This window comes from Azospirillum rugosum (genome assembly GCF_017876155.1).
Lineage (GTDB): Bacteria > Pseudomonadota > Alphaproteobacteria > Azospirillales > Azospirillaceae > Azospirillum > Azospirillum rugosum.
Window position 1 is genome coordinate 1 of sequence record NZ_JAGINP010000031.1, and the last position, 98,286, is coordinate 98,286.

At 69.5% G+C, this 98,286-nt stretch carries 77 protein-coding genes; 46 read left to right on the top strand and 31 right to left on the bottom strand.

Annotation, left to right across the window (positions count from 1 at the left end):
- Positions 1–263: 263 nt before the first annotated feature.
- The gene (gene cysE, locus J2851_RS30935) at positions 264–1,115 is read right to left on the bottom strand and encodes a serine O-acetyltransferase (protein ID WP_209771553.1); all 852 of its coding nucleotides are present in this window, start codon (positions 1,113–1,115) and stop codon (positions 264–266) included.
- 233 nt (positions 1,116–1,348) lie between these two features.
- Positions 1,349–3,472: a cellulase family glycosylhydrolase gene (locus tag J2851_RS30940; protein ID WP_209771556.1), complete on the bottom strand. Its 2,124-nt coding sequence runs from the start codon at positions 3,470–3,472 to the stop codon at positions 1,349–1,351.
- 320 nt (positions 3,473–3,792) lie between these two features.
- On the opposite strand from J2851_RS30940, the gene J2851_RS30945 reads away from it, so the two are divergent.
- The 6 genes from J2851_RS30945 to J2851_RS30970 all read left to right on the top strand — a co-directional run bounded on the left by J2851_RS30945 (position 3,793) and on the right by J2851_RS30970 (position 9,822).
- Positions 3,793–4,278, top strand: a complete 486-nt coding sequence (locus tag J2851_RS30945) for a hypothetical protein (protein WP_209771559.1) — start codon at positions 3,793–3,795, stop codon at positions 4,276–4,278.
- Entirely contained in the window at positions 4,275–5,630 is a 1,356-nt protein-coding gene (locus tag J2851_RS30950) for a GAF domain-containing protein (protein ID WP_209771562.1), read from the top strand. Before J2851_RS30945 ends, J2851_RS30950 begins: the two co-directional genes overlap by 4 nt.
- A 129-nt stretch (positions 5,631–5,759) precedes the next feature.
- Complete coding sequence (locus J2851_RS30955; RefSeq protein WP_209771564.1) at positions 5,760–6,449, top strand: hemerythrin domain-containing protein; 690 nt, start codon at positions 5,760–5,762, stop codon at positions 6,447–6,449.
- An 11-nt stretch (positions 6,450–6,460) separates the two neighbouring features.
- Complete coding sequence (locus J2851_RS30960) at positions 6,461–7,426, top strand: thiamine pyrophosphate-dependent dehydrogenase E1 component subunit alpha (RefSeq protein ID WP_209771566.1); 966 nt, start codon at positions 6,461–6,463, stop codon at positions 7,424–7,426.
- Positions 7,427–7,439: 13 nt separating this feature from the next.
- The gene (locus tag J2851_RS30965) at positions 7,440–8,402 is read left to right on the top strand and encodes an alpha-ketoacid dehydrogenase subunit beta (RefSeq protein ID WP_209771568.1); all 963 of its coding nucleotides are present in this window, start codon (positions 7,440–7,442) and stop codon (positions 8,400–8,402) included.
- A 301-nt stretch (positions 8,403–8,703) separates the two neighbouring features.
- Positions 8,704–9,822 (top strand): ISAs1 family transposase, encoded by a 1,119-nt coding sequence (locus tag J2851_RS30970; RefSeq protein WP_209771569.1) that lies wholly within the window; start codon positions 8,704–8,706, stop codon positions 9,820–9,822.
- A gap of 74 nt (positions 9,823–9,896) precedes the next feature.
- Here the strand turns inward: J2851_RS30970 and J2851_RS30975 are convergent, their stop codons facing one another.
- Both J2851_RS30975 and J2851_RS30980 read right to left on the bottom strand, forming a co-directional pair.
- Positions 9,897–10,160 carry a hypothetical protein gene (locus tag J2851_RS30975; RefSeq protein WP_209771571.1) on the bottom strand — a complete coding sequence of 88 codons (264 nt, stop codon included), beginning with the start codon at positions 10,158–10,160 and terminating at the stop codon, positions 9,897–9,899.
- A gap of 428 nt (positions 10,161–10,588) precedes the next feature.
- On the bottom strand, positions 10,589–11,386 hold the full coding sequence (locus tag J2851_RS30980) for an IclR family transcriptional regulator (protein WP_209771573.1): 798 nt from the start codon (positions 11,384–11,386) through the stop codon (positions 10,589–10,591).
- 149 nt (positions 11,387–11,535) lie between these two features.
- Here J2851_RS30980 and J2851_RS30985 point away from each other — a divergent pair, with 149 nt between their 5' ends.
- The 8 genes from J2851_RS30985 (at position 11,536) to J2851_RS31020 (ending at position 20,408) form a co-directional block, all read left to right on the top strand.
- Positions 11,536–13,095: an ABC transporter substrate-binding protein gene (locus J2851_RS30985; protein WP_209771576.1), complete on the top strand. Its 1,560-nt coding sequence runs from the start codon at positions 11,536–11,538 to the stop codon at positions 13,093–13,095.
- A gap of 191 nt (positions 13,096–13,286) precedes the next feature.
- Positions 13,287–14,228 (top strand): ABC transporter permease, encoded by a 942-nt coding sequence (locus J2851_RS30990; protein WP_209771579.1) that lies wholly within the window; start codon positions 13,287–13,289, stop codon positions 14,226–14,228.
- Between the two features lie 16 nt (positions 14,229–14,244).
- Positions 14,245–15,153: an ABC transporter permease gene (locus tag J2851_RS30995; protein WP_209771582.1), complete on the top strand. Its 909-nt coding sequence runs from the start codon at positions 14,245–14,247 to the stop codon at positions 15,151–15,153.
- Positions 15,153–16,751, top strand: coding sequence for an N-acyl-D-amino-acid deacylase family protein (locus J2851_RS31000; RefSeq protein ID WP_209771585.1), 1,599 nt, complete (start codon positions 15,153–15,155; stop codon positions 16,749–16,751). Before J2851_RS30995 ends, J2851_RS31000 begins: the two co-directional genes overlap by 1 nt.
- A 36-nt stretch (positions 16,752–16,787) precedes the next feature.
- Entirely contained in the window at positions 16,788–17,171 is a 384-nt protein-coding gene (locus J2851_RS31005; RefSeq protein WP_209771588.1) for a RidA family protein, read from the top strand.
- A gap of 171 nt (positions 17,172–17,342) precedes the next feature.
- On the top strand, positions 17,343–18,401 hold the full coding sequence (locus J2851_RS31010) for a D-TA family PLP-dependent enzyme (protein WP_209771591.1): 1,059 nt from the start codon (positions 17,343–17,345) through the stop codon (positions 18,399–18,401).
- 19 nt (positions 18,402–18,420) lie between these two features.
- Positions 18,421–19,425 (top strand): ABC transporter ATP-binding protein, encoded by a 1,005-nt coding sequence (locus J2851_RS31015; RefSeq protein WP_209771593.1) that lies wholly within the window; start codon positions 18,421–18,423, stop codon positions 19,423–19,425.
- A complete protein-coding gene (locus J2851_RS31020) occupies positions 19,422–20,408 on the top strand; it encodes an ABC transporter ATP-binding protein (protein WP_209771596.1) in 987 nt (328 codons plus the stop codon). The genes J2851_RS31015 and J2851_RS31020 overlap by 4 nt, the downstream gene beginning before the upstream one ends.
- Before the next feature lie 111 nt (positions 20,409–20,519).
- On the opposite strand, the gene rpiA is transcribed toward J2851_RS31020, so the two are convergent.
- The 7 genes from rpiA to J2851_RS31055 form a co-directional block, all read right to left on the bottom strand.
- Positions 20,520–21,239, bottom strand: a complete 720-nt coding sequence (rpiA, locus tag J2851_RS31025) for a ribose-5-phosphate isomerase RpiA (RefSeq protein WP_209771599.1) — start codon at positions 21,237–21,239, stop codon at positions 20,520–20,522.
- Positions 21,217–22,197 carry a phosphogluconate dehydrogenase (NAD(+)-dependent, decarboxylating) gene (gene gnd / locus J2851_RS31030; protein WP_209771602.1) on the bottom strand — a complete coding sequence of 327 codons (981 nt, stop codon included), beginning with the start codon at positions 22,195–22,197 and terminating at the stop codon, positions 21,217–21,219. Before gnd ends, rpiA begins: the two co-directional genes overlap by 23 nt.
- A 39-nt stretch (positions 22,198–22,236) precedes the next feature.
- Positions 22,237–24,354, bottom strand: a complete 2,118-nt coding sequence (gene tkt / locus J2851_RS31035) for a transketolase (RefSeq protein ID WP_417281606.1) — start codon at positions 24,352–24,354, stop codon at positions 22,237–22,239.
- 60 nt (positions 24,355–24,414) lie between these two features.
- The gene (locus J2851_RS31040) at positions 24,415–25,119 is read right to left on the bottom strand and encodes a helix-turn-helix domain-containing protein (RefSeq protein ID WP_246501057.1); all 705 of its coding nucleotides are present in this window, start codon (positions 25,117–25,119) and stop codon (positions 24,415–24,417) included.
- Between the two features lie 396 nt (positions 25,120–25,515).
- Positions 25,516–26,337: an alpha/beta fold hydrolase gene (locus tag J2851_RS31045; RefSeq protein ID WP_209771605.1), complete on the bottom strand. Its 822-nt coding sequence runs from the start codon at positions 26,335–26,337 to the stop codon at positions 25,516–25,518.
- A gap of 142 nt (positions 26,338–26,479) precedes the next feature.
- Positions 26,480–27,862 carry an FAD-containing oxidoreductase gene (locus J2851_RS31050; protein WP_209771608.1) on the bottom strand — a complete coding sequence of 461 codons (1,383 nt, stop codon included), beginning with the start codon at positions 27,860–27,862 and terminating at the stop codon, positions 26,480–26,482.
- Between the two features lie 106 nt (positions 27,863–27,968).
- The gene (locus tag J2851_RS31055) at positions 27,969–29,453 is read right to left on the bottom strand and encodes a methyl-accepting chemotaxis protein (protein WP_209771611.1); all 1,485 of its coding nucleotides are present in this window, start codon (positions 29,451–29,453) and stop codon (positions 27,969–27,971) included.
- A gap of 390 nt (positions 29,454–29,843) precedes the next feature.
- On the opposite strand from J2851_RS31055, the gene J2851_RS31060 reads away from it, so the two are divergent.
- From J2851_RS31060 to J2851_RS31110, 11 genes are all read left to right on the top strand, one after another.
- Positions 29,844–31,712 carry an ATP-binding protein gene (locus tag J2851_RS31060; protein ID WP_209771614.1) on the top strand — a complete coding sequence of 623 codons (1,869 nt, stop codon included), beginning with the start codon at positions 29,844–29,846 and terminating at the stop codon, positions 31,710–31,712.
- Positions 31,712–32,410: a response regulator transcription factor gene (locus J2851_RS31065; RefSeq protein ID WP_209771617.1), complete on the top strand. Its 699-nt coding sequence runs from the start codon at positions 31,712–31,714 to the stop codon at positions 32,408–32,410. Before J2851_RS31060 ends, J2851_RS31065 begins: the two co-directional genes overlap by 1 nt.
- Positions 32,411–32,499: 89 nt before the next feature.
- Entirely contained in the window at positions 32,500–32,880 is a 381-nt protein-coding gene (locus J2851_RS31070; protein ID WP_209771620.1) for a response regulator transcription factor, read from the top strand.
- A gap of 43 nt (positions 32,881–32,923) precedes the next feature.
- Positions 32,924–34,144 carry an EAL domain-containing protein gene (locus J2851_RS31075; RefSeq protein ID WP_209771622.1) on the top strand — a complete coding sequence of 407 codons (1,221 nt, stop codon included), beginning with the start codon at positions 32,924–32,926 and terminating at the stop codon, positions 34,142–34,144.
- A 318-nt stretch (positions 34,145–34,462) separates the two neighbouring features.
- The gene (locus J2851_RS31080; protein WP_209771624.1) at positions 34,463–34,894 is read left to right on the top strand and encodes an OsmC family protein; all 432 of its coding nucleotides are present in this window, start codon (positions 34,463–34,465) and stop codon (positions 34,892–34,894) included.
- A gap of 35 nt (positions 34,895–34,929) precedes the next feature.
- Positions 34,930–35,277, top strand: a complete 348-nt coding sequence (locus tag J2851_RS31085; protein ID WP_209771626.1) for an SH3-like domain-containing protein — start codon at positions 34,930–34,932, stop codon at positions 35,275–35,277.
- 3 nt (positions 35,278–35,280) lie between these two features.
- Positions 35,281–35,970 carry a nitrile hydratase subunit alpha gene (locus J2851_RS31090; protein ID WP_209771628.1) on the top strand — a complete coding sequence of 230 codons (690 nt, stop codon included), beginning with the start codon at positions 35,281–35,283 and terminating at the stop codon, positions 35,968–35,970.
- Entirely contained in the window at positions 35,967–36,320 is a 354-nt protein-coding gene (locus J2851_RS31095; protein WP_209771630.1) for an SH3-like domain-containing protein, read from the top strand. The genes J2851_RS31090 and J2851_RS31095 overlap by 4 nt, the downstream gene beginning before the upstream one ends.
- A complete protein-coding gene (locus J2851_RS31100; protein ID WP_209771632.1) occupies positions 36,311–36,856 on the top strand; it encodes a DUF302 domain-containing protein in 546 nt (181 codons plus the stop codon). Before J2851_RS31095 ends, J2851_RS31100 begins: the two co-directional genes overlap by 10 nt.
- A gap of 41 nt (positions 36,857–36,897) precedes the next feature.
- Entirely contained in the window at positions 36,898–37,632 is a 735-nt protein-coding gene (locus J2851_RS31105) for a cysteine hydrolase family protein (RefSeq protein ID WP_209771633.1), read from the top strand.
- A gap of 97 nt (positions 37,633–37,729) precedes the next feature.
- Entirely contained in the window at positions 37,730–38,725 is a 996-nt protein-coding gene (locus J2851_RS31110) for an MDR family oxidoreductase (RefSeq protein ID WP_209771636.1), read from the top strand.
- A 154-nt stretch (positions 38,726–38,879) separates the two neighbouring features.
- On the opposite strand, the gene J2851_RS31115 is transcribed toward J2851_RS31110, so the two are convergent.
- Positions 38,880–39,620, bottom strand: coding sequence for a FadR/GntR family transcriptional regulator (locus J2851_RS31115; RefSeq protein ID WP_209771639.1), 741 nt, complete (start codon positions 39,618–39,620; stop codon positions 38,880–38,882).
- Positions 39,621–39,857: 237 nt separating this feature from the next.
- On the bottom strand, positions 39,858–41,333 hold the full coding sequence (locus J2851_RS31120; RefSeq protein WP_209771641.1) for a M10 family metallopeptidase: 1,476 nt from the start codon (positions 41,331–41,333) through the stop codon (positions 39,858–39,860).
- Between the two features lie 308 nt (positions 41,334–41,641).
- On the opposite strand from J2851_RS31120, the gene J2851_RS31125 reads away from it, so the two are divergent.
- Positions 41,642–42,409, top strand: a complete 768-nt coding sequence (locus J2851_RS31125; protein ID WP_209771643.1) for a Crp/Fnr family transcriptional regulator — start codon at positions 41,642–41,644, stop codon at positions 42,407–42,409.
- Between the two features lie 141 nt (positions 42,410–42,550).
- Here the strand turns inward: J2851_RS31125 and J2851_RS31130 are convergent, their stop codons facing one another.
- From J2851_RS31130 to J2851_RS31150, 5 genes are all read right to left on the bottom strand, one after another.
- A complete protein-coding gene (locus J2851_RS31130; protein WP_209771645.1) occupies positions 42,551–43,675 on the bottom strand; it encodes an acetoin dehydrogenase dihydrolipoyllysine-residue acetyltransferase subunit in 1,125 nt (374 codons plus the stop codon).
- 16 nt (positions 43,676–43,691) lie between these two features.
- Positions 43,692–44,729 (bottom strand): alpha-ketoacid dehydrogenase subunit beta, encoded by a 1,038-nt coding sequence (locus tag J2851_RS31135; RefSeq protein ID WP_209771647.1) that lies wholly within the window; start codon positions 44,727–44,729, stop codon positions 43,692–43,694.
- Positions 44,730–44,756: 27 nt separating this feature from the next.
- Positions 44,757–45,740: a thiamine pyrophosphate-dependent dehydrogenase E1 component subunit alpha gene (locus J2851_RS31140; RefSeq protein ID WP_307420681.1), complete on the bottom strand. Its 984-nt coding sequence runs from the start codon at positions 45,738–45,740 to the stop codon at positions 44,757–44,759.
- A gap of 36 nt (positions 45,741–45,776) precedes the next feature.
- Positions 45,777–46,838, bottom strand: a complete 1,062-nt coding sequence (locus J2851_RS36445) for an ATP-NAD kinase family protein (protein ID WP_209771649.1) — start codon at positions 46,836–46,838, stop codon at positions 45,777–45,779.
- Between the two features lie 302 nt (positions 46,839–47,140).
- Entirely contained in the window at positions 47,141–49,057 is a 1,917-nt protein-coding gene (locus J2851_RS31150) for a sigma-54-dependent Fis family transcriptional regulator (RefSeq protein WP_209771651.1), read from the bottom strand.
- A 259-nt stretch (positions 49,058–49,316) separates the two neighbouring features.
- Between J2851_RS31150 and pobA the strand changes: the two genes are divergently transcribed.
- Positions 49,317–50,525, top strand: coding sequence for a 4-hydroxybenzoate 3-monooxygenase (gene pobA / locus J2851_RS31155; protein WP_209771654.1), 1,209 nt, complete (start codon positions 49,317–49,319; stop codon positions 50,523–50,525).
- Between the two features lie 88 nt (positions 50,526–50,613).
- Entirely contained in the window at positions 50,614–50,985 is a 372-nt protein-coding gene (locus tag J2851_RS31160; RefSeq protein WP_209771657.1) for a hypothetical protein, read from the top strand.
- A gap of 143 nt (positions 50,986–51,128) precedes the next feature.
- Here J2851_RS31160 and J2851_RS31165 read toward each other — a convergent pair whose 3' ends face one another.
- The 6 genes from J2851_RS31165 to J2851_RS31190 all read right to left on the bottom strand — a co-directional run bounded on the left by J2851_RS31165 (position 51,129) and on the right by J2851_RS31190 (position 56,869).
- Positions 51,129–51,839 carry an ABC transporter ATP-binding protein gene (locus J2851_RS31165; protein ID WP_209771660.1) on the bottom strand — a complete coding sequence of 237 codons (711 nt, stop codon included), beginning with the start codon at positions 51,837–51,839 and terminating at the stop codon, positions 51,129–51,131.
- Positions 51,826–52,587 (bottom strand): ABC transporter ATP-binding protein, encoded by a 762-nt coding sequence (locus J2851_RS31170; RefSeq protein WP_209771663.1) that lies wholly within the window; start codon positions 52,585–52,587, stop codon positions 51,826–51,828. Before J2851_RS31170 ends, J2851_RS31165 begins: the two co-directional genes overlap by 14 nt.
- Positions 52,584–53,606: a branched-chain amino acid ABC transporter permease gene (locus J2851_RS31175; protein ID WP_209771665.1), complete on the bottom strand. Its 1,023-nt coding sequence runs from the start codon at positions 53,604–53,606 to the stop codon at positions 52,584–52,586. The genes J2851_RS31170 and J2851_RS31175 overlap by 4 nt, the downstream gene beginning before the upstream one ends.
- Complete coding sequence (locus J2851_RS31180; RefSeq protein ID WP_209771666.1) at positions 53,603–54,472, bottom strand: branched-chain amino acid ABC transporter permease; 870 nt, start codon at positions 54,470–54,472, stop codon at positions 53,603–53,605. The genes J2851_RS31175 and J2851_RS31180 overlap by 4 nt, the downstream gene beginning before the upstream one ends.
- A gap of 147 nt (positions 54,473–54,619) precedes the next feature.
- On the bottom strand, positions 54,620–55,816 hold the full coding sequence (locus tag J2851_RS31185; RefSeq protein ID WP_209771667.1) for an ABC transporter substrate-binding protein: 1,197 nt from the start codon (positions 55,814–55,816) through the stop codon (positions 54,620–54,622).
- A gap of 234 nt (positions 55,817–56,050) precedes the next feature.
- Positions 56,051–56,869, bottom strand: a complete 819-nt coding sequence (locus J2851_RS31190) for an IclR family transcriptional regulator domain-containing protein (protein WP_307420686.1) — start codon at positions 56,867–56,869, stop codon at positions 56,051–56,053.
- Positions 56,870–57,097: 228 nt separating this feature from the next.
- On the opposite strand from J2851_RS31190, the gene J2851_RS31195 reads away from it, so the two are divergent.
- The 9 genes from J2851_RS31195 to J2851_RS31235 all read left to right on the top strand — a co-directional run bounded on the left by J2851_RS31195 (position 57,098) and on the right by J2851_RS31235 (position 65,542).
- Entirely contained in the window at positions 57,098–57,964 is an 867-nt protein-coding gene (locus J2851_RS31195; protein WP_209771672.1) for a CoA transferase subunit A, read from the top strand.
- Positions 57,964–58,776: a CoA-transferase subunit beta gene (locus tag J2851_RS31200; protein WP_209771676.1), complete on the top strand. Its 813-nt coding sequence runs from the start codon at positions 57,964–57,966 to the stop codon at positions 58,774–58,776. The genes J2851_RS31195 and J2851_RS31200 overlap by 1 nt, the downstream gene beginning before the upstream one ends.
- 3 nt (positions 58,777–58,779) lie before the next feature.
- Positions 58,780–59,979, top strand: coding sequence for a 3-oxoadipyl-CoA thiolase (gene pcaF, locus J2851_RS31205; RefSeq protein WP_209771679.1), 1,200 nt, complete (start codon positions 58,780–58,782; stop codon positions 59,977–59,979).
- Positions 59,980–60,123: 144 nt separating this feature from the next.
- A complete protein-coding gene (gene pcaD, locus J2851_RS31210; protein WP_209771682.1) occupies positions 60,124–60,921 on the top strand; it encodes a 3-oxoadipate enol-lactonase in 798 nt (265 codons plus the stop codon).
- Entirely contained in the window at positions 60,911–61,318 is a 408-nt protein-coding gene (pcaC, locus tag J2851_RS31215) for a 4-carboxymuconolactone decarboxylase (protein WP_209771685.1), read from the top strand. The genes pcaD and pcaC overlap by 11 nt, the downstream gene beginning before the upstream one ends.
- A gap of 5 nt (positions 61,319–61,323) precedes the next feature.
- On the top strand, positions 61,324–62,673 hold the full coding sequence (locus tag J2851_RS31220; protein WP_209771688.1) for a 3-carboxy-cis,cis-muconate cycloisomerase: 1,350 nt from the start codon (positions 61,324–61,326) through the stop codon (positions 62,671–62,673).
- A gap of 183 nt (positions 62,674–62,856) precedes the next feature.
- Complete coding sequence (gene pcaH, locus J2851_RS31225) at positions 62,857–63,585, top strand: protocatechuate 3,4-dioxygenase subunit beta (protein WP_209771691.1); 729 nt, start codon at positions 62,857–62,859, stop codon at positions 63,583–63,585.
- Positions 63,586–63,588: 3 nt separating this feature from the next.
- The gene (gene pcaG, locus J2851_RS31230; RefSeq protein ID WP_209771694.1) at positions 63,589–64,173 is read left to right on the top strand and encodes a protocatechuate 3,4-dioxygenase subunit alpha; all 585 of its coding nucleotides are present in this window, start codon (positions 63,589–63,591) and stop codon (positions 64,171–64,173) included.
- Positions 64,174–64,267: 94 nt separating this feature from the next.
- Positions 64,268–65,542 (top strand): CynX/NimT family MFS transporter, encoded by a 1,275-nt coding sequence (locus tag J2851_RS31235; RefSeq protein ID WP_246501059.1) that lies wholly within the window; start codon positions 64,268–64,270, stop codon positions 65,540–65,542.
- 4 nt (positions 65,543–65,546) lie between these two features.
- Here the strand turns inward: J2851_RS31235 and J2851_RS31240 are convergent, their stop codons facing one another.
- The 3 genes from J2851_RS31240 to J2851_RS31250 form a co-directional block, all read right to left on the bottom strand.
- Positions 65,547–66,473 (bottom strand): GH12 family glycosyl hydrolase domain-containing protein, encoded by a 927-nt coding sequence (locus J2851_RS31240; RefSeq protein ID WP_209771696.1) that lies wholly within the window; start codon positions 66,471–66,473, stop codon positions 65,547–65,549.
- Positions 66,474–66,572: 99 nt separating this feature from the next.
- Positions 66,573–68,153, bottom strand: coding sequence for an MFS transporter (locus tag J2851_RS31245; RefSeq protein WP_209771699.1), 1,581 nt, complete (start codon positions 68,151–68,153; stop codon positions 66,573–66,575).
- Positions 68,150–69,211 (bottom strand): HlyD family secretion protein, encoded by a 1,062-nt coding sequence (locus J2851_RS31250; RefSeq protein WP_307420691.1) that lies wholly within the window; start codon positions 69,209–69,211, stop codon positions 68,150–68,152. Before J2851_RS31250 ends, J2851_RS31245 begins: the two co-directional genes overlap by 4 nt.
- A gap of 300 nt (positions 69,212–69,511) precedes the next feature.
- Here J2851_RS31250 and J2851_RS31255 point away from each other — a divergent pair, with 300 nt between their 5' ends.
- The 4 genes from J2851_RS31255 to J2851_RS31270 all read left to right on the top strand — a co-directional run bounded on the left by J2851_RS31255 (position 69,512) and on the right by J2851_RS31270 (position 73,775).
- Positions 69,512–70,711, top strand: a complete 1,200-nt coding sequence (locus tag J2851_RS31255) for an ABC transporter substrate-binding protein (RefSeq protein WP_209771705.1) — start codon at positions 69,512–69,514, stop codon at positions 70,709–70,711.
- 207 nt (positions 70,712–70,918) lie between these two features.
- Positions 70,919–72,013: an ABC transporter ATP-binding protein gene (locus J2851_RS31260; RefSeq protein WP_209771707.1), complete on the top strand. Its 1,095-nt coding sequence runs from the start codon at positions 70,919–70,921 to the stop codon at positions 72,011–72,013.
- The gene (locus tag J2851_RS31265) at positions 72,010–72,921 is read left to right on the top strand and encodes an ABC transporter permease (RefSeq protein WP_246501060.1); all 912 of its coding nucleotides are present in this window, start codon (positions 72,010–72,012) and stop codon (positions 72,919–72,921) included. Before J2851_RS31260 ends, J2851_RS31265 begins: the two co-directional genes overlap by 4 nt.
- Positions 72,922–72,926: 5 nt before the next feature.
- Complete coding sequence (locus J2851_RS31270; protein ID WP_246501061.1) at positions 72,927–73,775, top strand: ABC transporter permease; 849 nt, start codon at positions 72,927–72,929, stop codon at positions 73,773–73,775.
- Positions 73,776–73,919: 144 nt separating this feature from the next.
- On the opposite strand, the gene ccoG is transcribed toward J2851_RS31270, so the two are convergent.
- Together ccoG and J2851_RS31280 are read right to left on the bottom strand one after the other, a co-directional pair.
- Positions 73,920–75,383, bottom strand: coding sequence for a cytochrome c oxidase accessory protein CcoG (gene ccoG, locus J2851_RS31275; protein WP_246501062.1), 1,464 nt, complete (start codon positions 75,381–75,383; stop codon positions 73,920–73,922).
- A gap of 119 nt (positions 75,384–75,502) precedes the next feature.
- Entirely contained in the window at positions 75,503–76,210 is a 708-nt protein-coding gene (locus J2851_RS31280) for a Crp/Fnr family transcriptional regulator (protein WP_307420693.1), read from the bottom strand.
- 174 nt (positions 76,211–76,384) lie between these two features.
- Here J2851_RS31280 and J2851_RS31285 point away from each other — a divergent pair, with 174 nt between their 5' ends.
- Positions 76,385–77,485: a branched-chain amino acid ABC transporter substrate-binding protein gene (locus J2851_RS31285; RefSeq protein ID WP_209771709.1), complete on the top strand. Its 1,101-nt coding sequence runs from the start codon at positions 76,385–76,387 to the stop codon at positions 77,483–77,485.
- 15 nt (positions 77,486–77,500) lie between these two features.
- On the opposite strand, the gene J2851_RS31290 is transcribed toward J2851_RS31285, so the two are convergent.
- Together J2851_RS31290 and J2851_RS31295 are read right to left on the bottom strand one after the other, a co-directional pair.
- Complete coding sequence (locus J2851_RS31290; RefSeq protein ID WP_209771711.1) at positions 77,501–78,337, bottom strand: helix-turn-helix domain-containing protein; 837 nt, start codon at positions 78,335–78,337, stop codon at positions 77,501–77,503.
- A 99-nt stretch (positions 78,338–78,436) separates the two neighbouring features.
- Positions 78,437–78,817, bottom strand: coding sequence for a nuclear transport factor 2 family protein (locus tag J2851_RS31295; RefSeq protein ID WP_209771713.1), 381 nt, complete (start codon positions 78,815–78,817; stop codon positions 78,437–78,439).
- Positions 78,818–79,245: 428 nt separating this feature from the next.
- Here J2851_RS31295 and J2851_RS31300 point away from each other — a divergent pair, with 428 nt between their 5' ends.
- The 4 genes from J2851_RS31300 to J2851_RS31315 form a co-directional block, all read left to right on the top strand.
- Positions 79,246–81,567 carry an ATP-binding protein gene (locus J2851_RS31300; protein WP_209771715.1) on the top strand — a complete coding sequence of 774 codons (2,322 nt, stop codon included), beginning with the start codon at positions 79,246–79,248 and terminating at the stop codon, positions 81,565–81,567.
- Positions 81,560–82,039 (top strand): response regulator, encoded by a 480-nt coding sequence (locus J2851_RS31305; RefSeq protein WP_209771718.1) that lies wholly within the window; start codon positions 81,560–81,562, stop codon positions 82,037–82,039. The genes J2851_RS31300 and J2851_RS31305 overlap by 8 nt, the downstream gene beginning before the upstream one ends.
- A 5-nt stretch (positions 82,040–82,044) precedes the next feature.
- Positions 82,045–84,933, top strand: a complete 2,889-nt coding sequence (locus J2851_RS31310) for a PAS domain S-box protein (protein ID WP_209771720.1) — start codon at positions 82,045–82,047, stop codon at positions 84,931–84,933.
- A 649-nt stretch (positions 84,934–85,582) separates the two neighbouring features.
- The coding region (locus tag J2851_RS31315) for a Calx-beta domain-containing protein (protein ID WP_209771722.1) at positions 85,583–98,286 on the top strand (12,704 nt) is incomplete at its 3' end.

Consider the following 98,286-nt stretch of genomic DNA (forward strand, 5'->3'; position numbering starts at 1 on the left):
GGTGGCGCCGGCCACAGGCCGGCCGGAACCATCCACCGCGGCCGGGTTTGAGATTTTCTCCGGGCTGCCGCCCGTAACGACCCCTCACCCCAACCTGTGAAGCCTGCGGTCGCCTTTGGCGCCCTTCCGGCTTCACCCCCCAAGGGGAGAGGGGCTTTTTCTATGCTGCTCAATGCATTACCGCATCCGCGAGATGTGTGCATACCGTAGAGCCTGCGCGGGGATGACGAGTGGAAGGAGGTCGGCGGAAAACCCAAGAAGCCTCAGATGTGATACTCGGGCTCCGGCACCGTCTGGTCCATGGCGAGCGCCGGGATGGTGTCGCGGCACCAGCCGACGATGCGGGCGGGGACGCCCACCACGGTGGCGCAGGGGGGCACGTCCTTCAGGACGACGCTGCCGGCGCCGACCTTGGCGCGGCTGCCGATCTCGATGTTGCCCAGGATCTTGGCGCCGGCGGACAGCAGCACGCCGTCGCGCACCTTCGGGTGGCGGTCGCCGTGCTCCTTGCCGGTGCCGCCCAGCGTGACCTCCTGCAGGATCGACACGTCGTTGCCGACCACGGCCGTCTCGCCGATCACCACGCCGGTGCCGTGGTCGATGAACACGCCGCGCCCCACCGGCACCGCCGGGTGGATGTCCACCGCGAAGACCTCCGACACACGGCTTTGCAGGAAATGGGCGAGGTCGTGGCGGTCGTGCCGCCACAGCCAATGGCCGACGCGGTGCCATTCCAGCGCGTGGAAGCCCTTGTAGTACAGGAAGGGCGTCAGGCAGGTGTCGGCCGCCGGGTCGCGCGTGCAGATGGCCTGGAGGTCGGCGCAGGCCTCGTCCACGATGCAGGGGGCGTCCTCTACCGCGCGGCGCACCATGTCAGCCAGCTGGTCCGCGGAAATGTAGGAATCGCCCAGCTTGCGGGCGAGCAGGCTGCCGAGCGCGGACGGGAAATCCCGGTGCAGCAGCACGGCCGTGTCGATGAAGGGGCGCAGCCACGGCTCCTTCGCCACCACCGCTTCCGCCTCCGCGCGCAGCATCGCCCACATCGCGTTGACGTTTTCGGAGATGGCGGACTCCAGGCATTCCGGAAGGTCCTGCGGAGCGACGATGTGATTCATGACGCGGGTGCCCTGCGTTGAGCGGCCAAGTCGACCGCCCTATCAAACACGATCAGGATGACCCTAGCACGCCGTCTGTGGGAATGGCAGCCTCCCATGCGGGGCCGGTTTGGGCATAGCCGCGCCATATACAGACGAAGAATGTTCAATGGGTGCCAAAAGGGAACCGCCCGGCACCGGAAAATCCGATGCCGGGCGGCCCGCTCACGCGAACGACGGAGAGAGATCCGCGATCAGTGGCTGCCGCCGTCGAAGAGGGCCGGCTCAAGCGCGGCCATCTTGGACTGGTTGACGGTCCAATCGTCGGTCATGATGCCGCCGGTGTCGCCCGAACCCGGGCTCCAGGCCCAGTAGGTCCAGCTGACGCCCTGGTCGCCGGAGGCCAGGTCGGACTTGCCGTCGAGGTTGTAGTCACCGTCCATGTACTTGACCATGGAGTTGAGCCACTGCTGGTCCTGCGAGGACTCCAGCTTCGTGCCGAACTCGCCGACCAGAACCGGCGCGATGTTCTGCTGCACGATGTAGCCCCAGTTCTTGGTCCACACGTCGTCCATGTTGTTCGGGAAGTTGCTGTCGCCGAACCAGCCGAACCCGGCCATGGACGGCGGGTAGTCGTGGACCGAATAGACCAGCTTGTTGTCGACGTTGAAGTCGACGGGGTCGTCCTTCACGCCCTGGAGGTTGCCGCCCCACCAGTAGGTGCTGTTGTTGTACTGCTCCACCCCTTCGACGATCAGCAGCCAGTCCTTGTTCACGGTCTGGATGGCGTTGCCGATGCGCTCGGCCGCGGCCTGCCAGTCGGTGGCCTGGTTGCCGTCGCCCCAGGTGGCCTGGCCGTGCGGCTCGTTGTGCAGGTCGGCGGCGATGACCGACGGGTTGTCGGCGTAGCGCTCGGCCAGCATCTTCCAGTTCGCGATCATCTTCGATTCCGGGTACTGGTCGGTGTACCAGAGCCCGTTCTCGTTCGCCGACGCGCCATCGCCCGAGCGGTGGTGGTCGAGGATGATCTTCATGCCGGTCTTGTCGGCGTACTCGATGATCTTGTCGAAGACTTCCAGGCTGGTCTTGCCCTGGAGATCGGGGTTCTTCGAGTAATCGATGCCCGTGGGCATGCGGCCGTCGTCCAGCATCGCGTCGGACCAGGGCAGGCGGATGGTGTTGAAACCCTCCTTCAGCATCTTGTCCATGATGTTCTGGTAGCTGTCCAGCCACATGCCCTGCGGGGCGAAGGCGTAGCCTTCGGCGCCGAACCAGTTGACGCCGGTCAGCTTCACGGCGTTGCCGGCGCTGTCGATGATCTGGCTGCCCTCGGTGTGGAGGTAGCCGTCGGCGATGCCGGTGGCGGTGTTGCTGGTGCCGCCGCCCGTGTTGCCGGTGCCCGTGGACGGCGTGGTCGGGGCCGCCGGGGTGGTCGGGGCCGCCGGGGTGGTGCCGCCAGAGGAGCCCGACCCGCTGTCGGAGGTGAACAGGGCCTTGTCGGCGTTCACCTGCAGCGTGCCGTTCCACCACAGGTCGGACTGGCCCTTGACCATGTCCTGGCCGTCCAGCGCGCCCTTGTCGTAGCTGACCGAGCCGTCGGTCGTGGCGACGGCGTGGCCGTTGATCGTCACGCTGCCGACGTGCAGGTTGCGGTCGGTGCCGTTCACGACGCCGTCGTTGTCGTACTGGATCTGGATCTTGTGCGCCTGGTCGGCGGCCAGATCGGTCTTGAAGGTGTAATCATGCGCGTCGGTGCCGACCGTGCCGCCGCCGATCTTCTTGCCGTCGGCCAGGACCGTGAAGTGGGCGTTCTGGCCGCCGGCGGCCACGCCCTTGGCGTTGATCACGATGGTCGAGGAGCCGCTGCTCCCGCTGCCGGCGTCCGTGCTGCCGGTGCTGCCCGAAACGGCGCTCCCGGCTTCGGGGACGGCGGCGGGGTTGTTGGCGGCGGGGGTGCTGCCGCCGGCCGAAGCGGCGTAGAGGTCGCCCGGCGTGGAGAAGGTCAGCGCGCCGTTCCACCACAGGCCTTCCTGCCCCGGCATCGTCGTGGTAGTGGCGCCGTCGTCGTACCGCTCGTAGGTGGCGGAGGTGGGGTTCAGGGTCGTCCCGTTAACCACCAGGGACTTGATCCCCAGGTCGCGGTTCTGCCCGGACGCAATGTCGTCATTGTCGTAAACGATCTGAATCTTGTGCGCCTGGCCGGCAGCAACATCAGCATCGAAAGTATAAGACTTTGCGTCGGTCGAACTCACCGAAGCCTGCCCAGCGTCCTTACCGTCGATCAACAGACGGAAGTGCGGCGCAGTTCCATCGGTTGACGTGCCATAGGCATTCACGACGATCTTCGTCTTGGACAGGGTCGTGGAGGTCGTCGCCATTAGTCTTTTCCCTTGCGGTTTCGATGGCCCGACCCTGGCCGTTTAAGGTTAACGAGATATTACCAATTCAGCTAAAAAGCCTTTACCATTTGTGGCAAAATTCGGCTTGCTCCGCGAAGGGTTGCCCGATGCAGCGATGCAACATCGCGCACTCGGGGGTGGTGCGGGTGCCTGTGCGGGCGTGCTGGGGCGGGGCCGAACACCCCATGAGGCCGTCCTGCACACCCCTTACCGGGGTTCGTGTGCGTAACATTGCGCGTGACGGTTTTCGGTTATCTCCGGTATCTTTTTGGTCGGGAAACAGGGCGGGGCAGGGGGACATGCCGCAGGCCGTCGTTCTGGGCGAAGCGCTCGGCGCCTTTCTCATGGAGGGGGTCAGCGTGCTGGTGTCGTCCAGCGACGCCGGCAACCGGCCGGCGCTTGGCCGCGCGCTCGGCTGCCGGCTGTCGGCGGACCGGCGCATGGTCACCGTGTATGTCGCCGCCGTACCCTGCGCCGACCTGTTGGCGGCCATCGGGCAGACCGGCCGGATCGCCGTCGCCGTCTCCAAGCCCAGCACCCACCGTTCCGTGCAGATCAAGGGGCAGGACGCCCGGCTGGTGCCCTGCGAGGCCGACACCGCGGACGTCATCGCCCGCAAGATCGACGCCTTCACCGAGGACGTGGTCGGCATCGGCTTCACGGAGGCGCTGGTCCGCACGCTGATGGACCATGACCCGGCCGACGTCGTGGCCGTCGCCTTCACGCCGTCGGGAGTCTTCGACCAGACGCCCGGCCCCAACGCGGGGAACGCGATCGCGCCATGACCCGCCCCACGAACAGCAACGAATTGACCGTCGATTCCATCCGCGACTGCCTGGAAGGCGTCATTCCCGCCGCCATCGCGACCAGCGACGCCGACGGGACGCCGAACGTCTCCTTCCTGTCCCAGGTGCATTATGTGGACAGCGGCCGGGTGGCGCTGACCTACCAGTTCTTCAACAAGACACGCGCCAACATCCTGGCGAACCCCATCGCCACCGTGCAATTGGTCGATCCGGCCACGGCGGTGCAGTACCGGCTGACCCTGCGCTACCTGCACACCGAGACCAGCGGCCCGCTGTTCGAGAGCATGAAGGCCAAGCTGGCCGGCATCGCGTCCCACGTCGGCATGCAGGGGGTCTATCACCTGCTGGGCGCCGACCTGTACGAGGTGCAGCGGATCGAGGCGGTGCCGGGCGCCGCCCTTCCCCCGCCGGTCCACAAGCGCGGCCTGCTGCCGGCGGTGCGGCGAAGCTGCGAGGGGATGCTGGCCTGCGCCGACCTGTCGGAGCTTCTGGACCGCGCGCTGGCCGACCTGAGGGACGGGTTCGGCATCGAGCACGCGCTGGTGCTGATGCTGGACGAATGCGCGGGGCGGCTCTACACCGTCGCCGCCATGGGCTACAGCGTGTCCGGCGTGGGGTCGGAGGTCGCGCTGGGCGACGGGGTCATCGGGGTGGCGGCGCGGGAGCGCACGCCGATCCGCGTCACCCACATGACCACCGACTACGCCTACAGCCGCGCGGTCCGCGCCGGCGTGGCCGACGCGGGCGTGGACCTCCCCCCGGTCACGGAGATCCCCTTTCCCGGCCTTCCCGAACCGCACAGCCAGCTCGCCGTGCCGATCCTCGCCGGCCCAAAGCTCGTCGGCGTGCTGTTCGTGGAAAGCCCGCAGGAGATGCGCTTCTGCTACGACGACGAGGACGCGCTGGCGACGGTGGCCGCCCAGCTCGGCGCCATGATCCTGGCCTTCCGGCAGCCAGGCGCCCCGCCCGAGGAGCAGGCGGAGGACGGTTCGGTCCCGGCCGACGGGACGGCCGCGGTCATCCGCCATTACGCCGCCGACGACAGCGTCTTCATCGACCACGACTACCTGATCAAGGGCGTCGCCGGGGCGATCTTCTGGAAGCTGGCGCGCGACTACGTGCGGCAGGGGCGCACCGACTTCTCCAACCGGGAGCTTCGGCTGGCGCCCGACATCCGCCTGCCCGATCTGGCCGAGAACCTGGAGGCGCGGCTGATCCTGCTGCAACGGCGGCTGGCCGAACGCTGCCCCTTCCTCGGCATCGAGAAGACGGGGCGCGGGCGGTTCCGCCTCATCGTCCAGCGGCCGCTCGCCCTTGAGGATATGGCATAATCACAAAGGATATTATTATCAAAGCCTTACGATTCTTTTAGGGTTTCGTGAGCTATGACTTAGCAAGCGTCCGCCGTCCGTGCCGCGTATCGTCCGCCCCGTTGGCAAAACAACATCGGGGGATGAGGGATGACCGGGCAGGCGTCGCGGTATGACATGTACCGCCTGATCCACAAGGCCCTGCGGGGCTTCATGGTCGACACGCTGGCCGCCGTGGGGCGGATGGACGCTGACGACGACGGGGAGGTCGCGGCGGTGCTGGGCCGTGTGCGCAGCCTGCTCACGCTGTGCGCCAGCCATGTGGAGCATGAAAACCGCTTCGTCCATACGGCGATGGAGGCTCGCGCGCCGGGCTCCTCCGCGGACATCGCGTCGGACCACGACCACCACGCGCGGGACCTCGCTGCCCTTGCCGCGGCCGTCGGTGCGGTCGAAGCCGCCCACGGGCCGGCCCGCGCCGACGCCGCCCACGCGCTCTACCGCCGGCTGGCGCTGTTCGTCGGCGAGAACCTCGCCCACATGGAGGCGGAGGAGAGCCACAACAACGGCGTTCTCTGGCGCACCCACCGGGACGAGGAACTGCAGGCCATCGAGCAGGCCATCGTCGCCGCGCAGCCGCCGGAGGAGATGATGCTGGTGCTGCGCTGGATGCTCGCCTCCGCGACCCCGGCCGAACGCGCGAACCTGCTGGGCGGGATCCGCGCCATGGCCCCGGCCGAGGCGTTCGCGGGCATGATGGCGCTGGCGCAATCGGTGCTGGCGCCGGCCGACCACGACAAGCTGACCCGCGCGCTGGCCGCGCCGGCGCTGGCGGCCTGAAGGAGGGGGCGATGACGAGCGACACGCTCAATCCCAATCCGCTGGTCCAGGCGCTGGAGCGCATGGTGCTGATCCGCGCCTATGAGGACACGCTGGTCGGGCTGCACGGCCAGGGTCGGGCGGCCGGGACCTGCACGTCGGTCGGGCAGGAGGCGTCGGCCGTCGGCGTGGTCTCCGCGCTGGCGCCCGAGGACCTGATCCTGACCAACCACCGCAGCGCCGGCCACCTGCTGGCGCGCGGCGCCGACCCCGGCCGGCTGATGGCCGAGGTGATGGGCAAGCGCGACGGCTATTGCAAGGGCAAGAGCGGGTCGCTGCACATCGCGTCGAAGGAGATCGGGGTGGTCCTGACCTCCACCATCGTCGGCGGGGAACTGGCGCTGGCGACCGGCGTCGCGCTGTCGCGCGCGACCCTGGGCGGGGAGGGGATCGTCGTCTGCTTCTTCGGCGACGGGGCGGCCTGCGAGGGGCGCTTCCATGAATCGCTGAACCTCGCCGCGCTGTGGAACCTGCCGATCCTCTACGTGTGCGAGAACAACCAGTGGCAGGCCTTCGTCCACCGCAAGGAGACGACGCTGGCCGAGAGCGTCGTTCCGCAGGCCGCCGCCCTGGGCATGGACGGAACCAGCGTGGACGGCAACGACGTGGAGGCCGTGCAGGCCGCCGCGGCGGAGGCCGTCGCCGCCGTCCGCCGGACGCGCAAGCCCTTCCTTCTGGAAACCCGGACCTACCGCCTGCGCGGCCATTTCGAGCCGGACGACCAGTCCTACGTCGATCCGGGCGAGTTGGAGCACTGGCGCGGGCGCGACCCCATTGCGCTCTTGCGCGCCCGGCTGGAGCGGGACGGGCGGCTCTCCGCCGCGGGGGCCGACGCCATCGCGGCGCGGGCGCGCGCGGTCATGGAGCAGGCCGTCGCCTTCGCCGAGGCGAGTCCCTATCCGGGCGCCGAAGACCTGACCAGCGACGTCTATGCCTGAGGAGAGGGCAACCATGCAGACCATGACCGTCACCGACGCCGTCTCCTCCGCACTGGCCGAGGAGATGCGCCGCGATCCCACCGTCCTGCTGATGGGCGAGGGCGTCGCCACCAAGCGCCTTCCCCTGGTCGAGGCGTTCGGCGGTGCCCGCGTCCGCAACACGCCGCTGGCCGAGGGCATCATCGCCGGCACGGCGGCTGGCGCGGCGGCGACCGGCCTGCGCCCGGTGATCGACCTGCTGTTCGCGCCCTTCCTGACCTACGCGATGGACGAGATCGTCAACAGCGCGGGCAAGCTGCGCTACATCTCCGGCGGGCAGTTCGCCTTCCCCATGGTGGTGCTTGCGCAGACCGGCGCCGGCTGGGGCGTGGGGGCGCAGCACAACCACAACGTCGAGGCCTGGTTCGTCCACAGCCCCGGCCTGAAGGTGGTGATGCCCTCCAACCCCGCGGACGCCAAGGGGCTGCTGAAGGCGGCGATCCGCGACGACAACCCCGTGCTGTTCTTCACCGACATCGGGCTCGCCTACGCCGACGGGCCGGTGCCGGACGGGGACGCGGTGATTCCGCTGGGGCAGGCGGCGGTTTTGCGCGAGGGCGGCGACGTCACGCTGGTCTCCTACGCCAAGACGGTGCACGGCTGCGTCCAGGCCGCGGCGCGCCTCGCCGAGGCGGGCATCGAGGCCGAAGTGATCGACCTGCGCACGCTGAAGCCGCTGGACGAGGACGCCATCCTGCGCTCCGTCCGCAAGACCGGGCGCCTCGTCGTGGTGCACGAGGCGAGCCGCATGTGCGGCGTCGGCGCCGAAATCGCGGCGCTGGTCGCGGAGAAGGCCTTCGGCTCCCTGCGCGCCCCGGTGGTCCGCCTGACCGGCCCCGACGCGCCGACCCCCGCCAGCTTCCCGCTGGAGCAGGCCTTCGTCCCGCAGGCCGAAGCGATCGAAAGCGCCGCCCGCGGCCTCGTCCAGGGGCGGTGACGGAGAAGGCCTTAACCCATGTTTCGCTTATACGGTAAGTGGCTGATATGGTGAGGAAAAGCCCCTCTCCCTTGAGGGGGTGAAGCTGAAGGAGGCCGAAGGCGTCCGCAGGCTTCACAGGTTGGGGTGAGGGTGGCGCCGGCTATGCCGGCCGGAACTATCAAATGCGGCTAGGCTTGAGATTTTTTCCGGGCTGCCCCACGCGCAACCCCCTCACCCCGACCCCAGGGTGATCGCTTGAAATAGGATTCCCTGGTTTGAGGTGGTGTGATTCCTAGGAACCTCCCTGAAGGAGGTTTCGATGAGTGAAGACGTTCAGCGGTCGCTGTTGGAGCACCTGTCGGTCCTTGAGGATCCGCGGCAGAGCTGGAAGGTGGTGTATCCGCTGGAGGAAATTCTCCTGGTGGTGCTCTGCGCGACCCTGGCGGGGGCCGACGACTTTGTGGAGGCTGCCGAAAGGGCGGGCGCTCACCTTTGCTTCCTGCGCCGGTTTCGGCCCTTCGCCCGCGGCATCCCGAGCCACGACACGCTGAATGACGTCATCAACGCGCTCGATCCGGGGCTGTTCGAAGAGTGCTTCCTCGCCTGGGTGGCCGGACTGCGCCAGGATGGGGAGGCGCTCATCGCGGTGGACGGCAAGACCGCCCGGCGCACCGGCAACCGTCGGCGCGGGCAGTATCCGCTGCATGTGGTCTCCGCCTGGGCCTCGGCTCAGCGCCTGGTGCTCGCCCAGGAGATCACGACCGGCAAGGCCAAGGAGGATGAGGCGATCCCAGCCTTGCTCGACAAGCTGACGCTGCGCGGTGCGCTGGTCAGCATCGACGCCGCCGGCACGCACCGGCCGGTGGCCGCCCAGATCGTCGAGGCCGGCGGTGACTATCTGCTGGCGTTCAAGGCCAACCAGCCTCGGCTGCTGGCGGCCGTGCGGGCCGCCTTCACCGCGGCCGCCACGGTCGCGCCGCTGGAGACGCATGAGCGCTCGCACGGCCGGGTGGAGATCCGCCGGCATTGGGTCAGCACCGCGGTGGTGGCGCTGGGCGAGCGGCACTCCTGGCCGGGATTGGCGGCCATCGCCATGGTCGAGTGCACCGCCACGCGCGCCGGCAAAACCTCCACCGCCACGCGCTACTATCTGAGTTCCCGGCCCCTCACACCGGCTGACTTCGCCGCCGTCGTGCGCGGCCACTGGAGCATCGAGAACGGGCTGCACTGGGTGCTCGACGTGGTGTTCCGCGACGACCACTGCCGCCTGCGCAGCGGCTTCGGCCCGAGGAACATGGCCCTCGTCAAGCACATTGCCATGAACCTCCTGAAGGCGACCCCAGAGAACAAGGCCTCCCTCAAGGTCCGCCGAAAAAAGGCAGCATGGTCAACCGATTACCTCGCATCCCTCCTAACCGGGCCTGCCGCTCAGGCATAACCTCCTCTCTCAAGCGATTCCCCTGACCCCGAAATCCGGCCCTAACGCAAAACCCTCCCAAGGGGAGAGGGGCTTTAGGAGGCGTGCCCCTCCACCCTCAACACGCTGGGAAGGTCGCGGAGGAAGGCGGCGCCGCGGTCGGTGGCTTCGAACAGCAGCAGGCCGCTGCGGTCATGGCCGCGCAGGCGGGCCTCCGCGTCCATGCCCGCGGCCTGCACCGCCTTGGCGAGGTTGGAGACGGCCTGCCAGGTCCAAGCGCGATGCTCGGCCCGGCTGCGGAAACCCTGCGGGTCCGCGGCGTTGAGGGCGACCGTGAAGGAATGCAGCTCAATGGACATGAGAGCTCCAGGGGATTTTCGATCACGCTTTAAGATGTCGATAAGAGAGTCGGACTCCGGGCGTTGCGCGCTGCACGGCCCGCCGGACTCAAGGCGCCCGCGCAGGGGCGCCGGACGCCGATGCTATGGTGGAGTGGGGTGGTAGGTGTCGAGGGACCGGCGAATGGAGCGAGCGCGTGTCCAACGCTCCGCAGGTCCGAATGAAGTCAACGGTCCCGGACGTGCGGCGAGGTCATTCATGGGAACGCCAGCGGTTTGAGTGCCCAACAGTGGGAATGTACCCCATGCCGGAACCGCGCGGTGTGACAACAGCAGGGGGCCGCGCGGCGCCGTCACTATAACGAACACCGGCGCTTCGTTTCTATTCCAACGAACGGCCGGCCCCGCCTTTCCCGGCGTCTATGCCATGACCGGCCGGGGCACAACCGTTAGCGCGGGACGGATAGCTTCTCCGCGCTGGCGATCAGCAGGTCGATCATGGATTTCTGCTCCGCCTCGCCGGTGTCGGCCGGGATGACGAAGCAGATCGTCGCGATGCACTGGCGCGACGCGTCGCGCACCGGGGCGGCGAGGCAGGTGGTGAAGCGGTCGACCAGCGCTGTGGTGCGCACATAGCCGTTCTCCCGCGCTTGGCCGATGTCGTGCAGGAACTCGTCGCGGGCGATGCGGCGGCCGTCGGGCAGCAGGAAATCCTCGTCGGGGATGAAGGACAGGATCTCGTCGGGTTTCAGGTGGTCGACCAGCAGGCGCCCCGACGCGGTCCAGGGAATCGGCACCTTGATCCCGATCTCGGAGCTGATGCGGAACATGCGCCGGCCCGGCTCATTCAGCACGACCAGATACTTGTCGCCCTCCAGCATGCAGAACTGCGAGGTTTCCCCGGACATCTCCGCAAGGTGCGCCACCTCCACGCGTGCCTTCCGGATCAGGTCGACGCTGTCCAGGTAATCGCTGCCGTAATAGTGCATCGCCGGGCCGAAATAGACGGTGCCGTCGTCGTCGCGCAGTTCCAGCCAGCGCGCCTCCACCAGCGTGTTGACCAGCTCGTACACGGTGGAACGCGGCGTGCCCGTGTCGCGCGCGATGTCCGCGATGCGCGTGGGCGTACGCAGCCGGTGCAGATGCTCCATCAGCGCGATGACGCGGTCGATGCCCCGCGCGCGGCCGTTGGCCCGCTCCTCGCCCCGGGCGGGAGCCTTCTTCTCCGCCATCACGCCGTTCGCCATCGCATCACATCCTTTCAGCCCGTCGTCCGCGAGCATCGCTTAGCACACCAAATTTCGCCTTGCGAACGATTCTTGTCCGGTATACCGTTCGCTTGTCCGGAATACAAGAATGTTGTCCGAAATATCGGACTTGCCGTTTGGGGGGCAGAATGACAAAGGTTTCACGCCGTCTGTTCACCGCCGCTCTGGGCGCGGCCCTGACCACCACTGGAATGCTGGGCGCCTGGAGCAGCCCGGCGCTGGCGCAGCAGCCGGGTTCGGTCATCACCGTCGCGACGATCGGGGAGCCGCCGACCCTCGACCCGGTCGGCACCACGTCCGACCTGGTCAGCATCATCACCCAGCACATCTTCGAGACGCTGTTCACCTTCGACAAGGACTGGCAGCTCCAGCCGCTGGTGGCCTCCGCCCTGCCGCAGATCTCGGCCGACGGCAAGACCTACACCATCCCCCTGCGCAGCGGCGTCACCTTCCACGACGGCAGCAAGATGACCGCCGAGGACGTGGTCGCCTCGCTGGACCACTGGCTGAAGGCCTCCCCGCGCGGCAAGACCGCTGCCCCGATGGTCGACAGCGTCACCGCTAAGGACGCCAACACCGTCGTCATCGCGCTGAAGGAGCCCTTCGCGCCGCTGACCGCCCTGCTGGCGATGAACAACGGTGCGGCGGCCATCGTGCCGAAGTCGGTCATCGACGGCGCCAACCCGCTGAAGTCGCTGATCGGCACCGGCCCCTACAAGCTGCTGGAGCACAAGCCCGACCAGTACATCCGGCTGGTGAAGTTCGACGGCTACGCCTCCCCCACCGGCCCGGCCAGCGGCTACGCCGGCAGCCGCACCGCCAAGATCGGCGAGGTGCGGTTCGTGCCGGTGCCGAACGCGGCCACCCGCGTGTCCGGCGTGCTGGCCGGCCAGTACCAGTTCGCCGACAGCCTGCCGGCGGAGGCGCTGGGCCGCTTCAAGGGTGTGGCCGGCGTGCAGCCGGTGATCGTCAAGCCCTTCGGCTTCCCGCTGATGATCATGAACAGCAAGGCCGGCGTGATGGCCAACCAGAAGCTGCGGCAGGCGGTGCTGACGGCGCTGGAGCCCGGCGACATGCTGCTGGCCGGCTTCGGCGACCCCGCCTTCATCGCGCCGGAAGGCTCCATCTACGCGCCGGGCACGCCCTATTACGACGCGGCCAGCGCCAAGCCCTACGGCGAGCACGGACTGTCCAAGGCGACGGAGCTGCTGAAGGCCGCCGGCTACAAGGGCGAGCCGATCCGCATCATGACCTCCACCCAGTACGAGTTCCTCTACAAGATGAGCCTGGTCGCCCAGGCCCAGCTTGAGGCGGCGGGCTTCAAGGTGGATCTCCAGGTGCTGGACTGGGCGACGCTGCTGCAGAAGCGCGGCGACGAGAAGGCCTGGGACGCCTTCTTCACCTACCACACCTTCGTGCCGGAGCCGTCGCTGATCACGGTCATGAACCCCAGCTATCCGGGCTGGTGGGACACGCCCGCCAAGAAGGAGGCGCTCGCCGCCTTCAACCGCGAGATGGACCCGGCCGCCCGCAAGGCGAAGTGGGTGGAGATCCAGAAGCTGTTCTACAGCGAAGTGCCGAGCATCAAGGTCGGCGAGTTCTACAACCTCGCCGCGGCCAGCGACAAGCTGACCAACTACACGCCGACCCCCTGGCCCTTCTTCTGGAACGCCGACCTGAAGAACTGAGCGCCTGAGCATTCTCCCCTCTCCCTGCTCCGCAGGGAGAGGGAGGGACCCGCCGCCATGTGGCGGGAGGGTGAGGGCTAGGTCCTTTCGAGAATCTTGGCCCGAGAAACCAAGCCCTCACCCTCCCACTTCGTGGGCCCCTCCCTCTCCCGCCGGAGGCGGGAGAGGGGACCTCATCCGGGACAGCACCCATGTTCGTGTACATCGTGCGCCGGCTTGCCGGCATGATGGTCGTCATGCTCATCGTCGCGGCGGTGGTCTTCGTGATCGCCCGCGTCGTTCCGGGCGACCCCGCCGCCGTCATGCTGGGCTCCTCCGCCACGCCGGAGGACATCGCCGCGCTGCGCTCCCGCCTCGGGCTCGACCAGCCGCTGCTGGCCCAGTTCATCCTCTACCTGGGGCAGATCGCGCGCTTCGACCTCGGCGATTCCATCTTCCTGAACCGCCCGGTGGTGCAGGCCCTGGCCGAGCGGTCGGAGCTGACCGGCCTCTTGACGCTGATGTCCGTCGGGATCGCGGTGCTGATCGGCGTGCCGGTGGGCATCCTGTCCGCGGCCAAGCGCGGCCGCTGGATCGACCAGACCGCACTCGGCATCGCCATGCTGGCGGCCAGCGTGCCCAGCTTCTGGATCGGCCTGACGCTCATCAAGTATCTGGCGGTGGACCTCACCTGGTTCCCGGTCGCCGGCTACGGCGCGCCCGACGCCAGCTTCGGGGAGCGGCTGCGCCACCTCGTCCTGCCGGCCATCGCGCTGGGCATCCCCAATTCCGCGCTGATCCTGCGCTTCACCCGGACCAGCATGCTGGACGTGCTCGGCGACGACTATGTGCGCACGGCGCGGGCCAAGGGCCTGCCCCCGATGGTCGTGGTGCTGAAGCACGCGCTGCGCAACGCCATGATCCCGATCCTGACGGTCATCGGCCTGACCGCCGCGGTGATGATCGCCGGCGCCATCGTGACGGAGACGGTGTTCGGCCTGCCCGGCGTCGGCAATCTGATCGTCTCGGCCGTGCTGCGCCGCGATTACCCGGTGATCCAGGGCGCGCTGCTGGTCGTGTCCGCCATCTACGTCCTCATCAACCTGTCGGTCGACCTGCTCTACGCCGTGGTCGATCCGCGGGTCCGCTACTGAGAAGGGGGCCGTCGCCATGGCAAGCCTTCCCGCCGAACAGCCCTCCACGGTCGTCCAAGCCGCCGGGCCGAAGCCGCGCAGCCGGTCGCCCTTCGCGCTGCTGATGCGCCGCCTGTTCCGCCGGCCGCTGGTGGTGGTCGCCTTCGTCCTGCTGATCGCCATCCTGGCGGTGGCGGTGCTGGCGCCCTGGATCGCGCCCTTCAACCCCATGAAGATGGACATCCTGGGCCGGCTGAAGCCGCCGTCCGCCGCCCACTGGTTCGGTACCGACGAGTTCGGGCGCGACGTGCTGTCCCGCATCATGCTGGGAGCGCAGCTGTCGCTTCTGGTCGGCCTGCTGGTCGTGGTGGTCGCCACCGTGCTCGGCACGCTGATGGGCCTCGCCGCCGGCTATGTGCGGCGGCTCGACGGGCCGCTGATGCGGGTGACCGACGCGCTGATGGCCTTCCCGGACATCCTGCTGGCCATCGCCTTCATGGCGGCGCTGGGGCCGTCGCTCTACAACGTCGTGCTGGCGCTGGGCATCGTCTACACGCCGCGCGTCGCCCGCGTGGTGCGCGCCGCGGCGCTGGTGGTGCGCGAGATGCCCTATGTGGAGGCGGCGACCGCGCTGGGCGCCACCAGCCCGCGCATCGTCTTCCTGCACATCCTGCCGAACCTCGTCTCGCCGATCCTGGTGCAGGCCACCTTCATCTTCGCCTACGCGATCCTGACGGAGGCGGCGCTGTCCTTCCTCGGCGTCGGCGTGCCGCCGACCACCCCCACCTGGGGCAACATGATCGCCGGCGCCCAGCAGTATTTCCAGCAGGCCGACTGGCTGATCCTGTTTCCCGGCTTCGCCATCGTGCTGACCGTGCTGTCGCTCCAGATCGTCGGCGACGGCCTGCGCGACGCGCTCGACCCGCGCCTCCAGAAGGTGACGTGATGTCCATCCTGATCCGGAACGCCCGCATCCTCGACGGCACCGGCGCCCCCTGGTTCCCCGGCGACGTGCTGATCGAGGGCGAGCGCATCGCCGCCGTCGCTCCGAAGCTGGACGCCAATGGTGCCGAGGTGGTGGACGCCGCTGGCCGTTACCTCGCCCCCGGCTTCATCGACGCCCACGCCCACGACGACCTGATCTACCTGCGCCAGCCCGGCCGGCCGGAGAAAGTGGCCCAGGGCGTGACCACGGTGGTGGTCGGCAACTGCTCCTTCGGGCTCTACCCGCAGACCCCGGCCAGCGCCGACGGCTTGCGGGAGCATTTCGGCAACCTGCTGGGCACCGTCCGCCCGGAGGAGAGCTTCGCCGACTTCGCCGCCTACCGCGCGTCGCTGGACGGGCGCGGCATCGCCATCAACCTCGTCTCGCTGGTCGGGCACGCGGCGCTGCGGCTGGCCGTCATGGGCTGGCAGAACCGCGCCGCCACGCCCGAGGAGCGCGAGGCCATGGCCGCCCTGCTGGCGGAGCAGTTCCGCCAGGGCGCGCACGGCCTGTCGCTCGGCCTCGTCTACCCGCCCAGCGCCTGGGCCGACACGGCGGAGCTGGTGCGGCTGGCCGAGGTGGTGGCGGAGCATGGCGCGCTGCTGACAGCCCACGTCCGTTCCTACGAGGGTGGGCTGATCGCCTCGGTCGACGAGTTCCTGGACCTGCTGAAGGCCGGCGGGGCGAGCGGCCTGCTCTCCCACCTCCAGGCGGCCGGGCGCCCCTATTGGGGCAGCCTGCCGCGCGCCGTGGAGCGGCTGGAGATCGCGCGCAAGGACGGGGTGGACGTCAGCTTCGACATGTACCCCTACCCCGCCGGGTCCAGCACCATCCTGCAACTGCTGCCCCCGTCGGCGCTCGCCGGCGGCGTGGAGGCGCTGCTCGCCCGCATGGCCGACCCGGACGGCTTGGCCGCGCTGCGCCGCGCCGTGGAGGAGGGCGAGGCCCCCGCCGACGCCGGCTGGGAGTCCAAGATCCGCCTGATCGGCTGGGAGAACGTCCGCATCGGCGGCGTGGGGGAGGAGTCCTTCCGCGCGCTGGAGGGCCTGTCCCTGGCGGAAATCGCGGGGACCCGCCGCGAAACGCCTTTCGAAACCCTATCCTGGCTGATCGCCGCCGACCGCGGCCGGACCAACATCGTGATGTTCCAACTGTCGGAGGACGACCTGGACGTCGCGCTGTCCCACCCGCTGCACATGCTGGGCTCCGACGGGTTGCCGCGCGAGACCGGCAAGCCCCACCCCCGCGCCTTCGGCGCCTTCCCCCGCTATCTCGCCCGCGCGCTGCGCGGCGAGGGCGGGTTGGGGCTGGAGGACACCGTCCGCCACATGACCGCCGTCCCGGCGCAGCGCTTCGGCCTGACCGACCGCGGGCTGGTGCGGCCGGGCATGGTGGCCGACCTGACCCTGTTCACCGCCGACGCGAGCGACCGCGCGACCTTCAGGGATCCGACGCGGTTGCCCCACGGCATCACCGACGTGCTCGTCGCCGGCCGCTTCGTGCTGCGCGACGGCGAACACACCGGCGCGCGTCCCGGCCGGACGCTGGCGCGCGCCTGATCATCACACTTACTATAAAGACGCTTGAGAGGAATCATGACCAACCGGACGCCGATCTTCGCCGAAAAGGGCGCGAAGCCCGCCGGCCAGTACAGCCACGCCATCGTCGCGAACGGCTTCGTCTATGTGTCCGGCCAGGGGCCGCACCATCCGGAAACCGGCGAGAAGCCGGCCGACTTCGCCGGCGAGGTGCGCCAGACGCTGCGCAACCTGGAGATCATCCTGAAGGCCGCCGGCACTGATCTTGCCCACGTGGTGAAGGTGAACAGCTACCTCAGCGACCTCGCGCGCTTCCAGGAATACAACGCCATCTATTCGGAGTTCTTCCCCGCCGAGCCGCCGGCCCGCACCACCATCGGCTGCCAGCTGAACAACATCCAGGTGGAGATCGACTGCATCGCGGTTCTGCCGACGAAGTAAGTCAAAAGCCCCTCTCCCTTGAGGGGAGAGGGGTTGGGGTGAGGGTGAAACATCGGCAATTGCCGAACGCAGGTTCATTTCCGCCCTACCGGGCGTAACGACCCCTCATCCCACCCCTTCTCCCCCAAGGGGAGAAGGGCTCCTACTGCTCTCTTGTCACGGAGCCGATCCATGCGCGTCGACGATCTCGACACCCCCGTTCCCGTCATCGATCTCGACCGGGTCGAGCACAACTTGGCCAAGATGCAGGCCTACTGCGACAAGCACGGCCTTGCGCTTCGCCCGCACATCAAGACCCACAAGCTGCCCCAGTTCACCCAGCGCCAGATGGAGCTGGGCGCCGTCGGCATCACCTGCCAGAAGATCGGCGAGGCGCTGGTCATGGCGGAGGCCGGCTGCCCGGACATCCTGCTCAGCTACCCCATCGTCGGCGCCGCCAAGGTCGCCCCGCTGGCGGAACTGGCCGGCAAGACGAAGCTCACCGTCGCCATCGACAACCCGGTGGCGCTCGACACGGTCGCCGCCGCGGCCCAACAGGCCGGCGTCGAGATCGGCATCCTCGTGGAGTTCGACAGCGGCGACGGCCGCTGCGGCGTGCAGACGCCGGAGGACGCGCTGACGCTGGCCCGCCGCGCCAACGGCAACGGGCTGACCGCCTTCCGCGGCCTGATGACCTACCCGCGCGGCCCCCGCACCGTGCCCTTCGTGGCCGACACCCGCAAGCTTCTGGACGAGGCCGGCATCCCGCTGCAGACCGTCTCGGTCGGCGGCACGCCCGGCTGCTGGGACACGCACGAGTTGCCCGGCGTGACGGAGCTGCGCGTCGGCACCTACATCTACCACGACCGCGCCACGGTCGGCGCCGGGGTGGCGACGCTGGACGAATGCGCGGTGCACGTCATCGCCACCGTGGTCAGCCGCCCGACCGAGGACCGCGCCGTGCTCGACGCCGGATCGAAGACGCTGTCCAGCGACCGCGTCGCGCCGTCCGTCGGCGAGGGCTTCGGCCTGATCCTTGACTACCCCGACGCGGTCATCACCCGCGTGAACGAGGAGCACGCGGTGGTCGACCTCTCATCTTGCGCCAAAAAGCCCGCCATCGGCGAGCGGCTGCGCATCCTGCCCAACCACGTCTGCGTCGTCAGCAACCTGCACGACCGCATGGCGGTCAGCCGGAACGGCGAAGTGATCGGCGAATGGCCGGTCGCCGCCCGCGGCTGCACCCGCTAACCCCCTGGAGGAACCGGCGATGGACGCGGACATCACGCTGGACATCCGCAACCTGGAAACCCACTTCGCCGCCGACCCCGGCGTGTCGAAGGCGGTGGACGGCGTCTCGTTCAAGGTGCGCCGGAACGAGACTCTCGCCGTCGTGGGCGAGTCCGGCAGCGGCAAGTCGGTCACCAGCCTGTCGGTGATGCGGCTGATCCCGACTCCGCCCGGCCGCATCGCCGGCGGCGAGATCCTGTTCCGCGGCCGCGACGGCCGGGTGCGCGACCTCGCCCGCCTGTCGGAGAAGGAGATGCGGAGCGTCCGCGGCAACGAGATCGGCATGATCTTCCAGGAGCCGATGACCTCCCTGAACCCCGTCTACAGCGTGGGCGACCAGATCGGGGAGGCGCTGCGCTACCACCAGGGGATGGACCGCAAGGCGGCGCGGGCGGAAGCGCTCGCCCTGCTGAAGAAGGTCGGCATCCCGGCGGCGGAGCGGCGGCTGGACGAGTTCCCGCACCAGATGTCCGGCGGCATGCGCCAGCGCGTGATGATCGCCATGGCGCTGGCCTGCCGCCCCACGCTGCTGATCGCCGACGAGCCGACGACCGCGCTGGACGTGACCATCCAGGCGCAGATCCTCGACCTGATGCGCCGCCTCCAGGCGGAGACGGGCACCTCCATCCTGTTCATCACGCACAACCTGGGCGTGGTGGCGGAGATCGCGCACCGGGTCGTCGTCATGTATTCCGGCCGCGTGGTGGAGGAAGGGGACGTCCGCTCCCTGTTCAAGAACCCGCGCCATCCCTACACGCGCGGGCTGCTCGCCTGCATGCCGAACCTGGGGCAGAGCCGCGGCGAGGCCGCCCGGCTGGAGGCCATCCCCGGCAACGTGCCAAGCCCGGTGAACCGCCCCAAGGGCTGCACCTTCGCCCCGCGCTGCCCCTGGGCCGAACCCGCCTGCACCACCGCCGAGCCGGTCCTGGAGCCGGTCGGTCCTGACCATTCCGCCCGCTGCCGCCGCTGGAGGGACCTGCCGTGACGACTCAACCCCTTCTTCAAGTCCGCGGTTTGGAAAAGAAATTCCCCATCCGCGGCGGCCTTCTGCAACGCCCCGTCGGCTGGGTGAAGGCGGTGGACGACCTGTCCTTCGACCTGAACCGGGGCGAAGTGCTGGGGCTGGTCGGCGAATCCGGATCCGGCAAGACCACGGCCGGGCGCAGCATCCTGCGGCTGATCGAGCCGACCTCGGGCTCCATCCGCTTCGACGGGGAGGAGGTCACCGGCCTGCCCCCGGCGAAGATGCGGGCGCTGCGCCGGCGCATGCAGATCGTTTTCCAGGATCCCTACGCCAGCCTCGACCCGCGCCAGCGCGTCCGCGACGTGATCGGGGAGGCGCTGACCATCCACAACATCGGCACCAAGGCCGACCGCCGCGACCGCATCGCCGCGCTGCTCCAAAAGGTCGGGCTGACCGCCGACGCCATGGACCGCTTCCCGCACGAGTTCTCCGGCGGCCAGCGCCAGCGCATCGGCATCGCCCGCGCGCTCGCGGTGGAGCCGGACTTCATCGTCGCGGATGAGCCCGTCTCGGCGCTCGACGTGTCGGTGCAGGCGCAGGTGGTCAACCTGCTGGGCGACCTCCAGCGCGAGCTGGGGCTGGCGGTGCTGTTCATCGCCCACGACCTCGCCGTCGTGCGCTACATCAGCGACCGCGTCGCGGTGATGTATCTCGGCCGCCTGATGGAGCTGGCGCCGAGCGACAGCCTCTACGACCGCCCCCGCCACCCCTACACCCGCGCCCTGCTGTCGGCGGCACCGGAGCCCGATCCCGACGCGCCCAAGCAGCGCATGCTGCTGGAAGGCGACGTGCCGAGCCCGATGAACCCGCCCACAGGCTGCGTCTTCCGCACCCGCTGCCCCTTCGCCCTGCCCGCCTGCGCCGAGCCCGCCGCCCGCATCCCGCGCGAGATCGCGCCGGGCCACGTCGTCTCCTGCATCCGCGACGACGTGATCGCGGGGTAAGGACGAGAAAGCCCCTCTCCCTTGAGGGGGTGAAGCCTGCGGACGCCTTCGGCCTCCTTCAGCTTCACCCCCTCAAGGGAGAGGGGCTTTTCCTCGCCATTTCAGCCGCTTTTACTGAGGAGTGAGGCACTGGACGCCCTGCGCCGTCCCGACGAAGGCCTCGGCGGCCATGCCGATGAACAGGCCGCTGTCGACGACGCCGACCATGGCGCGGAGTTGCCGGTCGAGCGCCGCCGGATTGGCGATGGGGCCGGTGCGGCAGTCGGCGATGGCGTGACCGCCGTCGGTGCGGAAGGGTTCGCCCGAACCGGCGATCCGCCGCAACAACGGGGCCAGCCCCGCGTCGGCGAGGCGGTCCAGCGTCGGCTCCAGGCCGAAGGGCACGATCTCGACGGGCAGGGGGGCGCGCTCGCCGAGGCGGTCGACCAGCTTGGTCGCGTCGGCGATGACGACGAAGCGGCGGCTCGCCGCGGCGACGATCTTCTCGTACAGCAGCGCGCCGCCCAGGCCCTTGATGAGGTTCAGCGTTCCGCGCTCCACCTCGTCGGCGCCATCGATCGCGAGGTCGAGGCGCCGGTGGGCGGCAAAGTCGGTCAGCGGGACGCCGAGCCGCCGCGCCAGCGCTGCCGTGGCCTCCGACGTCGGGACACCGGAGACGCGCAAGCCCTTTGCTATCCGCGCGGCGAGTGCCTCCAGCGCGAAGGCCGCCGTGGAGCCGGTGCCGAGGCCGACGACCATGCCGTCCTCGACCAACGTCACGGCCGCTTCCGCGGCGGCCCGCTTCAGCCGGTCCTGCTCGGCTTTCGCGTCAGCGTTGAGAAGGCTCGACATGGCCGCCGAAGCCCTTGCGCATGGCCGACAGCATCTTCTCCGCGAAGGTGTGGTCCTGGCGGGAGCGGAAGCGTGCGTACAGGGCGGCGGACAGGACCTCCGCCGGGACCGCCTCCTCGATGGCGGCCATCAGCGTCCAGCGGCCCTCGCCGGAATCCTCGACCACGCCGGGGAACTCCGACAGGGTCGGGCTGCGGGCCAGCGCCGTGGCGGTGAGGTCGAGCAGCCAGGAACTGACCACGCTGCCGCGCCGCCACACCTCCGCGATGTCGGGAAGCGGCAGGTCGAAGCGATGCTCCTCCGGCAGGGACGCGGAGTTGGCGTTCTTCAGGATGTCGAAGCCCTCGGCGTAGGCCTGCATCAGGCCGTATTCGATGCCGTTGTGGATCATCTTCACGAAATGGCCGGCGCCGCAGGGGCCGGCGTGGAGGTAGCCGTTCTCCACGCGCTGGTCGCGCCCCTCGCGGCCCGGCGTCGCCGGGGCGGCGTCGCGGCCGGGGGCGAGGGCGGCGAAGATGGGGTCGAGGCGCTTCACTTCCTCCGTGTCGCCGCCGATCATCAGGCAGTAGCCGCGCTCCAGCCCCCAGATGCCGCCGGACGTGCCGACGTCAAGGTAATGCAGCCCCTTCTCCTTCAGGGCGGCGCCACGGCGGATGTCGTCCTTCCAGAAGGTGTTGCCGCCGTCGATGATGGTGTCGCCGGGCGACAGCAGCTCGGCCAGCTGCCACACCGTGTCCTCGGTGACCGCGCCGGCGGGCAGCATGACCCAGACCGCGCGCGGCGGCTCCAGCTTCGCCACCAGATCGCGCAGGTCGGCGCTTCCGATGGCGCCGTCCGCCACGGCCGCCTTTACGGAATCCTCGTTCCGGCTCTGGACCACGATGTGATGCCCGGCGCGGATGAGGCGGCGCGCGATGTTCGCCCCCATCCGTCCAAGCCCGACCACGCCAAGCTGCATCGCACGGCTCCCTTCTGTCGATTGCCGGGGGGATTGCGACTACCCGCGGCGTTTCTTGGATGCGGTGATCTGCTCCCGCGCCGCCGCGACGACGGCGTCCTGGGTGAATCCGAACTGGGTCAGCAAATCCTTCAGCGGTGCGGAGGAGCCGAAGGTGTGCATGCCGATCTTGGCGCCGGTCATGCCGACGTAGCGGTCCCAGCCGATGACCGATCCCTGCTCCACCGAGACGCGGGCGGTGACGGCGGGCGGCAGCACGCTTTCGCGATAGTCCTCGTCCTGCCGCTCGAACAGCTCCCAGGAGGGCATGCTGACCACGCGGGCGGGGATCCCGTCCTGCGTCAGCGTCTCGTAGGCGCCGACGCAGAGCGAGACCTCGCTGCCCGTGCCGACCAGGATCACCTCCGGCGTCCGTCCGTCGGGCGGGTCGGCCAGCACATAGGCACCGCGGGCCAGCCCGGCGGCGGGGGCGTAGCGGCTGCGGTCGAGCGTCGGCACCGCCTGGCGCGTCAGGACGAGGCAGGCCGGGTCGTGCTTCAGGCCGATGATCACGCGCCATGCGGCGACCACCTCCTGCGCGTCGGCCGGGCGCAGCACGGTCAGGCCGGGGATGGAGCGCAGGCCGGCCAGCTGCTCAATCGGCTGGTGGGTCGGGCCGTCCTCCCCCACGCCGATGGAATCGTGGGTGAAGATCCAGATCGCCGGCAGCTCCATCAGCGCGGACAGCCGCAGCGACGGCTTCATGTAGTCGCTGAAGATCAGGAAGCCGGACCCGTAGGCGCGCAGGTGCGACAGGGCGAGGCCGTTGACGACGGCGCCCATGGCGTGCTCGCGCACGCCGAAATGCAGGTTGCGGCCGCCGGGTTCATGGGGTCCGAGGTCGCCGGCGCCCTGGAAGGTCAGCCGCGTCTTGGTGGAGGGGGCGAGGTCGGCCGACCCGCCGATCAGCTCCGGATAGCGCGCGGCGATGGCGTTCAGCACCTTGCCGGAGGAGTCGCGCGTCGCCAGCCCCTTCGCGTCCGCCGGGAAGTCCGGCAGGTCGGCGTCCCAGCCCGGCGGCGGCTCGCGCTTCAGCGTGCGCTGCAGCTCGGCGGCGAGGTCCGGGTGGGCCTTGGCGTAGCGCTCCAGCAGAGCGGACCAGTCCTCGCGCAGCGCACGGCCGCGCCGGCCGACGCCGTCGGCGAAATGCTGGTAGACGCCGTCCGGGACGAGGAACTGCGCGTCCTCCGGCCAGCCGTAGCTTTTCTTGGCGAGCCGGATCTCGTCGGCGCCCAGCGGCTCGCCGTGCGCCGCGGCGGTGTCCTGCTTGTTGGGCGCGCCGAAGCCGATGTGGCTGTGCACGACGATCAGGGTGGGGGCGCCGGACCGGCCGACGCGGTCGAGCGCGTCCAGCAGGGCGACCGTGTCGTTGGCGTCGGCCACGTCCATCACCGTCCAGCCGTAGGCGCGGAAGCGCGCCGCCACGTCCTCGGTGAAGGCCAGGTCGGTGCCGCCCTCGATGGAGATGCGGTTGCTGTCGTAGATCCAGCAGAGATTGGACAGCTTCAGGTGCCCGGCCAGCGAGGCGGCTTCGCTCGCCACACCCTCCATCATGTCGCCGTCGCCGCACAGCGTGTAGACGGTGTGATCGAACAGCGGGAAGTCCGGGCGGTTGAAGCGCGTGGCCAGCCAGCGGGATGCCATGGCCATGCCGACGCTGTTGCCGCAGCCCTGGCCGAGCGGCCCTGTGGTCGTCTCCACCCCCGCGGTCAGGCGGTATTCGGGATGGCCCGGGCACTTGCTGCCCATCTGGCGGAAATGCTTGATGTCGTCCAGCGTCACCGCGGCGCTGCCCAGCGCTGTGCCGTCCGGCCCGATCCCCGCCACGCCCATCAGGTGAAGGGCGGAGTAGAGCAGCATCGACGCGTGGCCGACCGACAGGACGAAGCGGTCGCGGTTCGGCCATTCCGGGTCGGCCGGGTCGTAGCGCAGCGCGTGCTGCACCAGCGTGTAGACCACCGGCGCCATCGCCATCGGCGTGCCCGGGTGGCCGGAATTCGCCTTCTGGACCGCGTCCATCGACAGGGTGCGGATGGTGTCGATGCAGAGCTTGTCCAGGCGGTCACCATCAGGAGACCGGGGCTTGCGGGATGACGGGTCGTTGCTCATCCGATCCATGACTTCGGCGGCTCCATCGTTCCAGACGAGTGTCCAGCCCAGGGACGTGGATCCCGCGGGTTAGAGTTCAAGCTGGTGCTTGCGGCGCCACATGCGCGGGTTCTCGCCGGCGATGCGCCGGAAAATGCGCGAGAAATGCGATTGGTCGGAGAAACCGCAGTCGAGCGCGATCTGGCACAGCGGCTTGGTCGTCCCCTCCAGCATCTCCTTCGCCCGCGCGACGCGCCGGCGCATGATGTAGGCGTGCGGCGGGTGGCCGAAGCTGTCCTTGAAGGCCTGGCAGAAATAGCCGCAGCTCAGCTTCGCCGCGGCGGCGAGGTCCTTGTTCTTGACCGGCGAGGCGAGGTGGGCGTCGATGTAGAGCGTGACGCGCCGGATCTGCCAAGCCGCGAGGCCGGTGCCGCCAGCCACCGTATTTCCGGATGCCGTACGGTCCGGCGTCGTGCTTTCTTCCGGAACGGCGGGGGCTTCCAACGCGGCGGCCGGCGGCTCGGCCACAATGGTTTGCAGGCGCGCCAGCGCCAGGGCCAGGCATTCCTCGACCGACTTGCGGTCCCGTTCCAGGGAATGGCTGGCGACCTCCAGCAGCCGCTCCGCGACCGCGGAGACGCGGTCCGCCCCGGGCAGTTCCGCCACGGCCCGCGGCTGCCGCGGCATCAGGCGGATCTCGGTCCCGGCGCCGTGCCGCGCGAGAATGGCGGAGGAAGCCGCCGCGTCGGCGGCCAAATCCCTGCTGTGAAGCGACGATGACTCGCTGCGCATCATGTCCATCTCCAATCTCCCCTCGAAAAAGGCGCCCTCCGTGGTTGTTCGCCGGAGATTTCCGCCTTCTCATGCATTGATAAATCCGCTTATCCCGCGGAAATGAAACGAATGAACAAAAGAGAGCTATTTTGGAGCAATGAACTGAACTTGTATGAAAAGCTTATTCGATTTGAACAAACCCCACATCCATACTTAGGTTTAGACGCTGTGGACGGAGGTGCAGGGGGGTGCGGGGCAATCCCCTTTCCCCTCTGGGGAGAGGGAAGGGGCCCGTGCGAAGCGTGGGAAGGGTGAGGGTGCTGGCAAGGATCAACGCCGGATTCTTGGAAGCACCCTCACCCGGCCGCTTTGCGGCCACCCTCTCCCGGGACGGGAGAGGGACATACGGCCACTCGCTCAGCCCTTGATGAAGGCCAGCAGGTCGGCGTTGAACTGGTCCTGGTGGGTGACCGGCAGGCCGTGCGGCGCACCGGGATAGACCTTCAGCGTGGCGTTCGGCGCGATCTCGACGGCGCGGCGGGCCGCCGCGTCGATGGGCACGATCTGGTCGTCCTCGCCGTGGATGAACAGCGTCGGGATGGTCATCTTCTTCAGGTCCTCGGTGAAGTCCGTCTCCGAGAACTGCTCGATGCAGTCGTAGGCGCCCTTGACCCCGGCCATCATGCCTTGGAGCCAGAAGGACAGGCGCGTTCCTTCGGACACCTTCGCGCCGTCCCGATTGAAGCCGTAGAAGGGCATGGTCAGGTCCATGAAGAACTGGGCCCGGTTGTCGTAGGTGCTTTTGCGCAGGCCGTCGAAGACTTCCTTCGGCAACCCGCCGGGGTTGGCGGCGGTCTTCAGCATGATGGGCGGCACGGCGCCGGCCAGGATCGCCTTGGCCACGCGGCCGGTGCCGTGCCGGCCGATGTAGCGGGCGACCTCGCCGCCGCCGGTCGAATGGCCGACCATCACGGCGTTCTTCAGGTCGAGCTTTTCAAAAAGCTCGGCAAGGTCGTCGGCGTACTGGTCCATGCTGTTGCCGGTCCAGGTCTGGTCCGAACGGCCATGGCCGCGCCGGTCGTGGGCGATTACCCGATAGCCCTGCTGGCCGAGGAACATCATCTGCCCGTCCCACGCGTCGGCACTGAGCGGCCATCCGTGAGAGAAGACGACCGGCTGGCCGCTGCCCCAGTCCTTGTAGAAGATCTGCGTGCCGTCCTTGGTCGTGATCTTGCTCATGTGTCCCTCCTCTTTGGAAGTACGGCCTTCTCAGACCGTTCAAGTCCATGTCGTTCGGCGTGTTCTTCGAGAGCCACAGTGCAGGAGCGGGAGAGTTGGCGGAACTATACTCAGGTATCGGCATCCTGACGGTTCGTCAGGGTCAGCGGAGCGGCTTCAGCTCGCCGAGCAGGGTCGGAATCAGCTCCGACACGGTCGGGTGGATGTGCACGGCGCGCTGGAGCGTGGGGTAGGGCGCCTTGGCGTACATCATGTCGACGACGGAGTGGATCGCCTCGTCGCCGCCGGGACCGAGGATGGCCGCCCCCAGGATTTCCCGGCTGTCGGCGTCCACGACGATCTTCATGAAGCCCTGCGCCTCGCCCTTCTCCACGGCGCGGCCGACGCGGGTCATCGGGCGCATGCCGACCAGCGCGCGGCGTCCGGACTTGCGCACCGCGTCGTCGGTCATGCCGACGCGGCCGAGCGGCGGGTCGATGAACAACCCGTAGGCGGGGATGCGGTCGCTGACCCGACGCGGGTCATCATCGAGGACGTTGGCGGCGACGATCTCGAAATCGTTGTAGGAGGTGTGGGTGAAGGCGCCGCGGCCGTTGCAGTCGCCCATGGCCCAGACTCCGGGCGCGCTGGTGCGCAGCTGGTCGTCCACGGTGATGGTGCCGCGCGCGTCGGTTTCCACCCCCGCCTTGTCGAGGCCGAGGTCGTCCGTGTTCGGCCGCCGCCCGACCGCGAGCAGCACGTGGGAGGCGACCACCTCCGGCTCCTCCCCCGACGCGCAGGTCACGCCGACGGCGACGCCGTCCGGGTGCGGCGCGAAGCGGATGCATTCGGCGTCCAGGCGGACCCGCACACCCTCCTTCTCCAGGATGTCCTTCACCGCGTCGGAGACGTCCTGGTCCTCCCGCCCGATCAGCCGCGGCCCCTTTTCCACGACGGTCACCGCGCTGCCGAAGCGGCGGTACATCTGCGCGTATTCCAGCCCGATGTAGCTGCCGCCGATCACCACGAGGTGCCGGGGAAGCGTGCCGAGGTCGAGGATCGTGCTGTTGGTCAGGAAGGGGACGTCCCGCACGCCCGGCATGTCCGGCACGGCCGCCCGGCCGCCGACGTTGATGAAGATGCGTTCGGCGGTCAGCACCTCGTCGCCGACGCGCAGCGTGTTCGGGGATTCGAAACGCGCGTGTCCTTGCAACACGGTGCAGCCCGTCATCCCGCGCAGCCATTTTTCCACATTCTCGCGCGACCGGCCGGAGACGGCGTCCATGCGCGCCTTCACGCGCGCCATGTCGACCCGGACGGGGCCGTCCAGCATCACGCCGAACTCCTCCGCCCGGCGGGCCAGATGCGCCACGCGGGCGCTGGCGACCAGCGTTTTGGTCGGGATGCAGCCGGTGTTTACGCAGGTGCCGCCGAACAGGTTGCGCTCGACCAGCGCCACGGTCATGCCGGCCTTCGTCAGGCGATCGGCCAGGGACGGGCCGGCCTGGCCGGCCCCGATGATGATCGCGTCGAACCGCGTGCTCATGCCACCCCTCCACCAGGATCAGGAACATTTCAAGTCCTGGCGGAGACGGTAGAGGCGGCCCGCGGCGCCGCTCAATCATACCTAGGTGTCGCGGCGGCCTCCGCCCTCACCCCAGCAGCGCCTGCGACGTCTCCTTCACCTTCCGCGTGGAGTCGCTGACGACCTGGGTGGCGGAGGCGATGCGGTTCATGCTGCGGCTGACCGAGCCGACGCCCTCCGCCGCGGAGGTCATGTTGGCGGCCATCTCGCGGGTCACCGCCCCCTGCTCCTCCACGGCCGAGGCGATGGCGGCGGAGATTTCGTTGATCTGTGCGATCACGCCCGCGATGGAGCCGATAGCGCCGACCGCCTCGCTCGTGGCGGACTGCACGCTGGCGATCTGCGCCGCGATCTCGTCGGTGGCCTTGGCGGTCTGGTTGGCGAGGCTCTTCACCTCCGACGCCACGACGGCGAAGCCCTTTCCGGCCTCCCCGGCGCGGGCGGCCTCGATGGTGGCGTTCAGGGCCAGGAGGTTGGTCTGGTTGGCGATCTGCTGGATCAGGGTCACCACGTCGCCGATGCGGTTCGCCGCGTCCGCCAGCCCGGCCATGATGCTGTTGGTGCGGGCGGCCTGGTCGACCGCTTGTTCGGTGACCTGCGCCGCGTCGGTCATGCGGCGCCCGATCTCGCCGATCGACGCCGCCAGCTCCTCGGCGCCGGACGCGGCGGCCTGGACGTTCGAGGAGATGCGGGTCGAGGCGAGGGCGGCGCTTTCCGCCTGTTCGTTGGCGGTCGCGATCGAGCGCGTGATGGCGCCCAGTTCCCCGTCGATCTCCGTCTGGACCGTGCTGCGGCGCAGCCGTTCCCGCACCTGCGCGGTGATGTCGGTGGCGAACTTGACGACCTTGACCGGCGTCCCGGCCGGATCGAGGATCGGGTTGTAGCTCGCCTGGATCCAGACCTCCCGCCCGTCCTTGCCGATGCGCCGGAATTCGGCGACCTGGTAGCGGCCGTTGCGCAGGGCTTCCCAGAAACGGCGGTAATCTGCGCCGTCCCGTTCGGCGGGATCGACGAAGATGCTGTGATGCCGGCCGCGCACCTCGTCCAGCCTGTAGCCGAGCGCCGTCAGGAAATTGCCGTTGGCGTCGAGGATGGTGCCGTCCATGGCGAAATGGATGACGGCCTGCGAGCGGTTGATGGCGTCGATCTGGCCCTGGAAATCGGAGAACAGCCGCTTGCGTTCGGTCACGTCGGTGGCGAACTTGATCACCCGCACGGGCTTGCCGTTGCCGCCCAGGATCGGGTTGTAGCTCGCCTGGATCCAGATCTCCCGCCCGTCCTTGCCGATGCGCCGGAATTCCGCCGTCTGGTGCCGGCCCTGGCGCAGGGCGTCCCAAAAGCCGCGATAGGCGGCACCGTCCCGTTCGGCGGGATCGACGAAGATGCTGTGGTGCTTGCCCTTGATCTCCGCCAGCGTGTAGCCGACCGCCGTGAGGAAATTCTCGTTCGCTGAAATGATCGTGCCGTCCATATCGAATTCGATGACGGCTTGCGACTTATCCAAAGCGTTGAATTTTGCCTTCAATTCGGAGCCACTGATCAGACCCAACATCCCGTCCTCCGAAATGCATATGCCGCCCTGGGTTGCGCGTGCGATTTGTTTGAACGTTGGCAGAGCACATGTTCGCTGTCCACAGCGAAATTCGAAGCAATTTTTCGAATATTTTGTTCTTCTGACCATTGGACGATGCCGGCCACCCCCGGCGCGTGCAGCCGGAACGGCTCCGCCCAAGCCGTCGCCCCGCCGTCGATGTGCGGATTCGACAAAAACATTCAACCTGTTCAAGACGCCCCCGGACGCGCATGGAAAATTCCAGCCTGCGCAGGAATAGAACCTTCGGGCTTAGCGAAAATGACCGGGTCCCCGCGAAAGGCATATTCGGAGCCGCGGGCGGCCCTGCGGCTCGCGGGGCCGTGGGGCCGGGGCGGCTGGCGGGCGGCCATGGCGCTGCCCTTGGCGGCGCTGGTGTTCCTGGTCGATTCCGGCACCTCCCTGCCCAGCGCGGTCGCCGTCCTGTACGCGGGGATCGTCCTTCTGGTGGCGGAGGACTGCGCGCCGCGCACGGTCCTGCTGACCGGCCTGGGCTGTGCGCTTCTTGCCGTCGGCAGCTTCCTCGCCATGCATTATGGCGAGCCGTGGGGGGCGAGCCACCTGCGGCTTGCGGTCAGCCTCGCCGCCATCGCGATCACGACGCTGCTCGCCCTGCGCAAGGGGTCCGCCGAGCGGATCCTGGGCCAGCAGGCCGAAATCCTCGACCTGACGCACGACACGGTCATCATCTGCGACGCCGACGACATCATCCGCTATTGGAACGGCGGGGCGGAGAAGCTGTACGGCTGGACCCGGCACGAAGCCGTCGGCGCCCGCTGCCAGGATCTGCTGGGCACGCGCTTTCCGGTCCCGGTCAAGGAGATCGAGCGGTTGCTGCGCACCACGGGATCCTGGAGCGGCGACCTGGTCCGCACCCGCCGCGACGGACAGCCGGTGGAATTGCAGACCCGCCTGCTGTGGCGGCCCGCCGCGGGCGGGGAGCGCGGCGACGTCATCGAGACGAGCGCGGACATGACCGAGCGGAAGCGCGCCGACGCCAGCATCCGCAACGCCGAACATCGTTACCGCCTGATCTTCCAGAACGCCGGGGTGGCGATCTGGGAAAACGACTTCTCCCGCCTGTTCGCCGCCCTGGAAGGGCTGGAGGCGAGCGGCGTGACCGACGTCCGCGCCCATCTGCTCCAGGACCGGGCCTTGGTCCGGCGGCTCGTCGGGATGGTCGCGGTGACGGACGTGAACGAGACCGCCGTCGCGCTGTTCCAGGCGGCGGAGCGCGGGCAGCTGCTCGGCTCGGTCGGATCGGCCATCTCCACGCCGGAGGCGGAAGAGACCTTTGCGCGGCTGGTCGCGTCCATGTGGGACGGGGACGGCCGGGGCGAGGCGGAAACGTCGTTCCAGACCCTGGCGGGGGAGCGGATCGACGTCCTGCTGCGCCTGACCATCCCGGCGGAGGCGACGCGCTGGGAACGGGTGCTGGTCACCATGCTGGACGTGACGGAGCGCAACCGCACGCAGCAGGCGCTGACCCGCACGCTGGCCGAGCTGGCCCACGCCTCGCGCGTGTCGACGCTCGGCCAGATGGCGGCCTCGATCGCGCACGAGGTGAACCAGCCGCTGTCCGCCATCGTGACCTATGGGGAGGCGGGGCGGCGCTGGCTCAAGCGCGAGGCGCCGGGGGCGGAGGAAACCGCCGCCTGCCTCACCCACATGCTCGACAACGGCCGCCGGGCCGCCGAGGTGATCGAGCGCGTGCGCGCGCTCAGCCGCAAGAGCGTTCCGCGCAAGGAGCGCTTCGCCCTGTGCGAGGTGGTCGACGCGTCGCTGGTGCTGGTCCAGCGCGAGCTGGCGACCGGCGGCATCACGCTTCGCCAGACCATGGAGGCCGGCTTGCCCGAAGTCCTCGGCGACCGCATCCAGATCCAGCAGGTGATCATGAACCTGCTGCTGAACAGCATCCAGGCGCTGGTCGTTGTGGACGGCCCGTCGCGGGTCCTGTTCATCGACGTCGCGCGGTCCGACCCGGACATGATCCGCGTCGCGGTCCGGGACCGCGGCGTCGGCATCGCCGAGACGGACCTGGGCCAGCTGTTCGAACCGTTCTTCACGACGAAGTCGAACGGCATGGGCATCGGGTTGTCCATCTGCCGGTCGATCGTGGAATCGCACGGCGGCCGCATCTGGGCGTCGAACAACGGTGGGGATGAAGGCGGCGGCGCGACGGTCCAGTTCACGCTTCCGGTTGCCAGGGAGGGCGCCTGATGGCTTCGACGATCCCCTACGGGGCCTCCAACGACGGGTCCGGCGACACACCCGGCGATGACACGCCGACGGTGTTCGTCGTCGACGACGATCCGGAGGTCCGCGGGGCCCTGTCCAGCCTGTTCCGGTCCGTGGGCCTGCGGGCGGTGGTCTTCGCGTCGCCGGGGGAATTCCTGGCCCACGGACGGTCCCCGTCGCCCTGCTGCCTGGTCCTGGACGTGCGGTTGCAGGGAATCGACGGCATCGACTTCCAGACACAGCTCGCCAGCTCCGACCGGCCGATCCCGGTGGTGCTGATGACCGGCCACGGCGACATCCCCATGACCGTGCGCGGCATGAAGGCCGGCGCGGTCGACTTCCTCCCCAAGCCCTTCCGCGAGGAGGACATGCTGGCCGCGGTGGGGGAGGCGATCCGGACGGACCGCGGACGCCGCCAGCAGGAGGACGAAAGCGACCGCCTGCGGGCCACCTACGAGACGCTGACCGCGCGCGAGCGCGAAGTCATGGGCCTCGTCGCCGCCGGGCTGATGAACAAGCAGGTCGCCGGCAAGCTGAACATCAGCGAGATCACGGTGAAGATCCACCGCGGCAACGTTATGAAGAAGATGGGCGCCCAGTCGCTGGCGGATCTTGTCCGGATGGCGGAGACCTTGCAGGTCCGGGTTGCGTCCGTGGGCCGCTACCAGACTTGTGTATAGTGTCTCGGTTGTGTGGGGTGAGATTATAGCCTTGTAGCGACGGCCGGCGGACGTGCCGCGACAACCCGTCGCTTCCGGGGATCCCCCAAGTGCCGCACTCTCACCTCATTTCGATCGTCGACGACGACGAGGGCGTCCGTTCGGCGACCGCCAGCCTGGTGCGCTCGCTCGGGTTGCGGGTGCAGACCTTCGCCTCGGCGGAGGAGTTCCTGGACTCGCCGCAGCGCGACGAGACGGCGTGCCTGGTCACCGACATCCACATGGGCGGCATGGACGGCCTCGACCTCCAGAAGGCCGTGCGGCGCCTGGGGCTCGGCTTTCCCATCCTGTTCGTCACCGGGCTGGCGTCGGACCGGCTGCGCGAGCGCGCCCTGCAAGGCGGCGCCACGGCCTTCTTCACCAAGCCGCTCGACGTCGGGGCGTTCCTGTCCTGCCTGGAGGACTGCCTGCGCGGCCGGTCTTTGCCGTAGGGGTGTTCCGGTGCACAATGGGGAAGGAACTCCGGGGTGTGCGATGATCGATCTTGACCGGACCGGCGCCATGGATGTGCTGCAGCTGGAGGCGGGGGCGCGGATCTTCTCGGAAGGGGAGCCGGGCGACCACGCCTACCTGATCGGTTCGGGTTCGGTGGAGATCGTCACCGGACGGGACGGCCCGCCGGTCGTGCTGGCCCGCCTGGGCGCCGGCGAGCTGATCGGCGAGATGGCGGTGATCGACGACCACCCGCGCTCCGCCACGGCGCGGGCGCTGGAGCCGGTCGAGCTGCTGGTGATCACCCGGGACGTGCTGCGCGGCTACCTGGAGAGGGCCGACCCACTGCTCAGCCGCCTGCTGCACGTCCTGATCGCCCGGATGCGCCACGCGCAACGCGCCCTGGTGCAGCGCACCGATGACGTGCCTTCCGCCTCCCTGGAGGATTCGGCGGAAGGCGGGGAGGGCGACGTCTTCTCCCTGCTGATCGATGACCTGAAGATCCGGCAGGCCCTGGCCGAGGGCGCGCTCGAACCCTTCTTCCAGCCCATCGTGGAGCTGGGGTCGGGGCGGCTCGCCGGTTTCGAGACGCTGGTCCGCTGGCGCCATCCGGAACGCGGGCTGGTCATGCCTGCCGACTTCATCCCAACGGCGGAGCGCAGCGGCCTGATCCGCGCCATCGACCTCCACGTCTTCGAGCGGGCCGCGCGGGCGGTGCTGGCGGCGCAGGGCGCGGGAAACGGCGAGGACACGCCCTTCCTCAGCATCAACCTGTCGGGCAGCCACTTCGCGTCGCTGGACGTCATCGACCAGCTGGCCGCGATCATCGAGGACACGGGCTTCCCGCCGCAGCGCCTGAAGGTGGAGATCACCGAGGGCGTGCTGGTGGCCCATCCGGAACGCGCGCTGGCCGTCATCGAGGCGATCCACGGGCTGGGCGCGCAGGTGTCGCTCGACGACTTCGGCACCGGCTATTCGTCGCTCAGCTACCTGCACCGCTTCCCCATCGACGTGCTGAAGATCGACCGCAGCTTCGTCGTGGGCATGGCGGAGCACCCGCGGACGGCGGCCATCACCAAGGCGATGCTGCAGCTGGCCGGCGCGCTCGGCCTGCAGGTCGTCGCCGAGGGGATCGAGACCGACGGCGTCGTGCCGCGCCTGCGCGACCTGGGCTGCCATTACGGCCAGGGCTGGCTGTTCGGGCGCCCCATGCCGGCCGACGCCATGCAGCGGCTGGTCGCCAGCCGCCGCGCAGTCGGCTGAAGCACTCCTGCGCGCGGTCCCAAAGACGGGCGCATCGTTCTATAAGTCCTGCCAGTGTTCGCCTAAGTTCCGGCATGTGTCGAGCACCGCCGTTGCAGGACACGGCGCAGAGACGGCATCCATCGGTATTGCTACCCAAACCGCAATTCAGCCGGTTTGCCCGGCAGGCTCCTGGGCCGGGCATGGAGGTCGGGCCGGGCGGCGATGACGCCCCCACATCCTGCCTGGACCCGACCTCGTTCTTTCGTCAACGGACATGATCCAAGCCGCCGGACCCCGCACAGCGTCGAGGGCGCGGCATCGAGGAGGAAACCACGCATGAAGATCAAGCGACACGGTTCGGCCGAATGGCGCGGTGGCCTGAAGGACGGGCGCGGCGCCATTTCGACGGAAAGCGGCGCGCTGAACGCCTATCCCTACGGCTTCGCCAGCCGGTTCGAAGGCCAGCGCGGCAGCAATCCTGAAGAACTGATCGGCGCCGCCCACGCCAGCTGCTTCACCATGGCCCTGTCGCTGATCCTCGGCGAGGCCGGGTTGAAGGCGGAGCGCATGGAGACCCGCGCCGACGTGACGCTGGAACAGGTCGAGGGCGGCTTCGCCATCACGGCCATCCACCTGACGCTGAACGCCACGATTCCGGGCACCGACGCCGCGACCTTCGAACGGCTGGCCGGCGCCGCCAAGGCCAACTGCCCCGTCTCGAAGCTCCTGAAGGCGGACATCACGCTCGACGCCACGCTGGCCGGCTGAGCCGGGCCGAAGGGCTCCTGACACGAGGATTCCGCATGCCATCACCGACGCCCGCCCATGGCGGCCGCATTCCCGGGGTCGTGCCCGCGGACGGCGAGGAGCCGGCCTTCGCGCCCGGGGACGCCGTCCGCATCCGGACGCTGTCCCCGGTCGGCCACTACCGCGTCCCGCTGTACCTGCGCGGCAAGGCCGCCTCCGTCGAGGCGGTCATCCGACCGGCCGCCATCGACAACGAGGAGGAAGGCTACGGCCGCAACGCCGGATCGCGGCGCCACTACTACCGCGTGGCCGTCCCGATGACGGCGATCTGGGCCGACTATCGCGGCAACGCCGCCGACAGCCTGCGCATCGAAGTCTTCGAGACGTGGCTTGAGAGGATCTGACGAATGGGCCAGCAGAATCAACATCATGACCACGATCATGACCATGGCCACGATCATGACCACCCGCACGCCGAGATCGCCCAGACCGGGATGCCCGGCTATTACGAGATCATGGAGACGGCGGTCCGCGAACTGCTGGTCGAACGGCGGCTGATCGGCCCCGACGAGATCCGGCGCCAGATCGAGGTGCTGGACTCCCGCACCCCGGCGCTGGGCGCCAAGGTGGTGGCGCGCGCCTGGGTCGACGCGGACTTCCGCCGGCGCCTGCTCGCCAACGGGCGGACCGCCTGCGAGGAGCTGGGGATCAGCTTCTACGACGACACCCAGCTGATCGTCCTGGAGAACACGGACAAGGTCCACAACCTGATCGTCTGCACGCTGTGCTCCTGCTACCCGCGGCCGGTGCTGGGGCTGCCGCCGGACTGGTACAAGCTGAAGGCCTACCGGGCGCGCGCGGTGGTGGAGCCGCGCGCCGTGCTGGCCGAATTCGGCACCATCATCCCCGACGACGTGGAAATCCGCGTCAGCGATTCCACGGCGATGGTCCGCTACCTCGTGCTGCCCCGGCGGCCCGATGGCACGGAGGGCTTCAGCGAGGAGCAGCTGGCGGCGCTGGTGACGCGCGACGCGATGATCGGCGTGGTGCCGGTAACCCTGACGGCGCCCCCTGCGCCCGGAGGAACGCTGCAATGACCGCGACCGAACATCTGGTGAAGCGCCTGCCGAACGACATCGGCGGCCTGCCCGCCGAGCCGATCCAGCGCGTGGAGCACGAGCTGGAGCCGTGGGAGAAGCGCTGCCACGCGCTGGCCGACGTGCTCGACTTCCACAAGATCATCAACACCGAGGAAAAGCGCCGCGGTGTCGAGGCGCTGGGCAGCGAGATGGTCGGCAAGCTCAGCTATTACGAACGCTGGATCGCCGCCTTCGCCAACATCCTCTTCCAGAAGGGCGTCCTGACGCCGGGCGAGCTGGCCCGGAAGATGGCGGAGGTGGAAGCGCGCTTCGCGGAAGAGGCCGCCGACCGCAAGCCGTGCCCATAACGCGCTTGGCCGCCGGGGCGCTGCTGGCCGCCCTGGCGGCGGCGTCCTTACCCCCGCCGGCCGCCGCGGCCGGCAACAGCGAGCGGACCATGACGCAAACGCCATCCGCGCAAGGACTCATCGTTTCCCCCAGCCGTTTCGGGCCGAAGGAGACCATGGACCGGCTCGTCACCGCCGTCAGCGAGGCCGGAATCGGCATCGCCGCGCGCATCGACCACGCGGCGGCCGCGGCCAAGGCCGGGCTGGCCCTGCGCCCGACGGAGGTTCTGGTCTTCGGCAACCCGAAGGCCGGCACGCCGGTCATGCAGGCGGTCCCGACCATCGCCATCGACCTGCCGCTGAAGGCGCTGGTCTGGCAGGACGAGGACGGACGGACTTGGCTGGCCGTCAACGATCCCGTTTGGCTGGCCGAGCGCCACGGTGGGGCTGCGGGCACGGAGGCCAACCTGCGCGCGATGGCCGCCGGCCTCGTCGCCCTGGCCGCCCGCGCCACCGCGACGGACATCGGTCCCGCGGACGCCCCGCCTCCGCGCTGACCGGCGCGGGGCACCATAACCGCTCAACGAGGAAACGCACCATGCCCGACACCCACAACGCGTCCGCTCGCGATCCCTACGCCGATCCGGAAAACCCGGTCCTGCCGAAGCGCGACATGACGCTCGACCTGCGCCGGACCGCGCTGGTCGTCACCGACCCGCAGATCGACTTCCTCAGCCCGAAGGGCGCCGCCTGGGGCGCCTTCGGTGAAAGCATCACGGAGCACAACACCGTCCCGAACCTGCTGCGCCTCTTCCAGGCGTCGAAGAAGGCCGGCATCCCGGTGGTGATCTCCCCGCACTACTACTTCCCGCACGACCACAAATGGGATTTCGCGGCACCGGGCGAGGCGCTGATGCACGCCATGCACATGTTCGACCGGCCGGGCGCGCTGTCGCTGGAGGGCTTCGCCGGGTCGGGCGCCGACTGGATGCCGGAATACAAGGACATCATCCAGGACGGCCAGACCATCGTCTGCTCGCCGCACAAGATCGCCGGGCCGCAGACCAACGACACGCTGTTCCAGCTGCGCAAGAAGAGCGTCGACCAGGTGATCCTGGCCGGCATGGCCGCGAACTTCTGCGTGGAATCGCATCTGCGCGACTTCGTGGAGCACGGGTTCGAGGTTGCCGTGGTGCGCGACGCGACCGCCGCCAGCAAGATCCCGGAAGGCGACGGCTATCTCGCCGCGCTGACCAACTTCCGCTGGCTCGCCAACGCGCTGTGGACGACCGACACGGCCATCGAGAAGCTCAACGCCGCAGCCTCGCGCTAAATTCCTATTTGTTTGACAAATAGGGGAGCAGCGCGTAGCGTCCCAATTCACGACGACGCCGTTCGTCATGCGTCTTCATGGATGGGAGGACTCCGACGTGGCCGAGAGCTTCGATGCCTTCGTGATCGAGGATGCCGAGGGTAAGCCCAAGGGCGGCTTCAAGCGCCTGACGCTGGCCGACCTGCCCGACAACGACGTGCTGGTGGAGGTCGCCTATTCGACCGTCAACTACAAGGACGGGCTGGCGGTCAGCGGCAAGGGGCGCATCGCCCGCAAGCTGCCGATGGTCGCCGGCATCGACCTTGCCGGCACCGTCGTGGAGTCCCGGTCTCCGGACTGGAAGGCGGGGGACAAGGTCGTGGTGAACGGCTGGGGCCTGTCGGAGACGCAGTGGGGCGGCTACAGCCGGTTCCAGCGCCTGAAGCCGGAATGGCTGACGCGCCTGCCGGACGCCTTCTCGCTGGAAGAGGCGATGGGCATCGGCACCGCCGGCTACACGGCGGCGCTCTGCGTGGACGCGCTGGAGAAGTGGGGCGTGATCCAGCCGGGCGGCAAGGAAGTCCTGGTCACCGGGGCGGCCGGCGGCGTCGGTTCCGTCGCGGTGGCCCTGCTCGCCAAGCGCGGCTACCCGGTGGTAGCCTCCACCGGCCGGCCGGAGACGCACGACTACCTGCGCGGCCTCGGTGCCACGGGCTTCATCGACCGCGCCGCCCTGCTGGAGAAAGGCGCGCCCTTGCAGAAGGAGCGCTGGGCCGGCGGTGTCGATTCCGTGGGCGGCCAGACGCTGGTGAACGCGCTGTCGCAGACCGTGTGGGGCGGCGCCATCGCCGCCTGCGGTCTCGCCGGCTCGGCGGACCTGCCGGGCACGGTGCTGCCGCACATCCTGCGCAGCGTGACCCTGCTGGGCGTCGATTCCGTGATGGCCCCGCCGGACCGCCGCAACGCCGCCTGGACCCGTCTGGCCCGCGACCTGGACAAGGACAAGCTGGCGGCGATGTACGAGGTTCAGCCCTTCCAGGCGCTGCCGGACCTGGCGACGAAGATCCTCGCCGGGCAGATCCGCGGGCGTGTGGTGGTGGATTTGAAGGGGTGAGGTTGATTGTGGGAGGTGGTTGCGCTGGGCCCCCTCCCTAACCCTCCCCCACCTTCGGCGAGGGAGGGGACTGCCGCCGCTCCCGCGCTAAACTCCTCCCCCCGCGAAGTGGGGGGAGGTTGGGAGGGGGGCCCAACGCCAGGACCCACCAAGCTCACCCCGCACGCTCCGCACGCCGCTTCAAAGCCTCCCCGTAGCGGTCGCGCGTGTAGGCGACGAGGTCGGCCAGGGCTTCCGCTCCCGCCGTCGGGTCGCGGGCCTCGACGGCGCGCAGGATGCGCTCGTGCAGGTCGGCGACGACCAGGCGGTCGCGGACGCGGAAGATGATCATGTTGCTGACCGGCTCCAGCGCCTCCACGACGGCGTGCATCAGGTAGCCGAGCAGGGCGTTGCCGGCGGCGTCGACCAGCGCACGGTGGAAGCGGACGTCGGACGCGCAGAACTCCTCGTCGGTCAGCGCCGGGTCGCGCTGGCGCTCCACCTCCAGGCGCATGGCTTCCAGCTGGGCGTCGGTCCGGTTCTGCGCGGCCAGGCGACAGCACACCGTTTCCAGCTCCAGCCGGGCGGTGGCCATATCGTCCAGGCTGATGTCGCCAACGGCGACCATCAGCGTCGTGGCGTTGGCCAGCGACTGCGCGGCCTCCTCCGGCGCCGGGCTCGCCACGAAGTTTCCGCCGGTGGGGCCGCGGCGGGAGCGGATGAGATGCTGCGCCGCCAGCCGCTTCAGCGCCTCCCGCACGGTCGGGCGGGACACCTGGAAGCGCTGGGCAAGCTCGTCCTCCGTCGGCAGCCGCTCGTCGACCTTCAGCCGACCGTCCATGATGGCCGTGCGGATGCTCTCCGCGATCTGCTTGGCCGCGCTGACCGTCACGACCTTGTCGAAGTCGATGGCCATTCCGATCCCGTCTCCCTCTGCCCCGTACACTCAGCGTAACACGGACAGCCCGGCGTCATACCTGTATTCGTCAGATGAATGGGAGTCAGAAAAAAGCCGGCCGGCAGAGGCTGCCGGCCGGAGGTTCGGGGACGGGAGGAAGGGAAGGCTGTGTCCGATGGATGGACCGTACGCCCATGGCCCGGCCGCCGCTGTGGCCTGCGCCACAACCCGGGCCGCTTTTCCGTCTCGTCGGAATCAGACCAGAGTCAGGTCGCCCAACCCGACGTTGGCGTTGCCGGAGAACAGGCCGAGCAGGCGCACGTCGGACGACGCGACGGACTGGCCCGGCGCCCCGGCGTCGCGGACCAGATAGGCCCCCGTGTTCGTCCCGTCGCTGGCCAGGACCAGGACGTCGTGGGCCGGTGCCGATCCGACGAACGGGCCGACGGCGGCGAGAAGGCTGGCGAAGTCCGGGTCGGTCAGCCCGGCCAGCGGGGCGGACAGCCGCACCGCCTCGTCGGTCGGCCCGTCGAGTTCGCCGGGACCACGCACCGCTCCCGCCAGGATCCCGTCGCCGTTGCGGTCGATGGCGCTGCGCAGCGACCCGCCCAGCGCGAGCTTGTCGATGCCGGATTCGAAGCCGGTCACCTGGTCGAACCCGGCCGGTTGGCCGGGCGCGCCGCCGTCGTCCGGGCTGGCGTAGAGGATCATGTCGCCCAGGCCGTCCGCCGGCAGCTGCAGCAGGTCGGCGCCGGTGCCCCCGATCAGCACGTTCGCCGTCTGGTTGCCGACGATGGTGTCGTTGCCGATGCCCCCCACCGCATTCTCGATCAGCGACCGCGTGTCGCCGTTGTGGAGATAGGCGGTGGCGACGTTGCCGCGCGCCAGCCTGGTCGGGTCGGCGTAGTCGAGCCGGGCGAACTGCGCGGTGGAGAGGGTGCTCCAGCCGCCGGGCTGGAGGTTGACGGACACGCCGGTCGTGTAGGCGGACAGGTCGTAGGTGTCGGTGCCGCCGCCGTCCCAGACCGTCTGGAAGATGGTCTTCTGGTCGGGGGTGAAACGGTGGACGGTGTCCCCGGCGTTGGCGGCGTAGTTGGCGCCGTACTCGTATTGGATCGCCGCGATGTCGTTGAGCATCGGGGTGGTCGGGTAGGACCCGCGGGGGATGACGTAGCCGGTCAGCGGCGCGTCGGGATAGGATCGGTAGCTCATGATTGACAGCTCGACCGAATCCGTCGCCGCGGGCGCCGTAACCCCGGTCACGACGGGGTCGTGCGGGTGCTTCAGCCCCAGCGCGTGGCCGATCTCATGCACCGCGGTGGCGTACTGGTAGCTGCCGGGCACCCAGAACGGGACGTCGGTCAGGGGCCGCCCGAACCACACGTCGCCGCCCTGGGGCACGTCGGTCGGCAGGTAGGTGTAGGCCGTGCTCGCCTCCGTCGTGCCGGCGAAGCGGAGATCCGCGGTCTGGGTGGGCTCCGACACCGGCACGAAGGTCAGGTTGGCGACCGCCGCCCAGCTTCCCCAGGCCGCGGTCACCGCCTGCTGCTGCGCGCTGTTCAGCGTCGTGAAGCCGGTGAAGGGCTCGCTGCCGGCGCCGTAATTCTCCCAGGAGGAGGACGCGACCGGAAATCCGACGGTCAGCGTGTTGCTGTTCCACCGTTCCCCGTCCAGCAGGGCGTCGATGGCCGGGTTGCCCGACAGAGGTTCCACCACCGATTGGATCGCCATGCCGGACACCCGCTCCTCTGGTTGCGCGCCCGCCCACGGCGCCCATCGGTGACGCGGTGCCGGGAAGGTCCGGGCCGTGCATCCGCTCTAGGGCATAATTCCCAAACTGGCCGATTGGGACAATCCTTCAGGACGGGTTGGCAGAAAAGCCCGCACAAGGGGATGCGGGCGCGGCCGGGCTAACCCCGACGGACATCACCCGCGACCGGCCGCGGCGTTGCGCGGGGAACGCGCGTCGCACCTGTTCGTTGAGAAAGCGGAGGTTGCGCAGGCGATCCCGTTCTCGGCAACTGGGGTCTGAAGGAACGATGACGACGACACGCCCCCAGGCCTCAGCCCGTGTCCCGAACGTGGCCTGCCTTGACTGCACGCTGCGGCGGACACGGCTGTTCAAGCCGCTGGATGACGGCGAGCTGCAATACGTCGCCGAACTGCGGGAACGGCAGCTGTCCCGCCCGGCCGGGGCGCGCCTGCTGCAACCCGGCCCGGCCGGCGGCTACATCTACACGCTCTATTCGGGCTGGGCCTTCCGCTCCATCCGGCTGGCCGACGGGTCGCGGCAGATCCTGGAATTCCTGCTGCCGGGGGATGTCTTCGGCCTGCACGTCGCCCTGGTCGGCGACTGGGACTACGAGGTCACCGCGCTGACCCCCGTCCTGCTCTGCCGGCTGCGCGCGCCCAGTCTGGAGGATCTTTGCGCGCGCTTCCCCGCGCTGAACCGGGCCCTGATCCACACGCTGGTGGAGGACAAGCGGCGCGCCGACAGCCGGCTGGCCGTGCTGGGCCGCACGCTGGGGCCGCAGCGCATCGCCTACCTGATGCTGGAACTGGCCGAGCGCCTGGAAATGGCGGGGCAACTGACCGACGGTTGCTGCGAGTTCCCCCTGCGCCGCCGCCACCTCGCCGACGCGACCGGGCTGTCGGGCACGCATGTGAACCGCTCCCTGGCGGAACTGCGCGACCGGCGCATGGCCCACGTCGCGGAGGGGCGGCTGACCATCCTGGACCGGGACCTGCTGACGGGCTTCGCCGGATACGCACCGCTGTCGCAACGGGTGCAGAGGTTGATTTTGTGAGGGGGGAGAGGTTGCGTTGGGCCCCCCTCCCAACCTCCCCCCACCTTCGGCGGGGGAAGGAGTTAATCCCCTCCCCCGCGAAGTGGGGGAGGGTTAGGGTGGGGGCCCGGCGCGACCACGCACCGGCTCCCGTTGCAGAATTTACCCTCTGCCAATATGCTCCTTCAGCAGGGCGTTCACGGTGCCGGCCGCCTCCATCTGCACCATGTGGCCGGCGTTGGGGATCACCTCCGTCCGGGCGTTGGAGCCCAGCGCGGTGGCATGGGCGGCCGGGATGATCCGGTCCTCCTTCCCCCACACGACCAGCGTCGGCTTGCCCGCGGCGGCCACATCGCCGCCGAGCACGCTCGCCTGTTCCCCGTTCGCGAACAGGGCCCCGGACAGCGCCCGCAGCGCGCCGTCGACCCCGTCCAGCCGCTTGTACTTCAGCAGATCCTCGACCAGCTGGCGGCTGACGAGGCTGGTGTCGGCGAACAGCTGCTCCAGCACCGGCTTCAGGTCGCGCCGTCCCGTGGCCGCGACGAAGCCTTGGATGTAGGCCTGGTTGATCTCCCGCCCCAGCCCGGCCGAGGCGATGAGCGCCAGCGAGTCCACGCGGTCCGGCGCGTCGAGCGCCGTCCGCATGGACACCGCCCCGCCCATGGAATGCCCGACCAGGTGGGCGGAGCCGATGCCAACCGTGTCCATGAACCCCAGCAACGCCGCCGACAGGCCGGCCAGCGACGGGTCGGCGATGGCCTTGGTGGACTGCCCATGGCCCGGCAGGTCCAGCGCGTAGACCGTGGCCTTCTCCGCCAGCGCGTCGATGGTGAACAGCCAGTTGTCGAGGTCGCCGCCGAAGCCGTGCACCAGCAGAACCGTCGGGCCGCCGTCGCCCCGCTTGGCGTAGCGGAGCGTCCCGGCCGGCGTGTCGGCGAAGAGGTATTGCGGGCCAGCGTCCTCCCCGCCCTCCTCGTCGTCTCCCTTCGGCACGGCGAAGCCGGCGACGAAGGCGTCCACCTCCGCGTCCGGCACGTCGGGGTCGGCCAGCACGGCGATCAGCGATTTCACCGGGTAGACGTTGCCGGGCTCCGCCAGGACCCGGCGCAGCGTGCCGGCGTCGCCGGCCTCCACCACGTTGGTGATCTTGTCGGTTTCGACCTCCAGCAGATCGTCGCCGACGTTGACGGTCGATCCCGGCTGCTTCAGCCAGCCGGTGATCTTGCCCTCCGACATGGACAGGCCCCATTTCGGCATGACGATGGGCTTGATGCGGTCAGTTTGCATGAAAGGCGGCTCCGGGTCAGGCGGCGATGCTGCGGGGCGAGGTGCCGGTGGGGGCCAGCGTCCGCCGCGCCGCGTCGGCGATGGCGGCCGCGTTCGGGATGTAGAGGTCTTCCAGCACCGGGGAGAAGGGAACCGGTACGTGCGGCGCCGTCACCATCTGCACCCCGGCCTTCAGCGCGCCGAAGGCGTTCTGCCCGACGAAGGCGGCGACGTCCGACGCGATGCTGCAGCGCGGGTGCGCCTCATCGACGACGACCAGCCGGCCGGTGCGCTCCACGCTGTCGATCACCGTGTCCCAGTCGATGGGCGACAGGGTGCGCAGGTCGATGACCTCCGCCTCCACCTTGTCCTTGGCCAGGGCCTCGGCGGCCTCCATGGCGCGGTGGACGGTCAGGCCGTAGCTGACGATGGTCACGTCGCCGCCGTCGCGCAGCACGTTCGCCTCGCCGAAGGGGATGGCGTAGGATTCGGCCGGGACGTCGCATTCCAGCCCGTACAGGTTCTTGTGCTCGCAGAAGATGACCGGGTCGTTGTCGCGGATCGACTGGATCAGCAGGCCCTTGGCGTCGTAGGCGTTGGACGGGCAGACCACCTTCACGCCGGGGATGTGGGTGAAGATGGGGGTCAGCATCTGCGAATGCTGGGCCGCCGCGCGGAAGCCGGCGCCGACCATGGCGCGGATGACCACCGGCGTCTCCGCCTTGCCGCCGAACATGTAGCGGAACTTGGCCGCCTGGTTGAAGATCTGGTCGAAACAGACGCCCATGAAGTCGATGAACATCAGCTCCGCCACCGGCCGCAAGCCGCAGGTCGCAGCGCCGATAGCCGCGCCGATGTAGGCGGATTCCGACAGCGGCGTGTCCATCAGCCGGTTGCCGTGCTTGGCGTGCAGCCCCTTGGTGACGCCCAGCACGCCGCCCCAGGCGTCGTCCTCGCCGGGGGAGCCGGTGCCGCCGACGATGTCCTCCCCCATCACGATGACGGACGGGTCGCGGGTCATCTCCAGGTCCAGCGCCTCGTTGATCGCCTGCTTCATGCTGATCTTGCGGGCCATGGTTCGTTCCTCCGATTTTTGCAGGCTTTAGTAGGCGACGTAGACGTCGGTCAGCAGCTCGGCCGGGGCCGGCAGCGGGGCGGACTTGGCGGCGCGGACGGCGTCCTCGATCAGGTCCAGAACCTCTTTGTCGATGGCCTCCAGCTCGGCGCGGGAGATCACGCCGGCCTCGATCACGCGTTCGGCGAAGATCTTGATGCAGTCGCGGCTGGCGCGGATCGCCTCCACCTCGCCCTTGGCGCGGTAGGTCTGGGCGTCGCCTTCGAAATGGCCGTAGAAGCGGACCATGTTGCATTCCAGCAGCGCCGGCCCGCCGCCCTCGCGCGCCCGCCGGATGATCTCGCCCGCCGCCTCGTAGACCGCGAAGAAGTCGGTGCCGTCCACCGTGACGCCCGGCAGGCCGAAGCCGCTGGCGCGGTCGATGTAGGAGTCCACCGCCACCGCCCAGTCGCGCGCCGTGGATTCGGCGTAGCCGTTGTTCTCCACCACGAAGATGGCCGGCAGGTTCCACACGGCGGCGAGGTTCAGGCTTTCCAGGAACATGCCCTGGTTGGAGGCGCCGTCGCCGACGAAGCTGATGCCGACCCCGCCGTCGCCGCGCACCTTGGCTGCCAGCGCGGCCCCGCAGGCCAGCGGCGCCCCGGCGCCCAGGATGCCGTTCGCGCCCATCATGCCCTTGGACAGGTCGGCGATGTGCATCGACCCGCCCTTGCCCCGGCAGGCGCCGGTGGAGCGGCCGTAGATCTCCGCCATCATCTCGTGCACGTCCACGCCCTTGGCGATGCAGTGCCCGTGGCCGCGGTGGGTGGAGGCGATGCGGTCGTTGTCCTTCAGGTGCATCATGATTCCGGCGGCGCTGGCCTCCTCACCGGCGTAGAGGTGCACGAAGCCGGGGATGTCGCCCTTGGCGAAGTCGATGTGCAGCCGTTCCTCGAACTCGCGGATGGTCCGCATGATCCGGTAGGCTTTGAGCAGGTCGTCGCGGTCGAGCGGGAAAGGATTCTCGGTCACGGTGTTTCTCCCCTTCTTGGTTTTTGGGCTTGATTGTTAAGCGGTCGCCGGCAACGGCGCCGGGGCACCGGCCAGCAGCCGGTTCTGGGCGGCGAACCGCATGCAGCCGCCCACGTTGACGGTGCGGAAGGCGTCGTCCCTGAGCGTCAGGGACACGCGGTCGCGCGCCGAAAAAGAGACCTCGCGCTCGCCGTCCAGCGCGATGGAGCCGGCCTTGATCTCCGGCACGAAGGGCACGCCGGCCGGCATGCGGCGCCAGTCGGTGACGCCGACGGGGGTGATCATGCCCGGCGCGATGGGCGCGTGCAGGATCGTGCCGCAGGTGCCCGCCTGCCGCTGCTCCGGCGTGGCGAGGCGGACCATCAGGCCGCCGCTCTCGTCGCGGGCGACGGGCTCCAGCAGGCCGGCGATGGCGGACATGCCGATCACCTCCGGGTCGGCGAAGGTCACGAACAGCTCCCGGAAATTCTCCGTCCGGTAGAGCGCGCGGGCGCCGATGTAGCGCTCCGTCACCAGCGCCACGTCGACCAGCGCGATTTCCCGCAGCTCCCCGCCGTTGACGCAGACGTCGATGCGCTTGTTGGCGGCGAAGGCAACGGGGGCGGGGACCTTGCCGGTGACGGCGAGGCCGGTGGCCAGCCCGGTGATGGTCGGCTCCCGGTGTTCGGGGAAGGCGTTGTTGGTGCCGGTGGAGATGCCGGCGATGGGGATGCTCCCGCAATGGGCGACCACGGCGCGGTGCGTGCCGTCGCCGCCCAGCACGACGATGGCCGCCACGCCTGCCTGCCGCATGGCCGCGGCGGCGCGGTGCGTGTCGGCGACGGTGCCAGTCACCGGCATGTCGACGAGGTGGATGGCCGGGTAGGGCGTGTCGCCATGCGCGCGGGCGCGGACAACGCCGCGCTCCACATGGCCGCGGATGCCGCCCTTCTCCGGCATCATCAGGACGTCCGTCACCCCGCAGGCGCGGAGTGCTGCCAGCACGCGCAGGACGATGTTCGCTCGGTCGGTGATCTGCAGGCTCGCCGCGTTGGCGACGACCCGGCGGATGTCGCGGGCGGAGACGGGGTTGGCGATGATGCCGACGACGGGGGCCACGCTGCACTCCCTTCCAACTTCTGCGTCGGGGAGGGCATTGCAGCGGGCGTGCCAGTTTGTTGGCAGGGCGGACTGTCTTTGAAATCCGGGGGTTGGCGGGGGTGCGGGGTGGGGCGGTGTTGCGCGGACTGTTGCAGGCGGATGCCACAGGTGTGGCGTGGGGGACGTGAATTCACCACAGAGACACGGAGACACGGAGAATTTTGAAAGGTTCGGGCTCTCGTGATTGCGTCGATGATCGAGGCCGTTGCTAAAAGATCTCTGTGTCTCCGTGTCTCTGTGGTGAATCGCTCTCCAGCCCGTCACTCCCGATGCGGCGGCACGATCCCGTAGCGGCGCATCTGCCGGTGCACCGTGGAGCGGTCCACGCCCATCTCCCGCGCCACGGCCGACACGTTCCAGTGCATCCGCCGCAGTGCCTCGCGCAGGCGGTCGGCCTGACCGTCGCCATCCACCGGAGCCGGCCAAGCCTCGTACTCGCCGCTGCGCTGCACCGGGTCGGGCAGGTCGTCCAGTTCGATGCGCCCGCCCTCGCAGACCGCGCAGGCGTAGTCGAGGACGTTGACCAGTTCCCGCACGTTGCCGGGCCAGCTGTAGGCGCGCAGCGCCTCCAGCGCCGGGGCGGTGAGGGCGTAGTCGACCGCTTCGCGCTCCACCCGTTCGGCCAGCAGCCGCCCGATCAGCCAGTCGAGGTCGCCGCGCTGGCGCAGCGGCGGCAGGGTGAAGACGGCGCCGTTCAACCGGAAATACAGGTCGTCGCGGAAGGAGCCGGCCTTCACGAGGTCGATCAGGTTGCGGTGAGTCGCCGCGATCACCCGCACGTCCACCGACACGGCGCGGGTCCGCCCGACCGGAGTCACCTCCCGCTCCGCCAGCACGCGCAGCAGGCGCGTCTGCGAGGACAGCGGCATATCGCCGATCTCGTCCAGGAACAGGGTGCCGCCGTCGGCCTCCAGCACCAGCCCCTTCTTGCCGCGCGCGGCCGCGCCGGTGAAGGAGCCGGGCTCGTGCCCGAACAGCTCGCTCTCGATCAGCGATTCCGGCAGGGCGGCGCAGTTCACCGCGACGAAGGGCTTGCGGGCGCGCACGCTCGCCCGGTGCAGGGCCTTGGCGAAATGCTCCTTGCCGGTCCCGGTCTCGCCGTGGATCAGCAGGCTCATGCGGGTGTTCACCAGCTTCGCCGCGCGCCCCAGCATGGATTTCAGCGCCGGGTCGCCGCCCGACACGGCCTGGAGCGGTTCCGGCAGCGTGGTCTCTTCGACGGGGCGAGGGCGCGGCACCGCGACGGCCGGCGGCGGCATGGCCTGCGCGAACAGGGAGGTGCCGCAGCGCCTCAGCCGCAGCGTGCGTTGGTCGGACGGCATGGAGCGGACGAAACGCACGAGGTCGTCCACCTCCGCCTCGAACAGGTCGGCGAAGGACCGACCGAGCAGAGGCGCCCCACTGTTGTCGCCGGGCAGGAGGACCTGGGCGGCACGGTGGTTGAATCCGATGATGCGCCCGGCCCCGTCCAGCGCGATGACCACGTCCGGATCGACCTCCGCGAACTCCTGCGAGGCGGAGAGCTTGACCACCCACTCCCGCCGGAAGTTGTTGTAGAGGTTGGCGTTTTCGATCTTGTGCGTGTAGGCGCGGACCATCTGGAGCGCCAGATGCTGGCTGATCTTCGGCTCCGGCGAGCGCAGGGCGGAGATGTCCAGCACGGCGGCCAGCTCCCCGCCGCTGTCGTAGACGGGCGAGGCCGTGCAGGTCAGGCCGATGTGGGTGGCGTCGAAATGGTCGGTCTGGTGGACGGTCAGCGGCTCGCCCGTGGCGATGCAGGTGCCGACCGCGCAGGTGCCGGCGCGCCCCTCGTTCCAGTCCGCCCCCAGATAGAGCCCGGCGCGGCGCAGGTGGTTGTCGAAGGTCGGGTCGCCGATGAAATCGACGGTGATGCCGTTGCTGTCGGTCAGCAGCAGCACATAGCCCATGCCGGCCACTTGGCGGTACAGCGCCTCCAGCCCGAAGCGGGCCATGCGCAGGAACTCGTCCATGGCGTCGCGGTGCACGCGCAGCCGGTCTTGCGGCAGGATGTAGGCCTCGCGCCGCACCGCCGGGTCGAGCTTGTGGTCGGCGACGCAGCGGCGCCACGAGTCCTGGATGACGGCGTCGCGTGCCGAGGCCACGCCGCCCGAAACGCGGACAAGCTCGTCGATGTGCGCCGTCTGCGCGCGGTCCATCGTCGATCCTCCCAAGCCGATTTTTGTGGCTTGGTTTGCCAAGCCAACAGTTTGCGGCGATGGTATCAACGGGCTGAAGCTTGGCGCAACCTGGGCAAAAGCATCATTTCGGGGCGGGCGTCGGGCGGTCGGAGGGATTCACCACCAAGACACCAAAGCACCAAGAGGAGCCGTTGCGCTTCCCCGCCAAGTATATCATCTTTGAAAATGTTGGTATAACAAACAATACTGACCGCCACCCGAGGGGAGGAGACGGAGCATGGTGAACCGTGGCGGGACCTGTGTGCGCCGCACCCAGGTCGGTATCGTCGGGGCGGGGCCGGCGGGCCTGTTCCTGGCGCATCTTCTGCACCGCCAGGGCATCGAGTCCGTCATCGTCGAGAACCGCAGCCGCGCCGAAATCGAAGGCACCATCCGCGCCGGCGTGCTGGAGCAGTGGACCGTCGATCTGATGAACGAGATGGGCCTCGGCGCGCGCATGATGCGGGAGGCGCATTTCCATTCCGGCATCACGCTGCGCTTCAACGGCGACAGCCACCACATCGACATGGAAGGCCTGACCGGCGGCAAGCGCGTCACCGTCTACGCCCAGCACGAGGTGATCCGCGACCTCGTCGCGGCGCGGCTGGAGGACGGCGGCGAGATCGTCTTCAACGTCGGCGAGACCAGCCTGCACGACCTCGACACCGACCGGCCGAAGATTCGGTATCGCTGCGGCAAGGATGGAGAGGTGGAGGAGATCCACTGCGACTTCATCGCCGGCTGCGACGGCTTCCACGGGCCGAGCCGCGCGGCGATCCCGGCCGCGGTGCGGACGGACTACCAGAAGGTCTATCCCTTCGGCTGGTTGGGCATCCTGACCGAGGCGCCGCCCTCCCACCCGGAGCTGATCTACGCCAACCACGAGCGCGGTTTCGCTTTGCTCAGCACCCGCTCGCCGGAGATCCAGCGCCTCTACATCCAGTGCGACCCGAAGGACGACATCGCCCACTGGTCGGACGACCGCATCTGGTCGGAACTGCACGCGCGCCTGGCGACGAAGGGCGGTTGGAGCCTGACGGAGGGGCCGATCTTCCAGAAGGGCATCATCGCCATGCGCAGCTTCGTCTGCGACCCGATGCAGCGCGGCCGCCTGTTCATCGCCGGCGACGCCGCGCACATCGTGCCGCCCACGGGCGCCAAGGGGCTGAACCTCGCGGTGGCCGACGTGGTGGTGCTGTCGCGCGGGCTGGTGGATCACTATCGGTCCGGCCGGCTGGAGAGGCTGGAGCAATATTCGGCCACCGCGCTGCGCCGCATCTGGAAGGCCGAACGCTTCTCCTGGTACATGACGACCATGCTGCACCGGAACGAGGCGGAGACCCCGTTCGAGCAGCGCATCCATCTGGCCGACCTCGACTATGTCGTTCATTCGCACGCGGCGGCGACCGCGCTTGCCGAGAACTATGTGGGGCTGCCGATCGATTAGGGGGTAGCGGCCGGGACCTTTGACGTGGATCAAGGCTCCGGCCCCGGCGGCGGGCCTAGCCTTCGGGCACGCAACGCAGGAGGCCGCCATGATCGTGACGCCGTCCAAAGGTTGGCTGGCCCGCCTGATCCGGGAGGTGGCCGGCCCTGGGGAGTTGGAAGCCCTGGACCCGCGCGACCGCAGCCGTCTGCGGGACGACACCGGTATCAGCGACGCCGACCTGCTCGACATCCTGCACGCCCGCCATGTGAACGAGCTTCTGCCGCTGGCGCTCGCCCGCTACGGCATCGACGCGGATGCCCTCGACCGGGAGCAGCGGGAGGTGATGCACGACCTTCAGCGCACCTGCGCCCATTGCGGGATCACGCGCGCCTGCCGCCGCCTGCTCGACGACGACGATGTGGACACGCACCGCCGCGTCTGCCCGAACGCGGGGACGATGGCGGTTTTGGGGGAGTGAAAGTTGGGTGGTCGCGTTGGGCCCCCACTCTAACCCTCCCCCATCTTCGACGGGGGAGGGAACTCCGCCGCTCCGACGCTCAACTCCTCCCCCCGCGAAGTGGGGGGAGGTTGGGAGGGGGGCCCAGCGCGACACCCCACCGATCACCTCGCCAGCGCCACGCCCAGGTGACGTTCCAGCAGCGCGTGGTCGGCCTTTGCCTCGGCCGCCGGTCCCTGGTGCACCACGCGGCCGCGGTCGAGCATCACCACCTCGCCGGCGAAGTCCAGGGCGCGGTCGACCTGCTGTTCCACCAGGATCACGGTCATGGACAGCCGCGACAGGGCTTGCATCAGCAGGTCGCAGATCACCGGCGCCAGACCCTCCAGCGGTTCGTCCAACAGCAGCACGGTCGGCTGGCCGAGCAGCGCGCGGGCGACCGACAGCATCTGCTGCTCCCCGCCGGACAGTTCCCCGCCGCCGTTGCGCCGCCGCTCGCCGAGGCGGGGGAACAGGCTGTAGGCTTCCTCCAGCGCGGAGCGCGGGCGGCCCTTCAGGCCGGTGACCAGGTTTTCCTCCACGGTCAGGGAGCGGAAGACGTCGCGCGTCTGCGGGACGTAGCCCAGCCCGGCCGCCGCCCGTGCCGAGGAGCCGAGCTTTGTCAGCTCCACCCCGTCCAGCGTGATCGAGCCGCCGTGGCGCGTGGTCTGCCCGACCATCGTGGCGAGAGTCGTCGTCTTGCCGACGCCGTTGCGCCCCAGCAGGGCGAGGCGCCCGCCGGCCGGCACGGTCAGGGACAGGTTCTCGATGATGCGGGTCTGGCCATAGCCGGCGGTCAGGCTGGATATCTCCAGGCGGCCCTTAAGCTTGGACATGCGCGCGGCTCCCCAGATAGACGTCGCGGACGCGCGGGTCGGCGGCGATCTCCTGCGCGGTGCCGCTGCACAGCAGGCGTCCCTGCGCCAGCACGATGATGCGCCGGGCGAAGCGGAAAACCAGATCCATGTCGTGCTCGATCATCAGCACGGCGAGGTCGGCGGGCAGCCGGTCGAGCGCGTCGAGGATACGGTGGCTCTCCGAATGCGGCACGCCGGCCGCCGGCTCGTCGAGGATCAGCACCTTGGGCTTCAGCGCCAGGGCCAGCGCGATTTCCAGCAGCCGCTGCTGCCCGTAGGCCAGCGTGCCGACCGGCGTGTCGGCAGCGGCGGTCAGGCCCATGGCGTCGAGCAGCCCGGCCACCTCGTCGGCCAGCCCCGGCATCCGCCGGACCGAGGCGAAGAGGCGGAAGGTCTTCCGCTCGCGTTCAAGGACGGCCAGCTCCAGATGCTCCCGCACCGTCATGCTGCGGAACAGGCGGGCCACCTGGAAGGAGCGGATCAGGCCGCGGCGCACGCGCGCCTCCGCCGACAGCGTGGTGACGTCCTGCCCCTCCAGCCGGATGGTGCCGGCGGTCGGGGCCAGGACCCCGGTGACGAGGTTGACGAAGGTCGTCTTGCCCGCCCCGTTCGGCCCGATCAGCGCGCAGCGGTCGCCGGCCTTCAGGTCCAGCGTGATGTCGGAGGAGACCTGGAGGCCGCCGAAATTCTTGCTCAGCCCCTCGACCTCCAGCAGCGCCGTGGTCATGCGCGGCCCCCCTTCATGCGGTGGAAGACGCGCTCGATGCCGGCCCCATTCAAGACGGAGGTGATGCCGCCCGGCGCGAACAGGACGATGGCCATCAGGAACAGGCCGATGAACAGCATCCAGTGGAACGGGTCGCTGGAGGCCAGGATGTGGTGGATCGTCATGAAGGCGACCGTGCCGATGACAGCACCATAGAGCCGCCCGGTGCCGCCCAGCACCAGCATGACCAGCGCCTCCGCCGACCAGGAGAAGCTGGCGCTATCCAGCCCGACGATGCCGCTGGTCACCGCGGTCAGCGCCCCGGCCACCCCGGCGAACACCCCGGCGACGGCGTAGAGCGCCACAAGGTAGCGCTTGGGCGAGCCGCCGAGTGCGGCGACGCGCAGCGGGTCCTCCTTCACGCCGCGGCAGGCCAGCCCGAAGGGGGAGCGCACGATGCGCCGCGCCACCAGATAGCCCACGATCAGCACGGCCAGCGCAAACAGGTAGGAGGTGCGGCCGTACAGGTCGAAGCGGAACAGGCCCAGCACCGGGGCCGGGTCGATGCCCGACAGGCCGTCGCTGCCGCCGGTCCAGTCGCGGGCCTTGTTGGCGACCTCCTGCACGATCTGCACGACGGCGATGGTCAGCATCAGCAGGGTCAGGCCGCGGGCGTGCAGGATCAAGGCACCGGTCACCAGCGCGATCAGCCCGCCGGCCACGCCGCCGATGGCCAGCAGCGTGATCGGCTCGTCGACGAGGTTCACCGCGGCGATGCCGGCGGCGTAGGCGCCGGTGCCGAACATGGCCGCCTGCCCCAGCGTGGCGATGCCCCCGAAGCCGAGCACGAGGTCGAGCGACAGGACGTACAGCGCCGTCGCCGCGATGCGCGTCATCAGCCCCAGGTCGTTGGGGAACAGCCAGAAGGCGGCGAGCCCGAGCACCGCCATCACCGGCACGGCGGCGCCGTCCAGCGCGGCGCGCCTCAGTCGGCGCCCCGCCGTCTCGCGCCGGGTCCGGTCGGTCGCCACGGCGCTCATGCGCCCCTCCCATGGAAGAAGCCGTGCGGCCAGCGGAACAGGATCAGGATCAGGGCGGCGTAGAAGAAGAACTCGCCGAAGTTCGGGATCAGGTACTTGCCCGCCGTGTCCACGATGCCCAGCGCCAGCGCCGCGGCGGCGGAACCGAAGATGCTGCCGGCCCCGCCCACGGCGACCACGGCCAGGAACAGCACGATGTAGCGGATGGCGTAGTAGGGCTCCAGCGGCAGCAACTCCGCCCCCAGCACGCCGCCCATGGCGGCGAGACCGGTGCCGAGCGCGAAGGTCGCCATGTACAGCCGCTCCGTCCGGATGCCCAGCGCCGCAGCCATGTTCGGGTCGTCCACGGCGGCGCGCAGCTTGATGCCGAAGTCCGTGCGCTCCAAGAGCCACCAGAGGCCGAGGATCGTCGCAGCGCCCATGCCGATGACGAAGGCGCGGTGCGCCGGGATCGACTTCGGCCCGATCGACACGGTGCCGAGCAGCGCGTCGGGCAGCGGGATGCGCTTCAGCGTCGGCCCGAACAGGTAGTTGATGCCGGCCACGATCACGAAGGTCAGCCCGATGGTCAGCAGCACCTGGCTCAGCTCGTTCGCGGAGCCGTAAATGCGGCGGTAGAGCAGCCGCTCCATCGGCAGCGTGGCGACCACCGTCACCAGCACCGCCCCCACCAGCGCCGCCGCGTAGGGCAGCCCCAGCCCCTGTGCGGCGTAGGAGGCGATGTAGCCCGCGACCATGGCGAAGGCGCCGTGCGCCAGGTTGACCACGCGCATCAGGCCCAGCGTGACCGACAGCCCGACCGAGATGATGAACAGGATCATCCCGTAGGCGGCGCCGTCCACGACGATGCCGAAAACCGTTTCCATGAAGGACTCCCGCCTTAATTCCCTCTCCCCTCCGGGGAGAGGGTTAGGGTGAGGGGGTCCGGCCGTTGCCGAACTCTTCAGTCCCCCGACAACCCCCTCACCCGACCCTCTCCCCAGAGGGGAGAGGGAGGATAAGGCGGGAGAGGGTTACTTCCCGCCCTTGTAGCCGTAGTCCGGCTGGTCGGGGAAGCTGGCGATTTCCGTGTTCTGGAGCTTGCCGTCCTTCCGCTCGGTCGCGCGCAGGTAGATGGTCTGGGTGACGTGGCGGGAGTTGGGGTCGATCTTCAGGGGCCCGCGCGGGCTTTCCCAGGCCATGCCCTTGACCGCCTCCACCGCCTTCAGCCCGTCGGGCTTGCCGCCGGTCGCCTCGACCATCTTGTAGATGACGTGGGTGCCGTCGTAGGCGCCGACCGTGCTGAAGGTCACCAGGTCGGACGAGCCGAACAGCTCCTTGGCCTTCGCCAGGAGCTGGCGGTTCATGTCGGAATCGTGGGCCTGGCTGTAGTTGAAGGTGGTGGTGATGCCGACCGCCGCGTCGCCCAGCGCCGGGAGGTCCGGTTCCTGGGTGATGTCGCCGGGGCCGAAGAACTTGATGCCTGCGGCCTTCAGGCCGGTGTCGCTGAAAGCCTTGGCGAAGCCCAGCGTGGTCGGGCCGGCGGGCAGGAAGGCGTAGATGGCCTCCGCCCCGGAATCCTTGATGCGCTGCATGAAGGGCGCGAAGTCCGTGGACTTCAGCGGCATGCGGATGCTGTCCACGACCTGCCCGCCGCCCTTTTCGAAGGTCTGCTTGAACGCCGTCTCGCCGTCGATGCCCGGGCCGTAGTCGCTGACCGCGGTCACCACCTTCTTGATCCCCTGCTTGGCCATGTGCTCGGCCAGCGGCACCGTGTTCTGCCACAGGGTGAAAGAGGTGCGGACGTAGCGCGGCGATTTTTCCGTGATGGCGGAGGTCGCGGCGTTGAAGATGACGCAGGGGATGTTCGCCTCGTCGATCAGCGGGGCGACCGCCAGCGCGTCGGGCGTGAAGAAGAAACCGGCGAGGTAGCCGACCTTCTCCTTGACGATCAGTTCCTGCGCCAGGGCCTTGCTCTGCGCCGGGTTGGCCTGGTCCAGGTCCTTGTAGACGAACTCGATGGTGTCGCCGCCGACCGTCTTGCCGTGCTGGGCCTGGTAGATCTCGATGCCCTGCTTGAAGGTCTGGCCGGCCGTCGCGAAGGGGCCGGAGAAGGGGGCGATCACGCCCACCTTGATGGTCGCGGCCCAGGCCGTACCGCTGCAGAGCGCCGCGCCGGACGCCGTCACGAACACGGCCCCGAGCAGAGCCCCGCGCACTGTCTTGGTCATCGTCCCTCCCAAATCGTTGTGCCGGACCCCATTCCATGGAAGGAGGCCGGTGTCTCGCCGCTTTCCATCGCCGCTTCCGGCCGCCACCCTGTTGGCCAGGGTTGTGCGGAACCTTAGTGTCTTGTCGGGCGGCGCGCGACGGTTCCCGTCGCAGCGTTGCGAAAAGCCTAAGCGCGGCGCCCGGCCCCGTCAAGTGCGATACATAGCTGATTGTTCGTTTATCGCCCTATTTCGTCAGGCCACGGGGGTGCGGACCAGCAGGACGCGCGCTTCCTCCGCCGCGCGGTGCAGCGGGGGCAGGAAGCGGGCCTCCATCTCCGGGCAGGTGACGCGGGCCGCCTGGGTGCTGGCGTTGATGGCCGCGACCACGCTGCCCGACGCCGTCCGCACCGGCACGGCGACGGAGCGCAGGCCGAGTTCCAGCTCCTGGTCCACCAGGGCAAAGCCGCGCTCGCGCACCCGCTCGAACTCGCGCCGCAGCACGTCGGGGTTGGTGATGGTGCGTTCGGTGAAGGCCTTCAGCTCGACGCGCGCGAAATAGGCGTCCAGCTCCGTTTCCGGCAGGTGGGCCAGCAGGACGCGCCCCATGGAGGTGCAGTAGGCCGGCAGGCGGCTGCCCACGTTCAGGCCGACGGACATGATGCGCTTGGTGGCGGCGCGGGCGATGTAGACGACCTCGTCCTCGTCCAGCACGGCGGCGGAGCTGGATTCCTGGAGCGTGCCGCTGACCTGCTCGATCAGCGGGTCGAGGATGGTCGCCAGCGGGGCCGAGGACAGAAAGGAATAGCCCAGCGCCAGGATCTTCGGCTTCAGGAAGAAGGTCCGCCCATCGGTCCCGACATAGCCCAGCTGCATCAGCGTCAGCAGGCAGCGGCGCGCGGCGGCGCGCGGCAGGCCGGTGATCTTCGCGATGTCGGCGATGGTCAGGTTCGGGCTGCGTTCCGTGAAGGCGCGGATGACCGACAGGCCGCGGGCCAGCGACGTCATGAAATTCGGGTCGCCGGCGTTTCCGTCGCGGTCGGAATCCGGAGTTTCGGCGATGTCCGCCGACACGGATGGGGTTCCCCCATGCGTCTTTTTCATCCCAGCCATTTTGTTTCCCTGGTAACTTGTTGGGACCGCGGAAATACTGGGATTTCCCGGCAATATGGGCGATAAGCGAACAATAACAACCGAAATCGCCCTTGACAAGGGCCGAAGCCGCCTTTCATCATGTTCGAAAAATGAACATACGTGCGGTAATCGCACAGGTTAGACGACGCATGTTGGGAGGGTTATCTCATGGCGCGGCTCACGCCTCTTCGCGAGGCGGTTTCCGAGATTATCCAGAACGGCGACACGGTGGCGCTGGAGGGGTTCACCCACCTGATCCCGCACGCCGCCGGGCACGAAATCATCCGTCAGGGCAAGACGGACCTGACGCTGGTCCGCATGACGCCGGACCTGATCTATGACCAGCTCATCGGCTCCGGCTGTGCGGCGAAGCTGATCTTCTCCTGGGGCGGCAACCCGGGGGTGGGGTCGCTGCACCGCTTCCGCGACGCCATCGAGCAGGGCTGGCCCCGGCCGCTGGCCTATGAGGAGCACAGCCACGCCGCGCTGGCCAACGCCTATGTGGCCGGCGCCTCGAACCTGCCCTTTGCGGTGCTGCGCGGCTACACCGGGTCCGACCTGCCGAAGGTCAACCCGAACATCCGCTTCATCGAATGCCCCTTCACGGGGGAGAAGCTGGCGGCCATCCCCTCGATCCGGCCGGACGTGACGGTGATCCACGCGCAGAAGGCCGACCGGCGCGGCAACGTGCTGCTGTGGGGCATCGTCGGCGTGCAGAAGGAGGCGGTGCTGGCCGCCAAGCGTGCCATCGTCACGGTGGAGGAGGTGGTGGACGAACTGGACGCCCCGCCGAACGCCTGCGTTCTGCCACGTTGGGCCGTCGCGGCGGTCTGCCACGTGCCGGGCGGCGCCTACCCGTCCTACGCGCAAGGCTATTCCGAGCGCGACAACCGCTTCTACCAGGCGTGGGACGCCATCTCCCGCTCGCGGGAGACCTTCACGGCCTGGATCGACCGCCACGTCCGCAACACCGCGGATTTCGAGGAGTTCAAGCGCGTCTTCGCCGAGACCGCCAAAAGCAAGGAGGCGGTGTGATGGACGCTCCCGCCGTTGATTTCACCGCGACCGAGATCATGACCGTCGCGGCCAGCCGCCTGCTGAAGGACGGCACGGTCTGCTTCGTCGGCATCGGCCTGCCGTCCACCGCCGCCAACCTCGCGCGGCTGACCCACGCGCCGGACGTGGTGCTGATCTATGAATCCGGCCCCATCGGCGCCAAGCCGACCGTGCTGCCGCTGTCCATCGGCGACGGGGAACTGGCGCTGGCTGCCGATACCGTGGTCAGCACGCCGGAGATCTTCCGCTACTGGCTGCAGGGCGCGCGCATCGACGTGGGATTCCTGGGGGCGGCGCAGGTCGACCGCTTCGCCAACATCAACACCACGGTGATCGGCGACTACGCCAACCCGAAGGTCCGCCTGCCGGGTGCCGGCGGCGCGCCGGAGATCGCCAGTCAAGCGAAAGAGGTCTTCATCGTGCTGAAGCAGAGCACGAAGGCCTTCGTCAACAAGCTGCCCTTCATCACGTCCGCCGGCTACCTCGACGGCGGGGACGCGCGGGAGAAGGCGGGCATTCCGGGCAAGGGGCCGGCCGCGGTCATCACCGACCTCGGCATCCTGACGCCGGACCCGGTGACGAAGGAGCTGACGCTGACCAGCATTCATCCGGGGGTGACGGTGGAGCAGGTTAAGGGCGCCACCGGCTGGGACCTGAAGGTCAGCCCGGACCTGACGACCACCGCGGTTCCGCAAACTCATGAACTGGAGGCGCTGCGCGACCTCCTGGCCCGCACCGCCAAGGCGCACGGCCAATCCGGTGGTGGCCAATCCGCCGGTGGGGAGGGTTGATCGATGACCGACGCGTTTCTCTGTGACGCCATCCGCACGCCGATCGGCCGCTACGCCGGGTCGCTGTCCGCCGTGCGCGCCGACGACCTGGGCGCCGTGCCCATCGCCGCCCTGATGGCGCGCAACCCGGGCGTGGACTGGGCCGCCGTGGACGACGTGATCTACGGCTGCGCCAACCAGGCCGGCGAGGACAACCGCAACGTCGCCCGCATGGCGGCACTGCTGGCCGGCCTGCCGGACGTCGTGCCGGGCAGCACCATCAACCGCCTGTGCGGGTCCGGCCTCGACGCCATCGCCACCGCCGCCCGCGCCATCAAGGCCGGCGAGACGGAGCTGATGATCGCCGGCGGCGTGGAGAGCATGAGCCGCGCCCCCTTCGTCATGGGCAAGGCGGACACGGCCTTCTCCCGCTCCGCCGAGATGTACGACACCACCATCGGCTGGCGCTTCGTCAATCCGCGGATGAAGGCGGAATACGGCGTGGATTCGATGCCGGAGACCGGCGAGAACGTGGCCGAGGATTTCGGCGTGTCGCGCGCCGACCAGGACGCCTTCGCGCTGCGCAGCCAGCAGCGGGCCGCCCGCGCCATCCGCGACGGGCTGATGGCGCAGGAGATCGTGCCGGTCACGGTGAAGGGCCGGAAGGGCGATACAGTCGTCAGCGTTGATGAGCACCCGCGGGAGACCTCGCTGGAGGCGCTCGCCAAGCTGAAGCCCATCGTCCGCCCGAACGGCACGGTGACCGCCGGCAACGCCTCGGGCGTCAACGACGGCGCCTGCGCGCTGCTGGTCGCGTCGGAGGCCGCCGCCAAGCGCCACGGCCTGACCCCGCGCGCCCGCATCGTCGGGGCGGCCACGGCCGGCGTGCCGCCGCGCATCATGGGCATCGGCCCGGCCCCGGCGACCAAGAAGCTGCTGGAGCGGGTCGGCCTGCCCATCGGCAAGGTTGACCTGATCGAGCTGAACGAGGCCTTCGCCTCCCAGGGCCTTGCCGTGCTGCGGGAGCTTGGGCTGCCGGACGACGCGGAGCATGTGAACCCCAACGGCGGCGCCATCGCGCTCGGCCACCCCCTGGGCATGAGCGGTGCGCGTCTGGCGACCACCGCGCTCTACCAGCTGGAGCGGACCGGCGGACGCTACGCCCTGTGCACCATGTGCATCGGCGTCGGCCAAGGCATCGCCCTGCTGATCGAGCGGGTGTGACGGCCATTCTCCCTCTCCCCTCTGGGGAGAGGGTCGGGGTGAGGGGGCCCCGGCTTCGCTGGTACGTTCGGCAGAAGCGCAACCCCCTCACCCTAACCCTCTCCCCAGAGGGGAGAGGGGATTAAGAAAAAAGGAGGGAAACGCATGGCGTTTATTGCCGCCGGGGGCATCACGGTCCATTACGACCTTGCCGGTCCGCCGGATGCCTCGGTCATCCTGTTCGCGAACTCCATCGGCACAAGCTTCCACATCTGGGACGACATGGTTCCGGAGCTGTCGAAGACTTTCCGTGTGCTGCGTTATGACATGCGCGGCCATGGGCTGACCGATGCGACGCCGGGCGCCTACAGCATGGACCTGCTGGCCGACGACGCGCTTGCCCTGCTGGATGCGCTGGGCATCGGCCGGGCGCATGTCTGCGGGCTCAGCATCGGCGGGATGATGGCGCAGAGGCTGGCGGTCAAGGCGCCGCAGCGGGTGCTTTCGCTGATCCTGTGCGACACGGCCAGCGTCATCGGCCCGCCGGAGGTCTGGGACACGCGCATCGCGGCTATTCAAGAGCGTGGCATGACCGCCATCGCGTCCGGCGTGATGGCCCGCTGGTTCACGCAATCCTTCCGCACGGAGCAGGAAGGCCGCGTGCGCGGCTACGTCAACATGGTCGCGCGGACCACGGCGGAGGGCTACATCGGCTGCTCCAGGGCGATCCGCGACGCCGACCTGACGGAGGGCGACCGGCGCATCGACTGCCCGACGCTGGTCGTCGTCGGGGAACAGGACGTAGCGACTCCGCCCGCCCAGGCCGAGCAGTTGGCCGCGACCATCCCCGGCGCGCGCCTCGCCGTCCTGCCCGACGCCGCGCACATCCCCTGCGTGGAGCGGCCGGACGCGATGAACGCCCTGATCCTGGACTTCCTGGGAGCGACCGGCCATGGCCGATGACCTCTACGAGAACGGCATGGCGGTCCGCCGGGCCGTGCTGGGGAACGCGCATGTGGAGCGCTCCACCCAGCGGGCGACCGACTTCGATCGGGATTTCCAGCGCTTCATCACCCAGACTGCCTGGGGCTCCGTCTGGACCCGGCCGGGGCTGGACATCCGCACGCGCAGCATGCTGACCATCGCCATGCTGGCGGCGCTGGGCCATGAGCATGAACTGGCCCTGCACATCCGCGCCACGCGCAACACCGGCGTGACCCGCGAGGAAGTGAAGGAAATCCTGATCCAGACCGCCGTCTACGCCGGTGTCCCGGCGGCGAACTCCGCCATCGCGCTCGCCAAGCGGATCTATGCGGAGATGGATGACGAGTTCGACGGCGAGGACCAGCAGGGAGGCTGACCGCCATGGACGACGTCGCCTGGGGCGATCCGCTGCTCGACCCGCTGTTCACCACGGCACCGGCCGCGGGCCTGTTCGCACCGCGCGCCCGCCTTCAGGGCATGCTGGACTTCGAGGCGGCGCTGGCCCGCGCGGAGGCCGCGGTTGGGGTCATCCCGGCTGCGGCGGTGGCGGCCATCGGCAAGGCCTGCAACGCGTCGCTCTATGACCTGAACGCGCTCGGGGGCGAGGCGGCGCTCGCCGGCAACACGGCGATTCCGATGGTCAAACACCTGACCCGCAAGGTGAAGGAGGCGGACGAGGAGGCCGCGCGCTACGTCCACTGGGGCGCCACCAGCCAGGACGCCATGGACACGGGGCTGGTGCTCCAGTTGCGGGCCTTCGTCCAGGTGTTGGATGCCGATCTGGAGCGGCTGTGTGGAAGCCTCGCGGACCTGGCGGACCGGCACCGGGCCACGCCGATGGTGGCGCGCACCTGGCTCCAGCACGCGCTGCCGACCACCTTCGGGTTGAAGGCGGCAGGCTGGCTCGACGCGCTGACCCGTGACCGGGAGCGGCTGGCGGCGGCAAAGGGGCGGCTGGCGCTCCAGTTCGGCGGGGCGGCGGGGACGCTGGCAGCGCTCGGCGACTGCGGGATGGCGGTGGCGGAAGCCCTGGCAAAGGAACTGGATTTGCCCCTGCCGGCGCTGCCCTGGCACGCCAGCCGCGACCGGGTGGTGGAGCTGGCGACCGTGCTCGGCCTGCTGGCCGGGACGCTCGGCACGCTGGGGCGCGACCTGTCGCTGATGATGCAGGTGGAGGTGGGGGAGGCGTTCGAACCGGCGGCACCCGGCCGCGGCGGCTCCTCCACCATGCCGCACAAGCGCAACCCGGTGGCCTCCGCCGTGCTGCTGTCGGCGGCGGTGCGCGCCCCGGCGTTGGTCGGCGGGCTGCTCGCCGGCATGGTGCAGGAGCATGAGCGGGGCCTCGGCGGCTGGCACGCGGAATGGCAGGCGCTGCCGGACCTCTGCCAGCTGGTCGCCGGTGCCACCCACCACGCCGCCGACGCCGTCGGCGGGCTGGAGATCGACGCAGAGCGCATGCGCCGCAACCTCGACCTGACCCAGGGCCTGATCATGGCGGAGGCCGTGACCATGGCGCTCGGCGACCGCATGGGCCGCATGGCCGCCCACAGCCTCGTCGCCGAGGCGAGCCGCCGCGCCGCGTCGGAAAGGCGGCCATTGCGCGCCGTGCTGGAGGAGGACAAGCGGGTGACGGAGGCGCTGGACAGCAGCGCGCTCGACCGCCTCTTCGACCCGCTGGGCTACGTCGGCGCGGCGGATGCCTTCATCGATAGGGTTTTGGGACGGAAATAACCCCCTCTCCCAGCCCTGCTGGGAGAGGGAGGGGCCCGCCGTAGGCGGGAGGGTGAGGGCAAGGTTTCTCGGGATAACCAAGCCCTCACCCTCCCACGCCATGGGCGTGGGTCCCTCCCTCTCCCGCCGTGGGCGGGAGAGGGGGATGGCAACACAAAAAAAGTCTTTCAGGAGGAAGCACCCATGACAGACGTTGAGACGACCGACGCAAAATCCCCCGGCTACCGGCCGCGGGACTGGAGCCAGCATCCGCCGTACCTGAGCCCGGAGTATAAGTCCACGGTCCTGCGCTCCCCGCGCAAAGCCCTGATCCCCATGAAGGGCTCCCTGTCGGAGCTGACCGGGCCGGTGTTTGGGCACGAGAGCCTGGACGCGCTCGACGCCGACCTGACCCGCAACGGCCGCGTCAATGGGGAGCCGCTGGGCGAGCGCATCATCGTCACCGGCCGGGTCCTGGACGAGGACGGCCGGCCGGTGCCCAACACGCTGCTGGAGGTCTGGCAGGCCAACTCCGTCGGCCGCTACGTCCACAAATGGGACCAGCACGACGCGCCGCTCGACCCGAACTTCTTCGGGGCGGGCCGCTGCGCGACCGACGAGAACGGGCGCTACCGCTTCCTCAGCGTCAAGCCGGGCGCCTACCCCTGGCGCAACCACCACAACGCGTGGCGGCCGGCGCACATCCACTTCTCGCTGTTTGGGCCGTCCTTCGTGACGCGGCTGGTCACCCAGATGTATTTTCCCGGCGACCCGCTGCTGCCGCTCGACCCCATCTACAACGGCGTGCCGGAGGGAGCGCGGGAGCGGCTGGTGTCCCGCTTCTCCATCGACGTGACCGAGCCGGAATGGGCGCTCGGCTACGAGTTCGACATTGTCCTGCGCGGACGCCTTGAAACCCCGATGGAGGGCTGAGCCATGCTGAAGCAGACCCCAAGCCAGACCGTCGGCCCCTATTTCGCCTACGCGCTGACCCCGCAGCCCTACGGGCGCGTCGGGCTGGGCAGCGGCACGATGGTGGATCCCGACACGCGCGGCGAGCGCATCCGCATCGAGGGTCGCGTCTTCGACGGCACCGGCGCGCCGGTGGTCGACGCGGTGATCGAGCTGTGGCAGGCCAACGCCGCGGGCCGCTACCGCCACCCCGCGGACACGCGCGATCAGCTGGAACTGGACCCGCACTTCACCGGCTTCGGCCGCACGGGAACGGACGGGCAGGGCCTGTACTGGTTCGACACGGTCAAGCCGGGCGCGCTGGGCGACGGGCAGGCGCCGCACGTCAACGTGACCGTGCTGGCGCGCGGGATGCTGTCCCACGCCTTCACGCGCCTCTACTTCCACGACGAGGCGGGGGCGAACGCGGAGGACGCGCTGCTGCAGAGCGTTCCGGCCGACCGCCGCGCCACCCTGGTCGCCCGGCGGGCGGAGACGGCGGGTGGGGTCGCCTACCGCTTCGACATCCACCTCCAGGGCGACGACGAGACCGTGTTCTTCGACGCCTGATCCTGTTAGGGTCCCCGCCCCGCGCGCCACGCCGGACCGGACGTCCGGCGTGGCCGTTCGCATTCGGCCCCACGGATCGCACACTCGAGTCATCATGCACGGCACGCACATTGTTCGGCACGGGGGCGACCCGGTCGAGCCCACCCTCGCCGACGACCTCCTGATCGACGCGGAGGAGGACGCGGAGCCGTCCCCGCCGTCACAGCGTCCGTTTCTGCTGGGCACCGCGCTGGTGCTGGTGGCGCTGAACCTGCGTCCGGCGCTGTCGAGCGTGGCCCCGATCCTGGCGGAGCTGGTGCGCGATACCGGACTGTCCGCGACGATGGCCAGCGCGCTGACCACGCTGCCGGTGCTGTGCCTGGGCGTGTTCGGGCTGATGGCGCCGGGGCTGGCCCGCCGGCACGGCAGCGAGCGGGTCGTCCTGCTGACCCTGATCGTCCTGGCGGCGGGGATCGGGCTGCGGGCGGTGCCGGCCTTTCCGGCGCAGGCGCTGGGGGCCGTCGCCGCCGGGGCCGGGATCGGCATCATCGGCGCCCTGCTGCCCGGCATCGTGAAGCGGGACTTCCCGAACCATCCCGCGCTGATGACCGGCGTCTACACCATGGGGCTGTGCGCCGGGGCCGCGCTGGCCGCCGGGGCGACGCTGCCGCTCGCGCGCGTGCTGCACGGGTCCTGGTCGCTGGCGCTTGCCTGCTGGGCGTTTCCCGCGCTTGCGGCGGCGGTGGTCTGGGCCGTGCTCTCCCCGACCCCGGCCGATCACGCGGCGCGCCGGGCGGCACAGCCGGCGGGCGGGCTGTGGCGCGACCGGCTGGCCTGGCAGGTGACCCTGTTCATGGGGCTGCAATCCTCGCTGGCCTACATCGTCTTCGGCTGGCTGGCGGTGATCCTGCGCGACCGCGGGGTGGAGCCGGTGACCGCCGGGCTGGTCGTCTCCGCCTCCATCATGGTGCAGGTCGGCTCGTCCCTGGTGGCCCCCATCCTGGCGACGCGGTCGCGCCAGCAGAGCGTGGCCGTGCTGGTCGTGCTGGGCTGCACGCTGGCGGGCCTGCTGGGCTGCCTGTTCGCGCCGCTGTGGTCGCTGTGGGGCTGGTCGGCGCTGCTGGGCGTCGGGCAGGGCGGGTCCTTCGCCATCGCCCTGACCATCATCGTGCTGCGCTCCGGCGACCCGCACATCGCCGCCCAGCTCTCGGGCATGGCGCAGAGCGTCGGCTACGCGCTCGCCTCCCTCGGCCCGCTGGCCGCCGGCCTGCTGCACGACCGCACCGGCGGCTGGGGAGCGGCGGGCATCCTGGTGATCGCGATCTCGCTGGCCGCCGCGCTGTTCGGCGTCGCCGCCGGCCGCGACCGGCATGTGCTGGAGACCGAGTAAACCGCTACGAGAGCGTCGGCGGGGCGACGATCCCGCTGTCGGGCTGGGTGAGCAAGGCGGCCGGCGCTGGTGCCGGGGTCGGTGTCGGGGTCGGCGTTGCCGGCGCGCCGGTGGGGACGGTCGGGGGTGGCGGTGGGCCCATGAAGTTCACGGCTAGGTTCGCGATGCTCAGCGACCCGACGCCCGCGGTGACCTCCGAACCCACCTGGACGCCCAGCAGCCAATCGTCCTTGGCGACGATGCCCCGGTCCACCAGCGTCTTCATCAGCGCGTCCACGTCGAAGGTGCCGGCCAGCTGGTCCTGGTCGTACTTGACGACGGTGTATTCCCAGTCCACCGGGTTGGTGTCGACCCCGCCGCTGAAAACCTTCTTGTTCCACAGGGTCGCCGGGCCGGTCTGGTCCGTGAGCTTCGCGACCTGCTGGCCGGCCGGGCTGAAGTAGCCGCTGTGGACCCACACCATCACCTCGTCCGTCACGCCGGCCAGCCCCTTGGACGGGTCGTCGCTGATCCACAGGCTGAAGGCCACGTTGTAGAGCCTGGGGTCGCCCGCGATGCCGAAGTTGTAGCCGATGTCCAGGTTCCCCACGTCGCCGATGCGCGCCGGCAGGTTGACCGTGGTGGAGGGGGCGTTGCCCCAGGGGCTGGCGCCGTAGGTCAGCTCCGGATAGGCGCGCACGGGGTAGTTGTTGTAGGTCAGCGCCCGCCCGCTGTCGTAGGGCCAGTTCCAGGACAGGGTCGTCCCGCTGGGGAAGGCGGTGGCCTGGGTGGTGGCGCCCGGGATGGTGGTGTTCGGAATGGTGGCGTCGGGGATGGTGATGGTCTGGGTGAAGTCGCGGCCGTTCTGGTAGCGGCCCGGATTCCAGACGTTGGCATTCACGGCCCAGCTGTTGGCGGCGAAGCGGTCGTAGTTTCCGGACAAGGTCGGCATGGGATCCCCCGCTGGCTCTTCCGCTGGCTCTTCCTCCGCCCCGCCTCCAGCGGGCCGGCCTTCTTCAACATCGGGGGCGGCGGATGATCGCGGCGCCGGTCAGCTTCCCGGCGCGGGGCGGAGCAGGGCGATCAGCAGCAGGCCGCCGATGATGAACCAGCCGATCACCACGAAGCCGTCGATGTAGGCCAGCACGTAGGACTGCGACCGCACGGTGGCGGCCAGCAGCGCCGCCGCGCGGTCCGCGGCCTCCTCGTGCCCGACGGATCGGGCGACCACGCGCGCGGCCGTGCCGGCAAGCCGCTGCACGGTGGCGGGATCGCCGTTTTCGATGTTCATGCCCAGCGTGAAGGAGTGGAACTGCTCCCGCACCCGCACGAAGGTCTGGATGAAGGCCGCCCCAAGTTCTCCCCCCAGCAGGCGGGAGGTCTGCAGCAGCGCGCCCAGCGTCAGGATGTGCGTCTGGTTCAGGTTCTTCACGTTGAAGAAGACCAGCGACGTCAAGGCGAAGGACTGGCCGAAGGCCTGGAGCATCTGCGAGGGCAGGAAGGTCTCGCCCACCCAGTCCGCGGTCAGGTGCGAGGCGAGGAAGCAGGCCATCCCCACGGCGGCGAAGCCGACGGCCATGACCACGCGCGGGTCGGCGTAGCGCAGCAGCGTGCCGACGACCGGCGCCAGCAGGAGCTGCGGCAACGCGATCAGCAGAAGCGTGTCGCCGACCTCCAGCCCGCGGAAATTGTGCACCGTGATCAGGTATTGCGGGATGATGTAGGCGGTGGACAGCATCACCAGCCGCACCATGACCAGCAGCAGGCACAGCAGTAGGATGTTCCCCTGGATCAGGGCGCGGAAGTTGATCCAGGGATTGTCGCAGGTCATCTCCTGCACGACGAAGGCGGCGACCAGCAGCCCGCCGGCCAGCAGCAGGCCGGTGATCAGGCCGGAGTTCAGCCAGTCCAGCCGGTTCCCCTGGTCGAGCGCGGCGTAGACCAGCGCGAAGCCGACGCTGGCGTAGGCGATGCCCCACCAGTCGCCGCTCTTCAGCAGGTCGGTCCGCGTGCGCTCCGCCGGCATGCCGAACCAGACGCACAGCCACATCAGCGGGGCGAGCAGGGCGGTGTCCCAGAAGATCCACTGCCAGCTCAGGTTCTCCGACACCCAGCCCTCGATGGAGGCGGAGACGTTCAGCGACAGCTCCACGTTCATGGCGTAGATGGCGAGGCCGTAGACGAGGAACTGCGGCGGCAGGTTGCGGACGATGAAGCCGATGGTCAGCGGGATGAAGGTGCCCGACGACAGGCCGGCCAGCACTTGGCAGGTCAGAACGCCCGGCAGCGACCCGGTCAGCGGCAGCGCCAGCACGGCCAGCCCGTAGGTGGCGGAGGAGACCAGCAGCACCCGCCGCGGCCCGAACACCACGCCCAGGAAGGCGGCCCCCGGCGCCACCAGCATCTGCGCCACCGTGTAGGCGGTGGTGATCCACGCCCCCTCGTCGTAGCCGGCGCCGATGGCGCCGCGGATGTCGGCCAGCCCGAAGGCGGTGATCCGCGAGGTCAGGGTCGAGATGACGGCCCCCAGCAGCACCGCGAAGATGCCGATGAAGGGGTGGGTCGTGATCGCCGGCCCCAGCGACAGCCGGAAGCGCGGGCGCGGACCCGCCGGCAGGGCTTGGTCGGTCACGGGGCGCTCCCGTCGGACACGGCGATGCGGCGGGACCCGGCGTCGCTGGTGTCGATGGTCACCACCACCGACATGCCGGGACGCAGCAGGTCCTCCAGCGGGTTCGGCTCGTCCAGCACGATCTTTACGGGGATGCGCTGCACGATCTTGGTGAAGTTGCCGGTGGCGTTCTCCGGCGGCAGCAGGGCGAACTGGCTGCCGCTGGCCGGGGAATAGGCCTCCACATGGCCGTGCAGATCCGCGTCCGGATAGGCGTCGACCCGGACGTTGGCCGGCTGGCCGATGCGGATCCGGGTCATCTGGGTTTCCTTGTAGTTGGCGACGATCCAGACCCGGGGCAGGGGCACCAGCGTGATGACCTGGCTGCCCGGCCCCACATACTGGCCGGGCCGCACCTGCCGCTGCCCCACCATGCCGTCCGCCGGGGCGGTGATCCGGGTGTAGCCCAGGTTGATGCGGGCGAGCGCCAGCTCGGCGTCGCGCTGCTCGCGGGTGGCCTGGGCCTCCTGCCCCTGCGCGTCCAGCCCCTGAAGGATCGCGTTCTGCTGGTCGATCTGGGCGCGCCCGGCCTCCAGCGCCGCGGCAGCGCGCTGGGCCGCCGCCTGGGCCTGCTGGAGGGCCTGCTGGGTGCCGGCGAGCCCGCGCTCGGCCAGCTCCGTCTGGCGGTCCTCCTCGTGGCGGGTCCGCCAGGCGTCGGCCTCCAGCCCCTTCACGTTGGCCTTGGCCTGCTCGATCAGCGTGCGCTGCGTGGCTTTCTGGGCGTCGAGCGCCTGGATGGCGGCGATGGCGGCGTTCAGCGCGGCCTCCGCCTGGGCGACCTTGGCGCGGTAGTCGGCGTCCACGATCTCGGCCAGCAGGTCGCCGGCCTTCACGCGCTGGAAGTCGGCGACCGGAACCGCACGGACCACGCCCGCCACCTGGGCCGCGATGGGCGTCGTGTCCGATTGCAGGTAGGCGTCGTTGGTCGTCTGCCGGATGCTGGAGCCGACCCAGAGATCCCACCGCGTGAAGAAGGCGACGACCAAGACGAGCGCCAGCCCGAAAACGGCCGCCCGCACGATCCACGGGCTCCACGCCACCGGTTGACCGCTTGGGCCGGGTGTCGCGGTCCGCGGAGAGGGCGGAGCGGGGCTTTGCTTGGGGGCTGCGGCTTGGGCGTCGGTGTCGGTCTGGGTCATGACGCTGAGTGTTGGGGCTGCCGTCGGCGAAGACAACGTTTCGGCCGGCGATTCGTCTCTCCAGGTCCGGGGTGACCCGATGGTTAGCGCCGAAATGGTAAAGTCATCGAATAGTTTGACAATCGATCAAAGCCGTCGCTACGCTTCCCCAAAAGCATAACCGAGTAGGGAGGAGGGACCATGAACGGCAACAGCGGCCGGCGTTCGGTGTTGGCGGGTTTCGCGGCGACCGGCCTGTTCGTGACGGGTCTTTGCGCCGGCTTGCCGGCGCAAGCCGAGCTTCCGGCCTTCCCGAAGGAGCCGGTGACGATCAACGTCATCGACGTGGCGGGCAACCTGGCGCTGACCCAAAAGGCCATCGAGAATTATCGGAAGGCCAACCCCACCCGCGTCTCGCGCTTCACCTTCACCAAGGCCCCGGCGCCGGAGCTGGCGGGCAAGATCAAGGCGCAGCAGAACGCGGGCCGCGTGGACATCGACCTGGTGCTGACCGGCACCGACGGCCTTGCTGCGGGCCTCGAGCAGGGGCTGTGGACCCCGCTTCTGCCCAACTACGCCGAGAAGTTCCCGAACTTGGAGGCGAACTACCTGCCCGCCGCGGCGAAGATGCAGGGGCTGGCGAACAACCAGGGCATCGTGGTCACCTATTACCCCTCCGGCCCGCTGCTGGAATACGCGCCGGAGCGGGTGAAGACCCCGCCGAAGACCCCGGACGAGCTGCTGGCCTGGTGCAAGGCCAACCCCGGCAAGTTCATGTACGCCCGCCCGGCCAACTCCGGCCCCGGCCGCACCTTCCTGATGGGCCTGCCCTACCTGCTGGGCGACAAGGACCCCAAGGATCCGGTCAACGGCTGGGAGAAGACCTGGGCCTACCTGAAGGACCTCAACTCCTGCATCGAATACTACCCGTCGGGCACGACGGCGACGATGAAGGAGCTGGGCGAGGGATCCCGCGACATGGTGGCGACGACCACCGGCTGGGATATCAACCCGCGCGTGCTCGGCACCGTGCCGAAGGAGGCGAAGGTGGCGGCCCTGAACGGCTTCCACTGGGTGGCCGACGCCCACTACATGGTCGTGCCGAAGGGGCTGCCGCCGGAGAAGCTGGCCGTCGTCCTCGACCTCATGGCCTTCATGCTGAAGCCGGAGCAGCAGGCTTACGCCTTTGATGAGGGCTACTTCTACCCCGGCCCCGCCGTGAAGGACGTGACGCTGGCCATGGCCCCGACCGAAAGCCAGGAGGCGATCAAGGAGTTCGGCCGGCCCGAATACGAAAAGCTGATCGCCGACAACCCCATCGAACTGCCGCTCGACGCCAAGGGCCTGGTCGACGCCTTCCGCCTGTGGGACGAGCGCATCGGGGCGGCGAAGACGAAGTGAAGTGACGGGGTGAGTGTTGCCCCCACTGGTCAAGTAATGCCCCCACCCTAACCCTCCCCCGCTTTGCAGGGGAGGGGACTGCCGCCGCTCTCGCAAATTGGCCCTCACCTGCGAAGCGGGGGAGGGAGGGACCCGCGAAGCGGGAGGGTGGGGGCCCCGGTAATTGGAACGATCCAAAAGCATGACTCAACAATGAGGACACCGCCCATGCCACGCGCCGAGGGCGCTCGCTCGCACGGTGAGTTCGGGGAGATCCGGCTGGACCGGGTCAGCCGCGGGTTCGACGGAGTCATGGCGCTGCAGGATCTGGACCTGACGATCCGGCGCGGCGAGTTCATCGCCTTCCTGGGGCCGTCGGGCTGCGGCAAGTCGACGGCGCTGAACTGCGTCGCCGGGCTGTTGTCCCTGACCGGGGGCAGCATCTGGGTGGACGACCGCCGCATCGACGAGTTGCCGCCGGAACGGCGCGGCTTCGGCATGGTCTTCCAGAACTACGCCCTGTTCCCGCACATGACCGTGCGCAAGAACATCGGCTTCGGGCTCGCCATGCGCGGCGTGCCGAAGGCGGAGGCGGAGGCGCGCATCGATGCGGCGATCCGGCTGGTCCAGCTGGAAGCCCACGGGGCCAAGCTACCCGGCCAGCTGTCCGGCGGCCAGCAGCAGCGCGTCGCCATCGCGCGGGCCATCGTCGTGCAGCCGCCGCTGGTCCTGATGGACGAGCCGCTGTCGAACCTGGACGCCCGGCTGCGGCTGGAGATGCGGCACGAGATCCGGCGCATCCACCAGGAGCTTGGCCGCTCCACCGTCTACGTCACCCACGACCAGGACGAGGCGCTGTCGCTGGCCGACCGCATCGTCGTCCTGCGCGACGGGCGGGTGCGCCAGATCGGCACGCCGGAGGAGCTGTACGCCCGCCCGGCGACGCTGGACGTCGCGCGCTTCATGGGCTACCGCAACGTGTTCGAGGGCGAGTTGGACGGGGACCAGGGCGAGCGAGTGGCCGTGCGCCGGAACGACCTGCGTGTCGTCGGAATCCCGCGCGACGCGCTGGGCAGCGGCCGCCGCGCCGCCGTCGCCATCCGGCCGGAGGACGTGCTGCCGGGTCCGGAGGGGGCGGACGCGATCTCCGGCGTCGTGGAAAGCGTGGAGTTCATCGGGCGCGAATACGCGGCCACGGCGCAGACCCCCACCGGCCTTCTGCTGCATTTCCGCTCGCACCAGCGGCTGCACCTGAAGGAGCCGGTGCACCTGCGCGCCGCACCGGAGCGCGTGCTGGTCTTCGCCGCGGAGGAGGGCGCATGACGACCCACGTCGCGGAGCATCCCCCGGCGGCCGCGAGGCCGACCCTGCGCCGCCGCATGGCGGCGGCCGGCTGGGACCGCACGACGTTGCTGGTGGTGCCGGCCGCGCTGTTCGTCCTGCTGCTGTTCATCTATCCCTTCATCTACGGCCTGATCCTGTCCTTCGAGCCGGCGAAGGGCGGCGTCTTCTCCAACTACGCGACCTTCTTCAGCGACCCGTACCTCTACGACACCATCGGGACGACCATGTGGCTGGCCCTGCCGGCCACGGTGCTGAACATGGCGCTGGCGATTCCCATCGCCTTCCGGGTGCGGAACCTGCGCTGGCAGCGCGCGCTGACGACCATCCTGGTCATCCCTATCACGCTCGGCACCGTTCTGGTGGCGGAAGGGCTGCTGACCTACCTGGGGCCGCAGGGCTGGCTGAACCGCACGCTGATCGAGCTGGGGCTGAGCAGCGGGCCGGTGCGGCTGACGCACAATTACTGGGGCGTATTCCTGTCCCTGGTCATCACCGGCTTCCCCTTCGTCTTCCTGCTGACGCTGTCCTACATCACCGGCATCGACCCGGCGCTGCCCGCGGCGGCGGCGACGCTGGGCGCGGGTCCCAGCCGGCAGTTCCGCCACATCTTCCTGCCCCTGCTGGTCCCCGGCCTGGCGATCGCTTTCTGCCTGGCCTTCGTGCAGGCCTATTCGGTCTTTCCCTCCGCGGTGCTGCTGGGGGCGCCGGCCGGGCCGACGCGCGTCATCTCCATCGCCGCCTACCAGGCGGCCTTCGAGCAGTACGACTATTCGATGGCCTCGGCCATCGCGATGATCATGGCGGCGGTGCAACTCGTCGTCGTGGTGGCGGTGCTGGCCGGGCGGCGGCTGTTCTACCGCGGCCCGATGGGCAGCGGGAAGGGGTGAGGACCATGGCGTCCAATGCGATGCGCGGCAACAATCTGATGTCCAAGGCCTGGAACAGCCTCGTCTGGCTGACCATCGGCTTCTTCGTGCTGAACCTGTTCGCGCTGATCGCGGCGGTCGGGGTGAACAGCTTCGCCACGCGCTGGCTCGGCACATGGTTCCCGCCGGGCTACACCACGCGCTGGTACTTCTCGGCCTGGGACGAGTTCCAGCTGGGCGACGTGCTGCTGGTGACCATGGAGGTGGTGCTGGCGGTGGTCGTGCTGTCGCTGCTGATCGGCGTGCCCGCCGCCTACGCGCTGGCGCGGCGGGAGTTCGCGGGCAAGCGGCTGGTGACGCTGCTGTTCGTGCTGCCGCTGCTGGTGCCGCCGATCACCTACGGCATCCCGATGGCGACGGTGCTGTACCAGCTGCACCTCGCCGGCACCATGACGGGCGTGATCCTGGCGAACCTCGTGCCTACGGTGCCCTTTGTCATCCTGGTGATGACGCCCTTCATCGAGCAGATCGACCCGAAGCTGGAATCCGCCGCCCGCGTCTTCGGCGCCAACACGCCGCGGGTCTTCCTGCACGTGCTGGTGCCGCTGCTGGCGCCGGGCATGCTGGCGGCCGGGCTGCTGGTGCTGGTCCGCACCGTCGCCATGTTCGAGCTGACCTTCCTGACCGCGGGGCCGAGCAGCCAGACGCTGGTCGTGGCGCTCTACTACTCCGTCTTCGCGGCGGGCGTGCGGGCCGGCCAGTCGGTGGACGCCATGGCGATGATCTACATGGCGACCACCCTGGTCTGGCTGTTCATCGCGCTGCGCTTCGTCGATCCGACGCAGCTCGTCACCCGCGTGAAGAAGACGTCGTAGAGGAGCCTACTTGCCCTTGCGGGTCAGCAGGAAGACGAAGACGCCGATGGTGACGACGATGACGCTGGCGGCCCCGGTCAGCGCGATGTAGGTGGTGGCGTCGAAGTTCATGGCGGGTCTCCTTGTCAACGGAAGGGTTGGTGGTCAGGGGGCGAGGAAGATGGTGTCGTGCCGGACGGCCAAGCCGTCGGGCTGGCGGGTCACGGTGAAGGCGGTGGGGGTCGAGGTCTGCCGGACGGCATCCCGAGGGATGCGGACGAGCACGCGGTGGGTGGCGACGCTGTCCGGATCGGCGTGGACGTCGACGGCTTGGCCGAACGCCTCGCCCTCCCCGCCGGCCAGCGCCAGCGTGGCGCCGGGCAGGCCCGTTACGGTCAGGCGGTAGTCCTGGGCGGCGCGGGTCATGTTCAGGACCTTGACCGTGTAGGCGTTCTGGATGTCGCCGTTGGCCAGGGTCACGAACAGCGGCGCGCGGTCGCGCAGGATGTTCACGTCCACCTTGGGCTTCAGGACCAGGCCGATGGCCATCAGCCCGCCGATGACGGTCAGGATCAGCGTGTAGATGATGGTGCGCGGGCGGATCGGCTTGAATTTCGGCGTCGTGCCGTTGGCCCGCGCGACCTGCGCGTTCAGCGAGTCAAAGCGGATCAGGTCGCCGGGGCGGCCGATCTTCGCCATGACGTCGTTGCAGGCGTCCACGCACAGGCCGCAGCCGATGCAGGCCATCTGCGGGCCGTTGCGGATGTCCACGCCGGTCGGGCAGACATGGACGCAAGCCGCGCAGTCGATGCAGTCGCCGTTCCCCTGGGCGCGCCGCTCCTCCCAGCTCTGCGCGCGCTTCAGGTGGGCGCGGCCCTCGCCGCGCCAGTCCTCGTAGGTGACGACGAGGCTTTCCTCGTCCTGCATGGCGGCCTGGAAGCGCGGCCAGGGGCACATGTAGATGCACACCTGCTCCCGCGCGAAGCCGGCCAGCAGGTAGGTCGTGCCGGTGAACAGGCCGATGAACAGCAGGACGTTGCTGGACGCGTTGAAATGCACAAGGTCGCGGACGAGCGTCGGCGCGTCGTTGAAGTAGAAGACCCAGGCCCCGCCGGTCGCCAGCGCGATCAGCAGCCACGCACTGTGCTTGGCGGCCTTCGTCCACAGCTTCGCCAGGGACCAGGGGGCGTGGTCCAGCCGGATGCGGTCGCCGCGGTCGCCCTCGATCCGGCGTTCGACCCAGAGATACAGGTCGCTCCACACCGTCTGCGGGCAGGCGTAGCCGCACCAGACGCGCCCGGCGAGCGCCGTCGCCAGGAACAGCCCGACCGCCCCCAGGATCAGCGTTCCGGTCAGGTAATAGACCTGCTGCGGCCACAGTTCGATGAAGAAGAAATACAGGCGGCGCCCGGGCAGGTCGACCAGCACCGCCTGGTCCGGCGCGCCGGGCCCGCGGTCCCAGCGGATCCAGGGCGTGACGTAGTAGATGCCCAGCAGAATGACCAGGGCGAGCCACTTCAGGCGCCGGAAGGTCCCGGCCACCGACTTCGGGTAGATCTTGCTGTATTTGGCGTAGAGGCTGCCCTTGCGCGGGGCAGTTTGGGGTTCGGTGCTGGTGACGCTCATCATGCTCGTCCGTCGTTCGGCCGGGACAGGGGGCCGTGCCGTAGGCTAGGGACGGTGAGACGCGTTGCCTTTGCGAATCCGCAAAGGGCGGGACGAGGTGGTGGAATTTTGTGGGCGGCGCCCTATCCGTCCAGCGCCACCGCTTCCAGCGCCGGACGGTCGCAGTCGAAGACGTTCGGCGCGCGCTCCGCCACCAGGCCGGCGCGCTTGAACTCGGCGATGGTGCGGCTGGCCGTCTCCATCCCGACGCCGAGCATGGCGCCCAGGTCCTCCCGGCCGGACAGCCGCACCGGCTCATTCGGGCGGTCGGCCGCGAGCATCAGGAACAGCCGGGCGAGCCGGCGGCGCGCGCTGCCGGTGGACAGCTCGGTCAGCCATTCGTCGGCCTGGTGCAGCGACTGGTACCAGCGCTCCATCAGCCGGGCGTGCAGGCGCGGCGTCTCCCTGCTGAGCCGTTCGACGACCGCGCGCGGCAGGCGGCAGGTCTCCGTTTCCTGCAACGCGACGGCGGTGTGCTCGTAGGGGCGGCCGACCAGCACCTCCAGCCCGGCCACGGCGCCGGGGCGAAGCAGCCGCACGATGCGCTGGGTGCCGTCGGGCAGGAACTGGACCAGCTTCACCAGCCCGCTGCGGATGGTGAAGAGCGGCCCGCCGTCCTCGCCTGCGCTGTACAGCGTGGCGCCGGGCGGAAACTTCAGCTCGTCAATGGGGATGTGGATCAGGTCGAAGTCGGGATCCGTCAGGTCGCCGAACAGGACCAGATCGCGCACCGCGCAATGGCTGCATCGCGCCGTGCCCATCCGCGCGGCCTCGATTCCGTTCCGGTTCACCCCTGCATGCCTTCCGTCGCGTCCCGAACCCGCACGGCAGTGTACGTGCTTCGCCGGCCAAACGCCACCGACGCGGGAGAAACCCGGACATGCAGTGGTGCTTTGAGAAGCGGCTCGACAAGGCGCCGCTGCCGTTGTTTAAGGCAGTGCACCGTTTCGGAAGGGAGAACACCGATGTTCAGCAGAATCGCCGTCGCCAGCGGCCTCGCCCTGATGGCCGGACTTGCGCCGGCCCACGCCGACATCGCGATCGGGCTCGGCACCGCCACCACCGGCGCCGTCGCCGCGCTGGGCCAGCAGACCGTCTACGGCGCCCAGCTGGCGATCAAGGACATCAACGCCAAGGGCGGCGTCCTGGGCCAGCAGCTGGTGCTGAAGGTCGGCGACGACGCCTGCGACCCGCGCCAGGCGGTGGCGGTCGCCAACCGCTTCGTCACCGACAAGGTGGTCGCGGTGGACGGCCATCTCTGCTCCGGCTCGGCGATCCCGGCGTCGGAGGTGTATCACGAGGAGGGCGTCATCATGGTGACGCCGACCGCCACCAACCCGACGCTGACCGACCGCGGCTATGACACCGTGTTCCGCGTCTGCGGGCGCGACGACCAGCAGGGCGTGGTGTCCGGCCGCTTCCTGGCGGAGAAGTTCAAGGGCAAGAACATCGCGGTCATCGACGACAAGCAGTCCTACGGCAAGGGCCTGGCCGACGTCGTCGCCAAGACGCTGGAAGAGGCGGGCGTGAAGGTGGCCTACCGGACCTCCGTCACCGCGGGCGAGAAGGACTTCTCGGCGCTGATCTCCAACCTGAAGGACAAGGCCGTCGACGCCGTCTTCTACGGCGGCTACCACCCGGAACTCGGCCTGATCGTGCGCCAGTCGCGGGAGATGGGGCTGAAGGCCCAGTATGTGGCGGGCGACGGGCTGAACAACCCCGAATACTGGTCGATCACCGGCCCGGCGGGCGAAGGGACGCTGTTCACCGACAGCGCCGCCGCCCTCAGCAACCCGGCGGCCCGCGCGCTGGTCGACAAGTTCAAGGAGGCCGGCCTGCCCGACCCCGGCAACTTCGCCTTCTACAGCTACGCCGCCGTCCAGGTGATCGCGGAGGGGCTGAAGAAGGCCGGCGCCACGGACGGCAAGAAGCTGTCCAACGCCCTGCACGGCGGCACCTTCGACACGGTCGTCGGCGAGATCCAGTTCGACAAGAAGGGCGATGTCACGAAGCCGCAGTACGTCCTGTACGAGTGGAAGGACGGTAAGTACGCCACCATGCAGTGACGAAGTACAGACGCGTTACGGCGGGGCGAGCGCTTGGCGCATCGCCTCGGCCGTGGCGGCGTCGGCCGGGAAGAAGGCCTCGATGGCCAGTTCGGACAGGGTGACGTCCACCGCCGTGCCGAAGACGGTCGTCGTGCTGAAGAAGCTGAGCGTTCCGGAGTCGGTGCGCAGGCGCAAGGGAACGACCACGCCCTCATGCGGCGACGGCGCCTCGGCTCGGCTTTGTGGGTCCGGGGACGGGTAGGCCTTCAGCTCATCAAGCAGGGCGACCAGGGCCGGGTCGGCGCTGGCGTCGATCTGGCGCGCCAGCCGGTGCAGGATGTGCGCACGCCATTGCGCCAAATTCTCGATGCGCGGCGCCACGCCCGCGGGATGCAGGCTGAGGCGCAGCACGTTCACCGGCGGGCGGAGCAGGTCCGGCGCCGCGCCGGCGAGCAGCGGGGCGACCGCCCGGTTGGCGGCCACCAGGGTCCAGTGCCGGTCCACGGCCAGCGCCGGGTGCGGCTCGTGCCCGGCCAGCACGAGGTCCACGGCTTGGCGGGCCGCCTGCATCTCCGGATCGTCCAGCCGGTGTTCGGAAAAGACTGGCGCGAAGCCCGCGGCGACGAGCAGCGCGTTGCGGTCGCGCAGCGGGATGTCCAGCCGTTCCGACAGGTGGAGCAGCATGGTCCGGCTGGGCTGCGCGCGCCCCGTCTCCAGGAAGCTGACGTGCCGGGTGGAGACGTCGGCCTCGCAGGCGAGGTCGAGCTGGCTGAGGCCGCGCCGCTTCCGCCAGGCGCGCAGAAGTTCGCCGACCGGCTGGCGCGGCACGGTCCGGGGGATCGGCCGGAGCCGGGTGGCGCTTTGCAGCATGGGTTGGTCCTCCCTTTGCGTTTCTTGTCCTGAGATCTGAGGGTAGCAGGCCCGGCGCGGCGGCGGTTGCCAAGGATGCCGGCGCGCCGGGCCGGAGGATCAGGCAGCGGCTTGAAGCTGGTCCAGGAAGCCGGTGACCGAGCCGATCCGCCCGTCGGGGGCAAGCTGGACGAAATCGGTTCCGATCGCCAGGGGCTCGGCGTCCACCGGCCCAAGCGACCAGGAGAAGCGCACCCGGTCGCCGTGCCCGTCCGGCGTGCCGTGCAGCGCGAAGCGGAAGCCCGGGAAGCGCTCCTGGACGGCGGCGATCATCGCGTCGATCTCCGCGTGGCCGGCCCCCTGCATCATCGGGTCGACGTAGCGGGCGTCCTCGGCCCATCCCTGCACGATCATGGCGCGGCGGCGGTCCGGGTCGCGCTCGTTCCAGGCGGCGAGGTACTGGTGGGCGGTCCGGCCGGCCTGTTCGGTGGCGTTGGTCATGGGTGTCTCCCTCTTGGCTTTACAGTGGTCCGGCATTGACCGGATGGCCACAGCATCGCCGTCCCGCGGCCGAGGCGCGATTACGCGTGAGGTAATGAACGCCCGGCGGATAGCGCGTGCAGGCGCCGACGCATCGATCGCGCTTAAGTTGCCGACCGTCTGAGATGGTATACGACCATTCTCCGGCTTCTCGGGCCTTGGTGGTATTGCCGCCACGAAAGGTGATTGATATCCAGAGATGGAATGGCCAACTCAATCCTTGGCCTTCAGTCCCGTATGGCTTTCCGATTCTGCAAGCGTCTTCATCGGGGATTTGCGCGGGGTTTTACGGCGGAAATTCCGCCGCATTTCGGCGGGCGAGCGCAGATCGACCTTCAGACCAGGGAGCCTTTTTTTGTCCCATTGCCTTTCCAAGCCTTCGGGATGTCATGGCGACTGACGATCTTGATCTCAATGCGTGCAGTCGGGAGCCGATCCACATCCCCGGCAGCATCCAGCCCCATGGCCTGCTGCTGGCCCTGTCCGACGATGCCGCCGGAGCGGCCTTCACGCTGACGCAGGCGAGCGCCAACGCCGGCCCCGCCCTGCGGGTGGCGGTGGAGGATGCGCTCGGGCGGCCGGTGGAGGAGGTGGTCCGCCCGGAGCTTGCCGGGCCCCTGGCCGATTTCCTGGGCAAGCGTTCGTTCCCCAACCGGCCCGTGCCGGTCGGCCTGACGGCGCTGCCGTCCGTCGGCATGGTCCAGATCCTCGCCCACGCCGCCGAGGATGGCGCGGTCGTCGTCGAGCTGGAACGGCTGACCGACGAGGCGAACAGCCGGCTCGACCACGTCTACCCGCGGATGCGCGAAACCATCGAGCGGCTGGACGCGCTGAACGCGCCGGCGGACATCCTGGCCTGCGCCGCGCAGGAGGTGCGCGCGCTGACCGGCTTCGACCGCGTGCTGGTCTACCGGTTCGACGCCGACTGGCACGGCACGGTGGTGGCGGAGGACGGCAACGGGCGTCTGCCCTCCTACCTGGACCTGCGTTTCCCCGCCACGGACATCCCCGTCCAGGCGCGCGAGCTGTACCGGCTGAACCGGCAGCGCCTGATCCCCGATTCCGGCTACGCGCCGGTGCCGATCCTGCCGGCGCTGAACCCGGGCACCGGCCGGCCGCTGGACCTCAGCTTCTCCGTGCTGCGCAGCGTATCGCCGGTCCATGTCGAGTATATGCGGAACATGGAGACCGCTTCCTCCATGTCCGTGTCGATCCTGCTGCACGGCCGCCTGTGGGGCCTGATCTCCTGCCACCACAAGGACCCGTTCCAGGTGTCCTACGCGCTGCGGTCGGCCTGCGACCTGATCGCCCAGATCCTGTCGGTGCGCATCGCCGCGGTGGAGGACCGCCGCGACGCCGAGCACCGCATCGCGCTGAAGGCCATCCAGGCGCGGCTGCTCGCCGCCATGGCCCAGGCGGATCCGTTCATCGCCGGCCTGACCGAGGCGCCCGACGACCTGCTGCGCTTCGCCGCCGCCACCGGCGCCGCCGTGGTGTTCGAGCAGACCTGCACGCTGGTCGGCGAGACGCCGACCGTCCGGGAGGTGATGGGGCTCGTCTCCTGGCTGGCCGAGCAGGGCGAGCCGGAGCAGTTCGAGACCGACAGCCTGTCGGCGCTCCACCCGCCGGCCGCGGCCTTCGAGGACAAGGCGGCGGGCCTGCTGGCCATCGCCGTGTCGAAGCTGCACGCCAGCTACATCCTGTGGTTTCGGCCGGAGGTCGTGCGCACCGTCCGCTGGGGCGGCGACCCCCGCAAGCCCGAAAGGCACGAGCCGGGCGCCACCCGCCTGCACCCCCGCACCTCCTTCGAGGCGTGGAAGGAAACGGTGCGCCACCGCGCGCTGCCCTGGACCCTGGCGGAGCGCGAGACGGCCGCGGAGCTGCGCCACGCCATCATCGGCATCGTTCTGCGCAAGGCGGAGGAGCTGGCGGCGCTGTCCCGCGAACTCGCCCGGTCCAACAAGGAGCTGGAGTCCTTCTCCTACTCCGTCTCGCACGACCTGCGCGCGCCCTTCCGCCACATCGTCGGCTACGCCGAGCTGTTGCAGGAACTGGAGTCCGATCATCTCAGCGCGACCGGCCGCCGCTACCTGGACACCATCGTGGACGCCGCCAACACGGCGGGCTCGCTGGTGGACAACCTGCTGCACTTCTCGCAGATGGGGCGGAGCGAACTGACGCCCGTGTCCATCGACATGGGCCAGCTGGTCGGCGAGGTGCGGGAGACGCTGGCCCCGGAAGCGGTGGGGCGGGCGATCGACTGGAACGTCGGGCCGCTGCCGACGGTGCGGGGCGACCCCACCATGATGCGGCTGGTCCTGCAAAATCTTTTGTCAAACGCGATCAAATACACGCGAGGACGGGAACCCGCGCGCATCGCCGTGGGTTGCGAGGACCGGCCGAAGGAGACGCTGTTCTACGTGCGGGACAATGGCGTCGGCTTCAACCAGGCGTACGTGAAGAAGCTGTTCGGCGTGTTCCAGCGGCTTCACCGCAACGAGGAGTTCGAAGGAATCGGCATCGGGCTGGCCAACGTGCGCCGCGCCGTCGACCGGCATGGCGGCCAGACCTGGGCCGAAGGGCGCCTGGACGAGGGCGCCGCGTTCTTCTTCACGCTGCCCAAGGCCGACCCGACCAAATCGGAATCTGCCAAACCGGAATCCGGCAAACCGGATCGCGCCAAACCGGAGTTGCGAGACCCGAATGAGTGACCTGAAGCCCATCCTGCTGGTCGAAGACAACCCGCGGGACCTGGAACTGACGCTGGCGGCGCTGGAAAAATGCCAGCTCGCCAACGACGTCATCGTGGCCCGCGACGGGGAGGAGGCGCTGGCCCTGCTGACCCGCCGCGACCCGGAGACGGGCAAGCCGACCATGCTGCCGGCCGTGGTGCTGCTCGACCTCAAGCTGCCGAAGGTCGACGGGCTGGAGGTGCTGGAGCGGGTGAAGGGCGACCCGGAAACCCGCCATGTGCCCGTCGTCATGCTGACGGCGTCGCGCGAGGAAAGCGACCTCGTGCGCAGCTACAAGGCGGGCGTCAACGCCTTCGTCGTGAAGCCCGTGGACTTCAAGGCCTTCTTCGAGGCGATCCGCGACCTGGGCGCCTTCTGGGCCATCCTGAACGAGCCGCCGGTCGGCTGCCACCGGCGGGGCGCCTCCGGCGCGGCGGGGAAGGGCGGCTGACGGGCATGCCGGCCTCCGTAACCATCCTGCACCTCGAGGACAGCGCGCTCGACTGCGAGCTGGCCTGCGCCCACCTGACGAAGGCCGGCATCCACTGCAACGTCAGCCGCGTGGAGACGCGGGACTCCTTCATTGCGGCGCTGGACCCCCAGCGCTACGACCTGATCCTGGCCGACTTCTCGCTGCCGGGATTCGACGGGATGGAGGCGCTGCGCATCGCCAAGGAGCGGGTGCCTCAGACGCCGTTCCTCTTCCTGTCCGGCCGGATGGGGGAGGAAACGGCGGTCGAGGCGCTGAAGCAGGGGGCGCGCGATTATGTGCTGAAGCACCGGCTGGCGCGGCTGCCCGCCGCGGTCAGCCGCGCGATCGACGAGGCGCGCACGCTCGCCGACCGGCAGCGCGCCGAGGAAAGCCTGAGCCGGCTGCACCAGGCCATCGACGACATCCGCGACTACGCCATCTTCACGCTCGACCTGGGCGGCCGCGTCACGTCCTGGAACGAAGGCAGCCGGCGCCTGTTCGGCCACGCCGAGGCGGAGGTGCTGGACCGTCCGCTGGCCATGCTCTTCGCGCCGGAGGACCGCAGCCGGCACGAAGTGGACAGCGCGCTCGCCCAGGCCGCCGCGACCGGCCGCCACGAGGTCGAATGGCGCCACGCCGCGCGCAGCGGGCGGCGGTTCTGGGGCTCCTGCGTCCTGACCACGGTGCGCGACAGCGCCGGCGCGCACATTGCCTATTCGGTGGTGGTGCGCGACGTGACCGAGCGCCGCGCCGCCGAGGCGGCCCTGCGCGAAAGCGAGGCGCAGTTCCGCACCATCACCAACGCCATGCCCCAGCTGGTGTGGACGGCCACGCCCGACGGCGCCCCCGACTATTTCAACGAGAACTGGTGCGATTACACCGGCCTGTCCATGCGCCGGTCGGTCGGCGACGGCTGGATCGCGGTGCTGCACCCCGACGACCGGGCACGGACGGTCGCCTGCTGGACGCAGTCCGCCCGCACGGGCGACGGCTATGAGATCGAGTACCGGCTGCGCCGGTCCGACGGCCTGTACCGCTGGCATCTCGGCCGCGCGCAGCAGCTGCGCGACGACGCCGGGCGGACCATGCGCTGGTTCGGCACCTGCACCGACATCGACGACGCGATCGCCGCCCGCAAGGCGCTCGCCGACAGCCGGAAGGACCTGGAGCGGCTGGTCGAGGCGCGCACGGCGGAACTGGTCGCGGCGAACGACCGGCTGCGCGCCGAGGTGTCGGAACGGGAACGCGCGCAGGCCGACCTCAGCACGCTCTACGCCAAGACGCCGGTGCCCCTGCACTCGCTCGATTCCCAGGGCCGGCTGCTCAGCGTCAGCGACCGCTGGCTGGAGTTCATGGGCTACGACGACCGCGGGCAGGTCCTGGGCCGTCACGTCACCGACTTCATGCCGGAGGAGTGCGCGCGGCTCCACCGGGACGAGCGCTGGCCCGTGCTGCTGCGCGACGGCGTGGTCCGCGACCTGCCCTACCGCTTCATCAAGCGGTCCGGGGAGGTGGCGGACATCCTGGTGTCCGCCCGGATCGAGCGGGACGAGCAGGGCAACTTCCTGCGCACCATGGGGGCCATCGTCGACGTCACCGCCCGCCTGCGCGCGGAGGCCGAACGGGAGCGCGCCGAGGAGGCGCTGCGGCACGCCCAGAAGATGGACGCGCTGGGCCAGCTGACCGGCGGCATCGCCCACGACTTCAACAACCTGCTGACCGCCATCACCGGCAACCTGGAACTGCTGATCGCCCGGCTCGGCTTCGGGGACCAGGAGACCCTGCGGGGCTACGCCTCCAACGCCAAGGCCGGGGCGACGCGCGCGGCGGCCCTGACCCAGCGTCTGCTGGCCTTCGCCCGGCGCCAGCCGCTGCGGCCCGACACCACGGAGCCGGACAGGCTGGTGCGCGGGATGGAGGATCTGCTGCGCCGTACGGTGGGCGAGCAGATCACCATCGAGGCCCGCATGGCCCCGGACGTCTGGCCGGCCTGGTGCGACGCGAACCAGCTGGAGATCGCGCTGCTGAACCTGGCGGTGAACGCCCGCGACGCCATGCCGGCGGGTGGCCGCATCACCATCGCGGCCGAGAATGTCCATCTGTCGGACAAGGAGCTGCCGCTCGGCTCCAAGCCCGGCGATTATGTGCGTTTGTCGGTCGGCGACACCGGCAGCGGCATGCCGCCGGACGTGATCAACCGCGCCTTCGATCCATTCTTCACCACCAAGCCGATCGGGCAGGGCACCGGCCTCGGCCTCAGCCAGGTGTACGGCTTCGTCAACCAGTCGCACGGCCTCGTGCGCATCGAAAGCCAGCCGGGCCGCGGCACGACCGTCAGCCTTTACCTGCCGCGCTGCCTCGTCGAACGGGCCGCACGTCCGGTCGAGGTTCCGGAATCCGTCGGTGCGCCCGCCCCGGACGCCACAGGGGCGGACGACACGGCCGGCACCATCCTGATCGTCGAGGACGAGGCGCTGGTCCGCATGGTCGCCGTCCAGGCGCTGGAGGACGCCGGGCTGGAGGTGATCGAGGCGTCCAGCGGTGCGGAGGCGCTGGAGCTGTTGGACGGCGGCATCCGCGCCGACCTCATGGTGACCGACGTCGGCATGCCGGGCATGAACGGGCGGCAGCTGGCCGAGGCGGTGCGGGCCCGGCGTCCGGATCTGGGCGTCCTGTTCATGACCGGCTACGCCTACGACGCGACGCTGGGCACCGGCATCCTGGAACCCGGCTGCGAGGTGCTTCACAAGCCCTTCGAGACCGGGGCGCTCGTCGCCCGCGTGACCGAGATGCTGGCGGGGGCCGGGACGGCACCGCCGCGGGCCGCGAGCTTCTCCGTCCGTCGGACCGCCCAGGAACGCCGCGCCGACTGAGGCGCCGGCTCTCCCGGCACGCCAAGCGCCGGCCGCATCATGCGGGGCGTCACACAAAATTCATGCGCCTGATGTTCGAGAAAAATGCACCACCCTTGCGGGTGCAACGCACCGTCGCGTGTCAAAAAGCCGTGTCACGGCAGCCACATGGCAAGAATGCTGCGATGAACGCTGGAACAGTCGCGCCGCTTCGTCAGAAAAACGGCAAGAGCGTGCGTTTATGGTTGTGTTGTTCCGGGCGCTATACACGTTGGCTTCGGTGCCGTTTCAGCATCTTGCGACAAAATGCGACGAAAAGAGACGAATTGTAGAGCAACGCTGATGCAGGTTCGCGCATTAATTTCATTGGATTTTATACATTCCCTGGTAACTTCGTAACGATACGAATGGTGTAGCCCCTACGCGATTTTCGGGTCCAGGCCGGACGGTAATCGCCGTCTCCACGGATCGGGGATGAAGCGGGCCGCCCGTTCGGACCGTGCCATGCGCCGGATTGGCGACGGCATGAAAGAAAATTGCAGGGGATGGTCGGATTATGGCTGAGTCGCGCTCGACCGGTGGGAAGAACAGCTCCCGTAACGCCGCCGACCGGCGGAAGTCGACGCCGCCTTCCTCCAAGCATTCCCTTCGGCTGGCCCTGGAGCCACGGATGGTGTTTGACGCCTCTGTCGCGGCAACGGCCGCCGACGTCGTCGACCACAGCCACGACTCCTTGGCCGATCCCGCCTCCACCGCCGCCAAGGCGGGGCAAGCGCAGGACGCGGCCAAGGCTGTGGGCGCGACGGAACCGGCGGGCGATCAGGCCCCCGCGCGCGAGCCCGGCGCGGACCATGCGGCTCCGGCCGGGTCCGACCTCCCGGTGCCGGCGGCCGGCGCTGCCCCCGCGAAGGACGACTCGGCGCAGCCGGCCAACGCCTCGACCGGCATTCTGCAACTTGTGTTTGTCGATCCGCGGACGCCGGGGGCGGCGGAGGCGGTCGCCGGTCTCGGCGCCGGCACGCGGGTCGTCACCCTCGACAGCGGCCGCGACGGCATCCAGCAGATCAGCGAGGCGCTGTCCGGCACCAGCGGCCTGCAATCCATCCACATCCTGTCGCACGGCGACGGGGGCGGCCTGCCCGTCGGCCGCGACACCCTGACCACCACGTCCCTGACCGGCCGGGCGGACGAGGTGGCGTCCTGGCGCGACCATCTGGCCGATGGCGCCACCATCGAGCTCCACGGCGTCGACCCCGCCTCCGGCGGCCAGCGCCTGGCCGGGACGCTCGCCGACCTGACGGGCAGCAAGGTCACTGCCACCGACGACCTGACGGTGCCCGATGCCGACAAGGCGGATGCCGGCGGGGCCGATTCCGTCACGGCCGCCGACCGCCGCATCGTCGTCATCGACGCCCGGGTGGAGAATCCGGAGGTCCTGCTGGGCGACCTGCCGTCGGACGTGGAGACGGTCGTCATCGGTGTCAACGACGATCCCATCGCCCGCATCCAGCAAGCCCTGGCCGGCGGCCATGTGGCGTCGCTGCAGATCGTCGCGCACGGCGAGGCGGGCAGCGTCACGCTCGGCCGCGACACGCTGACCGCGGCCAGCCTGGAGGGCGCCACCGCCGACGCGATCGCCGCCTGGAAGGCCTCCTTCACCGAGGGCGCCGACATCCTGCTGCTCGGCTGCGACGTCGGGCAGGGCGGCGCCGGAACCGCCTTCATGGCGCGGCTCGCCGGCCTGACCGGGACGGACGTCGCCGCGTCCGACGACGCGACGGGCTCCGCCGCGCTGGGCGGCGACTGGACGCTGGAGGTCAGCACCGGCCCGGTCGAGTCGCGCATCGCCCTGTCCGCCACCGCGGAGGCCGCCTGGCAGCACCTGCTGGCGCCGCCGACCATCACGTCGCCGGCCGGCGGCGACACCATCGCGGTGATCGAGCCGAGCGTGCTGAACGTCGCGGGCGCCGAGCAGGCTTCGCTCGGCGGCTGGACGGTGACCGACCTGGAAGGCGGCACCCTGACCGTCACGGTCAGCCTGCCTAGCACGACGGTCGGCCATCTCGACGACACCGCCCCGCCCGGAAACAAGGGCGTCTCGTTCCTGAGCTTCAACGGCACCGCGGCCGATGCCAACATCTGGCTGGCGGGCCTGCGCTTCGTGGCTGCCGACACCGAACTCGGCAACACGGCGGCGTCCACGACCATCACCATCACGGTGATCGACGGCGACCCGTCCCCGGGCCCCTACACCGTCACCAAGACCATCGCGGTCACCGTCTCCCCCTCCAACGACCCGACCGTCCTGACCACGTCCCAGGTGACGGTGACGGAGGGCGGCAACGTCGAGATCACCGCCGGGAACCTGACCGTCGCCGACCCGGAGGTCACCGCCGGCACCCAGTCGAACACCCAGCTGGTCTACCGGCTGGAGGCGCTGCCGGCCTACGGCACGCTGACGCTGGGCGGCCAGCTGCTCGGCGTCGGGTCGATCTTCACGCAGGACGACGTCGTCAACCACCGGCTGGTCTACGTTCACAAGGCGACCGGCGCCGACCAGAACACGGCCGACAGCTTCCAGGTGTCGGTCAACGATGGTGCCACTCCGCAGTCCTATTCGTCGGCCCACATCAGCACCGTGAACATCGCGGTCACCCCGGTGAACCAGGCGCCGGTGCTGACCACGGCCGGCGGCAACGTGTACGAGGGCGTGCCGGCCAGCGCCCCGGAATCCTCCATCGGCAACTTCATCGTCGCCAACGCCGGCGGCGATCCGGGCGACACGCTGACCATCCAGCTCAGCTCCCTGCCGCAGCACGGCTCGCTGATCTTCACCGGCACGCTGACCATCAACGGCGTCACGCGGACGCTGACCAACCAGAACCTGGCAACCTACGTCATCCCGGGCGGAACGACGCTCGACCTCGGCAGCGACACGGTGCTGATCGCGCAGGACCAGCTGTCCGGCCTGCATTACGCCCACGACGGGACGGAGCCGACCGTCGCGCCGACCGACAGCTTCAACGTCGTGATCAAGGACGCCGGCGGCGGCACCGGGGTTTCGGCCAGCCTCTCCCAGGCGATCACGCTGACCATCCGGCCGGTCAACGACGACCCGACCTGGGTCGAGAGCAGCACCCGGACGGCCACGGTCACCGCCGGCGGCGCCGACGGCAACCTGCTGACGGGCGGCGACAATTTCCGCGTCACGCTGACCACCGCCATGATGAACGTGACGGACAGCGACAGCCCGCCGTCCTCCATCACCTTCGCCGTGGTGGACAGCCCCAGCTATGGGCGCATCCTGCGCAACGGCGCCGTGGTGGAATCCGGCGGCACCTTCAGCCTGCAGGACGTGATCGACGGCCGGGTCGTCTATCTCCAGACCGCGGTCAACATGGCCGGGACGCTGGGCAGCGACGATTTCACCTTCGCGGTGTCGGACAACGCCATGGCGCTGCGCTGGAACGCCGACGGCACCAGCTTCTCCCGCCAGGGCGGCATCTATGCGGGGCCGTCCGCCAGCGATTCCTTCCGCATCTTCGGCTTCAGCGTCGCGCTGGCCCAGGGGGCCGGCGCCTCCACGGCGAGCTACATCGCCAGCGCCGGCACCCCGTCGCTCGCGGAAGGCGACAGCGGCACGCAGACGGTCACCTTCACCGTCACCCGCGTCGGCGACATCAGCACGACCGGCAGCGTGCAGTACACGGTCGGCGGCGTGGACGGCGCCGACGTCTCGTCGCTGCTCAGCGGCACCGCCCTCTTTGCGGCGTATGAGTCGACGGTCGAGATCAGGCTGACGCTGGTCGGCGACACGGTGGTCGAGCCGGACGAGGTGATGACGGTCACGCTGTCCAACCCGGTGCAGGGCCAGATCGCCGTCGGCAGCGCGTCGACCACCATCGTCAACGACGACACCGGCCTGTCGGTGTCCATCGCCCCCGTCTCGGCCACGCAGTTCGAGGGCAACAGCGGCACCCGCAGCTACACCTTCACCATCACCCGCGCCGGCGTCACCACGGGAACGACCACCGTCGACTATGTGATCGAAGGGGCGGGCGACTATCCCGCGTCGGCGAGCGATTTCGCGGGCGGCACCTTCCCGTTCGGCACCGTCACCTTCCTGGCCAGCGAAACGGTGAAGACCGTCACGGTCGAGGTCCAGGGCGACGCCATCGCCGAAGCGGACGAGACCTTCCGGCTGCGCCTGGCCAATCCGGCGGGGGGCGTGCTGACCACCGCCACGGCGCTGGCCTCCATCGTCGACGACGATCCGGCGCCGGGCTTGTCGATCAAGACCGACGCGGGCAGCGTGTCGGTCCTGGAAGGCGACAGCGGGACCAGGACGCTGACCTTCACGGTCACCCGCACGGGCAAGCTGGGGCAGGCGACCACCGTGGACTGGACGGTCGTTGGGGTGTCGGGTGTGATCGACGCGGCGGACTTCGGCCAAGCCGCCCTTCCGCAGGGCACGATCACCTTCGCGGCCGGCGAGACGGTGAAGACCATCACCGTCAGCGTCGCGGGCGACCAGGACATCGAAGACGACGAGACCTTCAAGGTCCAGCTGAGCAACCCGACCAACGGTACGCTGGAGACGCCCGACGCGCAGGCGACGATCGTGGACGACGATCCGGCGACCCTGCCGGAGGTCAGCATCTCGGCGGTCACCAGCCAGCTGGCGGAGGGCGACAGCGGCGCCGTCGCCTTCACCTTCGTGGTGACGCGGACCGGCAACACGTCCCAGCCCGGCAGCGTCGATTGGGCGGTCGGCGGCGGCGCCGTGAACGCGGCGGACTTCTACGCGGGCGTGCTGCCGAGCGGCACCATCACCTTTGCCGCCAACGAGGTGTCGCGGACCATCTCCGTCATCGTGCGCGGCGACACCCTGGTCGAGACGGACGAGGCCTTCACGGTCACGCTGTCGAACGAGCGCTACCTCTCCGTCGGGACCAGGACCGCCACGGCGACGATCCTGAACGACGATTCCGTGCCGACGCTGTCCATCCGCGCCAACCAGGGCGCCATGGTGGAAGGCAACAGCGGGACGCGCAACTTCACCTTCACCGTCACGCGCAGCACGTCGGCCGGCGCGGCGGGCGTGGACTGGACCATCGGCGGCATGGTCGACGCCGCGGACTTCGGCGGGACGATTCCGTTCGGCCACATCGACTTCCTCAACGGCGAGACGACCAAGACCATCACCATCGCGGTCAGCGGCGACACGCAGGCGGAGCTGGACGAGACGCTGACCGTCACGCTGAGCAACGCCAGCGGCGCCCGCATCGCCACCGCGGCCGCGACCTCGCTGATCGTAAACGACGACTACCCCTACGCCACCGTGGCCATCACGGCGGACCTGAACCAGGTCGCGGAGGGCAACAGCGGCACGCGGGCGATCACCTACACCGTCACCCGCACCGGCGATACCACCGGCGCCGCGTCCGTGGCGTGGAGCATCACCGGCGGCACCGCGGATGCGGCCGACTTCCTGAACGGCGTGCTGCCCTCGGGCACGGTGACGTTCGGCGCCAACGAGACGTCGAAGACCTTCCAGATCTTCGTCGCCGGCGACACGACCATCGAGCCGGACGAGACCTTTACCGTCACCCTGTCCAACCCGAACGGCGTCTCCATCGCCAACAACGGCGGGTCGGCGACCGCGCGCATCATCAACGACGACGGCCAGATCTTCACGATCGCCGCCGACCAGATCCAGCGTGCGGAGGGCAACAGCGGAACGACGCCCTTCACCTTCACCGTCACCCGCACGGGCGACAGCTCGGCCGACGTCACGCTGAACTGGGCCGTGTCCGGGCCGGGCATCGACGACGCGGATTTCGTCGGTGGGACCAAGCCCTTCGGGACCGTGACGATCCTGGCCGGCCACACGACCGCGACGATCACCGTCAACGTCGCCGGCGACACGGTGGCGGAGGCGAATGAAGGCTTCACCGTCACCCTGTCCAACCCCAGCGCCGGCACCATCGCCACCGCGACGGCGTCGAGCGTCATCGCGAACGACGACGGCACGACCCTGCCGCAGTTCGACATCGTTGCGGTCAACGGGTCGCAGGTGGAGGGCGGCACCGGGACGTCGCGCAGCTACCAGTTCACCATCACCCGAACCGGCAACATCGGCGGAAGCGCGTCCGTCGACTGGACGGTCGCGGGGGGCGCGGTGAACCCGGCCAACGCCGCCGACTTCGGCGGTTTCCTGCCGCACGGCACGCTGACCTTCAACCCCGGCGAGACGTCGCAGACCATCGTCGTCACCGTGAACGGCGACCTGCTGGCCGAACCGGACGAAAGCTTCACCGTCACGCTGGGCAACGCGCAGGGGGCCGCCATCGGCACGGGCGTCGCCGAGGCGACGATCCTGGACGACGACCCGGTGCCGCACGTCGCCATCGTGGACGCCGGGCTGGTCAAGCTGGAGGGCAACTCCGGCGTCACGACCTTCACCTTCACCGTCACCCGCACGGGCTCGACCGCCGACAGCACGTCGGTCGTCTGGCAGCTGACCGGCGACGCGGTGAACGCCGCCGACTTCGGCGGCGCGCTGCCGTCGGGCACGGTCGTCTTCGCCGCCGGCGAGACGTCGGCCACCATCACCGTCTCGGTCACCGGCGACACCGCGCAGGAGGGCGACGAGCCCTTCACCGTCACGCTGCTGTCGGCCAGCAACGGCATCATCGACCACGCGACCGCCACGGCGACCATCCTCAACGACGACCCGGACATCGTGCCGACGGTGGCCATCGCCGCCACCGACGCGTCGAAGGCGGAAGGCAACGGCGGCACGACCAGCTACACCTTCACCGTCACGCGGTCTGGCGATACCAGCAGCACCAGCTTCGTGAACTGGACGCTGCGCCACACCAGCACCGACGCCGCCGACGTCACCAGCCCAACCAGCGGCCGGGTGGAGTTCGCCGCCGGCGAGACGACCGCGACCATCACCATCACCGTCAACGGCGACCTGCTGTTCGAGGGCGACGAGAGCTTCGACGTGGTGCTGACCAGCGCGGTCGGCGCCCGCATCGCCACCGGCGGAGCCTCGGCCAGCGGCACCGTCCTGAACGACGACCCGGCGCCGCCCAGCGTCAGCATCACCACGCCCACCGTCGCCGCCTATGAGGGGCAGAGCGGCACCACCCCCTTCACCTTCACCGTCACCCGCACCGGCGACCTGACGCGCGCCACCACGGTGGCCTGGTCGGTGGTGGGCAGCGGCGGCGTTCCGGCGCTGGCGTCGGACTTCGAGAACGGCGTCCTCCCGTCCGGCACGGTGACCTTCGCGGCCGGCGCGGCCACGGCCACCATCACCGTGAACGTCGCCGGCGACATCACGGTGGAGACGAACGAGACCTTCACGGTCCAGCTGATCTCGGCGAGCAACGGCACCGTCAGCGGGACCGGCGCCACCGCCGTCGGCACCATTCGCAACGACGACGCGCCGCCGCCGCCGTCCGCCGATCCGTCGCAGATCCTGTTCGTCGGCCAGAACCCGAACAGCGCCGTCAACGCCGGCACGATCACCGAGGGCAGCACGACCGGCGGCCTGATCCTGGGCAACGACGGCGACAACACCACCCCGGTGATGCTGAGCTACAGCGCGGCCGGCGCCTCCGCCACGCAGGTCGTCTACACGGTGCTGAAGCTGGGCGCCAACGACGGCGACTGGTACGGGACGCTGCAGTTGAAGGTGAACGGCAGCTGGCAGACGCTCAGCGCCTACGGCACCTTTACGCAGGCGGACCTCGACGCCGGGAACGTGCGCTTCGTCCCGTCGGACGGCGAAGGCTTCCTGTCGACCTTCCAGTTCTCCGTCTCCACCGGCGCCGTCGACCCGGTGACCCGCGCGCCGGTCCGCACGGTCGGGACCTTCAGCGTCTTTACGACCCCGGTCAACGACGCGCCGACCGCCACCGGCTCCACCGACAAGCCGATCAAGGAGGGCGACACCTCCTACATCACGACGTCGATGCTGTCCTTCGCCGACCCCGACGACGCCACGAACGAGTCCTACCTGGAAAATCCGGCGGCGGGGATCTACGCGAGCAACTTCGCGCTCAACCATACGGCGGACAATCCGCTCCAGTTCCGTGTCACGGCGTTGCCGGCGCACGGCACGCTGGAAGTTTACATCAACGGCCAATGGGCGCAGGCGCAGGTCGGCACGCTGTACAACGTGTCCCTTCTCACCATCAGCCCCGGCGGTGCCGGCACGACCGGCCTGCGCTACAACCACAACGGCGGCGAGACGCGCGCCGACGCCTTCACGGTGGTGGCGGTGGACCGCTGGGGCTTGGCGAGCAGCCCGGCGACCGTCAGCTTCGTGCTGACCAACGTCAACGACGGGCCGCAGATCGCCGCGACCCCGGCGCAGGCCGACCCCACCATCGGCGTGGACGCGCCGAACGCCATCGGCGGCGCCCCCACCAACGACCCGATCACGGTGGAGGAAGGCAGCCGCGTCCAGATCACCGCGGCGATGCTCCAGGCCTACGACCCGGACAGCAGCGCCGTGCAGGTGCAGTACCGCCTGACCACGGCGACCAGCTACGGCCAGCTGATGCGGTCGACCAACGGCACGACCTTCACGGTCATCGGCGTGGGCTCCAGCTTCACGCAGCAGGACGTCGCCAACGGCACCATCTACTACGTCCACGGCGGCGGGGAGAGCTACCAGTCCAACCCGTCGACGACCTACGACGACCGCTTCGTCTTCACCCTGTCCGACGGCGACAAGGAGCAGACCGGGCGCGAGGCCTGGGTTTACATCACCCCGGTCAACCAGGCGCCGACCCTGACCAGCCCGACCGGGGACATCCCGGTCGTCAGCACGACCATCGGCAACAACCCGATCGCCGGCTTCGTCGCCGCCGACCCGGACATCACCAGCTCCCCGGGTTACCAGAGCACCGACCGTTCCAACCCGGTGGACGAGACCAACATCGTCACGGCGATCGTCCGCCTGCGCGACGTGAACAACCTGCTGCTGGCCGACTACACCGGCATCACCATCCAACCGGGCGCCGGGGCGACGGTGACGCTGATCGATCCCCCTTCCGGCCCGGCCTACGACGGCAACGGGCGCGTGCTGGTGATGAAGGGCTCCCTGGCGCAGGTCAACGCGGCGCTGGCCGGGCTGCACATCGGCTTCGCCACCGACCGGAACGCCTACTACACGGTCGAGGTGATCATCGACGACCGGGCGCGCGCCGACGACGGCACGCTGACCGGCGGCGCCAACGGCGGCCTGAAGAACGCGTCGGGCAGCGTCTCTGTCCCCAACACGGCGGTGCCCGGGACAAATCCGGACTTCACCAGCGGCGACTTCACGGGGCTGACGGGCAACGTCGCGATCGGCACCGTGCGCATCTTCGCGTCGTCCAGCAACGACCAGCCGACCATCGGGCTGCCCGGCGCCATCCAGCCGACCGAGGACGTGCGCATCCAGGTCATCGGCTCGGGCCGGACGGTGGACTTCGACGACATCGAAGCGCGGCTGACCAACTCCAACATCCAGGTCACGCTGTCCGCCGCCCACGGGGCGGTGGACGTCGGGACGGAGGGGGCGGCCGACAGCACGGGGACCAACGTCACGATCACCGGCGACGGGACCGGGACGGTCACGGTCACTGGCAAGATCGCCGACGTGAAGGCCTTCCTGAACGCCGGCGTCTGGTACCTCGGCGACGGCAACTACAACGGTGCGGATACGCTGACCGTCACGGTCAGCGACCTCGGCACCTATGGCGCCGGTTCCGGCTCCAGCAACGTCACGCAGGTGGCCCAGGGTACCATCGCGCTGACCGACTTCGTCGACGTGAACGACGATCCCACGCTCAACATCGGATCCGGCCAGATCGTCATCGACCGCAGCAGCGCGGTGACCGTCACCGGTTTCCCGGCGCTCGCCTTGGTGATCGCCGACGCCGACGATCCGGCCCAGACGGGTCAGGAGGTGCAGGTGATCGTCCGGCTGCTCAACGGCAGCGGCGCGCCACTGGCGGATGCGGCCGCCTACAGCGGGATCACCATCGGCTACACGCTGTCCGGGTCCGCGGCCGTCGTCAACCGCGGCGCCGGAGCCTTCGACGGCGCGGAGCGCCCGCTGATCCTGCGCGGCAAGATCACGGATGTCGCGGCGACGCTGCAGAGCCTGAAGCTGACCGTGGCGAACTCCAACGGCGAGCGCGACGACACGACGCTGACGCTGCAGGTCATCGTGGACGACCGGACCAGCGACACCAGCGGCACCGCCAGCGCCACCGCGAACGGCGGCGCCGTGAACCAGCAGCTGGGCGGCCCGGCGGGCACGCCGACCGCGATCGTCGCGACCGTGATCGACCCCTACGCGACCACCACCGCCACGCTGAACGACACGGCCGGCCTCGCCCCGAACACGGTGCACGCGGAGCGCAGCGTCTACATCTCCGGCGTCAACGACCCGGTGGTGATCAACGCCGGCAACGTGACGAAGACCGAAGGCGTCACCACGATCGTCCTGAACGCGACGGACGGTGCCTTCACGCTCACCGACGCGGACACCAACGGCGCCACGAATCTGACCGCCACCGTCACGACCAGCGTCGGCACCTTCACCGCCGTGGGCGGAACGGCGGGCAAGTCGGCCCTGGGCCTCGGCACCATCACGCTCACCGGCAGCCTGGCGGCCATCGAATCGAGCCTGCGCGACCTGACCATCACGCTGCCCGACCCGGACGGCGCCGGCGGACCGGCCAGCAACGCGGACTGGAACGGCACCTTCACGGTCACCGTCGCCGTGAGGGACCTGGGCAACACCGGCCAGCGGCCGGGGGACCTGTCCGGCATGGGCACCGACGTGGCGAGCAACCCGGGCCAGGTGTCCTACACGGACGGAAGCTCGGCCGGCCTGACCACCACGCGCACGATCACCGTCACCATCGCCAACGTGAACGACGCGCCGATCCGCAGCGGCAACGCGACGGTCACCACCCTGCCGAACACGCAGGAGGACACGGCCGACCCGCCCGGCGCCAAGGTCGACACGCTGTTCTCCGGGAGCTTCAGCGACGCGGTGGACGGCGCCGGCACCTCGGGCGCCAACCAGTTCTACGGCGTGGCGGTGGTCAGCAGCGGCACCGTGTCGGGCGGCGTCTGGCAATACCGCCTGGACATTGAAAACGACGGCACCCTGGACGGCACCTGGGTCACCATCGGCAACCAGTCTACGTCGAGCGCCCTGATCCTCGACAAGTACGACGCCATCCGCTTCCTGCCCGACGCCAACTGGTTCGGCACCCCGACCGGGCTGACGGTCCAGCTGATCGACAATTCCGGCACGACACCGACCTCCGGGACCATCATCAACATCGGGGCCGGCGGCGGAGCGACGGCCTACAGCGACAGCAGCAACGCCGTCACCCTGATGACGTCGGTGGTCAAGGAGAACGACCGTCCGACGGCCAGCAACACCAGCCTGCCGAACGTGGCCGAGGACGCGCCCAACCCGTCCGGTACGGCCATCAGCAACCTTTTCACCGGCAAATACTCCGACGCGGCCGACGACCAGAGTGCGCACAGCGGCGACAACGACTCGACGCCCCTGGCGGGCATCGCGATCGTCGGCAACACCACGCCGGCCACCCAGGGCGTCTGGCAGTACCTCTACGTCGCCGGCGGGGTCACGACCTGGACGACCATCGCTGCGAACACCTACAGCGACGCGTCCGCGCTGATTCTTCCGGCTGCGGCGCAGTTGCGCTTCCTGCCCGGAACGGACTTCAACGGCACGGTGACGCCGTTGTCCGTGCGGGTCGCCGACGGAGAGGGCGGGGCGATCACCGCCGTAACATCAGGCGTCAACCTGACGGGCAGCTTGGGCGCGACCAGCCGCTGGTCGGGCGACGGCACGACCGCCATCGGCGTGACCGTCACGCCGCGGAACGACGCGCCCACCATCACGGCCACCGCGATCGGCTCCCCCATTGCGCTGTCGGAAGCCGCGGGTGTGGGCACCGGGTCGAGTTCGCAGCTGCTGGTCACGGTCAGCGCGGTCGACGACGCGGCCGACTTCCAGTATCTGGCGAACGACAATTTCGGTGGCGGTGTGATCGGCGCCACGATGGCCACCTGGTACAGCGGCGACACGCTGACGATCGTCGACGGCACCTATTCGGGCAAGGCCGTCACCTACGCCTCCGCCTCCGGGCAGGTCAAGGTCGGCGGCACGGTCGTCGGCACGTTGGCCGGGGGAAGCAGCGGCACGGCGCTGACCATCACGCTCAACGCCAACGCCGACGCGGGGGCCGTGCAGGCGGTGATCCAGGCCATCGCCTACCGCACCACCAGCGACAACCCGACCGCGAACGGGACTTACACGAGCCGGACGGTGAACTTCACCTTCCGCGACGGCGCCAACAACAACCAGTCCGGCGGTTCCGCGCTGTCCACCAACCCGTCGCCCTTCGTGTCGGCGACGATCCAGTTCACCCCGGTGAACGATCCGCCCGTGGCGGACCTGAACGGGGCCGGCAACGGATCCGACAACGCGGTCACCTTCATCGATCCGGCCAACGCCAATCCGAGCGCGGTGAACATCGCCGCGTCGGCGACCCTGAGCGACCCCGACAACAGCAACCTGTCCAGCATGCATCTGACGGTCGGCGGCCTTCAGGACGGGGCCTTCGAGACGCTGACCATCGGCGGCGTGTCCTTCACGCTGAACCAGGACTGCACGGACGTCGCCGCCGGCGCGTTCAAGGTCTCCTACGTCGCCTCCGTCGGCACGGGCACCGGAACCTTCACCATCCGGCCGGGCAGCGGCAACACGGCGACGGTCGCCGCCTTCCAGGCGCTTCTGCAGGGGATCACCTACCTCAACACCGACGATGACCCGACGGGCACCAGCCGGACCGTGGACGTCACCGTCACCGACGCCAACGACGACGACGCCAGCGCGACCGGCCTGAACAGCAACACGCCGCGCACGACCATCACGATCCAGACGAACAACGACCAGCCGCGGATCACGGGGCTGAGCACGGCGGCGACGTTCAACGAGGACGCGATCAAGACGGCGGCGCGGCTGGATGCGGACGGCGTGATCACCCTGGATGACGCCGACAGCACCGCCTACAACAACGGCACGCTGACTGTCACCGGCATGATCGCGGGCGAGGATCACGTCTCCATTCCCGCGGCGGCGAGCGCGCCGGCGAACCCGGTCACCAACCAGATCTGGCGCGACACGTCGGGCAGCGGCGTCTACGCCTACGACGGCACCGCCTGGGTGCAGATCGGCACGGTCAGCACCGACACCGACACCAACTTCACGATCACGCTGAACGCCAACGCCACCAAGGCGCGGGTCGAGGCGCT

Excerpts from the sequence above, each read along its gene's own strand:
- J2851_RS31045 (WP_209771605.1), bottom strand. The coding sequence starts at position 26,337 with ATGAGCAAGATCACGACCAAGGACGGCACGCAGATCTTCTACAAGGAC.
- J2851_RS30945 (WP_209771559.1), top strand. The coding sequence starts at position 3,793 with ATGCCGCAGGCCGTCGTTCTGGGCGAAGCGCTCGGCGCCTTTCTCATG.
- J2851_RS31235 (WP_246501059.1), top strand. The coding sequence starts at position 64,268 with ATGCACGGCACGCACATTGTTCGGCACGGGGGCGACCCGGTCGAGCCC.
- J2851_RS31130 (WP_209771645.1), bottom strand. The coding sequence starts at position 43,675 with ATGCAAACTGACCGCATCAAGCCCATCGTCATGCCGAAATGGGGCCTG.
- J2851_RS31055 (WP_209771611.1), bottom strand. The coding sequence starts at position 29,453 with ATGTTGGGTCTGATCAGTGGCTCCGAATTGAAGGCAAAATTCAACGCT.
- J2851_RS31240 (WP_209771696.1), bottom strand. The coding sequence starts at position 66,473 with ATGCCGACCTTGTCCGGAAACTACGACCGCTTCGCCGCCAACAGCTGG.
- J2851_RS31005 (WP_209771588.1), top strand. The coding sequence starts at position 16,788 with ATGACCAACCGGACGCCGATCTTCGCCGAAAAGGGCGCGAAGCCCGCC.
- J2851_RS30975 (WP_209771571.1), bottom strand. The coding sequence starts at position 10,160 with ATGTCCATTGAGCTGCATTCCTTCACGGTCGCCCTCAACGCCGCGGAC.
- J2851_RS31300 (WP_209771715.1), top strand. The coding sequence starts at position 79,246 with ATGGCGACTGACGATCTTGATCTCAATGCGTGCAGTCGGGAGCCGATC.
- J2851_RS31040 (WP_246501057.1), bottom strand. The coding sequence starts at position 25,119 with ATGATGCGCAGCGAGTCATCGTCGCTTCACAGCAGGGATTTGGCCGCC.
- gnd (WP_209771602.1), bottom strand. The coding sequence starts at position 22,197 with ATGCAGCTTGGCGTGGTCGGGCTTGGACGGATGGGGGCGAACATCGCG.
- J2851_RS31220 (WP_209771688.1), top strand. The coding sequence starts at position 61,324 with ATGGACGACGTCGCCTGGGGCGATCCGCTGCTCGACCCGCTGTTCACC.
- J2851_RS30950 (WP_209771562.1), top strand. The coding sequence starts at position 4,275 with ATGACCCGCCCCACGAACAGCAACGAATTGACCGTCGATTCCATCCGC.
- J2851_RS31090 (WP_209771628.1), top strand. The coding sequence starts at position 35,281 with ATGGGCCAGCAGAATCAACATCATGACCACGATCATGACCATGGCCAC.
- J2851_RS31180 (WP_209771666.1), bottom strand. The coding sequence starts at position 54,472 with ATGGAAACGGTTTTCGGCATCGTCGTGGACGGCGCCGCCTACGGGATG.
- J2851_RS31095 (WP_209771630.1), top strand. The coding sequence starts at position 35,967 with ATGACCGCGACCGAACATCTGGTGAAGCGCCTGCCGAACGACATCGGC.
- J2851_RS31255 (WP_209771705.1), top strand. The coding sequence starts at position 69,512 with ATGAACGGCAACAGCGGCCGGCGTTCGGTGTTGGCGGGTTTCGCGGCG.
- J2851_RS31060 (WP_209771614.1), top strand. The coding sequence starts at position 29,844 with ATGGCGCTGCCCTTGGCGGCGCTGGTGTTCCTGGTCGATTCCGGCACC.
- J2851_RS31200 (WP_209771676.1), top strand. The coding sequence starts at position 57,964 with ATGGACGCTCCCGCCGTTGATTTCACCGCGACCGAGATCATGACCGTC.
- J2851_RS30995 (WP_209771582.1), top strand. The coding sequence starts at position 14,245 with ATGGCAAGCCTTCCCGCCGAACAGCCCTCCACGGTCGTCCAAGCCGCC.
- pcaC (WP_209771685.1), top strand. The coding sequence starts at position 60,911 with ATGGCCGATGACCTCTACGAGAACGGCATGGCGGTCCGCCGGGCCGTG.
- J2851_RS31150 (WP_209771651.1), bottom strand. The coding sequence starts at position 49,057 with ATGGACCGCGCGCAGACGGCGCACATCGACGAGCTTGTCCGCGTTTCG.
- cysE (WP_209771553.1), bottom strand. The coding sequence starts at position 1,115 with ATGAATCACATCGTCGCTCCGCAGGACCTTCCGGAATGCCTGGAGTCC.
- J2851_RS31290 (WP_209771711.1), bottom strand. The coding sequence starts at position 78,337 with ATGCTGCAAAGCGCCACCCGGCTCCGGCCGATCCCCCGGACCGTGCCG.
- J2851_RS31305 (WP_209771718.1), top strand. The coding sequence starts at position 81,560 with ATGAGTGACCTGAAGCCCATCCTGCTGGTCGAAGACAACCCGCGGGAC.
- J2851_RS31120 (WP_209771641.1), bottom strand. The coding sequence starts at position 41,333 with ATGGCGATCCAATCGGTGGTGGAACCTCTGTCGGGCAACCCGGCCATC.
- J2851_RS31135 (WP_209771647.1), bottom strand. The coding sequence starts at position 44,729 with ATGGCCCGCAAGATCAGCATGAAGCAGGCGATCAACGAGGCGCTGGAC.
- rpiA (WP_209771599.1), bottom strand. The coding sequence starts at position 21,239 with ATGTCGAGCCTTCTCAACGCTGACGCGAAAGCCGAGCAGGACCGGCTG.
- pcaF (WP_209771679.1), top strand. The coding sequence starts at position 58,780 with ATGACCGACGCGTTTCTCTGTGACGCCATCCGCACGCCGATCGGCCGC.
- J2851_RS31310 (WP_209771720.1), top strand. The coding sequence starts at position 82,045 with ATGCCGGCCTCCGTAACCATCCTGCACCTCGAGGACAGCGCGCTCGAC.
- J2851_RS30960 (WP_209771566.1), top strand. The coding sequence starts at position 6,461 with ATGACGAGCGACACGCTCAATCCCAATCCGCTGGTCCAGGCGCTGGAG.
- J2851_RS31015 (WP_209771593.1), top strand. The coding sequence starts at position 18,421 with ATGGACGCGGACATCACGCTGGACATCCGCAACCTGGAAACCCACTTC.
- J2851_RS31115 (WP_209771639.1), bottom strand. The coding sequence starts at position 39,620 with ATGGCCATCGACTTCGACAAGGTCGTGACGGTCAGCGCGGCCAAGCAG.
- J2851_RS31165 (WP_209771660.1), bottom strand. The coding sequence starts at position 51,839 with ATGTCCAAGCTTAAGGGCCGCCTGGAGATATCCAGCCTGACCGCCGGC.
- J2851_RS31285 (WP_209771709.1), top strand. The coding sequence starts at position 76,385 with ATGTTCAGCAGAATCGCCGTCGCCAGCGGCCTCGCCCTGATGGCCGGA.
- pcaH (WP_209771691.1), top strand. The coding sequence starts at position 62,857 with ATGACAGACGTTGAGACGACCGACGCAAAATCCCCCGGCTACCGGCCG.
- J2851_RS31080 (WP_209771624.1), top strand. The coding sequence starts at position 34,463 with ATGAAGATCAAGCGACACGGTTCGGCCGAATGGCGCGGTGGCCTGAAG.
- J2851_RS30965 (WP_209771568.1), top strand. The coding sequence starts at position 7,440 with ATGCAGACCATGACCGTCACCGACGCCGTCTCCTCCGCACTGGCCGAG.
- pobA (WP_209771654.1), top strand. The coding sequence starts at position 49,317 with ATGGTGAACCGTGGCGGGACCTGTGTGCGCCGCACCCAGGTCGGTATC.
- J2851_RS31125 (WP_209771643.1), top strand. The coding sequence starts at position 41,642 with ATGACGACGACACGCCCCCAGGCCTCAGCCCGTGTCCCGAACGTGGCC.
- J2851_RS31085 (WP_209771626.1), top strand. The coding sequence starts at position 34,930 with ATGCCATCACCGACGCCCGCCCATGGCGGCCGCATTCCCGGGGTCGTG.
- J2851_RS30985 (WP_209771576.1), top strand. The coding sequence starts at position 11,536 with ATGACAAAGGTTTCACGCCGTCTGTTCACCGCCGCTCTGGGCGCGGCC.
- J2851_RS31185 (WP_209771667.1), bottom strand. The coding sequence starts at position 55,816 with ATGACCAAGACAGTGCGCGGGGCTCTGCTCGGGGCCGTGTTCGTGACG.
- J2851_RS31105 (WP_209771633.1), top strand. The coding sequence starts at position 36,898 with ATGCCCGACACCCACAACGCGTCCGCTCGCGATCCCTACGCCGATCCG.
- J2851_RS31295 (WP_209771713.1), bottom strand. The coding sequence starts at position 78,817 with ATGACCAACGCCACCGAACAGGCCGGCCGGACCGCCCACCAGTACCTC.
- tkt (WP_417281606.1), bottom strand. The coding sequence starts at position 24,354 with ATGGATCGGATGAGCAACGACCCGTCATCCCGCAAGCCCCGGTCTCCT.
- J2851_RS31160 (WP_209771657.1), top strand. The coding sequence starts at position 50,614 with ATGATCGTGACGCCGTCCAAAGGTTGGCTGGCCCGCCTGATCCGGGAG.
- J2851_RS31010 (WP_209771591.1), top strand. The coding sequence starts at position 17,343 with ATGCGCGTCGACGATCTCGACACCCCCGTTCCCGTCATCGATCTCGAC.
- pcaG (WP_209771694.1), top strand. The coding sequence starts at position 63,589 with ATGCTGAAGCAGACCCCAAGCCAGACCGTCGGCCCCTATTTCGCCTAC.
- J2851_RS30990 (WP_209771579.1), top strand. The coding sequence starts at position 13,287 with ATGTTCGTGTACATCGTGCGCCGGCTTGCCGGCATGATGGTCGTCATG.
- J2851_RS31170 (WP_209771663.1), bottom strand. The coding sequence starts at position 52,587 with ATGACCACGGCGCTGCTGGAGGTCGAGGGGCTGAGCAAGAATTTCGGC.
- J2851_RS31270 (WP_246501061.1), top strand. The coding sequence starts at position 72,927 with ATGGCGTCCAATGCGATGCGCGGCAACAATCTGATGTCCAAGGCCTGG.
- J2851_RS30980 (WP_209771573.1), bottom strand. The coding sequence starts at position 11,386 with ATGGCGAACGGCGTGATGGCGGAGAAGAAGGCTCCCGCCCGGGGCGAG.
- J2851_RS31000 (WP_209771585.1), top strand. The coding sequence starts at position 15,153 with ATGTCCATCCTGATCCGGAACGCCCGCATCCTCGACGGCACCGGCGCC.
- J2851_RS30940 (WP_209771556.1), bottom strand. The coding sequence starts at position 3,472 with ATGGCGACGACCTCCACGACCCTGTCCAAGACGAAGATCGTCGTGAAT.
- J2851_RS30970 (WP_209771569.1), top strand. The coding sequence starts at position 8,704 with ATGAGTGAAGACGTTCAGCGGTCGCTGTTGGAGCACCTGTCGGTCCTT.
- pcaD (WP_209771682.1), top strand. The coding sequence starts at position 60,124 with ATGGCGTTTATTGCCGCCGGGGGCATCACGGTCCATTACGACCTTGCC.
- J2851_RS31065 (WP_209771617.1), top strand. The coding sequence starts at position 31,712 with ATGGCTTCGACGATCCCCTACGGGGCCTCCAACGACGGGTCCGGCGAC.
- J2851_RS31195 (WP_209771672.1), top strand. The coding sequence starts at position 57,098 with ATGGCGCGGCTCACGCCTCTTCGCGAGGCGGTTTCCGAGATTATCCAG.
- J2851_RS30955 (WP_209771564.1), top strand. The coding sequence starts at position 5,760 with ATGACCGGGCAGGCGTCGCGGTATGACATGTACCGCCTGATCCACAAG.
- J2851_RS31050 (WP_209771608.1), bottom strand. The coding sequence starts at position 27,862 with ATGAGCACGCGGTTCGACGCGATCATCATCGGGGCCGGCCAGGCCGGC.
- J2851_RS31260 (WP_209771707.1), top strand. The coding sequence starts at position 70,919 with ATGCCACGCGCCGAGGGCGCTCGCTCGCACGGTGAGTTCGGGGAGATC.
- ccoG (WP_246501062.1), bottom strand. The coding sequence starts at position 75,383 with ATGATGAGCGTCACCAGCACCGAACCCCAAACTGCCCCGCGCAAGGGC.
- J2851_RS31175 (WP_209771665.1), bottom strand. The coding sequence starts at position 53,606 with ATGAGCGCCGTGGCGACCGACCGGACCCGGCGCGAGACGGCGGGGCGC.
- J2851_RS31075 (WP_209771622.1), top strand. The coding sequence starts at position 32,924 with ATGATCGATCTTGACCGGACCGGCGCCATGGATGTGCTGCAGCTGGAG.
- J2851_RS31265 (WP_246501060.1), top strand. The coding sequence starts at position 72,010 with ATGACGACCCACGTCGCGGAGCATCCCCCGGCGGCCGCGAGGCCGACC.